Origin of the sequence: Fluviispira sanaruensis, assembly GCF_004295685.1 — a bacterium.
Classification (GTDB): Bacteria; Bdellovibrionota_B; Oligoflexia; order Silvanigrellales; family Silvanigrellaceae; genus Silvanigrella; species Silvanigrella sanaruensis.
Map to the genome: position 1 here is coordinate 2,982,843 of NZ_AP019368.1, position 115,343 is coordinate 3,098,185.

Annotated in this window: 110 protein-coding genes and 3 tRNA genes (2 of these 113 cut by a window edge); 45 read left to right on the top strand and 68 right to left on the bottom strand. The window is 33.7% G+C overall.

What is annotated here, in order from left to right:
- From EZS29_RS12505 to EZS29_RS12520, 4 genes are all read right to left on the bottom strand, one after another.
- Positions 1-305, bottom strand: partial view of a 2-isopropylmalate synthase gene (locus EZS29_RS12505; RefSeq protein ID WP_130611247.1) — the beginning only. It extends 1,087 nt beyond the left edge of the window; 305 of the gene's 1,392 nt are visible here — the first part of the coding sequence; it begins with the start codon at positions 303-305; its stop codon lies off the left edge, out of view.
- Entirely contained in the window at positions 295-1,323 is a 1,029-nt protein-coding gene (locus EZS29_RS12510) for an alpha/beta fold hydrolase (protein ID WP_130611250.1), read from the bottom strand. The genes EZS29_RS12505 and EZS29_RS12510 overlap by 11 nt, the downstream gene beginning before the upstream one ends.
- A gap of 22 nt (positions 1,324-1,345) precedes the next feature.
- Positions 1,346-2,191 carry a HesA/MoeB/ThiF family protein gene (locus EZS29_RS12515; protein WP_130611254.1) on the bottom strand — a complete coding sequence of 282 codons (846 nt, stop codon included), beginning with the start codon at positions 2,189-2,191 and terminating at the stop codon, positions 1,346-1,348.
- A 99-nt stretch (positions 2,192-2,290) separates the two neighbouring features.
- Positions 2,291-3,154, bottom strand: a complete 864-nt coding sequence (locus EZS29_RS12520) for a HesA/MoeB/ThiF family protein (protein ID WP_130611257.1) — start codon at positions 3,152-3,154, stop codon at positions 2,291-2,293.
- Between the two features lie 302 nt (positions 3,155-3,456).
- Between EZS29_RS12520 and EZS29_RS12525 the strand changes: the two genes are divergently transcribed.
- From EZS29_RS12525 to EZS29_RS12535, 3 genes are read left to right on the top strand one after another with little or no spacing between them, the layout of a single operon-like run.
- Positions 3,457-4,407 carry an ABC-three component system protein gene (locus EZS29_RS12525; protein ID WP_130611262.1) on the top strand — a complete coding sequence of 317 codons (951 nt, stop codon included), beginning with the start codon at positions 3,457-3,459 and terminating at the stop codon, positions 4,405-4,407.
- A complete protein-coding gene (locus EZS29_RS12530; RefSeq protein ID WP_130611265.1) occupies positions 4,407-4,655 on the top strand; it encodes an ABC-three component system middle component 8 in 249 nt (82 codons plus the stop codon). Before EZS29_RS12525 ends, EZS29_RS12530 begins: the two co-directional genes overlap by 1 nt.
- The gene (locus EZS29_RS12535; protein ID WP_130611268.1) at positions 4,642-6,444 is read left to right on the top strand and encodes a DUF2326 domain-containing protein; all 1,803 of its coding nucleotides are present in this window, start codon (positions 4,642-4,644) and stop codon (positions 6,442-6,444) included. The genes EZS29_RS12530 and EZS29_RS12535 overlap by 14 nt, the downstream gene beginning before the upstream one ends.
- 28 nt (positions 6,445-6,472) lie before the next feature.
- Here the strand turns inward: EZS29_RS12535 and EZS29_RS12540 are convergent, their stop codons facing one another.
- The 7 genes from EZS29_RS12540 to EZS29_RS12570 all read right to left on the bottom strand — a co-directional run bounded on the left by EZS29_RS12540 (position 6,473) and on the right by EZS29_RS12570 (position 13,464).
- Positions 6,473-7,642 (bottom strand): response regulator, encoded by a 1,170-nt coding sequence (locus EZS29_RS12540; protein ID WP_130611271.1) that lies wholly within the window; start codon positions 7,640-7,642, stop codon positions 6,473-6,475.
- Between the two features lie 144 nt (positions 7,643-7,786).
- Positions 7,787-7,861 (bottom strand) — tRNA-Asn (locus tag EZS29_RS12545).
- Positions 7,862-7,983: 122 nt separating this feature from the next.
- Positions 7,984-8,646, bottom strand: a complete 663-nt coding sequence (locus tag EZS29_RS12550) for a DNA polymerase III subunit alpha (RefSeq protein ID WP_130611274.1) — start codon at positions 8,644-8,646, stop codon at positions 7,984-7,986.
- Between the two features lie 23 nt (positions 8,647-8,669).
- The gene (locus EZS29_RS12555) at positions 8,670-10,103 is read right to left on the bottom strand and encodes a DUF4340 domain-containing protein (RefSeq protein WP_130611277.1); all 1,434 of its coding nucleotides are present in this window, start codon (positions 10,101-10,103) and stop codon (positions 8,670-8,672) included.
- Positions 10,100-11,755, bottom strand: coding sequence for a motility-associated ABC transporter substrate-binding family protein (locus EZS29_RS12560; RefSeq protein ID WP_130611280.1), 1,656 nt, complete (start codon positions 11,753-11,755; stop codon positions 10,100-10,102). The genes EZS29_RS12555 and EZS29_RS12560 overlap by 4 nt, the downstream gene beginning before the upstream one ends.
- 3 nt (positions 11,756-11,758) lie before the next feature.
- Positions 11,759-12,487 carry an ABC transporter permease gene (locus tag EZS29_RS12565; RefSeq protein WP_130611283.1) on the bottom strand — a complete coding sequence of 243 codons (729 nt, stop codon included), beginning with the start codon at positions 12,485-12,487 and terminating at the stop codon, positions 11,759-11,761.
- Positions 12,484-13,464 (bottom strand): ABC transporter ATP-binding protein, encoded by a 981-nt coding sequence (locus EZS29_RS12570; RefSeq protein ID WP_130611286.1) that lies wholly within the window; start codon positions 13,462-13,464, stop codon positions 12,484-12,486. The genes EZS29_RS12565 and EZS29_RS12570 overlap by 4 nt, the downstream gene beginning before the upstream one ends.
- Positions 13,465-13,635: 171 nt before the next feature.
- On the opposite strand from EZS29_RS12570, the gene EZS29_RS12575 reads away from it, so the two are divergent.
- From EZS29_RS12575 to EZS29_RS12585, 3 genes are all read left to right on the top strand, one after another.
- Positions 13,636-14,133 (top strand): response regulator, encoded by a 498-nt coding sequence (locus EZS29_RS12575; protein WP_130611289.1) that lies wholly within the window; start codon positions 13,636-13,638, stop codon positions 14,131-14,133.
- A 6-nt stretch (positions 14,134-14,139) separates the two neighbouring features.
- Positions 14,140-14,925 carry an amino acid kinase family protein gene (locus EZS29_RS12580; protein ID WP_130611292.1) on the top strand — a complete coding sequence of 262 codons (786 nt, stop codon included), beginning with the start codon at positions 14,140-14,142 and terminating at the stop codon, positions 14,923-14,925.
- Positions 14,926-15,011: 86 nt separating this feature from the next.
- Positions 15,012-15,704, top strand: coding sequence for an NAD-dependent epimerase/dehydratase family protein (locus EZS29_RS12585; protein ID WP_130611295.1), 693 nt, complete (start codon positions 15,012-15,014; stop codon positions 15,702-15,704).
- Positions 15,705-15,745: 41 nt separating this feature from the next.
- Here the strand turns inward: EZS29_RS12585 and EZS29_RS12590 are convergent, their stop codons facing one another.
- The 3 genes from EZS29_RS12590 to EZS29_RS12600 are packed head-to-tail and all read right to left on the bottom strand — an operon-like array spanning position 15,746 to position 18,914.
- Positions 15,746-17,119, bottom strand: a complete 1,374-nt coding sequence (locus tag EZS29_RS12590) for an NAD(P)H-binding protein (RefSeq protein ID WP_130611298.1) — start codon at positions 17,117-17,119, stop codon at positions 15,746-15,748.
- A gap of 31 nt (positions 17,120-17,150) precedes the next feature.
- Complete coding sequence (locus EZS29_RS12595; RefSeq protein WP_130611301.1) at positions 17,151-17,888, bottom strand: SDR family NAD(P)-dependent oxidoreductase; 738 nt, start codon at positions 17,886-17,888, stop codon at positions 17,151-17,153.
- Positions 17,889-17,915: 27 nt separating this feature from the next.
- On the bottom strand, positions 17,916-18,914 hold the full coding sequence (locus EZS29_RS12600) for a class I SAM-dependent methyltransferase (RefSeq protein WP_130611304.1): 999 nt from the start codon (positions 18,912-18,914) through the stop codon (positions 17,916-17,918).
- An 822-nt stretch (positions 18,915-19,736) separates the two neighbouring features.
- On the opposite strand from EZS29_RS12600, the gene EZS29_RS12605 reads away from it, so the two are divergent.
- Genes EZS29_RS12605 through EZS29_RS12615 form a run of 3 tightly spaced genes read left to right on the top strand, consistent with a single transcriptional unit; the run spans position 19,737 to position 22,637 of the window.
- A complete protein-coding gene (locus EZS29_RS12605; protein WP_130611306.1) occupies positions 19,737-20,534 on the top strand; it encodes a 2OG-Fe(II) oxygenase in 798 nt (265 codons plus the stop codon).
- 23 nt (positions 20,535-20,557) lie between these two features.
- Positions 20,558-21,958: a pyridoxal phosphate-dependent decarboxylase family protein gene (locus tag EZS29_RS12610; RefSeq protein ID WP_172603939.1), complete on the top strand. Its 1,401-nt coding sequence runs from the start codon at positions 20,558-20,560 to the stop codon at positions 21,956-21,958.
- Position 21,959: 1 nt separating this feature from the next.
- Positions 21,960-22,637 (top strand): GNAT family N-acetyltransferase, encoded by a 678-nt coding sequence (locus tag EZS29_RS12615; RefSeq protein WP_130611312.1) that lies wholly within the window; start codon positions 21,960-21,962, stop codon positions 22,635-22,637.
- Here the strand turns inward: EZS29_RS12615 and EZS29_RS12620 are convergent.
- The 7 genes from EZS29_RS12620 to EZS29_RS12650 form a co-directional block, all read right to left on the bottom strand.
- Positions 22,634-24,826 (bottom strand): aminotransferase class III-fold pyridoxal phosphate-dependent enzyme, encoded by a 2,193-nt coding sequence (locus EZS29_RS12620; RefSeq protein WP_130611315.1) that lies wholly within the window; start codon positions 24,824-24,826, stop codon positions 22,634-22,636. The genes EZS29_RS12615 and EZS29_RS12620 overlap by 4 nt on opposite strands.
- Positions 24,827-24,844: 18 nt before the next feature.
- The gene (locus EZS29_RS12625; RefSeq protein WP_172603940.1) at positions 24,845-26,035 is read right to left on the bottom strand and encodes an aminotransferase class I/II-fold pyridoxal phosphate-dependent enzyme; all 1,191 of its coding nucleotides are present in this window, start codon (positions 26,033-26,035) and stop codon (positions 24,845-24,847) included.
- On the bottom strand, positions 26,025-27,071 hold the full coding sequence (bioB, locus tag EZS29_RS12630; RefSeq protein WP_130611321.1) for a biotin synthase BioB: 1,047 nt from the start codon (positions 27,069-27,071) through the stop codon (positions 26,025-26,027). The genes EZS29_RS12625 and bioB overlap by 11 nt, the downstream gene beginning before the upstream one ends.
- Positions 27,072-27,225: 154 nt before the next feature.
- Complete coding sequence (locus EZS29_RS12635) at positions 27,226-28,263, bottom strand: methyltransferase (protein ID WP_172603941.1); 1,038 nt, start codon at positions 28,261-28,263, stop codon at positions 27,226-27,228.
- Positions 28,264-28,391: 128 nt separating this feature from the next.
- A complete protein-coding gene (locus EZS29_RS12640) occupies positions 28,392-30,026 on the bottom strand; it encodes a pyridoxal-dependent decarboxylase (protein WP_130611327.1) in 1,635 nt (544 codons plus the stop codon).
- 18 nt (positions 30,027-30,044) lie between these two features.
- Positions 30,045-30,434 carry a DoxX family protein gene (locus tag EZS29_RS12645; protein WP_130611330.1) on the bottom strand — a complete coding sequence of 130 codons (390 nt, stop codon included), beginning with the start codon at positions 30,432-30,434 and terminating at the stop codon, positions 30,045-30,047.
- 2 nt (positions 30,435-30,436) lie between these two features.
- Positions 30,437-30,931 (bottom strand): YHS domain-containing (seleno)protein, encoded by a 495-nt coding sequence (locus tag EZS29_RS12650; protein ID WP_130611333.1) that lies wholly within the window; start codon positions 30,929-30,931, stop codon positions 30,437-30,439.
- 775 nt (positions 30,932-31,706) lie between these two features.
- Between EZS29_RS12650 and EZS29_RS12655 the strand changes: the two genes are divergently transcribed.
- The 4 genes from EZS29_RS12655 to EZS29_RS12670 all read left to right on the top strand — a co-directional run bounded on the left by EZS29_RS12655 (position 31,707) and on the right by EZS29_RS12670 (position 35,907).
- Positions 31,707-32,885 (top strand): ATP-grasp domain-containing protein, encoded by a 1,179-nt coding sequence (locus EZS29_RS12655; protein ID WP_130611337.1) that lies wholly within the window; start codon positions 31,707-31,709, stop codon positions 32,883-32,885.
- Positions 32,886-32,910: 25 nt separating this feature from the next.
- Complete coding sequence (locus tag EZS29_RS12660; RefSeq protein ID WP_130611340.1) at positions 32,911-33,726, top strand: GNAT family N-acetyltransferase; 816 nt, start codon at positions 32,911-32,913, stop codon at positions 33,724-33,726.
- A gap of 5 nt (positions 33,727-33,731) precedes the next feature.
- Complete coding sequence (locus EZS29_RS12665; RefSeq protein ID WP_130611343.1) at positions 33,732-34,514, top strand: lysophospholipid acyltransferase family protein; 783 nt, start codon at positions 33,732-33,734, stop codon at positions 34,512-34,514.
- An 82-nt stretch (positions 34,515-34,596) separates the two neighbouring features.
- Positions 34,597-35,907, top strand: coding sequence for a 3-oxoacyl-ACP synthase III family protein (locus EZS29_RS12670; protein ID WP_172603943.1), 1,311 nt, complete (start codon positions 34,597-34,599; stop codon positions 35,905-35,907).
- Here the strand turns inward: EZS29_RS12670 and EZS29_RS15765 are convergent.
- Together EZS29_RS15765 and EZS29_RS12675 are read right to left on the bottom strand one after the other, a co-directional pair.
- Positions 35,865-36,248 (bottom strand): hypothetical protein, encoded by a 384-nt coding sequence (locus EZS29_RS15765; RefSeq protein ID WP_172603944.1) that lies wholly within the window; start codon positions 36,246-36,248, stop codon positions 35,865-35,867. The two genes, EZS29_RS12670 and EZS29_RS15765, sit on opposite strands and share 43 nt — an antisense overlap.
- Positions 36,203-36,466: a class I SAM-dependent methyltransferase gene (locus tag EZS29_RS12675; RefSeq protein WP_130611349.1), complete on the bottom strand. Its 264-nt coding sequence runs from the start codon at positions 36,464-36,466 to the stop codon at positions 36,203-36,205. Before EZS29_RS12675 ends, EZS29_RS15765 begins: the two co-directional genes overlap by 46 nt.
- 160 nt (positions 36,467-36,626) lie before the next feature.
- Here EZS29_RS12675 and EZS29_RS12680 point away from each other — a divergent pair, with 160 nt between their 5' ends.
- Positions 36,627-38,540, top strand: coding sequence for a glycoside hydrolase (locus tag EZS29_RS12680; protein WP_130611352.1), 1,914 nt, complete (start codon positions 36,627-36,629; stop codon positions 38,538-38,540).
- Here the strand turns inward: EZS29_RS12680 and EZS29_RS12685 are convergent.
- The 4 genes from EZS29_RS12685 to EZS29_RS12700 form a co-directional block, all read right to left on the bottom strand.
- Positions 38,530-39,261 carry a hypothetical protein gene (locus EZS29_RS12685; protein WP_130611355.1) on the bottom strand — a complete coding sequence of 244 codons (732 nt, stop codon included), beginning with the start codon at positions 39,259-39,261 and terminating at the stop codon, positions 38,530-38,532. The genes EZS29_RS12680 and EZS29_RS12685 overlap by 11 nt on opposite strands.
- Positions 39,262-39,282: 21 nt before the next feature.
- Positions 39,283-40,491, bottom strand: a complete 1,209-nt coding sequence (locus EZS29_RS12690) for a tetratricopeptide repeat protein (protein WP_130611358.1) — start codon at positions 40,489-40,491, stop codon at positions 39,283-39,285.
- A gap of 83 nt (positions 40,492-40,574) precedes the next feature.
- Positions 40,575-41,216: a hypothetical protein gene (locus tag EZS29_RS12695; protein WP_130611361.1), complete on the bottom strand. Its 642-nt coding sequence runs from the start codon at positions 41,214-41,216 to the stop codon at positions 40,575-40,577.
- Positions 41,217-41,250: 34 nt separating this feature from the next.
- The gene (locus tag EZS29_RS12700) at positions 41,251-42,132 is read right to left on the bottom strand and encodes a hypothetical protein (RefSeq protein ID WP_130611364.1); all 882 of its coding nucleotides are present in this window, start codon (positions 42,130-42,132) and stop codon (positions 41,251-41,253) included.
- A 49-nt stretch (positions 42,133-42,181) separates the two neighbouring features.
- Between EZS29_RS12700 and tyrS the strand changes: the two genes are divergently transcribed.
- The gene (tyrS, locus tag EZS29_RS12705; RefSeq protein WP_130611367.1) at positions 42,182-43,447 is read left to right on the top strand and encodes a tyrosine--tRNA ligase; all 1,266 of its coding nucleotides are present in this window, start codon (positions 42,182-42,184) and stop codon (positions 43,445-43,447) included.
- Positions 43,448-43,497: 50 nt separating this feature from the next.
- Here the strand turns inward: tyrS and EZS29_RS12710 are convergent, their stop codons facing one another.
- Together EZS29_RS12710 and EZS29_RS16015 are read right to left on the bottom strand one after the other, a co-directional pair.
- Positions 43,498-44,115: a hypothetical protein gene (locus EZS29_RS12710; RefSeq protein WP_130611370.1), complete on the bottom strand. Its 618-nt coding sequence runs from the start codon at positions 44,113-44,115 to the stop codon at positions 43,498-43,500.
- Positions 44,116-44,174: 59 nt separating this feature from the next.
- Positions 44,175-44,318, bottom strand: coding sequence for a hypothetical protein (locus tag EZS29_RS16015; protein WP_172603945.1), 144 nt, complete (start codon positions 44,316-44,318; stop codon positions 44,175-44,177).
- A gap of 339 nt (positions 44,319-44,657) precedes the next feature.
- On the opposite strand from EZS29_RS16015, the gene EZS29_RS12715 reads away from it, so the two are divergent.
- Positions 44,658-44,945: a hypothetical protein gene (locus EZS29_RS12715; RefSeq protein WP_130611373.1), complete on the top strand. Its 288-nt coding sequence runs from the start codon at positions 44,658-44,660 to the stop codon at positions 44,943-44,945.
- Positions 44,946-44,948: 3 nt separating this feature from the next.
- Here EZS29_RS12715 and EZS29_RS12720 read toward each other — a convergent pair whose 3' ends face one another.
- The 5 genes from EZS29_RS12720 to EZS29_RS12740 all read right to left on the bottom strand — a co-directional run bounded on the left by EZS29_RS12720 (position 44,949) and on the right by EZS29_RS12740 (position 51,780).
- A complete protein-coding gene (locus EZS29_RS12720; RefSeq protein ID WP_130611376.1) occupies positions 44,949-45,959 on the bottom strand; it encodes a TerC family protein in 1,011 nt (336 codons plus the stop codon).
- 68 nt (positions 45,960-46,027) lie between these two features.
- Positions 46,028-47,266: a S8 family peptidase gene (locus EZS29_RS12725; RefSeq protein WP_130611381.1), complete on the bottom strand. Its 1,239-nt coding sequence runs from the start codon at positions 47,264-47,266 to the stop codon at positions 46,028-46,030.
- 79 nt (positions 47,267-47,345) lie between these two features.
- Entirely contained in the window at positions 47,346-48,119 is a 774-nt protein-coding gene (locus EZS29_RS12730; protein ID WP_130611384.1) for an SDR family NAD(P)-dependent oxidoreductase, read from the bottom strand.
- Positions 48,120-48,128: 9 nt separating this feature from the next.
- On the bottom strand, positions 48,129-50,015 hold the full coding sequence (locus EZS29_RS12735; RefSeq protein ID WP_172603946.1) for an ABC transporter ATP-binding protein: 1,887 nt from the start codon (positions 50,013-50,015) through the stop codon (positions 48,129-48,131).
- 4 nt (positions 50,016-50,019) lie between these two features.
- Positions 50,020-51,780: an ATP-binding cassette domain-containing protein gene (locus EZS29_RS12740; RefSeq protein WP_130611390.1), complete on the bottom strand. Its 1,761-nt coding sequence runs from the start codon at positions 51,778-51,780 to the stop codon at positions 50,020-50,022.
- Positions 51,781-52,187: 407 nt separating this feature from the next.
- Here EZS29_RS12740 and EZS29_RS12745 point away from each other — a divergent pair, with 407 nt between their 5' ends.
- Complete coding sequence (locus EZS29_RS12745) at positions 52,188-52,805, top strand: TetR/AcrR family transcriptional regulator (RefSeq protein ID WP_130611393.1); 618 nt, start codon at positions 52,188-52,190, stop codon at positions 52,803-52,805.
- A 9-nt stretch (positions 52,806-52,814) separates the two neighbouring features.
- Here EZS29_RS12745 and purH read toward each other — a convergent pair whose 3' ends face one another.
- Entirely contained in the window at positions 52,815-54,473 is a 1,659-nt protein-coding gene (purH, locus tag EZS29_RS12750; protein ID WP_130611396.1) for a bifunctional phosphoribosylaminoimidazolecarboxamide formyltransferase/IMP cyclohydrolase, read from the bottom strand.
- Positions 54,474-54,748: 275 nt separating this feature from the next.
- Here purH and EZS29_RS12755 point away from each other — a divergent pair, with 275 nt between their 5' ends.
- Positions 54,749-55,882, top strand: coding sequence for a cyclic nucleotide-binding domain-containing protein (locus tag EZS29_RS12755; RefSeq protein ID WP_130611399.1), 1,134 nt, complete (start codon positions 54,749-54,751; stop codon positions 55,880-55,882).
- On the opposite strand, the gene EZS29_RS12760 is transcribed toward EZS29_RS12755, so the two are convergent.
- Both EZS29_RS12760 and EZS29_RS12765 read right to left on the bottom strand, forming a co-directional pair.
- Positions 55,832-56,482, bottom strand: a complete 651-nt coding sequence (locus tag EZS29_RS12760; protein ID WP_130611402.1) for an acyltransferase — start codon at positions 56,480-56,482, stop codon at positions 55,832-55,834. The genes EZS29_RS12755 and EZS29_RS12760 overlap by 51 nt on opposite strands.
- A gap of 11 nt (positions 56,483-56,493) precedes the next feature.
- Entirely contained in the window at positions 56,494-56,886 is a 393-nt protein-coding gene (locus EZS29_RS12765; RefSeq protein WP_130611405.1) for a hypothetical protein, read from the bottom strand.
- Positions 56,887-57,060: 174 nt separating this feature from the next.
- Here EZS29_RS12765 and EZS29_RS12770 point away from each other — a divergent pair, with 174 nt between their 5' ends.
- Both EZS29_RS12770 and EZS29_RS12775 read left to right on the top strand, forming a co-directional pair.
- Complete coding sequence (locus EZS29_RS12770; RefSeq protein WP_172603947.1) at positions 57,061-58,194, top strand: heparan-alpha-glucosaminide N-acetyltransferase domain-containing protein; 1,134 nt, start codon at positions 57,061-57,063, stop codon at positions 58,192-58,194.
- Between the two features lie 90 nt (positions 58,195-58,284).
- The gene (locus EZS29_RS12775; RefSeq protein ID WP_130611411.1) at positions 58,285-60,510 is read left to right on the top strand and encodes a monovalent cation:proton antiporter family protein; all 2,226 of its coding nucleotides are present in this window, start codon (positions 58,285-58,287) and stop codon (positions 60,508-60,510) included.
- A gap of 46 nt (positions 60,511-60,556) precedes the next feature.
- On the opposite strand, the gene nadA is transcribed toward EZS29_RS12775, so the two are convergent.
- Positions 60,557-61,663, bottom strand: coding sequence for a quinolinate synthase NadA (nadA, locus tag EZS29_RS12780; protein ID WP_130611414.1), 1,107 nt, complete (start codon positions 61,661-61,663; stop codon positions 60,557-60,559).
- A 62-nt stretch (positions 61,664-61,725) separates the two neighbouring features.
- On the opposite strand from nadA, the gene EZS29_RS12785 reads away from it, so the two are divergent.
- On the top strand, positions 61,726-62,583 hold the full coding sequence (locus tag EZS29_RS12785) for a 3-hydroxybutyryl-CoA dehydrogenase (protein ID WP_130612900.1): 858 nt from the start codon (positions 61,726-61,728) through the stop codon (positions 62,581-62,583).
- A 9-nt stretch (positions 62,584-62,592) separates the two neighbouring features.
- Here the strand turns inward: EZS29_RS12785 and EZS29_RS12790 are convergent, their stop codons facing one another.
- Positions 62,593-63,813, bottom strand: a complete 1,221-nt coding sequence (locus EZS29_RS12790) for an MFS transporter (protein WP_130611418.1) — start codon at positions 63,811-63,813, stop codon at positions 62,593-62,595.
- A 210-nt stretch (positions 63,814-64,023) separates the two neighbouring features.
- On the opposite strand from EZS29_RS12790, the gene EZS29_RS16050 reads away from it, so the two are divergent.
- Both EZS29_RS16050 and dinB read left to right on the top strand, forming a co-directional pair.
- The gene (locus EZS29_RS16050) at positions 64,024-64,914 is read left to right on the top strand and encodes a Bd3614 family nucleic acid deaminase (protein ID WP_177615576.1); all 891 of its coding nucleotides are present in this window, start codon (positions 64,024-64,026) and stop codon (positions 64,912-64,914) included.
- Positions 64,904-66,001, top strand: coding sequence for a DNA polymerase IV (gene dinB, locus EZS29_RS12800; protein ID WP_130611421.1), 1,098 nt, complete (start codon positions 64,904-64,906; stop codon positions 65,999-66,001). Before EZS29_RS16050 ends, dinB begins: the two co-directional genes overlap by 11 nt.
- 5 nt (positions 66,002-66,006) lie before the next feature.
- On the opposite strand, the gene EZS29_RS12805 is transcribed toward dinB, so the two are convergent.
- Positions 66,007-66,783, bottom strand: a complete 777-nt coding sequence (locus EZS29_RS12805; RefSeq protein WP_172603948.1) for a substrate-binding periplasmic protein — start codon at positions 66,781-66,783, stop codon at positions 66,007-66,009.
- A gap of 330 nt (positions 66,784-67,113) precedes the next feature.
- On the opposite strand from EZS29_RS12805, the gene EZS29_RS12810 reads away from it, so the two are divergent.
- Both EZS29_RS12810 and EZS29_RS12815 read left to right on the top strand, forming a co-directional pair.
- Positions 67,114-68,721 (top strand): Do family serine endopeptidase, encoded by a 1,608-nt coding sequence (locus EZS29_RS12810; protein ID WP_130611428.1) that lies wholly within the window; start codon positions 67,114-67,116, stop codon positions 68,719-68,721.
- A gap of 231 nt (positions 68,722-68,952) precedes the next feature.
- Positions 68,953-69,360, top strand: coding sequence for a hypothetical protein (locus EZS29_RS12815; RefSeq protein WP_130611431.1), 408 nt, complete (start codon positions 68,953-68,955; stop codon positions 69,358-69,360).
- A gap of 293 nt (positions 69,361-69,653) precedes the next feature.
- Here the strand turns inward: EZS29_RS12815 and EZS29_RS12820 are convergent, their stop codons facing one another.
- The 5 genes from EZS29_RS12820 to EZS29_RS12840 all read right to left on the bottom strand — a co-directional run bounded on the left by EZS29_RS12820 (position 69,654) and on the right by EZS29_RS12840 (position 72,942).
- On the bottom strand, positions 69,654-70,163 hold the full coding sequence (locus EZS29_RS12820) for a hypothetical protein (RefSeq protein WP_130611434.1): 510 nt from the start codon (positions 70,161-70,163) through the stop codon (positions 69,654-69,656).
- 297 nt (positions 70,164-70,460) lie between these two features.
- Positions 70,461-70,537 (bottom strand) — tRNA-Asp (locus EZS29_RS12825).
- A 200-nt stretch (positions 70,538-70,737) separates the two neighbouring features.
- Positions 70,738-70,814, bottom strand: a tRNA-Asp gene (locus EZS29_RS12830).
- Between the two features lie 90 nt (positions 70,815-70,904).
- Complete coding sequence (locus EZS29_RS12835; protein ID WP_130611437.1) at positions 70,905-71,219, bottom strand: hypothetical protein; 315 nt, start codon at positions 71,217-71,219, stop codon at positions 70,905-70,907.
- Between the two features lie 76 nt (positions 71,220-71,295).
- Positions 71,296-72,942, bottom strand: a complete 1,647-nt coding sequence (locus tag EZS29_RS12840; protein WP_130611440.1) for a peptide chain release factor 3 — start codon at positions 72,940-72,942, stop codon at positions 71,296-71,298.
- A gap of 137 nt (positions 72,943-73,079) precedes the next feature.
- On the opposite strand from EZS29_RS12840, the gene EZS29_RS12845 reads away from it, so the two are divergent.
- From EZS29_RS12845 to EZS29_RS12870, 6 genes are all read left to right on the top strand, one after another.
- A complete protein-coding gene (locus tag EZS29_RS12845; protein WP_130611443.1) occupies positions 73,080-74,501 on the top strand; it encodes a hypothetical protein in 1,422 nt (473 codons plus the stop codon).
- Positions 74,498-75,184: a hypothetical protein gene (locus EZS29_RS12850; protein WP_130611446.1), complete on the top strand. Its 687-nt coding sequence runs from the start codon at positions 74,498-74,500 to the stop codon at positions 75,182-75,184. Before EZS29_RS12845 ends, EZS29_RS12850 begins: the two co-directional genes overlap by 4 nt.
- On the top strand, positions 75,162-75,905 hold the full coding sequence (locus EZS29_RS12855; RefSeq protein ID WP_130611450.1) for a hypothetical protein: 744 nt from the start codon (positions 75,162-75,164) through the stop codon (positions 75,903-75,905). The genes EZS29_RS12850 and EZS29_RS12855 overlap by 23 nt, the downstream gene beginning before the upstream one ends.
- Complete coding sequence (locus EZS29_RS12860) at positions 75,902-76,378, top strand: hypothetical protein (protein WP_130611454.1); 477 nt, start codon at positions 75,902-75,904, stop codon at positions 76,376-76,378. The genes EZS29_RS12855 and EZS29_RS12860 overlap by 4 nt, the downstream gene beginning before the upstream one ends.
- Positions 76,379-76,388: 10 nt before the next feature.
- On the top strand, positions 76,389-77,162 hold the full coding sequence (locus EZS29_RS12865) for an RsmE family RNA methyltransferase (RefSeq protein ID WP_130611458.1): 774 nt from the start codon (positions 76,389-76,391) through the stop codon (positions 77,160-77,162).
- 80 nt (positions 77,163-77,242) lie between these two features.
- The gene (locus EZS29_RS12870; RefSeq protein ID WP_130611463.1) at positions 77,243-77,677 is read left to right on the top strand and encodes a VOC family protein; all 435 of its coding nucleotides are present in this window, start codon (positions 77,243-77,245) and stop codon (positions 77,675-77,677) included.
- Here the strand turns inward: EZS29_RS12870 and aguB are convergent, their stop codons facing one another.
- The 4 genes from aguB to EZS29_RS12890 form a co-directional block, all read right to left on the bottom strand.
- Positions 77,678-78,538 (bottom strand): N-carbamoylputrescine amidase, encoded by an 861-nt coding sequence (aguB, locus tag EZS29_RS12875; RefSeq protein WP_130611466.1) that lies wholly within the window; start codon positions 78,536-78,538, stop codon positions 77,678-77,680.
- A 7-nt stretch (positions 78,539-78,545) separates the two neighbouring features.
- A complete protein-coding gene (locus EZS29_RS12880; RefSeq protein ID WP_216678678.1) occupies positions 78,546-79,592 on the bottom strand; it encodes an agmatine deiminase family protein in 1,047 nt (348 codons plus the stop codon).
- A gap of 103 nt (positions 79,593-79,695) precedes the next feature.
- On the bottom strand, positions 79,696-80,031 hold the full coding sequence (locus EZS29_RS12885; RefSeq protein ID WP_130611469.1) for a hypothetical protein: 336 nt from the start codon (positions 80,029-80,031) through the stop codon (positions 79,696-79,698).
- A 244-nt stretch (positions 80,032-80,275) separates the two neighbouring features.
- Positions 80,276-80,668 carry an HU family DNA-binding protein gene (locus EZS29_RS12890; RefSeq protein ID WP_281276270.1) on the bottom strand — a complete coding sequence of 131 codons (393 nt, stop codon included), beginning with the start codon at positions 80,666-80,668 and terminating at the stop codon, positions 80,276-80,278.
- Between the two features lie 103 nt (positions 80,669-80,771).
- Between EZS29_RS12890 and pdxY the strand changes: the two genes are divergently transcribed.
- Positions 80,772-81,638, top strand: coding sequence for a pyridoxal kinase PdxY (gene pdxY / locus EZS29_RS12895; RefSeq protein ID WP_130611474.1), 867 nt, complete (start codon positions 80,772-80,774; stop codon positions 81,636-81,638).
- Here pdxY and EZS29_RS12900 read toward each other — a convergent pair.
- On the bottom strand, positions 81,635-82,159 hold the full coding sequence (locus EZS29_RS12900; protein ID WP_130611478.1) for an MgtC/SapB family protein: 525 nt from the start codon (positions 82,157-82,159) through the stop codon (positions 81,635-81,637). The genes pdxY and EZS29_RS12900 overlap by 4 nt on opposite strands.
- Positions 82,160-82,333: 174 nt before the next feature.
- Here EZS29_RS12900 and EZS29_RS12905 point away from each other — a divergent pair, with 174 nt between their 5' ends.
- Positions 82,334-82,618 (top strand): hypothetical protein, encoded by a 285-nt coding sequence (locus tag EZS29_RS12905; protein WP_130611481.1) that lies wholly within the window; start codon positions 82,334-82,336, stop codon positions 82,616-82,618.
- Here EZS29_RS12905 and EZS29_RS12910 read toward each other — a convergent pair whose 3' ends face one another.
- Positions 82,619-83,404, bottom strand: a complete 786-nt coding sequence (locus tag EZS29_RS12910) for a hypothetical protein (RefSeq protein WP_130611484.1) — start codon at positions 83,402-83,404, stop codon at positions 82,619-82,621. It lies immediately after the preceding gene.
- A 6-nt stretch (positions 83,405-83,410) separates the two neighbouring features.
- On the bottom strand, positions 83,411-84,385 hold the full coding sequence (locus tag EZS29_RS12915; RefSeq protein ID WP_172603949.1) for an ATP-grasp domain-containing protein: 975 nt from the start codon (positions 84,383-84,385) through the stop codon (positions 83,411-83,413).
- A 149-nt stretch (positions 84,386-84,534) separates the two neighbouring features.
- On the opposite strand from EZS29_RS12915, the gene EZS29_RS12920 reads away from it, so the two are divergent.
- The 4 genes from EZS29_RS12920 (at position 84,535) to EZS29_RS12935 (ending at position 88,058) form a co-directional block, all read left to right on the top strand.
- Positions 84,535-85,710, top strand: coding sequence for a homogentisate 1,2-dioxygenase (locus EZS29_RS12920; RefSeq protein ID WP_130611490.1), 1,176 nt, complete (start codon positions 84,535-84,537; stop codon positions 85,708-85,710).
- 45 nt (positions 85,711-85,755) lie between these two features.
- Entirely contained in the window at positions 85,756-86,892 is a 1,137-nt protein-coding gene (locus EZS29_RS12925; protein WP_130611493.1) for a UDP-N-acetylglucosamine--N-acetylmuramyl-(pentapeptide) pyrophosphoryl-undecaprenol N-acetylglucosamine transferase, read from the top strand.
- Positions 86,892-87,434 (top strand): tRNA (adenosine(37)-N6)-threonylcarbamoyltransferase complex ATPase subunit type 1 TsaE, encoded by a 543-nt coding sequence (gene tsaE / locus EZS29_RS12930; protein WP_130611496.1) that lies wholly within the window; start codon positions 86,892-86,894, stop codon positions 87,432-87,434. The genes EZS29_RS12925 and tsaE overlap by 1 nt, the downstream gene beginning before the upstream one ends.
- 138 nt (positions 87,435-87,572) lie before the next feature.
- Positions 87,573-88,058, top strand: coding sequence for an Hsp20/alpha crystallin family protein (locus EZS29_RS12935; RefSeq protein WP_172603950.1), 486 nt, complete (start codon positions 87,573-87,575; stop codon positions 88,056-88,058).
- Between the two features lie 79 nt (positions 88,059-88,137).
- Here EZS29_RS12935 and EZS29_RS12940 read toward each other — a convergent pair whose 3' ends face one another.
- The 7 genes from EZS29_RS12940 to rpoZ all read right to left on the bottom strand — a co-directional run bounded on the left by EZS29_RS12940 (position 88,138) and on the right by rpoZ (position 96,131).
- On the bottom strand, positions 88,138-89,397 hold the full coding sequence (locus EZS29_RS12940; RefSeq protein WP_130611502.1) for an ATP-grasp domain-containing protein: 1,260 nt from the start codon (positions 89,395-89,397) through the stop codon (positions 88,138-88,140).
- Between the two features lie 431 nt (positions 89,398-89,828).
- Positions 89,829-90,041 carry a hypothetical protein gene (locus EZS29_RS12945; RefSeq protein WP_130611505.1) on the bottom strand — a complete coding sequence of 71 codons (213 nt, stop codon included), beginning with the start codon at positions 90,039-90,041 and terminating at the stop codon, positions 89,829-89,831.
- Positions 90,042-90,234: 193 nt separating this feature from the next.
- On the bottom strand, positions 90,235-91,992 hold the full coding sequence (locus EZS29_RS12950) for a proline--tRNA ligase (RefSeq protein ID WP_130611508.1): 1,758 nt from the start codon (positions 91,990-91,992) through the stop codon (positions 90,235-90,237).
- A gap of 27 nt (positions 91,993-92,019) precedes the next feature.
- Entirely contained in the window at positions 92,020-92,925 is a 906-nt protein-coding gene (locus tag EZS29_RS12955; protein WP_130611511.1) for a class I SAM-dependent methyltransferase, read from the bottom strand.
- A 6-nt stretch (positions 92,926-92,931) separates the two neighbouring features.
- Entirely contained in the window at positions 92,932-93,771 is an 840-nt protein-coding gene (locus tag EZS29_RS12960; protein WP_130611514.1) for a Cof-type HAD-IIB family hydrolase, read from the bottom strand.
- Between the two features lie 49 nt (positions 93,772-93,820).
- Positions 93,821-95,803: a methionine--tRNA ligase gene (gene metG / locus EZS29_RS12965; RefSeq protein WP_130611517.1), complete on the bottom strand. Its 1,983-nt coding sequence runs from the start codon at positions 95,801-95,803 to the stop codon at positions 93,821-93,823.
- A gap of 100 nt (positions 95,804-95,903) precedes the next feature.
- Entirely contained in the window at positions 95,904-96,131 is a 228-nt protein-coding gene (gene rpoZ, locus EZS29_RS12970; RefSeq protein ID WP_130611520.1) for a DNA-directed RNA polymerase subunit omega, read from the bottom strand.
- Between the two features lie 187 nt (positions 96,132-96,318).
- On the opposite strand from rpoZ, the gene EZS29_RS12975 reads away from it, so the two are divergent.
- The 4 genes from EZS29_RS12975 to EZS29_RS12990 are packed head-to-tail and all read left to right on the top strand — an operon-like array spanning position 96,319 to position 100,083.
- Positions 96,319-97,899: an ABC transporter substrate-binding protein gene (locus tag EZS29_RS12975; RefSeq protein ID WP_130611523.1), complete on the top strand. Its 1,581-nt coding sequence runs from the start codon at positions 96,319-96,321 to the stop codon at positions 97,897-97,899.
- A gap of 9 nt (positions 97,900-97,908) precedes the next feature.
- Entirely contained in the window at positions 97,909-98,829 is a 921-nt protein-coding gene (locus EZS29_RS12980; protein ID WP_130611526.1) for an ABC transporter permease, read from the top strand.
- On the top strand, positions 98,826-99,680 hold the full coding sequence (locus EZS29_RS12985) for an ABC transporter permease (RefSeq protein WP_130611529.1): 855 nt from the start codon (positions 98,826-98,828) through the stop codon (positions 99,678-99,680). The genes EZS29_RS12980 and EZS29_RS12985 overlap by 4 nt, the downstream gene beginning before the upstream one ends.
- 19 nt (positions 99,681-99,699) lie before the next feature.
- Positions 99,700-100,083: a DUF6165 family protein gene (locus EZS29_RS12990; protein WP_130611532.1), complete on the top strand. Its 384-nt coding sequence runs from the start codon at positions 99,700-99,702 to the stop codon at positions 100,081-100,083.
- Position 100,084: 1 nt separating this feature from the next.
- Here the strand turns inward: EZS29_RS12990 and EZS29_RS12995 are convergent, their stop codons facing one another.
- Genes EZS29_RS12995 through eno form a run of 3 tightly spaced genes read right to left on the bottom strand, consistent with a single transcriptional unit; the run spans position 100,085 to position 102,873 of the window.
- The gene (locus EZS29_RS12995) at positions 100,085-101,257 is read right to left on the bottom strand and encodes an ATP-binding protein (RefSeq protein WP_130611535.1); all 1,173 of its coding nucleotides are present in this window, start codon (positions 101,255-101,257) and stop codon (positions 100,085-100,087) included.
- A gap of 10 nt (positions 101,258-101,267) precedes the next feature.
- Entirely contained in the window at positions 101,268-101,537 is a 270-nt protein-coding gene (locus tag EZS29_RS13000; RefSeq protein ID WP_130611538.1) for a hypothetical protein, read from the bottom strand.
- Between the two features lie 55 nt (positions 101,538-101,592).
- Positions 101,593-102,873 (bottom strand): phosphopyruvate hydratase, encoded by a 1,281-nt coding sequence (gene eno, locus EZS29_RS13005; RefSeq protein ID WP_130611542.1) that lies wholly within the window; start codon positions 102,871-102,873, stop codon positions 101,593-101,595.
- Positions 102,874-103,173: 300 nt separating this feature from the next.
- On the opposite strand from eno, the gene EZS29_RS13010 reads away from it, so the two are divergent.
- Positions 103,174-103,527 carry an HU family DNA-binding protein gene (locus EZS29_RS13010; protein WP_130611546.1) on the top strand — a complete coding sequence of 118 codons (354 nt, stop codon included), beginning with the start codon at positions 103,174-103,176 and terminating at the stop codon, positions 103,525-103,527.
- A gap of 252 nt (positions 103,528-103,779) precedes the next feature.
- On the opposite strand, the gene EZS29_RS13015 is transcribed toward EZS29_RS13010, so the two are convergent.
- The 3 genes from EZS29_RS13015 to EZS29_RS13025 form a co-directional block, all read right to left on the bottom strand.
- A complete protein-coding gene (locus EZS29_RS13015; RefSeq protein ID WP_130611549.1) occupies positions 103,780-104,193 on the bottom strand; it encodes a hypothetical protein in 414 nt (137 codons plus the stop codon).
- Positions 104,194-104,205: 12 nt separating this feature from the next.
- Positions 104,206-104,667, bottom strand: coding sequence for a hypothetical protein (locus EZS29_RS13020; protein WP_130611552.1), 462 nt, complete (start codon positions 104,665-104,667; stop codon positions 104,206-104,208).
- A gap of 337 nt (positions 104,668-105,004) precedes the next feature.
- Positions 105,005-106,042 (bottom strand): MFS transporter, encoded by a 1,038-nt coding sequence (locus EZS29_RS13025; RefSeq protein ID WP_130611555.1) that lies wholly within the window; start codon positions 106,040-106,042, stop codon positions 105,005-105,007.
- A 170-nt stretch (positions 106,043-106,212) separates the two neighbouring features.
- Here EZS29_RS13025 and EZS29_RS13030 point away from each other — a divergent pair, with 170 nt between their 5' ends.
- The 3 genes from EZS29_RS13030 to EZS29_RS13040 all read left to right on the top strand — a co-directional run bounded on the left by EZS29_RS13030 (position 106,213) and on the right by EZS29_RS13040 (position 112,025).
- The gene (locus tag EZS29_RS13030) at positions 106,213-108,876 is read left to right on the top strand and encodes a valine--tRNA ligase (RefSeq protein WP_172603951.1); all 2,664 of its coding nucleotides are present in this window, start codon (positions 106,213-106,215) and stop codon (positions 108,874-108,876) included.
- A 55-nt stretch (positions 108,877-108,931) separates the two neighbouring features.
- Complete coding sequence (gene orn, locus EZS29_RS13035; RefSeq protein ID WP_130611562.1) at positions 108,932-109,447, top strand: oligoribonuclease; 516 nt, start codon at positions 108,932-108,934, stop codon at positions 109,445-109,447.
- Positions 109,448-109,643: 196 nt separating this feature from the next.
- On the top strand, positions 109,644-112,025 hold the full coding sequence (locus EZS29_RS13040; protein WP_130611565.1) for a hypothetical protein: 2,382 nt from the start codon (positions 109,644-109,646) through the stop codon (positions 112,023-112,025).
- Between the two features lie 14 nt (positions 112,026-112,039).
- Here EZS29_RS13040 and EZS29_RS13045 read toward each other — a convergent pair whose 3' ends face one another.
- The 3 genes from EZS29_RS13045 to fahA all read right to left on the bottom strand — a co-directional run.
- Entirely contained in the window at positions 112,040-112,579 is a 540-nt protein-coding gene (locus EZS29_RS13045) for a pentapeptide repeat-containing protein (RefSeq protein ID WP_130611568.1), read from the bottom strand.
- A 179-nt stretch (positions 112,580-112,758) separates the two neighbouring features.
- A complete protein-coding gene (locus EZS29_RS13050; RefSeq protein WP_130611571.1) occupies positions 112,759-113,763 on the bottom strand; it encodes a hypothetical protein in 1,005 nt (334 codons plus the stop codon).
- Between the two features lie 350 nt (positions 113,764-114,113).
- Positions 114,114-115,343: the 3' portion of a fumarylacetoacetase gene (fahA, locus tag EZS29_RS13055; protein ID WP_130612909.1), read on the bottom strand. It continues 27 nt past the right edge of the window; 1,230 of the gene's 1,257 nt are visible here — the last part of the coding sequence; its start codon lies off the right edge, out of view; its stop codon occupies positions 114,114-114,116.

Here is a 115,343-nt window from a genome sequence, read left to right on the forward strand (position 1 = left end):
ATCGGATTAAATGAAGCCCAAATTCCTACCCAATTCGCACCTGTCCGATACGCAGATAATATTTCTGAATGACAAGCACGTGCATGAACTAAAATATTGGTACTTTTAATTTCATTGCAAATAGACATGCAAGTCTCTTCTTCTTTTACAGAAATTCCAGGATGACCTATTTCTATAGTGTCGACACCAAAAAGAGCTAAATGCTTAGCAATTTCAATTTTTTCTTCGAGAGAAAAACAGACACCAAATGCTTGCTCACCTTCTCGCAGAGTGGAATCAAGAAGTTTTATTTTATTACGATGCACTCTCTGTTTCCTTATTTTTTAGAAAAGATACGATTGCGTCAATATATGATTTCCGATTATTTTCATAGATAATCCAATGTGTCGCATTTTTAATAACAATTTCTCTTTTAACCTTGGCACCTGTTAGTTTTTTAAAAAGATTTTTATCAGCAAATAAATCTTGATCCCCATTAATCACTAATGTCGGTTGAATAATTCTCGAAATATCATAAACAGGTCGTTCGTTCCAAACTTCAAAAAGATCTTTCATTGGTCCCATAACTCTTCTGATTGAACCTGGAATTTTACTCTTATTATCAAGATTTATATATACTTTCTCAATTGATTTTACTGTTTCCTGATTCACTAAATCTTTATCTTGCATCATCATTTTCCAATGCGAATAAATCGCTTCCCATGGGATAACTTGATAAGCTCCTAATTTCGCATTAAATTGATTATTTTTATCCGCAAATGGTTTTGTAAATAAAGGGAGACTAAAGGAATGCATTGCACCCGTTAAAACTAATTTATTGACATTTTTATGATTTATTGACGCAAATTCAGCTGCTACGATTGATCCAAAAGACCAACCGACAAGAGAAACTTTTTCAACATTTTTTAATTTAGAAATATAATCAATGATGACTGCAAGTTGCTTAATAGCGTCTTTACTTTGTAGCGGATAGACGCCCTCTGGCGGAGGGAAAACTTGCATTTCCTTTGGATATGTTGATTTACCCATTCCTTCAAAGTCAACACTAAAAACATCCAGCCCCCCTTTTGCCAATTCATCCATAAAAGAAACATTCGGTATATCGAATGCTTCGGCTGTAGGAATACAAAGCGGTGGGAGTAAAATAACAATGTTTGATTTTTTATTTTTTGCCCGTGCTTTGAAAGAGCTTTTTTCTTTTACATACAAAGTGCTTTCCGAGCCATATTTGATAAAATGCTCGGTTAGTTTAATACCATTAGAATAAGAATTTAAAAATACAAAGAACTGTATAAAAACAATGAAAATATTAATGTAACACATTGCTCTATGTTCCTTCCACTATTTAAAGTAACGAATTATCCCATGTTCCTTCCACTGGCTCTTCTACTTTTACCATTTCAGTCCTGCCTAAGTCTATTTTAAGTAAATTGGGTGCATAAGTAGGAGATAGATTATTTCGCTTTAATATAAATTTAAAAACCTCAAAACTAGCCAATAAGCCTACGATATTCGCAACAGGACAAAGCACTGCCCATGGGGCTTTTTTATCGACAAAGGCATGCGCCCATTCCTCTTGCGCTCCAAACTTAACAGAATTTATTGCTCTCTCATTTTTTATTTTTAAAATATCATTTTTAACTTCGTCACTTAATTCTTTACTATAAGAATTATGCCGTAAAACAATTTCATACGGAGGTGTGTTATGTGAAAAAGTCATCACGCCGCCACGAAAGGGAGGAGTCACAGCAATCCAAACGGATGGTATTTGCATTTTTTGAGCAGCTCTATGAATAATAACTCTCGTTACAAGGTTATCTGTAGCATCTACAACAATGTCAGAGTCTTTTAATAAACGATTGGCATTTTCTTCATTAAACATTTCTAATGAAACTTTTACATTTATATTTGGATTTATATCTATTAAAGTTTCTTTAGCGCATTCTGCTTTGTATTTTTCAATTCTTGAGACTGAAGAAAGCATTTGTCTATTAATATTACTCAATTCAAATTTATCCATATCAACTACATGGATATTTCCAACTCCCATTCGAGCGAGCGAAATGAGAGTCACTCCACCTACCCCACCCGCTCCGATCACAGTGACTTTTACTTTAGCTAAACTTTTTTGTTCCTTTTCTGTTACTACACCGATGTTTCTCATAAAAATTTCATTTTCTATCGATTGCATTTCTTACCCTTCAATTTATAAGATATTTTTAATTATGCTTTTCTTAATTACACTAAAACTTTTCATAATTATGCTTTTTGAGTTTTTATATCTCAATTTTTAAATATGAATAGCCTCCCAATAACCCTGACTTGGTGTCTGAACAGAAACGGGATAAAGCATGTTATCCATATCTATTAGAATGCCTTTAGGCGCCAACGCCAAAGGTTTTTTACCAATAATAAGCTGAATAACTTCATGACAACTGAACGATGCTAACAAGGATGCGCGAATAGGAGTTATGATCCACCCAACTTTTCCTGCGCAGAAATCATCGGCCCATTCTTTTGGTGCACCCTTTTCAACTGAATATTGCGCTCTTTGTTTCTTTAAGTTTTGCACAAATTCATGCACCGAAGGATCGGATATTTTTTTTCCTTGTGTAGGAATATTTAAGGCAGTTTCGTAATCGATACCATCTGGAATAAAAGTAGAAACAAATCCTCTGTGCGGAGGACTTCCTGACATTGATACACTGGGAATCCCATGTCTTCTTGCAGCTCGATGGACAACAATTCTCGAGGGCATATCATCCAAAGCTTCGAGCACAACATCATGGCCTTTTATCAATTCATCCACATTTTCTTCTGTCACTTTTACTTGGTGAAAGGCTGTTTTTAAAAATGGGTTAATATCTTTTAAATATTTTTCAGTGGAAACACTTTTTGCCTCATCTATTGTTGAACAAAACGCCAACATCTGTCTATTGATATTTGAAATTTCAAATGTGTCGGGATCCACTCCACTTAACGAACCAATTCCAGCGCGTGCACAGAGAATGGCCTCCATTCCTCCCACACCACCTAAGCCAAAAATCATGACTTTACTTTTAGCAAGCATCTCTTGTTCTTTAAGTGTGTAGACACCAATATTTTTTTTGGTCATTTCTAAATAATATTCTGCTTCATTTAACTTTATATGCATGCTTCCCCCTTTTGCAAGATCCGTTATAAATGAGTCTTAAGCTCTTGCAAACAAAAGAGAACGGGCGCAACAAAATGTTTCATGTGTTGTGAATTTTTTTGTTTATTTAAAAATTTTTAAATAAACAAAAAAATTCACAACACACCTTAGTTTAATTTAATATTATTTTGCAAAAATTGAGTGTGTAATTACTTAATATTTTCTAATAAAATAATTTTAAAAATTTATTTGATATTCAATAAAAAATCATTTATTCCTAACTAGAACTTTGATTCATTCATACTTGAGGGAAACATTGCACAATGAAATATGCTTATGAAGACATAAGTCCAGATCAATTTGAAGAGTTAATTATTTTAATTTGCCACAAATTGTTTGGAATTTCTGTGCAGTGTTTTTCTAAAGGTATTGACGGAGGAAGAGATGCTAAATTTATTGGCAAAGCCGAAGCATTCCCAAGCAAATCTTCTCCATGGAACGGTATTACAATTATTCAAGCAAAACATACTAATGGCTATAATCGAAGCTGCTCCGAAAATGACTTCTTTAATACTTCTGCAAAAAGCAGTATCATTCTCGAAGAAATTGATAAAATTAAAATGCTAAAAAAAATTGGCGATCTTGATAATTATATATTATTCACCAATCGAAAGTTAACTGCGAATATGCAAAATGAAATTCATAATTTCATTTCATCTGCTTGTGATATTCCAGTGCACTCAATTTACATATATGGTGTGGAACAAATTGAATTATATTTAAAAATCTACCCAGATATAATAAAGATTGCAAAAATTGATCCGCTTGATTCTCCTCTTATTATCAGTCCAGATGATCTAGCTGAAGTTGTAGAAGCTTTTGCAAAATATAGGGAAATCATAAAAAAAACAATTGAGCACCCACCAAAGCCAAGAATAACTTATATGGAAAAAAATGAAATTAACAATATGGACAGTGAATATGCAAAATCACTCTTAAAAAAATACCTAAAAGAAACTGCTCAAATTAAAACATTTTTAGCTGCTCCAGAAAATTCTCATTTACTTGAATCATATTGTGCGAGTGTTGAAGAATTTAATTTTAAAATTTTTTCACATAGAAAAAGTTATCAAGAATTCAATAAAATACTTGATTATATTTCTGACATGCTTTTTTCTAGAGATCCAGTCTTGAAGAAGACCAAGAACAAAACAATCACCCGAACAATGCTATTCTATATGTATTGGAATTGTGATATAGGAAAGGAGGAATAATGCTTAGGCCTTCTAAACATTCTCATCCAGATTATACCGTGATAAATATATCATTTTTGATATTAAAACACTTAAAAAAAGAACGTATAGAAGATTATGAAAAACTAAAAAAAATAATTAAAAAGAAGTTTAATGGAAGCAATAACTTATTCTTACCTTCATTAAATTTTCTTTTCTTGCTAGGATTAATTGAATATAGACCAAAATCTGATACTGTGGAGTATTTAGGTAACAATGAAAATTTCTAAAATATACTGCAATAAACCTGAAATATTTCAAGCTGTTTATTTCAACTCCGGACTCAACGTCATTATGGGAGAAATCCGTCTCCCTGAAAACAAAATGAAAGACACACATAACTTAGGTAAATCTACACTTGGACTTATTATTGATTTTTGCTTGTTATCAAGTCCTAAATCGTCTTTTTTCTTATTTAAGCAAAAAGAAATTTTTAAACAATTCTCATTCTTTATTGAAATCGAACTTTTTGATAGCACATTTATTACAATTCGTAGAAATGTTGAAGACAATACGAAAATATGCTTTAAAAAACACAAATTAAGTAAACAAGATTTTAATCAGATCCTACCTCATGAATGGGATCACTTTAATCTCTCTATCGATAAAGCAAAAGATCTTTTAGATGGACTTCTTGATATAAAACCAATCAAACCATGGAGCTACAGAAAAATAGTTGGCTATTTGCTTCGCTCACAGGATGATTATAAAGACGTATTTCTATTAAATAAAAATATGAGATCAGCTCATTCTGATTGGAAACCATTTTTAGCTCATATTTTTGGTTTTAATGCTGATTTAATTAATTTTCATTATAAAAAAGATAAAGACCTGAACGAAATAAAAACACAAGAAAAATTTTTAATGAATGAACTAGGAGATATAATTGATGAAATAAGTAAAATCGATGGAATTTTGCTGCTGAAACAAAAAGAAATTGAAAAAAAACAGATTCTATTGAATTCTTTTGATTTCAATCTTCAAGACATCAATAAAACAGATTCACTCGTAAACAAAATCAACGAAGATATAGCAGAACTCAATTCTATGCGTTATTATTTAGTGCAAAATCGAAAAAAAATCAAAAATTCTCTTGCAAACAACAAAATTAATTTTAATCCAGACGACGTGCAAAAGTTATTTAAAGAAGCGGGTGTTTTTTTTGAAGGACAAATTAAAAAAGATTTTGAACAGTTAATAGCTTTCAATAAAGCGATTACCGAAGAAAGAAAAAATTATCTTAAAGAAGAATTAGCTGAAATTGAGCAAAAGATAATTAATATAAACAAAGAACTTGAAGTTCTAAACAAGCAACAAGCTGGATCTCTTTCCTATTTAAGCGAAACGGATATTTTCAATAAATACAAGCAATTTTCTGATGATATTGTAACTTTAAAAGCAGATGCATCTATTTTAGAAAACCAAAAACAAAAAACTCATCGTCTCCATAGTCTTCAAGCACAAATTAGATCATTAAATGAAGAAAAAAGTCATATACAAAATGATATAGAATTAGATATTAAAAGTATAAACTCTGATAGTCATAGTTTATACTCTTTAATTCGAATTTTCTTTAATGAGATTATTGAAAATATTCTGGATAGAAAGGCTCTATTAAGTATATTTACAAATAGAGAAGGGCACTTAGAGTTTAGAGCGGATATTCTTGATGAGTTAGGGAATACTACCAATCAAGATGATGGGCACACATATAAGAAACTATTATGTATTGCATTTGATATGGCTGTACTAAAAGCTTACCTTAGTGAAAGATATCCTAGATTTGTTTTCCATGATGGTGTTTTTGAATCATTGGACAGACGCAAAAAGGAAGTTCTATTATCAACTCTTAGAGAATATGCAAATCTTGGTATACAACAAATTATAACTATGATTGATTCTGAAATTCCTAATGATATTGATAATAAGAATAAGCCATTTATTTATCCAAATGAAATTATTTTAAAACTGCATGATGACGGTATTGACGGTAGACTTTTTAAAATGAAATCTTGGTAATGCCTTTCAATCCCACATTTATTTTAAATCAACTCGCGCGGGAAGTTTTCATGACAGATTGATTGGGAAAGTTTTTTTGTTGTTTTAACTGATAAGATAAAATTGCTTCAAAAAGGCGTTTAGATAAATTTTGATTTTCAAATTCAATTCCAATACACCATTCACCGGATTCAGAACTTGTCCATGAAATTTTTCCTGACATAGATTGTATGCGATGGGTGATATCTTTTTCTACCACCTTTTTCTTAGTGTTCGAAGATAAAGTAGAAAGTGATGATGATTTTTTCTGCTGCTTTTTAGCTTTTACTTCTGCAGCTTCTACCTTTGTTATACCTTTTTTACTTTTTTCCTGTGTTACCACAAATTCTTCTTGTGAATTTGTAATATGAGAAATTTTTGAGAGCTCAAGCACGCTGCCACTTTCAATATCTGAATGCGATGGCAGTTTTAATGTAACAGAACTTCCTGAAGAAATTATTTCCATACTCGCTAACAGTAAATTCCAATCCGTTAATCCAGATTTCCCCTGTTTACTTGGTTTTAATTTCACACCGCTCAAAGAACAATCTTCAATAATTCCGCAAAAATAAATTGGTATAGGCTCTACAACTTCTGCTTTATCCTTTGTTAGTTTTTTCTCCTTAAGATTTTTCCCGCTCTTTTTTGTTACCTTTTCTGTCTTTGTCTCAACTTTAGCTCCAACAGCTTTTTTACTTTTTTGTGGTGCTAATATCTGCTGAAAAGCAAAAACACTTTCATTTTCAAGCAGCACTTCGGCAAAGACAGGTAAATGACAAGCAACCCTCTTTTGAGTTCTTGTCTTTACCTCACAAAAGCGCTGTGCCACAGCGATCACAACTTCAGGATTCACCGGTTTCTTCAACCAACTCTGGCAGTCAGCATAGGGAAGCAATGACGTTTCAATGGACTGAATCACATCTGGTCGATCAAATGCTGTGATTAAAATGGGGGTATCATACAATTTTTTAAGGTGCAGAGCTGTTTTTGCTCCATTCAAATCTGGCAAATCAAAATCAATGATAAAGGCATCGACACCTTCGCTGCACTTAGCCAATTGAAGCGCTTCTGCAGATGTCTTAGCCACAAGAACCTGTATGCCAGGATAATGATCTTTGAAAACTTCACTGGTCATGACGAGACTGGCTTTGCTTGAATCGGCAATTAAGATTTTCTTCACTTTTTGACTCCCAAGGGTTGAGCTCGCTTGAGAGATTATAATCCGAAAGAATAAATACTTGTGTGACAAAAAATATAAGTGGGAAAAAATTTGTCTATTTGAAAATAAATGAAAAACAAGGAGTTTCGCGGCTAGGATGAAGAATGGCTCCCCAGGGGTGGATTGAACACCCGACCAAGTGATTAACAGTCACTTGCTCTACCACTGAGCTACTGAGGAACGTCTTCGTGAAAGTGTGTCTACATAATCGCGAGAGAGAGGTCAAGTCGATTTAAAAAAAATTTTTCATTTTTTTTATTTCATGTTTTTTTGCTCTATTTTGAGAAAAAATATGCCTATTTTTAAGGAATAAGTCCGTCTGCCGCCAAAACATCGCTTTTTTCCCAGGCAAACTCCCACTTATGAACTCGCTGCTGCCCGCTCACAAGTGGGCGAAGTATGTCGAGGCGCTTCAGGCGACGGTGAAAATTTCCAGGATCGATTTCTTGGCTTGAAAGCATACCCACAAGCAAACGAAGGTCTTGGATTGAAAAGACTTGCGAAAGGAGCTCAAAGGTAAAGGTTGTATTTTTAACCCACAGTGGAACTTGATTGAGGCACTCCCTTAAAAAAAGACGGCTGTCAGGAGCTAAAATAGAGTCTTGGGAGAAAAGATTTTCTGCATCAAGCCAAACCCCCTTCGCATGCGAAGAAAACTCCTGGGGGAGAGCGATAGCGCGGACAATGGCGATACTTTGGGATTGTTCAAAAAGGAGATCTCTATCATAGACATCAACAATACGATCTTTACAACGAGCAGAATTGAGCCAATTTTCTAAGTCAGCAAATGGAACTCCTGAAAGAAGATCTCTTAGAATTTGGCGCGTTCCACCATGTAAATGAAGGTCTTGCTTCAGCATAATGCTTGGGAAAGTCTGTCTGTCACTTGTGGGATCTTTGGTCACCAAAACACGAAGGCTATCGCTGACTGCAGCGATAGGTATCAAAAAAAGTTCTGTTTTCAAAAGAAATTACTCCATCTATTTTTTTACTGACGCGTGGACGTATCACCAACTGAATAGAGTTGAGCAAGCAGTGAAAGCCACCCAGCTTCAACGATATACACGGTGGGAGCATCTGAACGCTTTAAGTACACACTTTTTTCGTTATTTGGAACCCTGTTGCCCACAATAATTTCAATAGACTTTGACTTAGAATCGGATCCGAGCAAAAAGGCAAAAGTCTTAAGTGGCTTAGTTAAACCAAATTTCACAAGATCTTCATTGGTTGCGTTTAAAATAAGATCATCCGCCGCCATCAACTCCCAATTGGAAAAAAAAGTCAAAACCTCGGCATTTGGAGGCTGAGAAACTGAAGGTTGTTGCGTTTCTGACTCAACAAAATACCAATTATTGTCTTTTCTTAAATATGTAGAGTTCGACAGCTTTATGCCGGATATATGATCTAAGTTTACGCCAAGTAAAACTTGTCTATTGCGAAAATACTTGTCTTTGGGGATAAGATCGCTCCAAAGGTCAAGGTTCAGCTGAGCAACAGCACCGTCCTTCATTGTAACAAAAATACCATCCTTTGTAATTCCATATTCGAAATTTTGTAGAGTTTTTCCTGCAGAGTCTTTAAAATTGACCACCCCAGCAGGCGGCAGTAAGTTGAATTTCTTCTTTAATTCCGGAGTAACTTCTGAATTTTCATAGACTTTCTGCCCTAGAAGCCCTTGGTAACGGCCTAAAAACTCATCAATAAAAACACTGTCTCCAGGCCATGCGTAAGGCTTTTGCATTTCCCATTTGTTGTTCTTATCCTTTACCAAAATAATATCGTTCTCATGGGACTTTATTTCAAGAAAAGCCACATCAGCCCCTTGAAAATCCCCCACCCTTTTACTGCGGAAATCGGAGAGCATTTTATTTTCAAGAACTGAAATAAAGCTATTATTAACCACTAAAAGCAACTTTTTTGCTGGGTTCATTGCATAGACTGACGAGGAATTTAAGCTTGCCCCACCCTTTTTTCCAATATCGAGATCATGACCAATAAAAAGCTGTTTGATTTCAGAATTTTTTAAATCAATTGTCACAGAGTTCTTTGTATTTTCTAAGCCAAACTCCGTTAACATGCCCTTATCACCTTTAAGAGCTGGTTCCGTCCGAGGCAATTCTTGCTGAACAGCAATCTGCTGGATCGCAGCTAAAATATTATTGACAGCATCTTGATCGGCGGCAACAACAATTGGAGAAATAATTTTCCAAGGAGATGTGAAGGTATCGCGCGCAAAAGTAAATACAGAATTTTTGTTTTGCACGGTAAATTTAATAACATCTTTTGTATCAAAAAAAATTGCATATGTTGTTTCTTTTTGCCGCTCTTCCTTTTTTTCGGTCATATAATTATCACCGTAGTAAACGCCAACAAGAGCGCCAATTGCAACAATTCCAAGTGCTACTTTAATTAAATACTTCATGCAGATCTCCTCTTAAACCATATAAACAAACCTGATATGGCTGTAAATACCGGTAATATGCCAGCAAAAAAGGGCAGCCATCTCCCTGGATAAAGAGACATATTAAATTGCTTTGGAGTGAAATCACGTGGAGGTATAGAGACCAATTCTTGATCCTGATATAGGTGCGCAACTGTTATAGGCAAAAGATTTTCACTGATTGGATTATCTCTTGCATAAGGTCCCAATATGCTAAAACCAAAAACAACAACTTGCGCTTTATCTTTAACAGGATCTGTTTCCTTATTTAATATTTTTTCTACCGCTAGGTTTGAAGCCCCAGAAATATCAAGACTGACACCAATAGTCCAGATTTTATTTGCATCAAAATTTACATCAGGAGACAATCTGAATGGTGCCATTAAATCAATTTTATTTCTGACTTCAGGTGCTATTGTAATAGGTGCTGCACTATATGCTGAAAGAAGATTTGTTGCATTTATTAAAACTTTTCCAGTTGAATTTTCATTTGCAAGAATTGAAATAGGACGGCCACCATCAAGAGGCATAATGGCTTGTGCACCATAAACATCTGCAAAAACTTTTGTGATAGGAGAATCTGGATTAAAATTACTCGCCAAAACTGGGGGTCTAGAAAAATTTTGCTTTACAAGCTGCTGACCAATTGGTGTAGAAGTATTTAAAGTTAATAAAATAGGATCTAATTTTAAGTTCAACTCTGCGTATAATTTCTCAAGCCCTTGCTCACGATAAGGATTTACTAATAAAATTAAACTTCCACCAAAGCCTATAAAGTTTCTTAAAATATTTTGAACTTCTTCTCCGTATACTAGATTATTATCTCCCGCAATCAAGACTTTAGCTTCCTGAGGTAAGTTACCTTGCTTTATATTCCACTCTTTTACATCGTAAGATTTTGCTTGTAATACGCTTACAATATCTGAGTAACTGCGTCCAGAATTATCAGGATTTACGCTCGGTTCACCACTACCAGATAAAAAATAAACCACTTTTTTGAATTTAACTAAATTAATAATAGCATTTGTTAATCTACTTTCAGTAATAACTCCATCTATTTCACTTTTATTATTACCACTCATTAAAACAAGGCGAGAAAAACCTGAAGGCTGAATTTTCTGAACCATTGCTTTATCAGTTAAGCTCAATTGACCTACATTTATAATTTGAGGTGATGTTTTCATATATAAAGATAAGAGATCAATATTGCTGTCACAATAATTTTCACTTAGATTTGATGATGGAACACAGATAATTTCGACAGGTTTGCTGAGAGAAGTTAAAACTTTAACACTTTCAGGAGTTAAAGAGTTTATTTTATTCGAAGTCAGGTCGAAAGTTTTTGAGAAATTATTTTTATTTAAAACAACAGCAAGACCAATAATAAGACACATTCCAATCAAGCTTGAAATAATGGCTTGAGCAAAATATTTTGGTGCATACTTTTCTGAAGTATTTTCTTTGCTATTATTATTCCCCAATGGAGAGACTAAATAAGCAAGAATAATAGCACCTAATAGAACTAATCCAATCGGAAAGTATTTATTGATTAAAACCAAGTTTTCCCACATGAGACATGTAACAAATATTAAAAAAAGAGTCGCAATTGAAAATTCAAGTTTATGCTTTTTCATTATTTAAAATCTCCATTTTTTACTTTCCATAACAAAACGGCATAAGAATAGAAAAACAGAAATGATTGCAATATATGTTGCAATAGAACCAGTTTTAATCATGCCTTTTGTAAACTCTGAACTCAGCTCTAATAAATTAACACTGTGTCTATACCAGTCTGGAATACCAGGAAAAAAACCCGAGAAAATAAATAACAGAATAAAAAATGCAGATCCTAAATAACTAATAATAGGATTTTTTGTAAATGAGCCAATAAAAAGCCCAATAGCAACAATAGTTGCACTGTTCAAAATAAAACCAATCCATCCACTTAACAAAACTTTTAAATCTGGTTCTGTAAAAATAATTGAATACAGCGGATAGAGGGCCATAAAAATACCAATGACACCGAAATACAACATTACACCTAAAAATTTCCCATAAACGATTGCCCATGTTGAAATCGGTGCTGAAGCTTGCAGCCTATAAGTGCCATTTCCCAGATCTTCACTCATCGTTTTCATGGTAAAAGCAGGAATAATAAATATATTTATGTAATTTAAAAAATTCAATATCTGCCCAAAAATATCTGCAACAGGATCGATGGACTGCCCTCTGATCAATAACATTTGCACCACAATATAAAACACAATTCCAGAAACTAGAAAAATAATACAAGCAGCAATCCATCCTAAAGGTGTACCAAAAAAACCTTTAAAATCTCTTCCTGCAATGGCTAAAGTCACACTCATATAATTTCTCCTGTAGGGGATATTTGAGCCTGATGATGACCAGGTTGTGAACGAATCACTTCAAAAAATATTTCTTCGAGACCCTCTTTTTTTTCTTCAATACCTATTAAAGGAAAATTTTGTTGAACGATCTGTTCTGTTACATTAGCAATATTTTCTCCCCCCGAGTCAGCCCAAAACTCATTTCCAAATTCGACCAATATAGAATTGTTTTTCTGTGACAATGATTTTGCAGATTTTACATAATTTCTTTGCTGAAACCAATGCAAAGCATGTTCTGTTTTTGAAGCAAATGTATATAAATAATACAACGGTTTTGAATTATCATTTTTAATTGAAGTTTTTGCTGCAATATGACCATTATTTATAATAATAACTTCATCACATGTAGCTTGCACTTCAGATAAAATATGCGAACTTAAAATAACAGTTCGTTCACTTGCTATTTTTTTTATTAATTTTCTAATATGTAAAATTTGATTGGGATCGAGACCTTCGGTCGGTTCATCAAGGATTAAAACCTCTGGTCGATGGATAAGAGCAGCGCATAGCGCTACGCGTTGCCGATAACCTTTCGATAAATTCCCAATTATCCTTTCCGTGACATCACTCACATCACAATCTTCTATCACTCTTTCAACAGCAGATTTCCTATCTTTTCCACTTATACCTCTCAATTTTGCGACATATTGAACAAAATCTCGAACCCGCATTTCCTTATATAATGGAGGATTATCAGGGAGATAACCCACATGGGCTTTAACATCTTGTGCTTGTTCCACGATATCATAACCACAGATCTGGACACTTCCAGAACTTGGTCCCAATAAACCCGCTAAAATGTCCATTGTTGTTGATTTCCCAGAACCATTCGGTCCTAAAAACCCGCAAACTCGCCCAGTACCAACCGAAAAGTTTAAACCATGTAAAACTTTTCGATCGCCAAAGAGTTTAACAAGTCCTTTTACTTCAATCATTTAGACCTCCTCAAAACAGACTCGACTCGGAAAGAAAACCGGCAGAAATTTACCGTCAAATAGTCAATATCCTAATGGGTAAGAGTGATATTAGCAAATTTAAGGAAATCAAAGAAGTAACCGATCTCTAATAAGGTTAATAAGTTACAGATATTTGAAAAGGCTTCTTGCATGAAAAAACGAAATTTTGGAGACCAGACTTTTGCTAAAAGAGTTGCTGCTCTTAACAAAAAAGCTATGGCTCATGAGCATGTTGTTAATTTAGATGCCTATAGAGCCGCTTCACGCAGACCAGAAGCAAAAACAATTCTTGTTGTCGACGATGAACCCGTTATGCGCAATGCTATTAAAAGAATTTTTGAAAAAGATAATTTTAGAGTTTTAATTGCAAAAGATGCAATGGAACTTTCTAAAATAATTGAAGACACAAAACTTGATCTCGTTTTACTCGATATTCAACTCCCATGGGTTGATGGATATGAATTGTGCGCCCTGCTAAAGTCACATCCTCTCCTGAAAAATTTGCCAGTGGCTTTTGTTTCAGGCAATAAAACAGAAGAGGATATTCGCAAAGGCTTTGATGCAGGTTGTGATGAATACATTACAAAACCTTTTGAGGTAGAAGCAATTCAGCGAATGGTGAATCAACTATTGTTGAAAACGAGTTAGCTAACAATGAGCCCTAAAAAAAAATGTATTGTTCTTAAATTTGGGGGAGCGTCGGTGCGTTCTCCTGAATCTTTTTCATCTATTGCAGATATCATTTTACAGCGCAAAAAAGAATATGAAAGAGTTGTAGTTGTCGTGAGTGCTATGGGCAGCACGACTGACGATCTTATTGCTTTGGCAATGAAAGTAAATCCCAACCCACCACGGCGTGAACTTGATATGCTCATTTCCGTAGGAGAACGTATCAGTGTTGCTTTGCTTGCCATGGCTCTTTCCGCAAAAGGGAGTGAAGCAATCAGTTTTACCGGAAGTCAATCTGGTATATTAACGACAAACGATCACTCCGACGCTAAAATTGTAAACGTAAAACCTCACCGTCTCATTCCACACTTAGAATCCGGAAAAATCGTTATCGTTGCAGGCTTTCAAGGAATGAGTCTTGCAGGCGAAATAACAACCTTAGGCCGAGGGGGGTCGGACACTACAGCTGTTGCCCTTGCGATTGCTTTAAAAGCAGAACTTGTTGAGTTTTTTAAAGACGTTTATGGTATTTATAATATTGACCCTAAGCTTGACAAACAAGCAAAATTATTGTCAATATTAAGCCACAAAGAGGTATTAAAAATCGTAAATGAGGGTGCTAAAGTTCTCCATGCACGTTGTGTACTTCTTGCCGAAAAAAATGCAGTGCCACTGAAAGTTCTGCCCTTTGCTCATTATGAAGAAAAAAATGTTGGCACTCTTATTGAATCAAACGAAAAAACGGATTTACATATTTCCTACGAAGTTTGATATCATGCTTAATACAAACTTTATGCAAGTTTGCAGATCGACGTTCTAAATTCTTAATTTTCCTTAGCTAAAGGAGATTATTAGAAATGAAGCAAGTTGTTATTGTAGGCGGCAGTGGTCTTGTCGGAAATCATATTTTAAATGTTTTAGCGCATAAACAAGATATAGCAGTCACTTCTCTCGTACGAAAAGTGGTTGGAGACGCTAATATCCCTTCAATAAGTGAAATGATCTTTAATTTTGAAGATATAAATGAATATAAAAAAATCGGTTCAGAAATTAAGTGCGATATTTTTTTCTGTTGTATTGGCACAACTATTCGCAAAGCAAAATCAGCTGAGAATTTTTTAAAAGTTGATCGTGATTACCCTATTTCATTTATTGAAAATATCAAAAAAAACTCACCAAAAACATTATTTGTTTTTGTCTCCAGCATTGGGGCTGCAAACCCGCGAGGTCTTTATTTAAGTGCAAAAAGCGAAGTCGAAAATGCATTGAGAAAGAGTCTGTTACCTTATATTATCGCTCGACCAAGTTTACTTATTGGTAAAAGAAAAGAGTTTCGTCCAGCTGAGCAATTGGGTGGAATTATTTTCAATAAAATAGACAACTTTCTTAAAAAAATAAATATCAGCGAAGCACTTGCTATTAATAAATATGTTCCTATTAAAGCGACAGAAGTTGCAGAATGTCTCGTGCATAGAGCGATTCATTATGACAAAACTGTACCTGGAATCGTTATAGAAGGCAGAGATTTTAGTAATGTAACTAATTCCTGAGTAATATAATTCAGGCTTTGATATCTATCTTATTTTTCTAATTATACAGATTTTTCTCTTAAGAATTTATTAAACATTTCCATGACCAATGCATGGGCAATTGCTTGCGTAAAACGATATATATACCAGGGTAAAGATGGGTAAAAATCGTGAATAGCAGCTACGACAGACTGCTCGTGTGGAGAAATACGAAATTCCAATCGAGCATTGGCAAATACAGGTTTCTTAACTAAAAATCCTCCCCTAATATAAAACAATTGCCGATCGAGAGAACTCCGATCAAACGAATGAAATAATGTTAATAAAGTTAAGCCAAATAATTTAAAATGAATATATTCACCATCTATTTTTGATCTAATAAAAAAGAATAAAAACTTTGGTAACCATTTCGTATATTCTTGTGCAACATCTATTGCATTCCAACCACTCGGTAAAGATAAACGTTGAACAGATCGAACGTTATTTTCCAAAAAATTAGAATTTTGTTGCTTAACTGAATTATCTTGAATCTCTTTTTCTTTGGCAATGGCTTTTTCAAGTGATTTTCTCAATGAGATTGGATTAGGTATATATTTCTGGAATAATTTTATATTTTTTGGAATCATATTATATTTTAAACTATCTACTAATGGAGAAACAATTTCAAAATACTGACCAGTGATGAGCACAACCCAAAATTTTGAAAGATATAAAGTTGAAATGGAAATGGGGAAAATATAGCGTTTTAATCCCATTACTCTCGCAGTTAAATGCATAAATTCAATATAAGTTATTTTTTCTGGACCATAGGCATCGATAGTTTCATTGTATGTTTCCTTATTTGCGATACAGAGAGAAATCATTCTTACAATATCTTCCACATCGACTGGATAAGAATATGAATTTGCCCAACTTGGGCAAATCATAACTTTCAAACGTTTCACGAGCGAATATACCATTTTAAATGAAGTACTCCCTGCACCAATTATAATTGCCGCACGTATTCTTGTGAGAGGCACACCTGAACAACTTAAAATTGTTTCAACTTCTTCTCGACTTTTTAAATGACGAGATAACATAACCTCATCGTGAGGAATAATACCACCCAGATATATTATTTGCTTTACCTGACATTTTTTGGCTGATTTTGCCACATTATCTGCAATTATAAGGTCAAGATCTTCAAACTTAGCTTGGGTTAACCTTGTCCCTTTATTCATCGAATGCACTAAATAAATTAGAACATCTGCTCCTTTCAAAGCCTCTTCTGTTTCTCTTAAATTATATAAATCACATTTCACCCATTGAATATCATCACTTTTGGTTTCTTTACGACTCAGTGCCTTAAGTGTATATTTATCTGCTAGTTCTGCAATTAAATTCTTACCTATGAATCCCGTTGCTCCAGCTATAACAATGATTGGTTTTTCAGTCATATTTTTTCCTAAAATTTAAAAGAACATCTTGCTAAATTTTAGGGGGAGTCCTCACATGGGTCAAGCCACCATCGACATGAAGAATCTGCCCAGTTATAAAAGAACTTTTTGGACTTAATAAATATGAAATAGCTTCTGCTACGTCTGTTGGCTCTCCAATTCTTTTGATAGCATTCATTGCAGAAGTTGCTCGCACAACCATATCATTTTTAACTAAATGCACAGACATTTTTGTATTTATCAATGAAGGTGCAACACAATTCACTCTTATTCCAGAATTTGCATATGTCATACTTAAACTCCTTACGAGTGATTCTACCGCGCCTTTAGCTGCAGAAATGGCTTCATGGTTAGTTAAACCAACTTCAGCAGCAACAGATGAGATGAGAACAATTGAACCATATTTTTGCTTTTGCATGATCGGCAAAATAGATTTTAATGAGTAAAATATACTATTTAAATTCAACTCAAATGTATTTTTCCATTCCTCAATTGAAGTTTGATGAAGTGGTTTTATAATAATTGAACCGATGAGGTGAACATATTCATGGATTGCTCCTATTTTTTCATAAATGGTCTCTACCGTTGACTTTACTTCATCGGGTTGTGTCGCATCTGCTGAAAAAATCTCTACATTATTTATTTCTTCACGCTTATTTCGAACTAAGCCAATTACTTTTTTTTCATTTCCTTCAATTCTTATGAGTTCTTGAGCAATTGTTGAATAGCATCCGTTTATAAGTAATACATTTTTTTCATCTATAGACATATTTTCTACCTTTATTATAAAAAAATTTTATGTTTTTGGTTTTGCTACAATTATCTGTACCCCAAGGCTTAAAAAATTTTCTAAGATAAAAAATGGGGTAGTCAAAACTTTTAAAAATAAATACGAAAAAAATTTATTCTCAAAGTTAATTTTAGTTATTTTATTTTTATGCATTACTTTTTCTTGTCTGCCCAACCACCAAAGAGTAAATGCATCAAGCGTTCCGTACCTATAATATTGTATAATTTCCCAATTTGCTTTGCTTACTGCATTTATAAGTGTTTTTTTATTAAACACAACTGTATGACGAGGTGTATGATATCCTGCCCAAAATCCTTTTTGAATCTTTACAAAAAATGAATCATAATTAGGCACTTCGACTATGAGAATACCATCTGACATAATTTTTTCTCTTAAATTTTTAAGAACAAGGATTGGATCGTATTCATGTTCTAAAACGTGCCAAAGAGTTATAATATTGAATTTATCTTTTTCATCAATTTTATCGAAAGAACCTTTGATCAATTTAATATTTTTTAATTTACTTTCAGGGATTTTATCCCAGCCTTGAGAAGACAAATCTAAGCCAAAACACTGAGCTTTTGTTTTCGTTTGCGTCATTAGCAAAAAAGTTGGATTGCCACATCCATAATCAAGAATTTTAGAAGATTTATTTATATTTGGATAAAATTTTTTTATGTAAGAATATTTTTTTAAATCAAGTCTATATTGCCCAAAGTCAACAAGCTTTGAAAACCTTCCCCAAGCTTTGCTACCCAAGTGAGGCAAATATTTTTTATGATAAAACTCTTCCATCGCAATTTCGCTAGGCGGATTTTTCAAAAATACAAGTGTGCAATCATAACACTGAAAAAAATTGTAAGATCTATTATTATTTTGCAATTGCACGTAACTTTTCTGCAATAAGGATGTTTTGAATGAAAAGCAATGTGGACATTTAGTTGTTTCTTGATAATAATTCATATTACCATTTTCGATATTTAAATTAAAATGCAAAGCGTTCATTTAAAATTTTAAAATTCCAATCCATGGTAACATACATGATAATAAGATTTATACAATTCGAATCATTTTTTTTCTGCCTAAAACAAGGACAATTTCTCATTCCATCTCGGTATATGAAATTCACTTAGACATAAGCTTGAAAATTGTATAAAGAAAAAATAAAATGCACTTTAAGAAAACAAAATCTGTTAAATTTCGTAATTATTATGGAATATAAAAATGGATGAAAATTTAATCAAAAGCTCCTCAATAAAAAATTATAATAATAGTAGCTTTGCGTGTGCTGACAGATTTTTACGATAACTACCTACCTCAATCACCTTTAACAAGTGAGCTCAAAATAATAAAAGATGTAATAAATTCGCTTTATAATATTGACAATAAAGAATTAAAGGTACAAAAATTATCAATACAATGATCTTTTCCCTTTTGCTAATATGCAAGAACATATCGAGAGTGTGCTATATAAATATTCATTACAATTCTTCCCTGAAGTTGAACATAACAGAAATTTCTTCCAGCATCTTTAGGGAGGTAGAAATTCAAAAAATAAATGAAATTAATTTTTATTTAAATAATAATATTTAATAAAAATAAAAAAAATATCTAATTAACTCAAACAAAATAAACTGTAAAACTTTATATATTTTTTAAGTCATATTTAAACTCTAAATTTATAATATTATATATAATAATTTTTATAATTACCTTCTATAAAATTAAATAATTATAAAATCTTGACAAGAAATTTTTTTATGATAATTTTTCAAAACATTTTTTACTTTGACAATACTTTTTATTTTTAATAAAATTGGAGAATATATGGATAAATTAATAATAGAAAAAACTATAGAATTAAAGCAAAAATCAATTGAAAACCTAATACAAAAAGGTACATTAGCACTCATTGTAGAGAATTTTTATGCTCCCGAACTATGTGATTCACTCTATAATAAACTCAGAGTAGATAAAAATTCAGAAATATATACTCATGAAACGATAGAAAACAATAAATTAGTCCTGCAAAACTATGGAGTCAATCGTATTGGGATACCTTTTAATTTAACTTATAATACGACTGATGAAGAGATTATAAATTCATATTACCGCGAAGCTCAAGTAGCCAGAGAAAGATTAAGAAAACATTGCTACCCTGCATTTACTCCTATCGATAAATTACGTTTAAATTTAGATGAAGTTTTTGTTCCTGGCGCTACCGTTGCGCATTTTCAAAATAAAAAAATGTTGACAGGAATTGGAAGAATAAGTTCAGAATCACTTTCATACTTATCTGAACTTCAACCGCATTTTGATGCTCTTCCTTTAAAGTATGCCGCATTCGATAAACAATTAGCAGCGAATATCTATCTCAACACCCCTGAAGAGGGGGGTGAACTTGAATTGTGGAATTCTCCCGATTTAACACCTTTATCTCAAGTTCCAAAAAACTGGCGCGACGAATTACCTCCATCTATTAAAATAAAACCCAAAAAAGGTGACCTCATTATATTTAACTGTAGAAAGCCTCACGCTATTTGCGCATTTAAAGGTAAAGAAAGAATAACAATGCAAGTATTTATTGGCTATAAAGACGGCATGCCACTCATGCTATGGAATTAAAAATTGCTTTAGGAGTTTTACATATGGAACAAGATTTTAAAAAAGCTTTAAATATTATTTCTGATTGGATTCTAGAATATAGCACCCTGAAAGATAACTTACCTGTTTCGCCTAAAATAAAATTTGGAGATATCTATAAACAAATTCCAAAAAGTCCACCAGAAAACCCAGAGAGCTTTGCCACGCTCTTTGCTGATTTCAAACAAATGATTCTTCCTGGCTTAATGCACTGGCAAAGCAATAAGTTTTTTGGGCTTTTTCCAAGTACAACCAGCCCTCCCTCTGTTCTCGCCGAAATGCTTATTGCAACTTTAAATGTTCAATGTATGAACTGGACAGCATCCCCAGCGGCAACCGAACTTGAGATCAGCGTTATGGAATGGTTGAGAGATCTTATTGGCTTACCTAAAGATTTCACAGGCGTCCTCCAAGACTCTGCTTCAAGTTCAACTTTAATTGCCACACTGATCGCACGTGAAAAAGCAACTGATTATGCCAGCAATTTAAAAGGCACAGGAATAGCTCCTCTCGTTGCCTATTGCTCAAGTGAAGCTCATTTTTCTATTGAGAAAGGCATTAAAATAGCTGGAATTGGCAGTCAAAATTTAAGAAAAATACCCACCTGTGAAAATCAGAAAATGAACACTGATATTCTTCTTTCCAGTATTGAAGAAGATATCAAAAATGGTTTTAAACCCTTTTTAGTGGTTGCTGCTCTTGGAACCACAGGCTCAACCGCAATCGATGACTTAGAAAAAATATCCGCAATTACAAAAAAATATAATTTATGGTTCCATATCGATGCCGCCTATGCGGGGGCAGCACTTATTCTTCCAGAAATAAGAGATCTAGCAAAAGGATATGAACTTGCTGATAGTCTTGTGTTTAATCCGCATAAATGGCTCTTAACTTCATTTGAATGCTCTGCATTTTTCCTAAAAGAAAAGAACAATTTAGTCAAAACATTTTCAGTTAAAACACCTGAATATTTGAAAGAAACTCATCATGCGGAGAATACAAATTTTAGCGATTGGAGTCTTGGTCTTGGCAGACGCTTCCGTGCACTCAAGCTTTGGTTCGTTATCCGCTGGTATGGAACAGATAAATTACGAGAAATAATAAGGAATCATATCTCTCTTGGGCAAAAAATGGAGAATTGGATAGCAGACAATGCCGAATACGAAATACTCACCCAAAGAAATTTTAATCTCATTTGTTTTCGTCTTCGTTCTTCAGACGAAGTAAATTTAAAAATTATTGATCATATTAACGCATCTGGAAAATTCTTTTTAGGCCATACGAAAATAAATAATCAAGTCGCTATCCGTATTGTATTTGGGCAAATTGATATTCAAGAAGATCATTTAAGAGCATTTTGGAATGAAATCCAAGAAGTTGCTGAAAAATTAAAAGAGGAAATGTAATATGAAAGATTCAGATTACCGCTTTTGTTTATTAAATGATGACTATTTTATGCAAGCAAAATCTTGTTTAATTAAAGTTTTTATTAAAAATGAACCAATGGGCAAGCATTTAAAACTCAGTGAGCATGAATTAACAGAATTTGTCGAAGGATTATTAATACATGCTTTCCCGCAAAAACTGTCATGGATAGCAATCGATAAATCTACAGAAAAGCTTGTTGCAGTAAGAGTTTTAACAGATGCATTTAACGATTATTCTCCAAGTATTCGTTCATCAGAGAATTTTAAAATTATTTTTAACTTTCTAGAATCACTTTACATAAACCACGAGCATATTTTACAGGTGAAAAAAGCAACCTTGCTCCACACATGGATGACCGCTGTGAAAGAAGAACACCATCAAAAAGGATTATTAAAAGCACTTTTTAAACATGGAGCTCATTGGGCTAAAAAACAAGGATTTCAGCACTGCATAGGTGAGGCAACCAATATACATAATCTTAATTTCCTAAAAAAATACACCCAATTTTCAGAGTTGAACTCAATTGAATACAAAAAATTTGCGTACAACAATTCCTATCCTTTTCAAAATCTGGAAGAACATTTTGAGGGAGCTTTATATTATTACCCCTTAGAATATTTTCCAGAAGTTGAGAAAGATATTTTTGCTATAAATTAGCAATCTTCTTTTAATAAATCATAAACAGTATTTAAAATACCATTCAATCTTTTCTTAGAAGAGTTAAAGCCAGCTAAAATATAAATTACATTTCCTAAAGGCCGGATAGCTATATCAAGATCTTGCAATTTTTCGACGATAGATCTCGCCCGTTTCGATGCGTATCCGCTTTCTGCATCCAAAAGTTCAACAGCAAAAATACTGCCAAAAGCAAAAACTCCGGCTACTGATTCAAGGCAAGATATTTTTTCTACTTGGGCATAATTCCATAAATTACAAATTGTTTCTCTTTCAGGACAGTAATGCAAAGAAGCTTGGATTTCATCGATGGCCTCCAATGCCACAGCACAACCAACGGGTGTCGCTGTATAAGAATGTCCGTGTAAAAGCGCTGTAGACAAGTCGTCACCTAAAAAACAAGAAAAATACTCTTCACTCGCTAAAGTAACAGACATAGGCAGTAAACCGCCCGTTAAGAGTTTTGCATAGCACGCTATATCTGGATTTATGTTCAATAATTGTGCTGCTGTTATTTTACCAAGACGCCAAAAGCCAGTGAATACCTCATCAATAATGACAGGTATATTTCTTTTTTGACATGCAGATACGAGCTGTTTTTGAAAGAGAGGATCAACGAGCTTCATACCGCCAGCCCCTTGGATAATAGGCTCAATCAGCAGCGCACCAATTGAAATATTTTCTGCAGCTATACTTTCTAATTGAGTTTGAATATAGGAAGAATAAATTTCAGATAAATGAGTTTTTTGTCGCTCATCATCGAAAAATGATCCCAGAGATTGGAATGGCATCGTAAAAGTAGATTCAACAGAAATTGCCTTCGGAAGGCTCACAATGTATTTTTTATTTTTGAGTGATATACACGGATAATCTAACCAAATTCCTTTTGGTGTATACCAATGTTCATTGTTTTTAAATATATTTGGATTTGTTGCATTCATGGAGGCATTGGTATCGCCATGGTATGAATCTTTTAAACCTATAACGAAAACTTCGATTTTTTTATTGTCATTAGGCAGTCCGATAGATTTTCTAAATGCAATTTTTAAAGCAATTTCAACCGCACTCGAACCATTATCTGAATAGAAAACCCGATTCGCCCATCCTTTACCAACAGTATTGATTAATTTATGAGTGAGTTTAGCTACGGGTTCATGGACATTTCCAGGAAACATAACGTGTCCATATCGACCTGCCGCATGCACTGCTGCTTGTGCCAACTTTACTGACCCATGGCCAATACCCTGCGTCCACCAACTTGCAGATGCATCATAAGAAATTTGCGATAATAAATTATTATTACCTTCTTGTTGTAATTTTAAAAAATGTATATTGTCATTAAAAGCACTTTCTATATATTTAGCACCCTTTATATTTTTATGCTGTGTAAATGGCCACCAAATATGCTTATTTGCAATATCTATATACTCGTCAATGACTTGAATTCTACTCAAATGATAGTTTGAAAGAAAACTAAATACAGTTAGAAATTCATTTAAATTAATATCGAACCAATTTTCAAGATCTTGTGAATTTTTCTCACTTTGCCTATTGTTCTCAATATTTTGTAGACTTTTTAGCTCAAAAACAGGGTACTTTTCATTATAATATTTCTTTAGAAATTGCGCATTCTCATGTTCCCCTGAAAAAAGAAGAATACATGTAACATTGTAGCCCCGGCTTTCAAGCAATGAAATTGAACTTATTGTGCATGAAATTCCACCTAATTTTGCATCAGCAATAAAAATAACAGGCAATCTTAGCGGGCGATAAAAATCACATTGAAGTTTGCCTGATAAGGATGGCGAAGCAACCCCTCCCGCACCTTCAATTAAGATAAAATGCGCTTGATTTTGTTTAATTTCATCGTTTATAATATTTAAAATTTTCTCTTCAAAATTTTCTAAGAATAAGTCTCCGGATAATGCACGATGGGGTGAGACCGGTTCCGATAATGAAAAAAGAGTTTTTGCATTCACTATTTCAGATGGATTGTATTTTTTTACGAATGACGAATCAGAATCTTTTGGAAAACCAGTTTGAATTGGTTTTATATAAAGCGTTTTAACATGCTCATGCGCTGCCGCTGAACAAAGACCTGCGGAAAATAAAGTTTTACCTATATCAGTATTTGCACCCATAACATAAAATGCAGGATATTTTGTTAACATAATTCTTCCTTAAAAAACTTAGAATATATTCTCAAATAAATCATCTATATCTTTTTTTGAATGATCGCTTCTTAATATAACTCTTAACCTTGCTGTCCCACGCGGGACAGAGGGAGGACGAATTTCTTTGACTAAAATTCCTCGCTCTAATAAAGATTGAACCATTTTTAGCACAACGGCATTGTCACCTACAATCAAAGGAATTATATGAGAACAATGATTATTTAACTCATATATATTCTGACATATTTTATTTTTGTGTAATAAAGATATTCTATTTTTAAAATAATTTATATTTCCATATAATTTATCTCTTTTTAATTGACCCTCTTCACTAAATATAATTTTAAGTGATTGAAGTAAAGCACCAACTGCAAATGGTGTAGCTGCAGTTGAATATATTAAAGCTTTAGATTTTTGCATAACTCTCTGCTTTAATGCAGAATAATCGGTTGCAATAAAACCACCAGAAACCCCTAATGCTTTTCCACAACCAGCAACGATAGCAATCACATATTTCTTTAAAAAATAATTTGCAGCTAAATAACTCCCTGATGGCAAGACACCAATTGAATGAGTTTCATCAATAATTATAAAGGCATTGTACTTTGCACAAATCTCTGCCAATTCTGTCGCAGAAAAAACATCTCCGTCCATTGAAAATAGAGATTCTATCACAATAATTTTTGCGCTTGCAGATGAATTTTTCAATTTTTGCGCTAAATTTTTAAAATCCATATGGCGAAAAATCGTCGTTGGTATTTTAGCATTACGAAAACCCAAATAAATACTGGCATGACAGCGATGATCAACAAATAATTCTTGCGATATTATATTTTCCTCAAAAGAATATGGAGAAATAGCATCAAATAATGCTAAATTCGCCATAAATCCGGAAGAAAAATACAGTGAATGTTCTAATCTAAGACATTTAGAAAAATAATTCTCTAATTCAAGAAGATTCGCATCGGTTTCTATTACCATCCTCGAAGAACCCGAGCCTGCCCCATTATCTTGAGCAGCTTGATAGCCAGCGTCTATAACCCGAGGATCAAAGCGCATACCTAAGTAATCATTTGTCGAAAAATCAATATTAATCTTTTGTTCACTTTTGTTTTTATAATAGCGAATTGGTTTTCTATAATTATGCTGATCTATTAAGGCAGAGTTCGTACTCTGCCATATTTTATTTAAATACTCAGTTGACATATTCTTTTTCATTTAAAAGATTGAGCGGCTTTGTGACATCATCGATAAGTTTATTATCGAATGAATAACCCGGAAGCGGAGAAGTTAATAAAATATCACCGCTGAAAATAGAGTTAGCGCCCGCTGCTAAGCATAAAATTTGTGCTTCTCTGCTCAAATTCATTCTTCCTGCAGAAAGACGTAATCGTGCTTTGGGAATAAGAATACGAGCCACAGCAATGGTTCTGACAAAATCAAGAACATCGACATCCTCTTGATTCTCTAAGGGAGTTCCATCAAATTTAACTAGGAAATTGATAGGAATACTTTCTGGCTGCGGGTCCATTGTTGCTAAAAAAGCGACGAGTTTCATTCTATCCTCAGAACTTTCTCCCATTCCTAATATACCACCACAACAGATATTTATATCATTTCTTCTCAAATTTCTGAGTGTTTCAACCCGATCTTTAAATTTTCTTGTCGTAATTATTTTTGAATAATAATCTTTTGATGTATCGACATTATGATTGTAATAATCCAAACCCGCTTCTTTTAATTTTCGACTTTGCTCATCGTTTAGCAATCCTAATGTGACACACGCTTCCATCCCAAGCGCTTTGACTTCACGAATAGCTTCAAGAACGCGATCAAACTGCTCACCTCTTGGCGGCTTTCTCCAGGCAGCCCCCATGCAAAAGCGCTCTGCACCATTTTCTTTTGCAACCTTTGCCTTTTCAACGATATCTTGAACTTCCATCAATGGATGCTTTTTAATATCTGTTTCATAACGTGCACTTTGTGGGCAATAGGAACAATCTTCTGGACAAGATCCTGTCTTAATCGAGAGCAAAGCGCTGCGTTGAATATCTGCTTCTGGCCAATGTTCCTTATGAACAAGGGCTGCATCTTGCAACAATTGTAAAAAGGGTTTTTTATACAATTCTATTGCTTTTAAGTATAACTCTTCATTATATTCTTCACTAATCAGTTCTTTGGCATCGCTCGAACAGAATTCTTGTTGAATATTTTCTCTTTTATCTTGTTCTAAATGCTGCATTTCTTATCTCCTCTAAAAATTATCGCCAAAAAGAACTGGAGATAGTCTTACATTCGAGAATGAAATCTGTAAAGCAAATAGAACAAAGCCTAAAGGAATATGAGTATTATGCAATTTTTTTGGGAAAATGGAAATCAGAAGAAAAGTGATAGAATCACTTTTCTTTAACTTCAATAAGACAAGTCATATTCAAAACATTTTTAGCACTCTCAAACTTAAGATTTGCTAAGTGAAATAGTTTTTCAAACTCAGAAAAAGTTCTTTCTTTCCCTTCTGTCAAAAGAAGCATTGCAAAATCCATTGTCCTTGCCAATAAAGGTTCAATTGAACTTTCTAAAGCTGCCTCAATTAAATAAATTTTACCACTTTCATTTAATGCCTTTCGACAATTTGTTAATATTTGCACTGCTTTTTCATCATTCCAATTGTGAATAATATTTGAAAGCACAATACAATCTACTTTGAAAGGCAGTGGCTTAAAAAAATCTCCCGAAATAAGCTCTACCCTATTTTTATATTGAAAGTCTTCCATTTCTTTCATAGCGCTGTCAATAACACTTTTCTGATCGAATAATATTCCGTGCAAATGCGCATTCTGAGTGATCATATTTCTAATAGAAGCTCCTGAACCACCACCAACATCTGCAATCGATTTAACAGTGCTTAAATCCATCTCGTACAAAGCATTTTTATTTAGATTTTCAGACAAATCTCGCATTGCAAGATTAAATGTCGTCGCTCTCTCAGGATATTTATTAAAGTATGAATAAAGAGATTCATTATGCGTGCATTCAAAAGCACTTTTTTCTGATCTAAGAGCTTTATCAATATTTTCTGCAGCTTTGTAAAATTCGGTACTCCAAAGGTTTGTTAAATTAGCATAATTCCCTTTTTTATTAGGAAGAAATCTTTCACCCATCCGAGTTAAATAAAAATTTTTATCACTTGTTTCTTTTATCAAATTAATATTTTCAAGACATTTTAAAAGGCGGTAGAGTCTACTCGGTATAAAATCATTTTTCTTAGCTAAAGAATTGAGTTCGTTTATTCCATCTTCCAAATGTGTAAACAGATCATATTTAACAGCTAACTGAATGCAATTGAAGTTAATATTCGCAGAAAGAAGTGCATTTATTTTCAAATCATCATTTGCATTAAACATATCAAAAAAGTTTTGTGAATTATTTTTCATAAAAATCTCCTTTATATGATGTTGATCAGTTGACATCAAAAATATATTTCATTTTTTCATAATGTAAAGTATTTTTTTATATTTTTATTTGTAACTTTAGAACTTTATACACAAAAAGGAAGATATCATTATTCGATTTCTAAGCACCAATCAAGCATTTGTTTTATATGATAACTTTCTAAAAATGGATTCGCAATTATAAATCGCAGAAAAAATCCATTTTCATCCTGAGAATAATTAATCATTGCTAAATTTTTATCGATTAATTTATTTCTTACAATTTTTGACCAATTAAAATTACTATATTTTTTATTTGGAGGATTGATTTTAACACAAAGATTTAAATATTCTGGAGAATGTAATAATTCCAAACGGTCTTTTTCTTTTATATACTCCAATACTTCATTACGAATTTTATAAAGTCTATCTACAAAATCACCTAAACCTCTCGTTCCAACACTTTTCCAAATAGACCAAAAACTTAAAAACTCACCTTTCCGTCCACATTGCCAAGTCATTTGGCCTTTATCAATACCATTTGCATTTTGATGAAATAAATAATCACAATTGTCGACATCATTTGCATCTTTTAAAATATTGACATGACGAGTTAAAAAGAAACTACTTGTTAAATTTGCACCAAGCAATTTATGCGCATCAAATGTTATAGAGTCTGCTAAAGAAATTCCATCCATAAGTTTTCTAGTATTTTTCGAAAAGAGAACAGGTGCACCCCAAGCCGCATCCACATGCAACCAGATTTTATATTTCTGAGAAATTTTTGCAATTTCATCGATTTGGTCAAATGCGCCATAAACAGTCGTTCCTGCAGTGGCACAGATCAACAATGGTATTTCATTATTTGCAAGGACTATTTGAATGGCATTTTCAAGCGCTGATGCTTTCATTTTCTTAAATTCATCAATATCTATCTTAACTAAATTCTCTGTCCCAATACCAAGTATAACGCAGGCTTTTTCAAACGAATAATGCGATTCTTTAGAAACAAAAAGCTTAAATTTTTTATTTCCTATCCCTATCTTCTTAATATTGGGATCTATCTTGTGTCTAGCACAATGCACTGCCATTAAATTCGCGGCACTTCCACCAGGCACAGTAATACCATTTTGCTGATCACTTTCCCATGCAAATAACTTACAGATATTCCTAATAAGTTCTTCTTCAATATAATTTAAAATAGGACTTGCTTCATACGTTGCAAGAGTGGTTTTCATTTGCGCCAGCAAATTTGCAGATATAAGCATTTCTGGTAATATGCCTGAAAAAAGTTGATTCATAAAATATGGTGAATGAGTCGTAATTGAATTATCACGAATAAGATTTAATGCAGATAAAAGTTTTTCCCATTTTATTGATTCTGAATCAATATCTAATTCTTTAAAATCTAAATTCTTAGAAGAAAATATTTTCTGCTCTAAAGAAATAGGATTTTCAGTTCTTCCAAAACTTGGAATATAGATATGCAACGTTTTACCTGTTTTACTTAAACATTTGAGCTCATGCTTTGCCCCGATTGGAGTCGTAGTTGATTGACCTGTTTCTAAAATATTTATTTCTGTTTTTAATCCTAAATTAATAGTATCTTGAAATGTTCCTTTCTCAACATAAATAAAACATGAACTCCATTCATGATGATGCATTGAAGTTACACATTCATCAGTCCATTCACAAGTAACAATTTCAAAGTAATTTGCTCTTAAAGTAACAGTTCTTTTATAGCTAAGCTTAGGATATTCAAGCATAAAACACCTCAAATAATCTCATTTTTTCCTAAGCAATTTAAGAATATTTATGAGCTCCGCTTTTTTTAAGTAAATAAGTAAGGCTGAACAAATAGAAACAATAATTGCCAGTGTAAATAATAATCCTGAATCATTTTGCACTATGATTCCTAAAATAAATATATGACTCAAAATTGCGCCTGCCATAATACCAAGACTCATGATAGCACCAAATAATTGAGTTTTAGGAATAAGCAAAATAATGGCAGCTATAAGCTCAACAACTCCAGCAAAAATTCTTCCCCATGGTTCAACTTTTAAAGTTGAGAAAATAAAAACAGATTCTGGTGATCCTGTAAATTTAAAATAAAGAGTTTGAAGTAATATGATCGCTGGAACCACTCTTAATAATAATATAATAAATTTCATCTTTATTCCTTTTCATTCCTTACTTTCGGCCAATTTTCATCCGCTTTTTTAATCTGACCTGGTTCATCTTTTAGCCAATCTGTTTTAGCATTTCCTCTCCAACCTTTATAAAATAAAAATAATCTATCATTCGTAATTTTATAGTTTTCAGGGTGAATATCAAATTTATATCCATCAGCTACAGCCGTTGCACACCAACCTTCATATTCTGGAGTATATTTTTTTGGATTTTTTAAAAATTCTATTTTATTTTCGCTAGTTGAAAAAAGATAAGTAATACCATTTATATTGACTTTTATTTCTGGTTTACCTTTGATTGGTTTAGATCCTTTAAAATACGACACAGGATCATAACCTTTTAATATTACACCATCCTTAATATTAGCAGTTAAACTCTCTTCTAAATTAGCTGCTGAATTCTTTTCTAAATTAGCTGTAGATTCAGCATAAGAAATAGAATTGAATGCAGACAATATAATTATTATAAATATTTTCATAATAAATCCTTTATTTGTGAAAAATATATTTTATATTATCATTATGAATGATAGTAACTCTCATTCAAGTTGGCACCTTATCATCAAGAAAATGGAAGTCAATGAAAAGATTGTTGAGCAACAAAGATCCATGTTATACCAAATAAAAACATGTAATATTAGAGGAATAATTTAATTTTTACTTGAGATTTTCAAAAATTTACTGTAAAAAACCGGCTCCATTCTTTAACTGTATATAACCAAAAAATATGAATATATGACTAAAAATAATTAAATTAAAGATATAACACAAAATAATTTAGATATAAGTCAAGATGAACAATAACATTAATAAAACCATAAATAACATTAATAAAACCATAAATAAAATCATAATTATAAAGAAATATCCTGTATCGTTTGAAAAATAATATTTATACAACTCAAGACTATCAATTGCTGAAACTTTTTAGATTGTAACGTTATATAATCTTTTATATTTCTTTCTTTTAAGTAAGAAATATAAAAGATGGTCTATTCAGGAATAAATAATCAATTTTATAGAAAAATATTTAAAAATCAAGAAATTGAAAAGAAAAATGATTTTACCATTATAATCATCACTCACTTTAATCAGGGCTTGCAATAATGAATTCAGTGCAGTATCAAAATTCACATTCATTATGTGCCTAATAATTAGGATCCATTACATGATGATAAAAAATAAATTAAATTTCTTAAAAGAAGTATTTATGAATATTAAAAACTTTTGCAATAATAAAGCGGTATTTATATTATGCATTCAATAAATTTTACAGATAAAATATTTAATATTGACATATTCGCATGTTTTATTATTCTCATAATAAGCATTTGTCTTTTTAAGATTATAAAATATTTATACTCTTATTGGAATAGAAAATATTTTTTCTATTCCTTTAAAAAGTGGATTTATTTTGAATTTTGGCCCGCTTGGTTTTTTTATATACCAATAATCCCTATTTATATCTATTTATCTATAAAATATAAAAATATATTTATTCCATTTTATGCAAATCCTGAAATATTAAATGGGGGCTTGATAGGTGAATCAAAATGGGATTTTTTAAAGCACCTAAGAAAAAATGAGTTTTATTGTTTACCTGCCTATAAAACTGAAAGACCAATTAACAAAAACCTTATTCTCAAAATTCTTAAATCAAAAAATCTGAACTATCCTTTTATTCTCAAACCAGATATTGGCCAGCGTGGTTATGCTGTTCGTGTTATACATAATATTGATGAACTAATGAATTATGTTAATCAGGCAAATTTCTCTATTATTCTGCAAAAAAAAAGCCAATATGAGAATGAAGCTGGAATTTTTTATTATAGATATCCAAATGAAAAGTTTGGAAAAATATTTTCAATTACCGATAAAAAATTTCCGTTTGTTGTCGGAGATGGGAAAACAAAACTCGGTCAATTAATATTAAATGATAAGCGAGCGCAAATCATTGCCTCAGTCTATTTCAAAAGATTTAAGGAAAAATTATTTCTTACTCCTGAAAAAAATCAAATAATCCCACTTTCAGAATGCGGCAATCACTGCCAAGGTGCTATTTTTTTAAATGGGCAGAACCTTAAAACTGATAAACTTGAAAAGGCGATCGATGATATTGCTAAAACGATTCCACACTTCTACTTCGGCCGCCTCGATATAAGATATAAATCAAAACAATCCCTTATGAATGGCATGGATTTTGAAATTATTGAAGTCAATGGCGCAGGATCAGAAGCAACGCATATTTGGGACGCACAAACAAAATTAAAGGATGCTTATCAAGTTCTATTTACTCAATGGAAAATCTTGTTTAAAATTGGCTATAAAGTTAAAAATCTGGAAGAAATAAAAGCAAATATTAATTTAAAAATATTTTTACAAGAGTGTTATAAAACTTTTTTCCGAAAAGGTAATTTTATAATTTCATCCTAAAAACAGTAATTTATGGAGATATAGAGTGGAATTTGATAAAAAGAAATTGAGTGATAAATTTTCTGAATTTTTTGAGGAAAATTTATCAAATTATAGCCCATATTTAAATATTGAAATTAAGACAGAAAAATACACTTTAAGTACAGCTAATTCTCAAAAAGACTTAATTGACATATTTAAATTAAGATATATGGTATTTTACAAGGAAAATGGTATCATAAGCAATATTAATTTTGATATTGATGAGTTTGATTCCGTTTGTGATCATCTCATAATTCGCTCAAATAGCACTAATGATATATGTGGTACATATAGAATTATAACAAATGACAAATCACCCAAGTTTTATTCATCAACTGAGTTCGAATTATCTGATTTTCACAAAATTAATGGTAAAAAATTGGAGTTAGGGCGCGCATGTATAAATCCAATTCATAGAAATAGCACACTAAAAGATTTATTATGGAAAGGTATTATATTATATAGCCATAAAATTAAGGCGGATATTATTTTTGGCTGTAGCAGTGTCTATACCAACTCGTTTGCTGTTGCACACGGCTTACTCGATTTATTCAAAGAAAAAAATGTATATTCTGCAGACTTAATAGTAGCCCCATTAGAACATTATAGACTGCAAAAAATAGTGGATGAAGAAAAGTTTGATCGAACACACTATCAAAATTATCTTCCGCCATTGTTAAGAGGATATATTTTGGCAGGAGCAAAAGTTTATGGAGAACCGGCAATGGATAAAAGTTTTAAATGTATCGATTTTTTTACCATGCTTTACTTAAAAGACCTAACTCCTCTTTTTAAAAATAGATACATGAGAAATCTATAAAATATATGTTTAGTATTTTAAGAATTATTTTTAAATTATTTTTATTTTTAATAACTATTAGCATATATTTCTGCATAACTATAGTTTACTTCACTCTTTCAGGATGTAGTATTGCAAAATCCAGAAAATTTTTGATATTTATAATTTCATTTTTATCAAATTGGTTCTTGTTTTTTTTAAATATTCGCGTCAATATAAAAAATAAAAATGATAAAGAAACAGAGCATTATTTAATAGTTTGTAATCATTTATCATACCTCGACATCATAATTATCAACAAATGTATCAAAAGCTGTTTCGTGACTTCTTTAGAAATCAAAAAAACACCTTTTTTAGGCTGGATTTGTAGACTAGGTGGCTGCCTATTTGTCAATAGAAAAAATTTCCATAGACTAAATGAAGAAATTACCAGCATTTCTTCTGTGATTAAAAGTGGTCTCAATGTGACTTTTTTTCCAGAAGCAACAAGCACAGATGGAAAAGAGATAAGAGTTTTTAAAAAACCACTTTTCCAATCTGCGATCCTTGCACAATCGCCTATCTTGCCTCTCTGCATAAATTATTTAAAAATCAATGGTGAAGATATAAATATCACAAATAAAGATAAAATTTTTTGGTATGGAGATATGCGCTTTTTTAGCCATCTGCTAAAATTATTTTCCTGCAAAAGTATTTTAGTTGAAGTCAAGTTCTTAGATAGAATAGATAATCGACCTGAATTGACTAAGGCCCTCTTAGCTGAAGAGAGCTATAAAGTTATTGAAGAGAATTTTAAACCAATTACTTAGAAAAATTAATAATTTACATTTTAATAAAATTTGTTAATATTATGAATTCTTTTTGTCATTTTATCTAAGGAAATATATCAACTTGAAAAGAATATCTAAAAAAATACAACGTGTTAGAATAAAATCAAGCTTTGCTTATCTACCAAGTCTCGTGATAGATAATCTTAAGCTGGCTGAAAATTTAACGACAAAAAACAAAACACCATCAGATATTGCAGACACTGTCTTCAAGCACACTGGGATCTTTGAAAGACGCTATGCCCTAAGCTCAGAAGCAGCCAGTGATTTAGCTATTCAAGCGATTCGTGCTAGTTCAATCGATATAAGCTCAGTCTCTGCGCTGCTTGTGGCAACTACTTCAGGGGATTTTCCATCTCCTTCGACTGCAACATTTGTCCATAAGGGACTTAAACTCAATAAAAAAACCCATTGTCTCGATATTGCCAGTTCCTGCTCAAGCTATCTCTCCGCTCTGCGCAGTTCATTCGGTTTTATCTCTGCACAAGAAAATACTCTTGTGGTCGCTACAGAACTCAAGCATAAAGGGCTCACCGAAAATGATTTGCGGACAAAATCACTTTTTGCTGATGGCGCAGGTGGAGTTTATTTGACAAATGCTGACGAAAATGAAAAATGTGATTACTTCGTCTTTGTCCATCAAGAAACCCAATCTGAACTTGCACAAAATATTATTATCCCAGTTGGCGGATCAAGAGAACCAGTTACCTTAGAAAACATTGAACGCAATAAACTCTCATTTGCAGATGCTAAATTTATGTATTTACAGACTGTGAAAGCAATCGCGAATGCGATAGAACATAGTTGGAAAACTAGAAACGAATTTTTAATCACGCAAAAATGCAAAAATATTGCTTGCACAATTTTTATCCATCAAGCCAATAAAAATATTTTGATTGATGTAAAAGAAAAATTGCCCAAGGAAATTTCTGCAAATATTCCGACGTTAATGGCCGATGTAGGAAATATGGTTTGCGCATCTCTGCCCGTTCTGAGAACTCGTGTGCTTTTTTTAAAAGCGATCTATTTTCACACACGCACTGAAACTGCAAAAGACAATCTCGTAAATCGTTTTTTAACTTTGTGTGATAATAATTCTTTTTTCTCATTTATAAAAGATGAGAAAGGAATTTGCTTTAAAACTCATTTTTTTGCTGAAGAAATTTCTATCTATGATGCTTCTACAAATAATATGAATGAAAGCTGGCTCGCGCACATAGATGAAAATGAATATAATTCTTTGCAAAAAATATTTACAAGCGAATACAAATTATACGAAGAAAATAAAGAGTATCAATTTTTAGATATTTGGATAGCTGCTGGAGGAGGATTTCAAACAATCGGTTTATTGCATGGAAATATGTTTGGAAAATAATTATAGTTGCAATATGTAAATTCATTTAAAAACTCAAGAATAAGGCCTTCTTTCCTTAAAGAGTTGACTATATCACTAAGAGAATGACTCCATTCATAAGCCAAATGAGAAAACTTTTCGTTAAAATCAGCATAGCTTCCATTAACTTCAGAACAAATCGTCACATCTCCCTCGAAATAAGCTTCAGTCAAGTCCGTCCACTCTGCATTAAACATATTGGTAAAAGGATGAAACTCAACAATATAAAATATTCCGCCCGGCTTTAAGCAATGCACTATTGTTTGGGCCCATTTATCTAAGAAAGATCGATACCAGTTACTTTTGCTCCTAAATGTGCCCATGAAATTGAATCTTGCCCCAAATGACATTGTAAGTGCAATAGCGATTTACCATGAACGCAGCCAAGCTCTTTTAACTCAATTTCTTTTAGGGAATTTTTCTTAGTTTTAAAACCTTCAATATCATAAAATGCAGTTTTATAATTTATTTTAGCCCAATTATTCCATAATGAAAGATTATTATTTAAAAGATTATCACTCATTTTTAAGCTTGTTTTCATCCCCTTTGTATCTCCGTAAATATTTAAATTTTATTCATACTCATCTTCAACAAGTTTTTCTTGCGCATAAAAAAGAACAAGATATAGTTTTGCATGAAGAATGATTATCTATTTAACACATTCTTTTCACAATACCTATCATTACTTTTAGGAATTATGTATGAAAATTAAAAATTTTATTCCTTTAATCATAGCTACTCTATCACATACCTTTCTTTTTGCGCAAGATAAAAAAATACAATTTCATCTGCAAAATTGGGATGTAGATATAAACCCAGAAAACTTAGAAGTGACTTATACGAATTTGCACGAAAAAAACACTCTTACTTCTACTTTGCAAAAAGATCTTGGAGAGATTGCAGATTTAACCATTAATAGCACGTCTGCACAGTGGGTCTTTCCAGCAAAACAATTATCTGTGTCAGTTACTCTTAAAGGCGACGATCTGATATTTAAATTTGACACAAATAAAGAACAGGTTTTAGAGTGGCCCAATACCATCACAGTTAAAAACTCTAAGAATTTAATCATTCCTGATGGTGAAGGCCTGCTTATCCCTGTACAAAGCCTGTTTTGGCAAAATTCTATTCAGAAATATGATGCTTCAGAATATCCAATGGCGTACGCGTTGACCCTACCTCTTTTTGGTATCCAAACAGATAATAAAATTATATCTTACATTTCTGCAAAAAGCTTAAATAATACACTTAATATTAAAAATCAGTATAATAGAATGTATGTAGTTCAAAGCCATGAATTTAGAAAAATAGATAACTTCCCAACTTATGAAATCACAATTAATTATAACAAAACAACAAACCCAATTTATCCAAGCCTGCTCTTTAAAAAACAATTAATACAAAAATCTCAATTCATAACACTTACCGATAAAGAAAAACTCAATCCGAATATTAATAGACTTTATGGAGCTATGCACACTTATGTATGGGGCACTGGGAGAACTGTTAAATTTTTAAATGCTTTAAATAAATTGGGTATTGAAAAAATGTGGATAGGCACCGATGAAGGGGAAAAAGACAAATATAAAATCTCTAAAGATTATATTCAAACTGCTCAGGATTTTGGCTTTCTTGTCGGCCCTTATGACACTTGGGAAAACATTCAAAACCCAGAGACTGCAGATACTTATTTATCAATTTTCCCAAATGCCTGGCCGATTGCTGCTGTTATAGACAAAACAGGAGAGCCTATAAAAGGTTTTCAAAATCGTGGTTATGAAGCAAGTTCTCAATATTTTGCTTTGCAAAACCCTTCAAATAAAGACTTAAAGGATCGTTTAAATAAATTTGTAGAAACTGGAATAAATAGTTATTTCTTAGATGTCGATGCCACGGGCACTTTACATGATGATTATTCACCTATACATCCAATGAATATAGAAACAGATTTAAATAATCGCATAGCTCGTATGAAATTAATTTCAGATGATAAAAAACTTGTTCTTGGTTCAGAAACAGCTGTTTATTTATTTGTCCCCTCTTTAGCATTTGCCCATGGCAACACTTCTGTCTTTAATGGCCCGCATTGGAACTTAACCCGTAATAAACAACAATATGGTGCATGGTATCCAACTGAACGACCAAGTTTTTTCTTTAAATCAATCAATGCTCCTGCCGAATATAAAAAAACTAAATTCAATTCTATTTATAGAATACCACTATTCCAAGCTGCATTTCATGAAAGTATTATAACGACGGATCGCTGGGAAATTCCAATAACAAAATTTAAAAATGTAATAAAGGATCGATTATTGTTAGAATTACTTTATGGTATACCGACTAATTGGGCTCTTGATACTCAAATGGTAAAGGTGCACGAAGAACTGCTTAAAAAACTTAATGTTTTTTTCTCCCCGCTGCACAAAAAAATTGCTACTTTGCCTCTAACTCATTTTGCATGGCTGACTGAGGATAAATTGATTCAAAGAACACAATTTGGAGATGAAGTGCAATTAACTGCAAATTTTTCGGATGAAAATTATAAAGATATACCTAAAAAAAGTATTCTATTAATCTGGTTAAAAGAAGATAAAAAAGAAATATTTACCCCTTAACCTTTTCTTTTTTCCCTTCATAAAAGACCTGATCGAAGACCTGTCTTTCTTCCGACATAGTATATGAAGCTCGGGTGTCTTTTATCAATTTCGTAGCAAATTCTAAAACTTCTTGTAAATCACAATTTTGAATTCCCTTGTTTAAAAACTTCATAAGACCTTCGTTGATTTTCTTTTGTGCACCTAAAGCATGTTCTATTCTTTGGGTTTGAATATCTTCGAAATTAAGAGATTGAATCATTGTATACACTTGTGGACGAAGTCTCTCTTCGAGTCGACAAACACTTTCCATGCGTTTAGAAATATCAGACCAAATGTGATCATAAGCATTGGAACTTGAATTGTTATCTATTCCTTTTGCTTCTGCATCTTTTTCCACCGCATCTCTGATTGCAGGAGGCAATAAAGCGGGATTGGCTTGAGCCGCTGCTTCAGCAAAAATATCGTCCGCGCGTGAGTTTGCACGGGTATTTAAGGTAGCAGCTTCGTTGTGGGTCGATTTATTAAATAAACTTTCGAATATCTCTTGAGCAGAACGTCCTTCTTGCACAACTAAATTATCCATTTGTTGAATAGCAGTGGACATGGCTTCAACAAAGGCACGAACATTTGCTTGTAAATCTATCAATTGATATTCCATTAAAACTGAAAAATGAAAGAGCAATTGCACAAGCATATTTTCAGGACTTTTCGCATTTGTAAAGGGAAGTTCTTTTTCCATTAGGGATCTCCGTAACTGAAATCATTCTTCAAAACTTGCGCCTAATTCTGTTAATTTATCCTTAGCTTTCGTATATTTGGGATCAATTTTCACAACGCGTCGCAAGACTTTAATGGCTTCATCCTTTTTTTCCCACAGTATCAAAGTCACTGCCTTATTAAAAAGCACAAGATGATTATCGGGATGTTTCTTTAAAATTTGATTATAAGTTTGCACCCCTTTTTCATAATCCTTGGAATCGCGGTAACAAATAGCCAAAGAATTTGCATAACTCACATTCTCAGGATCAAGGTGCACAGCTTCTTTCAAAAGTTTTAACGCATTGACATAGTCTTTTTTTGAAAAATAACAAAACCCCAACCGTTCAATAATATAAGGATGTTTTAAGCCTGCGCCGGTTGCTATGCTTAAAATTTGAATACATTCTTCAATTTTATTCTGTTTCAAGAGCATTTCAGTGCAGCTTTCATAACGCACGATATTGAGCGGGCTGACAGCCACAGCTTTTTTTAAATCTTCTAGAGATTTTTCATTTTCATTCATACTTGCGTAAATTTCAGCGCGGACAACATAGGCATGAACATAGTTTTCGTTTCGTTCAATGCCGAGGGAGGCAAACTTTAAAGCCTCTTCTAATTGTTTTTTTATTAAGAGAATCCGTGCCATACCTACTGGAGGGCGGGCGGCTTTGTGTGAAACTTTGAACAATTCTTGATAGACTTTTAAGGCTTCGTCATATTCTTTGTCGCGCATTTTAGATTTTGCAAATTCATAAATTCGTTCTGGATTTTTGGGATTGATAAAAGCGTTATAAGCGCTGCGGATTTTTGGCATGAGATCGCCTTGTGAAATGGGACGCACAAGCAGATCATCCATACCCACTTCAAGCGCATACATCAATTCACCTTTATTTAAGGCCTTGGAAATAAGGACAAAAGCAGGTCGATAACAATTGTGATCTTCACTCAATTCTTTGAGCATATCGTAACCATTGACAAACTCAAGATCATCGCCTTCAATGGCAATATGAACAGGTTTTACGCGTAATTCCGCTAAAGAGGCGTGACCATCCCTATCTGTTTTGACATTGGAAAAACCAAGCTTCTGCAAATGGTGCTTTATAATCAGACGAATTTCATTATGGGCTTCACCCACATGAATAGAAAGATCCGTGCTAAATGGGGTTGGTTCACTTAAGCCAAACATCTTAAAGAGATCAGTATGTTCCACTCCAAATAGCCTCCACGCGAAGCATTTTGCAGTCTCAAAAGAACTCTTAAGATTCTGATTTCCAAGGAAAAAATATTAAGAAATTATTGCCCCAAGCCCGTAGCTAAGAGTTTTCTTCCTTTAGAAAATAGAACTTCAATTTTATTGAGCCCGCTTTCTGCAACCACAAAGCCAATACCAAAAGATTTATGATTGAGTATTTCACCTGGTTTGAATCGTACAGAAGCTTTATACTCTTTAGCGTGTGAAACATTATTTTTTTGTGCACTTAAGCGCGCTTCATATTGAGCAATATCTTCTGAAGTTCCAGCTTGCATACTTAAAGGCAGCTGAGCAACTGACTTTGTACTGGTTCTCGATTCGGAGTCATCTTTCTTTCTCGATTTTGCTTTTGCCTTACTTTTTTTCTTTACCCCAGGATCATCCCCTGTTAGGCGTTTAGCCCCTGCATCTAAATCAAGATCTTGTTCTTCATCACGTTCCATTTCCCGAGTTCCTCCTTTAGCTAATTCAGCCTCAGATTTTGGTGAGCGATATAGTTTTTCTGACTTACATGTATTGCACAATACCTTTTCAGGCTTATTATTTGCGCCACAAGTTACAATAGTATGAGTTAAATTCATCTTGCAACGATTGCAGTAAGCTAAAATGTCATTTCCTACTCTTGATGAAGATTTTGACTGCGATGAAATAAAAAGTGAATTCGGACCATCCGTAATTGCCATTTTTCCTCCAAATGGATCCAACGAGAACTAAAATTTAAAGAGAGAGAGCGATCTGTGCGCCCGCTGTTTGCCTGAGTGTTGTATCATCGGAATCAGTCTTGACAAGTGTATAATAGAGACGAAGCACTGGACCATTAAAAAAAATTCCTGTTCCCCAAAAAAATCTTGATTCATTTGGATTATAACCAACACTTCCTTTAATATCAAAGAATCTATGAACTGCAACATTAAAGCCACCCACTGCCGATAAAAATCCCGATTGTGAATCGAACAAAGCATCGGCACTTAATGTGTAATAACCATCTAATACTACAGTAGATATCCCTGCATCAAAGGTTGTTGGGTTATATTTATCAAACATACCAAGGCTACTTAAGCCCAAAAATATAGGACGTCCGCTTGCAAGGTCAATTTGATAAAATAAACCTGCACCCATTCTATAATTTTCTGCTTGCCATTTCCATTTCTCAGTCAATATCAGTTGCTGATATTCAAAAGACAGACCAATACTTAAATTTTTAATTTCAGGAATTTGATAAGCAAGTCCTAAAGTAAATCTTCTATCGCGCTCAATGTCATCACTTGAAAGAGTTTCTCGAGCTCTTAAAACCGTAGCGACAGGGGTTAAATAAGAATCAAATATTCCAAATTCAACCATATCGGCCCGTTGTTGCCACGCTGTGCCACCAAATAAATAATATTCTTTTTTTAATGCTGGCAGAATGGCTGGATTGGCATCTACCATAGAGGCATCCCCTGGTGCAGCAGCGCCTGCACCACTTAAAGCTGCCAAAGTAGAAGAAGGGGACATTAATGAATAAGAAGGCTTAGGGGTATCAGCAAAACTTGATTCTTGAAAAAATAAATTGGACAAACAACACTGGACAAAAATAATATTCTTTAGTTTAAAGGACATTTTGAACTCCAAAAGAGAGATGCTTTCCATATAGAAAGGAAAAGATATCATGACAGCAAAAGGTTCTCTTATTTCAAAGCTTCGCGCGCGAGGCCTCATAGCACAAATAAGTCACGAAGAAGAATTAGAACAATTGCTTGCCAAAGGAAACAAAAATGAAAAAGGTTTAATCCATGCAGCCTATTGTGGGTTCGATCCCACTGCCGCAAGCCTGCATGTGGGAAATTTAGCCGCTCTTATGCTATTAAGAAGAGCGCAAAATGCTGGATTGCAACCTATCGTACTTTTTGGAGGAGCCACAGGCTTGATTGGCGATCCCACTGGGAGAACCGATATGCGGCCAATGAATTCAAAAGAACAAATCTTAGAATATATTGAAAACTTTAAAAATTTAGCAAAACGCTACTTCGATCTCAATGCACCCAATGCCCCTATTTTTGTCAATAACAATGACTGGATCGGGCCTATGAGCTGGATTGATTTTGCCCGCAATGTCGGTTGTCACTTCACCGTTGCGCGCCTGCTCTCTGCTGAAGTCAATCGCTCCCGCTTTCAAGAAGGTGGCTTAACCTTTATGGAACTCGGCTACCAATTGCTGCAATCATATGACTTTCTTCATTTATATCAAAATTACAACTGCGCTATCCAATTTGGTGGTGACGATCAGTGGTCAAACGTGCTGGGTGGAGCCGATCTCATTCGCCGCGTTGCCAGTGGAAAAGCTTTTGCTGTGACCACTCCTCTTCTTGTAGGCAGCGATGGCAAAAAATTCGGCAAAACAGCGGGTAACGCAGTTTGGCTCGATGCCAAAATGACCTCGCCTTATGACTTCTTTCAGTTCTTCCGCAATGTGCATGATGCCGATATTTTAAAAATGTTCAATGTCTTCACCTTACTTGAAAAAGATCAGATCGATAAAATATTTGAAAATCCAAATATCAACGAAGTGAAAGAACGCATGGCTTTTGAAATCACGCAACTTGTGCACGGTGAAAGCGAAGCTATTAAGGCATTAGAAACTTCTAAAGCACTTTTCACAGGAAAAAGCGGTGATCTTTCCAATGCACCCACAACAGAAGTGGAAAAGTCTGAAATTGAATCAGGAATCGACATTTTAGCCTTACTGGTAAAATGCAAATTATCCACCAGTCGCGGCGAAGCGCGTAAACTTGTGCAAGGCAATGGGCTGTATTTTAACGGCGATAAGTTAACAGATTTTACATATAAAATTAAAGACAATGATTTTCAAACAGAACAAAATGCAATTGTTTTACGTAAAGGCAAAAAAGATTATCATTTGGTGAAGCTTGTTTAGTTTAATAAAACTTGCCCTCGTTCTCACCCTTTGGGTCTAAGATTTAAATTTCAATGTTGTTCATTGTATTTAAAGAACTTAGAAAGCAATTTAATAGCTGACTCAATTCTGTGTTGATTTTTATTTTTGGACTTTGTAAAAACAAATTCTAACAGTGCATCAAATAATTTTAAATTATCTTTCCCAACTTTTTCTATTATTATGCTGTGTAATAATAAAGAGATTTTAACGATTCTCACAAAATGAGATGAATCGTTTTTGTCAGACATAAACTCCTGCATATACTCTGTACGCGTGTCTAAATCCAAGGCATGTAAATTTTCTAATAATATTTTTTCCCAACCATATAAATTTCTTACGTTGGGCGAAAGATTATTTTTAATTTCAGTATATAAAAACTTATTGGGATTGTCTAAATAGTAAGCGAATTCATGCAAAGTCATATTATCTAGACTGCCAAAAGCACACAAGGTTTCTATAGCATTAATGAATTTACAGTCTTCAGGATACCCTTCTATTTCTAGCTTTCGATAGTTTGAAAGGGACATTTCTAAAATATCTGCAATATTTTGAGTCGTATACTGTGAGCGATTGCGAAAGCCTTTTAAAAAATGTGTAATTCTTTTTGCGTAATATTTTGTTTGCTCATCGTTTAAGACTTTTTTCATAATCATATCCTTGTAAATTTTTCAGGGAATATTTTTTTAATATCAGAAAAAGACTTTGGCTACTTTTCAATAAAACCATCGAAGACTTTACGTTCTTGGTCGCTACAACGCACCTCAGAAGATAAGAAGCATGAGTTTTTATAACCATATCTTCTTAAAACATCGACAAAATTCATTTGCACAATATTTTGTTTGAATTGCAATGCACAACCTATAATCTCATAAGAGTTTATTTTACCATTAAATTGATGTGTATATTTTTTGTTTTTTTAAACTTTTTTACAAATACTCCATTTAATCAAAAATTTTAACTAGAATTTAATTGTAAGTTATTACTAAGAATTATAAATTAATTATGAAATGCTATTTATCGCATACAAAGTTCAAATAATTTTTAATGCGATCTTACAAAATTTTTTAAAACACCCTTATAAACAATTGGTTTTAATAAAAATAGACTATTTATAAAGTTTCCTTTTTCCATTTTTATATCTATAGAGAGTTTGCTTTTATAATTAAAGCATATGAAAAGGAGTTTAAATATGAAGTTTAAAGGATTATTTGTAGTATTAAGTACATTTTCTATTTCGCCTATTTTTGCAGGTTATGGATCCGATAAGGACAAAAATAATAATGATAATCAGTATTGGGTTCATCAGCATTTGAAAAATGCAAAAGAATGTGAGAATAAATATTATGAATTAGAAGGAAAAGACACTCGTAATTATACACCATTAGAAAAATATAATCACGAACAAGACAAACACAGTGCCTATTTTTGCTGGAATTATAATTTAAATACTGCCGAACACTATAAAAATAAAAAATAATATTTATTTTCTTCTCTTTTTTCTATTATCAATGACTATTGATAATAGAATAGACGACCCAATTAAAACGCCTATAATTAAAAGGGACCAAACAATTGGGAATTTACCGCCAAAAGCTTCATTCAACCAAACCATTTTTAATCCCACGAATATAAGAACTGATGCAAGCCCGTATTTAATAAATGAGAATCTATCCATCACACCTGAAAGCATGAAATACATTGAGCGGAGCCCTAAAATTGCAAAAATATTAGAAGTAAATACAATCATAGGTTCTTTCGTTATGGCAAAAATAGCTGGGACAGAGTCCACTGCAAAAATAATGTCACTCAGTTCTAAAAATATAAGAGCTAAGAAAAGAGGAGTCACATAGATCTGACCATTTTTACGTAGAAAGAATTTCTGCCCTTCTATTTGTGGATGAACTCTAAAAACCTTTTTCAGTTGCTTAATAATAAAATTATTTTCTAAGTTTTGGGCTTGAGTTCCTGCAAAAAACATTTTAATACCAGTCAAAATAAGAAGCGCTCCGAAAAATATAACTACCCAATGGTATTGCATTAAAATTGAGCCCATGGCGATAAAAATTGCCCGAAATACGAGAGCCCCTATAACACCCCAAAAGAGGATTTGATGTTGATACTTTTTTGGAATTCCAAAATAGGAAAATACGACGGCAAAGACAAAGATATTATCTATGGCCAGTGACTTCTCTACAATCAGGCCCGTTAAAAATTCAAGGGCAGTGGTTTTTGCTTGAATTTTTGCATCAAAACCAACAATCGATGTATAAATTTCATTCGTTGAAAATTGATGCAAAGCATAAAAATAAAAAAGGATGTTAAATATAAGCGCTAAGCTAATCCAAACGGTCGTCCATATGGATGCTTCTTTGAAACTGACTTCATGGGTTTTTTTATGAAACACACCTAAATCGAGTGCGAGCAATGCGAGTATAAATCCTGAAAAACATAAATAAAACCACCAATATTCATTAAACGGAAAAAGTATCATAACTCTATTCTCCTTAACACTTTTTTACGCCCTAAAGTAGGATTGAGATCTAAATTAATAATTTAATCTTAATCTATATAAACTGATTCCAATAATTTTTTTACATCCAAACGGCCATAGCGAGAATTTTGCAGAGAATCGGATGGATTGTAATTTATATTTGCGGATGAGAATATCTTTTGTAACGTTGTATTCACATCTGTTTGAGAATTCATTCCATAATATATGGATAATGCTGATACGACGAGTGGCGCTGCAAAACTAGTTCCGCCCACAAACGCAAGCTCTCCATTTTTATTATTTAAGCGCATAAGTGCCCCTTGAGCAGATAAATCAACAGATTTACCATAATTTGAAGTGTCTGCGCGACTCAAATCACTGTCATGTGATCCAACAACAATAATATTATTTAAATCATAGCTGGCAGGATAGACGGGATCATTGTCGATATTTTTCCCATCATTTCCAGCTGCACAAACGAATATAACACCATTCTTTACTGCATTTGCCATTACAATTTTTTCAGCCATTACAACATTGTCATCTGGTTTTTGTGAATATGCAAAACTTAAATTAACAATTTTTGCTCCTAAAGATATTGCCTCATCCAAAGCAACTGATATTTGTAAAGAGCCAAATCTTCTTTTATCAATATTTTCATTATCACTTGAGAAAGAAATTTTAACTGAGTGTATTTTAGCATTTTTGGCATAAATATTATCGATACTATAAGCTGAAACACTTCCTGCTAAAACTGAAGCAATAAATGTTGCATGTGAAGCCCAGTTATTTATATTTGAATCTCCAGAGATATTTGTGCTCGACGCAAGTGCATTTTTAATAGAGAGAGTGGCAGGAACAACTCCTGAATCGACAATAGCAACATCGATAAGGTTTAGTGTGATATTATTGCTCTGTAAATAATTATATGTTTCATCGAACCTAGCTTCACAATAAGCTTCTAAACAATTATCACTATTTCTTGTTACTGTTGCAGATTTTAAAATATCACTCCGATTTTTTTTATTTTTATCTGGAATCGTATAAATATTTCGAGCATATATATTTTGCAAGTTTCTTTTTCCAATATCTACAGATTTCACTGCGATCATATTGGGAACTGATTTATATCGATATATGACTTTTTGTCCATATGTTAATAACTCACTGTCTGTCATACTCGATTCAATAACATATGAGCCATCAGAAGTTGTATCAATCGTTGAATTAAATGGATTGAAACTACTACAAGATGTAAGGACCAAGAACACAAAAATTATAAGAGAAATACTTTTAAAATAATGCATTGCTCCGCCTAAGTTGGGATTTTGGCATTAAATTGTATTTTTTTAAAAAGTATTTATATTGTATATTTAGTTTAAATTTTTATTTATATACTGTCGCTTTATCAGATAGGTACAATTTGCCATGTGCACTTTCGCGGGCTTTAATGTCAATAAATAAAAATTTATAAATATTTTCAGCTGCTGCTTGTGGAGTTAACATTTCGTTATTATTTATAAGTTCTTTATATTTTTTGACAACCTCTAAATCCGATGATTCATTGGAGATCACATTTGACACCATATCTGTATGAACTGTCCCTGGATGGATAGACAAACAGTTGAGCTCATCGAAAGCGAATCGATAAGACAACCACTTAAAATATAATAAGCAGGCCGATTTCGTTGCTCCATAAAGTTCTAAATTGGGGAAAGGATCCACAGCAGACAGTGAAGAAAGATGCGCAACAAAGGGTGGATTTTGTGAACCATTATCTGTATGTGACATAATAAACGGAAGAATATCTTCGATTATCTCTGCACACGAAAAATAATTTATGCGCATGGCTTCAGCTTGGGACTGCCAAAACAAATGCTTTTCCATACGATTTGTTTCGCTCACCTGTAAAATAGGCATAACCCCTGCGCAATGAATAAATCCGACAATGGCTTTCCCATAGATACTTTTTGACAGTTCAGGAAATGGACTGTCTGATATTGGATTGAGAAGATCCCACCAAACAAAAACGTCTTCAAACTCACTTCTTTTTCTACCCATATGCACTATTTTGTAATTGTTATCTTTCAAAATTTTTGCTAATTCGTAGCCTATACCTCGAGAAAATCCTGTACCAATAATCCATTTTTCAACACTCATTTTCACTCCTCAATGATACTGAGTTTCCTTAAATTGCTTAAAAGCATTAAGAACTGTTTGTGGAGAAGCATCCATTATTAGTCTACCAGAATCAAGCCATAGAATACGATCACAATCTTCTATAGTCGAAAGCCTATGGGCGACAATTATTTGTGTTCGATTCTTTAAATACGTCTTACAAGCATTCACAAGCAGTTCTTCTGAAAACGGGTCAATTGAGCTTGTAGCCTCATCCATCAAAACTATGGGTGAGTTTTTCAAGAGACATCGCGCCATACAAACCAATTGCTTTTCTCCAGATGAAAGATTCGAACCATTTTCTAATATTTCCATATCAAGCGCATTTTTATTTTCATCAAAATATTTTCCTAAACCTACTATTCGAGCTGTCTTAATGATCATTTCATCGCTAATAGATTTATTTATTGTTATATTTTCACGAAAACTACCTAGAAATAGGGTAGGCTCCTGAGAGATTAACGAAATAGATGAGCGAAATAACTCTAACGGAATATAACGAGCACCTTGTTTTAACTGCCCAAGATCAGCCTCATAGCCATTTATATAAATATTTCCACTTTCAAATGGATACAAATGAAAAAGAGCTTGAATAAGGCTTGATTTTCCACTCCCTGTCAAACCAATTACTCCTATTCTTTCCCTCTCCCTTACGGTAAATGAAATATTATTTAATACCAAAGTTTGTTGGGGAAAGTATCTCAGAGAAAGATTTTTAACTTCTAAATTTAAATTGGAAAAATCTAAAACTTTTGACTTCTTAATTTTCAATTCATCTTTATAACTCAATGTACGATGCGCGGTTTGAAATTGAGTGGAAGAAGGCAAATAGGAACCGCCTTCAATTTCTCGACATAAGTAATCATTCATTCTTTCTGTGCCCGTGAGGGCATCTTCCAAAGCAGAAAGCCACTCGAAAAAAACTTGAATTGTTGTTGTCGTTAATGAAATAAAAGTAAAGGCAACTCCCAAAGAACCAATACTGACACTTTTATTTTGCACGAGCCAAATTCCAAAAACTCCCGTCACAAACAAAATGCTAACGTTAACAAATGCCATTTGTAAGGAAAATATACTAATAACAATATTTGTTTTATTTTTTTGCACTAAAAATTTATCAAGCAAAGCAGTAAAGCGATCTGTAAATTTTTTGTTTTTCCCAAATATACGGACAATTTTTGCCCCTTGAATTGTTTCCGCAAAGTGTGCAATCACGGGACCTCTTATGACAGTAAGATCTCTTCGCGCTTGCCGCATTTTGTGTTTATTTATTTTATAAACAAAATAGTTTAAAGCCCCAGACAGAATAATGATAGGAAGAAAATATAAACTCGCTATGAGGGTTAATATTAAAAACAATATTAAATCAAATGTTATAGAAAAAACTTCAGAAAGAGGTCCTCCAGACATTCTTGAAATCGCAGAGTAATCACTGCTAAAGCGTGTGATAATTCTTCCTAAAGGATTTCTATCAAAAAAAGAAATTGGAAAACGTGAAACTCTAAGGGTTGTTTCGTCATAAAGCCTTGCGCATGAATGCGTTCCCATACGTGCAACAGAAATTCTAAAAAACAAAATAAATAAAAAACCAGTAATTGAAAATAATGTTAGCAATAAAAGAAAATTAGCGCTCGTAAAACTGGAAAAAACTCCGTCGTTTTTAGCACAAAGAGTTGCATTTTGACAAAGAGTATCTGCCCATTTGCCTATGATATTCGCATTTGCTAACAAAAGACCACGCCCTATAAAACCAACAGTTAAGCAAATTAACAATTTCTTTTTATAAGGCTTAATAGCCATCAAAATTGTTTTATAAATGGATTGTGAATATTTCCCTGTAAAATGCACTTCATCATTCATGTAATTTTGATTTGGCATAAACTCAGTCCTTGCTTTCGAGTGACATAACGAAATCTCTGACTTGCTTAGAAGATTGCATGATTTCCTGAAATGGACCGTCTTCAACAATCTTCCCATTTTTCATAAAAATAACTCTATGACAGTGAGGTAAGATTGATAATCTGTGAGTGACTAATATTTTTGTTTTATTCTTCCAAGCTCCATTCAATAAAACATCGTTTAATTTTTTCTCTGTACGAACATCTAATGCGCTCAAACAGTCATCGAGAATAACAATGGGACTTTGCGCGTAATATGCTCTGGCAATAGAAACTCTCTGCTTTTGCCCACCAGATAAATTAACCCCTCGTTCGCCAATTTCTGTATCAAGCCCTTTCTCTAAATTTTCTTTTGCAAAAATAAATTGTGAAAGTTCTAAAGCTTCAAGAATTTTACTATCATTGTCTTTCGGATAATTGTACTCAAAGGCAACATTGTCTCTTAAAGTTGAATTAATAATAAATAAATTTTGAGGCACGTAAGTAAAATAACTTTTTAATTCATCAAACTTCATTTCAGTAACAGACTTATTCTCAATATTATATTCGTCATATGAAATATTATTTAAGTTCATCAAAGCAGAAATAAGGCTAGACTTCCCAGCTCCCAATTCGCCAATGATAGCAACAAATTCATTCTTTTTAATGTCTATATTTATTCCTTCTAAGAGAATATTTTTTCCTATACTATATCTCAGATTTTTTACTTTGATGGAGGAACCATCGGTCAAAGAAAGTTGATAGGGAGTTTCACTTATCTCAGCTTCCATTTCAGTTGACCAATAATTTTCAATTCTTTTAATTGATGTATAGCAATCACTGATTGTAACAAGAGTCATCGGTAGCATACGAAGCGGACGGGTTAACAATACACCAAAAATCCAGAGTAAACTAAATATTTCCCCTGGATTAATATTATTACCTTCTAATTTAATCAATATATAGACAGAAAAGATGTTGATAAAAAATGGTGCTGTATAACCCAAAGAATTCATAGTACTGCCATTTGTCACCATAGCTAAACGATTTTTGGTTTCAGAAAAACGGGCTTGTTTGATTTTATCTTCTACAGCCGTGATCCAATTGAGCATACGAATGGCTCGCATATTTTGAAGCCATTCATTAACATAGCCAACTCTTATTGCTGCATACAGTTTATTGCGATAGAAGAATTTACCTTGTTTAATTGCCATTAAAAAGTTAATTATGAGAAGCGAAATAAGCAAAATAAAAATATTTACGGGATTGAGATTTGTCATCATAATAATAGCAATAGGCGCGAGAAGTATTGGCAAAATATATGAAGTGATATTTGGCATAACATCATCAATGAGAGTAGATGCAGTCTGTATATCGCTCGCATAGATTGACAAAACCTGCCCAACTGTTAAGTTGTTTTTATCTAAATTTTTAATAATAAATGTTTTATTATAAGTTACTTTTGATAGCCATTTTTGCACAAAATTTGCCTCAAAAAAGCTGATATATTTCCCAAGAAATGCTAAGGATTGCGCGATGATTCCACAAACAAAAACCATTGTCATATAAATAAACAAATCCGAATGTGAAACTTGCCCAGGCAACGACAAAGAATTTATAAAGTTTTTCTGATAATATGGAATAAGTATTGATGCTATACTTGCTAATAAACTTATAAGAAAAATTGTGAAACGAAAATGCGGACGTAAAAAGAGAATTTTAAGAAAGAGATTATTTTTAATTGAAGAAAATAAATTTTTTGTCATATCAAACTTTTCCCCTCTCCCTGCTGAACATAGGAATACTACATTTATTCCAAATTTTCTTAACTCTTTCTTAGAAAAATTTTACCAAGCTTAGCTTATTTTTATACTGCATTTGCAGCTCAGCTCTTCTTTTCTCATATATAAATACTATTAATTTTTTTAGTTTTTTTGCAAATATTCAAAATTGCTTAAAATATTCTACTCTAAGAGTACTTATTTTCACTATTATATCTTCCAGTTAAAGGACTCAACTGCTTAAAATTAATAAAATATGGAGAAATCCAATATCTGTTCTCAATTATGAATATTTGAATTATCATAAAGACTCTATATATCTTGGTTAATATCGCAATAAACCAAAAATTATAATTAATTTTCGAATTAACCAATTTTGAAAGTACAGTCATATGAAAAGCAAATATAAAACAAAATACTCAATTGAACGTTTTAATAGAAAAAATGCGAGAATGATAACAATTCTTAGTGTTGCAATCGATTTATTTGCACAAAAGGGATATGAACTGTCAACAACAAAGGAAATTGCAATAAATGCAAAATGCTCTGAAGGACTCATTTTCAAATATTTTAAGAGTAAAGCCAATCTTCTCTCAACTATATTGGAAAAAGGTCTTTCTTGTACTTTTAGTAAAACCGCACTTCACATTCAGAACCAAGAGAATTTAGCAAATATTTTATCTGAATTTATGCAATGGACGCTGGAAGAATTATGGGAAGAACGAAAAGTTTTCCAAATTTATTACGCTCAACTCCTCCAGGGCAATATTAACTTAACTACTTTTCGCAATTATGAAGATTTTTTCGCTCAGCATAAAAAAAATCTTATTAAAATATTACAAAAAAACTTAAAAAAACAAATATTGAATGAGAGTGAATGTGAAAATATCTTTTTGGCAATAAACTCATTTGCTCTCAATATATGTATATTAAACTCAGTGCACTCGTGTCAATCGCAAGAAAATATCTTCAAGAAAGGTCAAGACTTTATAAAAGTTTTCATTCATTAGAAAATAAAATTAGTGTTTAAAGTGTCTTGAACCTGTAAATAACATGGAAATTCCATATTTATCACATGCTTTTATCACTTCCGCATCCTGTACGCTGCCACCAGGCTGGACAATGTGTTTTATCCCATATTTATGAATAATATCTATACTATCTGCAAAAGGAAAGAAGGCATCACTTGCTAATATTGCATTGTCGAGTGACAATCTGTTCTTATTTAAGCAATTGTGCACAGCATCCACTCGATTTGTGAAGCCTCCCGCAATAGATAAAGTTTGTTTTGCATTTGCTAAAACGATAGCATTCGATCGCACATGTTTGACTACAGTCATTCCAAACTCTAAGGCTGCAAATATTTCTTCGTTTGGCTTCAACAAAGTTGGATATGTCACTTTGCTTTTATCTATCACGATATCATTTGCAGATTGAGCCAAAAAGCCACCTTGAACATGGGTAAAAATAGTTTTATTTGATAAAGGTAACAAGGAATCATATGTTGCTAAGCGCAGATTTTTTTTCTTTTGCAGCAATTGCAATGCTTCATTGTCAAACTCTGGAGCAATAACCACTTCTAAAAATGTCTCATAAAGTTTTTTGGCTAGTTCAACAGTTACTTTTTTCGTTAAGCAAACAATACCGCCAAATGGACTGACGGGGTCTGATTCAAACGCCAAACTATAAGCATCGGAAATAGAAATATCTGAAATTCCAACGCCACAAGGCGTGTTGTGTTTCAAAATAATCGCTGCACACTTGTCTTTTAAATCACTCGCTAAGCGAATAATATGCTCTATATCTAGCATATTATTATAGCTTAACTCTTTTCCATGAAAACACTTCATATTCACAAGCGAGCAAACATCATGCGCTTGCATATCTGATAAACGATAAAATGCAGCCTGTTGATGTGGATTTTCTCCATAGCGCAATGATTGAATTTTGTTTAACGATAAGCAAATATTCTCTGGCAATGAATCTATGGCTTTCACATTTTCTGCTCTGACTGGGCCTATTTTATGAGTGAGACAATTTTCTACTTTAAAACTACTTTCAAGCGATGCCGCTATCAATTCATCATAAGAAGCGGTTTCACGTAAGGCTTTTATTGCTAATTGTCTTCGCAGTGCTAAGGAAACTGACCCATTATTTTCAACAATATTTTCAACTAGGGATTTATAGTCTTTGACATCCGTTAAAATAGAAATGGATGCATGATTCTTCGCAGCAGCGCGTAACAAGCTAACGCCACCTATATCAATATTTTCAACAAGTTCCTCTGACTCAACCCCCTTATTTAACACCTCTTGAAAGGGATAAAGATTGCAAACAACCAAATCAAATATTTCAATTTCATGTTCTTTCATATCCGCAAGATCACTTTCAAGGTATTCACGAGCGAGAATCCCACCAAAAATTTTTGGGTGGAGAGTTTTTACTCTACCACCCAATATTTCTGGAAACTTTGTGATTGAATCGACGGTCAAACATGGCAATCCGAAGTCGATTATTGCTTTATATGTTGAAGACGTAGCTACAAGTTGGCAGCCTATTTTATTTAAAAAAACACAAAGTTCTTTCAGCCCATTTTTATCAGAGACGGACAAAAGAGCTCTGCGCACTTTAACCAAATCTTTTACTGGTTGCGATAACGTGGCGGAATAATGACTCATGCTTCACCTCATTAAAAAGCAGTATTTTGACACTTAAAAAGTATTGTTAAGACTGATCTAAAAAACGCTTATAACGATACTTATTTGCACGTATAAACGCTTTTCTGATATCACTCTCATGAACAAAAAGAAATATAAAATTATACTAAAATCAGACGATATTTATTTATATTGCTAAGAAAGATAGCATGGGAGGTTAGGTGCTAATTGGATTATCAAAAATCTTAAATTTTAATAGAATCACAACTGTCTTTTCTTAGAGAAAGAATACAGCAATGCTTGAATCTTACAAAAATATTCCCCTTTTAAACGATTTAAGTGAAAGCCAACTCGAAAAATTAAAAGAAATATCAACAGAGCTTCGTTTAAAAACAGGAGAAACTCTTGTTAATGAAGGTGAAGTAGACCATAGATTTTTTATAATTATTGAAGGAAAAGTTGAGATTATAAAAAAAAATGGCTCACGTTATTATCCGATTGCTCAACTTTCTCAAGGTGAAATCGTCGGAGAAATGATCTTATTTGAAAATGCTCCACGTTCTGCAAGTGTAAAGACAATGGAACCATCTGTCATTTTGTGCTTCGATCTTGAGAAGGTTAAAAACAATCCCTATTTTCTGGATGTATATGCTAAATTAACAACATTTTTTGGTGAAAAAATATCAAGAAGGCTACGTTATACAAACGAAGTCACAGTCGAAATTCTTAAAGAACGTTTGGCTATCGGAAGTTTTGCAGTCAATATAATTGCCATAACAACCCTATATGCAATAAGTTTACAGATATTACAAAAACTTAAATCCATAATGTCAAATTCAACTCTTGTTACCATTATTGTCTTAATGTCATTTTGTTACTTTATAATATCAATGATGATTAATAGCGGATATCCATTAAAAACATTTGGTTTAACTTTTCAAAATTGGAAGAGAGTGTTGCTCGAATCATTTTTATATACAACTCCTTTTTTACTTACTATTCTCTTAATAAAGTTCTGTATAATAACTTTCATCGATAAATTTCATAATCTAGCTTTATTCGATCCTATGGCAATTTTTAAAACCAGTGCTGATGTTAATATGAAAGTTTATTTTGCTGCCTTATTTGGTTATATTATTTTTGTACCCATTCAGGAATTAATTGTCCGCAGTGGTATTCAATCTGCCTTACAAAAATTTCTATCTGGTTCAAAAACCAAAACAACTTGGATGGCAATTTTATTATCTAATGTTTTATTTGCAGGCGGACATTCTCATATAAGCCCAGGCTTTGCTTTATCTGTTTTTATTCCTGGTATTTTTTGGGGATGGCTTTATGCTAAGCAGAATTCAATCATAGGAGTGAGTTTTTCCCATATTTTAATCGGAGTTTGGGGAGCTTTTATCATTGGCTTTGAAAACATCTTTTGACATTCTGCGATCTCCAATGACTTTTGCTGGCACGCCTGCCACAATCGCCCATTCAGGCACATCGTGGGTCACAATGGCCCCCATTCCAACCACACTGTAACTGCCAATATTATTGCCATCAGTAATTCCTACATTTGAAGACAGCCAAACGTCTTCTCCTATATGAATTCCTTTGGAGATCACGGGCTGATCCTTAATCAAACGATTTGGCGAGGTCGCATGATTAAAAGCATAAATATAAACTCCACTTGCTATTCGTGTGTTTTTTCCAATAAAAACCCCTTTAGCACCGCCATCGATAAGCACCCCAGAGTTTAGGCTCACACCATCACCTATCGTAATAGGCCCATGCAACACAACATTTGCAGCTATCGTAACACGATTTCCTATTATAATATCCCTCCCTGGTTCTGCAAAAATATGAGAATCTGGAGAGATAAAACAATCTTTACCAATTTTAACCGTTTCCAGTTCCGATAATTTTTTCTGGACTTCTTTTTGCCAGGTCTGAGCCCACTGTAATTGTTTTGGTTTTAACGAATAATAAAGCCACGGCATATATGATAATCTTTTTTTATGCTGTTCTATATATTTATCCATTTGCAATTCACCTATAAAGTCTTCAATTCAATTTTCTTGTAGCTTATCATAGTTCTGCGAGCATCAAAAAGACTCTTATAGCTTTCATAGCGGATTCTTAATTTCTCAGTTTCAGCTCTTGAGTTTGCGATTTTTTCGAGCAAGTCTGTATACTCTGGATCAGCTTCAGCCAAACGTTTGAGACGAGACTCTGGCATTTTTTCTTGTGATAATTCAATCCGATTCATTATTTGAGCCCGAATTGAGGTTCGCAAAAGCTCATACCGTTCTGCTTCTTTTCTTTTTTCAACGTATTCGAGGCCAATTTTGTTTGCCAACTGTATGATCTCCTCAAGTCCCATCTCTTTTATTTGCCCTGAGGGTTGCTGATTATTTGTGTTTTTTTGAATATTTTCGCCTGACAAGTAAACTCCCAAAAATAACTTTCTAAACATATGTCATTACACTCAAGCAAACATACCTTCAAGAAGTTTCTTTGCAAACACTTCTTAAACAGAAAATTATTGATTGAAACAATGGGCGTCATGTTTTATATACCCATAGAATAGAACATGAAAAAAAATACAGAAAGGATATTTATGAGAATTCAAGCTCTAGATAAAGCCCGAGGTGTTGTTTTAATAATTATGGCTATTGATCATGCAAAAGAAATGATCGGAAAAAATATAATTTTTAGCGGAGAGTTCTGGAATAGAAACTTCCCATTTTATGAGGATTCTTTTTTATTTTTCACACGCTTAATCGCTCATATATGCGCACCATCTTTTGCTTTTATGATGGGTTTAAGCATGATCCTTCTAACACATGCCAACAATGTAAAATGGCAGGACGAAGTTAAGTTGTGGAAGTATTTTTGCTTAAGAGGTTTTATCTTAATACTATTTGAATACTTAATATTTGCCCCCTTATGGAGCTTTGCCTTTAAAGACCCCTCTATTATCTTTCGCTTCGCTGTGATCTCTATGCTAGGTTCCTTAATGATTTTAATTTCATTTCTCGTTAAACGGCATTGGTCTATTCAAGTAATTGTTATGTTGTTAAGCATATTTATTCCTCCATTCATTATTTCATTGGGAGAACTCGATGCAAAAAATATAAATTTCTTATTGAATATTCTGTTCGTACCTGATGGCCAATATTTTATTTATTCCGTATTCCCATATTTTGGTATTGGTATTTTAGGATTATTATTTGGCAAAATTTTAATAAAAAAGGAAAAAATGGCCTTCACACTGCTCCCTATTCTTGGAGCTGTATTTATAGCACTCTTTATATTCAGTCGCCTATGGGGAGATTTGTATTTCAATTTAAAGAATCCAGTTTCACTCAATGATTCGAATTGGTGGAGTTTCTTTTATATGATCAAATACCCACCCTCACTTACCTATTTATTATTTACACTCGGCATTTTTTTCTTACTCTTCTCGATAATCTATTTTATAGATAAAATTGGTTCGAATAAAATTATTATTGTCTCTAAGTTTTTAGAAGTAGCTAATGTCTATGGAAAATCGACCTTCTTTTTCTATGCCGCACATCTTTTTATTCTTTGTTTATTAGGAGTTTTAATACTAGATATCTTGAAATGGTCTTCAATTACCGATGTGGCATACGGGTGGATTATTGCACTCATAATAATATATCCTTTATGCAAATGGTATCGTGATTTTAAGAAAAAGAAAAATGAAAATTCTCTTTGGCGAATGCTATAATAGCCGCACAACAAAAGCATGACACTTCACTTATTATTAAAATATTAAAATTAAAATTTTTAGATTATAATAATAAAAAAAGGATTTGTTATGCCCCATATACCTCAGCTGATAATCGATCTTTCCGTAATGCTCGGGGTTGCTGCAATTGTGACCTATATTTTTAAAAAGATCAATCAACCTGTCGTATTGGGATATATTGTCGCAGGTATTATAGTTGGCCCCTACTCTCCCCCAATCTTTTCTGTTGTCGATGTTTCTTCCGTAAATACATGGGCAGAACTTGGTGTTATTTTTCTTATGTTTTCTCTTGGCCTTGAATTTAGTTTTAGAAGATTGGCAAAGGTAGGAATATCAGCAGGCGGAACAGCGCTGATTCAAATTATTTTCATGCTCATTATTGGCATATTTATTGCTGAATTCATTGGCTGGTCACATATGGATTCTATTTTCTTAGGATGCATGATAGCTATTTCTTCAACGACTATTATTATAAAAGCACTTGATGAGCTTGGACTTAAAAATAAAAAATTCGTTGATCTGGTCTTCGGTATATTAATAGTAGAGGATTTAGCAGCAATTTTAATGCTTGTTGCCTTAACAAATATATCATTAACTTCGAGCGTAGGTGCTTTCGATCTCCTCATTGCTGGAGGAAAATTAGCCCTCGTCGTGAGCATCTGGTTTTTAGTCGGTATTTTTATTGTCCCTCGCTTTGTCAAAAAAGTAAGTCAACAAAATAACAATGAAATGCTTATTGTCGTCTCTATCGGCTTGTGCCTTTGTTTAGTTGCTTTGGCATCTTATTTTAATTATTCGGTTGCTCTTGGCGCATTTATTATGGGATCAATTATTTCTGAAACTCCTGAGTCCCATCAAATTGAAAACTTATTACAACCATTGAAAGATATTTTTGGTGCTGTCTTTTTTGTTTCTGTAGGAATGTTGCTTGATCCCCACGCTATTCTCAATAATATTTCATCTATCTTAATCATTACAGCCGCTATTGTTTTTGGCAAATTATTTTCAGTTACCTTTGGTGCAATTGTCACTGGTCAAACTTTAACAAATTCCGTTAAAACTGGTTTTAGTATGGCACAAATAGGCGAGTTTTCATTTATTATTGCTTCTCTTGGCCTCAGTTTTAAAGTGATTAACGAAAGTATCTATCCAATTATAGTGACAGCATCTTTGATTACAACATTCACAACTCCCTATTTAATTCGCTACTCTGCAAAAATTGCAAACTCTTTAGAACAAAAAATGCCGATAAGTATTAAAAATAAACTCACTCATTATACCAGTTGGTTTCAAAGAATCACAGTTGTCGAAGACAAACAAAAAGATTTAAATAAGAAATTACTGCAGTGGATATTAAATTTATTCGTTGTTATCGCAGTTTTCTTATTAATTTCAGAAAAAATATCACCCATAATTAGTAATTACATACAAAAAGAACTTGTGGTAAAAGTTATATCTTGGCTGGTAGCATTTATTCTTGCCTCACCCAGTATATGGGCAATGTTAAATATTTTTAAAATCAAATACGAAAGAAATCTTAAAAACATCATCGGTAAAGAAGTGATATCACTTTTCGTCAGCAGGACACTAACAATTTTTATCATAGGCCTTCTCAGTTTGAAATTCTTCCCTTCACCCTTGACATTAGTGGCGACAATAATTGCTTCTATTCTTTTTATGATTCTCTTTAGAAATAGGATTGGAAAATATTACAATTGGATTGAAAGCCAATTTAGTTCTTCATATAATCTAGAAGAAAAAACAAAGCCACATCAACCTATATTATATGAACAACTTGCTCCTTGGGATGCGCATCTTGTCGATATAAAAGTCCCTATTAATTCATTTGTCATAGGAAAAAGCATTGTCGATCTCAATCTAAGACAAAAATATGGAATAACAATTGTAGCGATAGAACGTGGCGAACACACCATTGTTTCACCGGATATAAACGATATTATTTATCCATCAGATACTTTACTTTGCTTTTCAACCGATCAAGAAATAGATATATTTAAAGCGGAACTCGAAAATTCAAATAATATTGTTCAATCATCTAAAGTCATTCCTGAGTATGATCTTAAAAGATTTTTCATAAATAGAAGTTCATATATTAATGGTTTATCTATAAAAGACTCCGCAGTGAGAGAAAAATTTAATTGCATAATAGTTGGTATTGAAAGAAATAATGAACGAATTAAAAATCCAAATTCATCGACAATATTACTTGCCGATGACATTCTTTGGGTTGTTGGAGAAGTCAATAAACTTGAACTTTTTGCGCTAAAAATTTAAAAACAAAGTAAGGAAAATTGTGTATCATTTGTAACGTTATTTTAATTTAAAGTTTAACACTCATTTCAAGCATGCGTATAAGAGCTTGCCTTGCTAATGAACGTACAGGCTCATGCACTTCAATGATATTTTTAGGTGTGCCTTTTTCGATTTCTTCAAGAGCCCAAGTCAAATGAGGTAGATCAATTCTATTCATCGTACCGCATAAACACATAAAAGGATTTATGCTGACAACGGATTTGTCGGGATTCTCTTTTGCAATCCGATTGACTAAATTGAGTTCTGTGCCAACGGCCCACTTACTTCCTTTCGGACTTTGCGCAATTGTTCGCACAATAAAATCTGTAGATCCTGAAAAATCGGCTTGATCTACAACTTCCATCGAACATTCAGGATGCGCAATTATTTTATATTCTGGATCTTTTGCACGAATAGTCGCTATTTGTTTTGCACTAAACATCATATGCACAGGACAACAGCCTTGCCAAAGCATGACTTGAGTCATTTTAATCTCAGTTTTATCAAGGCCACCATAGGGTTTTTTAGGATTCCAAATTTTAATTTTTTCAAGTGGTATGCCCAATTGTTTTGCTGTGTTTCTACCTAAATGCTGATCTGGATAGAAAAATAAAATTTTTCTTTCTTTAAGAGCCCAATCCACAATTTTATGCGCATTTGAACTTGTACAGATTATCCCACCTTTTTGTGCAACAAAAGCTTTGAGTGCTGCGGTGGAGTTGATATAAGTAACAGGCATAATACTGTCATGCCCAACAATTTCTATGAGCTGTGCAAAAGCTTCTTCAACGTCATCTGCATCGGCCATGTCCGCCATATCACAGCCAGCTCCCAGATCGGGAAGAACAATTATTTGCTCACCTCTTTTTAAAATGTCTGAACCTTCGGCCATAAAATGCACGCCACAGAAAACAATATAATCTGCATCTTTTTGACTGGCAGCATACTGTGCCAATTGCAAAGAATCACCACGAATATCACTTAATTCGACAATTTCTGGTCTTTGATAATGATGAGCAAGAATGACAAGTTTTTTTCCAAATTTAATTCTGATTTTTTGAATCCGCTCTTTCATTTCTTCAATAGAAAGTGAAGGATATGGTTCTGGTAGAGGCATTTGATATGTTATTGACATTAATTTATCCTCATAAAAATGTTGAACCTATGTTCCATGATCCAACCCACAAGGAGTTCTATATGCCAAGTTTAGCAAAAATCAAAACCATCGGTGTCACCGGAGCTGGTCAAATGGGCAGCGGAATTGCACAAGTGGCGGCGCAAGCGGGTTATCAAGTTCTTTTATGCGATGTAAACAAAGATGGCTTGCAAAAAGCAATTTTAAATATTGAAAAAAGTTTATCTAAACTTTTTGAAAAAGGCAAAATAGATGAACATCCTCCCGTTATACTTGGAAGGATAAAAAAAGTAATTCATCTTTCTGATTTGAGTCAAACAGATTTTGTCATCGAAGCAGTCAATGAAAATGAAGATTTGAAAAAAAATATTTTTTCTGAATTAGACAAAATATTACCTTCACATGTTATTTTAGCAAGTAATACGAGCAGTCTCTCCGTAACAAGACTTGCTGCCGTAACAAAAAGGCCTGAATTATTTATTGGTATGCATTTTATGAATCCTGTTCCTTTAATGAGTTTAGTAGAAATTATTAGAGGACATACCACTTCTGACGAAACGTATGAGATTACAAAAGATCTTGCAGAAAAAATGAATAAAGTCAGCGTTTGCTCTCAAGACTATCCTGGGTTTATTATCAACCGCATTCTCATGCCTATGATTAATGAAGCATTTTATGTTTTGATGGAAGGAATTGCTTCTGCTGAAGATATTGATGCCGGTATGAAACTTGGCACAAATCAACCTATGGGCCCTCTCACACTCGCCGATTTTATTGGTTTAGACACATGCTGCGCCATAATGAAAGTTTTATTTGACGGTTTGGGAGACAGTAAATACAGACCTTGCCCTTTGCTTAAAAAATATGTGGATGCCGGTTATTATGGAAGGAAATCAGGACAGGGAGTCTATAAATATTAAAAATAATTTTCAAATCTTAATTTTTTCCAGCACCTTTTCCCTTTGCCCATAAAAGAAAACAAAAGGTGCTATAAAAGAAATAATTGCTAAAATAATAAATAAATAATGTGAACCAAAATTAAAGAAAATAAACCCTCCTCCTATGGGCCCAAATACTAAGCCAAAGTTTTTAAATGCGGCAGCACCAAAATAAGCCCCACGCATATGTGAGGGCGCAAATGTATCAATCAATTCATTGGATATAGGGAAAACAAGCACTTCTCCTGATGTAATCAATAAAATAGAAAGTATAAGAATATAAAGCGAATTTAAATCAAAAGTCAGAACGAGAAAGCCAAATGTGAGGAGCAAAGAACCCAGACACAAACTTTTATTTAAACCAATTTTACGTGTAATTTTATATAATGGACCTTGAATTAGCAGAACCAATATTCCATTTGCAGTGAGGAAAAAAGAATATTTTTCAACTCCATTTTTAACTTCATTATGCATGATTTGAGAAAAAGTTGTTGTTATTTGATTATAACAAAAGATAATAAGAATGCAGGTTAAAATTAAAAAAAGCATTTTCCGATCGTGAGAGATAATAGAACAGGACTGTTTAAAACTCACTCTTTTATTATTCGTAAGCAGATTCTGTGAATAATTTTTTTGCATCAAAATAAAAAAAACTAAGAAATAAATTATATACAATAAACCTGCATAAAGAAAACTTGAGGAGGTTCCATTCGTGTTTAAGAGAAGACCCAGCATAGGTCCAATCGAAGCACCAAGATTTAAACTAAAATATCTTAATTGAAAAATTACGCCTTTTAATTCTGGGGTTGCTAGATCACTTAAAAAGGCGGTGGCGACAGGCTCAAACACACCAGCCGAAACTCCAGACAGAACCGATAAAAGAGTGAATGACAAAATTTTCAACTGCATATTTTCAATATGCGTAATTAAAAAATATGAAAATAAAACACATGTCGAAAGAATAATGGTTAAAAGAAGAATATTTTTTCTGCCTAATTTGTCTGATAAGTAGCCGCCAATGAAAGAAGCACAAATTCCCGCAAGCGGGGACACGCCCACTATAAAACCGATTTCAGTGGGATTTAAATTGGTATTATTTCCTAAGAATATAGGAATGAATGGCAATGTCATAAAAATTGCCATTTTTTGCAGAAAGATTCCAACCAAAATTGAAAAGATCGCTGGGCTCAATGAGAATAAATATTTAAACATATAAGTCCCTGTCGTTTATTGAGGATATTTCATTTATTATTAAAAAAAACAAAACATGTCAATAGAATAAGAGGATTAAAAAATGCTTACCTTTTCTGTCTAACATTTTTCATTTGCCTATCTGTAATTAAAAGGTTATTAAATTAATAATTCTTTGATTTCAATCACCAGAAGTTAAAGCTATTCATTTATATAATCTTAGGGAAAAAAATGAAATTATCGAGCCAATTTGACAACTATATTTTACAGATTGCTTATAACTTCACCAAAAAAATTCCAAATGAATTTGCATTTATATCTTTTGCCAATAAAATATTCTATGCACAATCTACACTTGAGCCAAAAAAACCATACAGTCCAGTGACCATTTTAATACAAGGAATCTATCGCGAATATCCCGAAATAGCATTAACGATTTTAAGAAATAAAATATTCACTAACTATCCGCCCACTGAAATGTGTTTAGGAATGGTAAAAGTTACAGCTAAAAGAATTGCTTATATAAACAACTTCTCAGATCAAAATATTTTAATCCATGACCAAACTTTTGAAATAACTTTACAGAAGAAGGATAAAAATCTTCAAGAAGAATTAACTTTTATCTCGGAAAAATATGATTATAAGCATAAAAACGAATTCGATTTTATGTATATTGCACAAAATCTTGCTAAAGAGATTATAATTGAAAAAGAAAAATATGACTCCTGTAGACAAGTCGCTTGCCTTTTAATCGATTCTAACCGTAATATTCTTTCATTTGGCTTAAACGAAAACTCAAAGAACAAAACATTACATGCAGAAATAAATATGATCCAAAAATTTTATAACCAATTTAGGCAAGCTATACCTAAGGGAAGTAGCATTTATACTACATTGAAACCATGTAAAATGTGTGCAGGCATGATTTGGCATTGTGCGGAAAATATCTCAGACTTTAAAGTATACTTTCTCAACGACGATCCTGGTTCTATGGCAAAAAGCACAGTGCTCAATTGTAATTCCATTGAGCGCCTAAGAGCAGCGAAATCTGAATTGGAAAAAAATATTATAATAGAATTGCAACAAGGGTTATCTCAGGAGATTTCTTATTATGAAAAATGATAAATCTTCTATTCATCCATCACTCCTCACGCGAAAAATTATACACATCGATCTCGATGCCTTTTTTGCAGCTGTGGAAGTTATATTAAATCCTAAACTAAAAAATAAACCTCTGATCATTGGCGGCACTCCAAGTTCTCGTGGTGTTGTTTGCACGGCCTCCTACGAAGCCCGAAAATTTGGGATAAAATCAGCTATGCCATCGGCGCAAGCCGTTAAGCTTTGTCCACATGCTATTTTTTTGAAACCAAACTTTGAAGCCTATAAAAACGCTTCACGCGAAGTATTTAAAATAATCCGAAATTTTTCTGATACCGTTGAACCAATGTCAATGGATGAAGCTTATATCGACGTGAGTGATAGCAAAAATGCAACTTTAATTGCAGAAAATATACGTAAGAATATATTTTCTGACACTCAATTAACAGCTTCTGCTGGAGTTGCCCCAAATAAAATGGTTGCTAAAATAGCCTCTGACATAAATAAACCAAATGGAATAACTATTGTAAAGCCGCATGAAGTCTTTCCTTTTATGCAACCACTTTTAATTAAAAAAATACCCTTTGTAGGTCCTGTTACAACTAAAAAGTTTTCTGAATTTAATATTTTAACTTGCTCAGACGTCATCTCTGCTGGCAGAGATTTTATAATTAATACTTTTGGAGCAACGTCTGAATGGGTATATCAACGCGCTTGCGGTATCGATGAATCACCCCTTGAAACAACGCAAATTAGAAAATCGCTAGGAGAAGAAGAAACCTTTCCAAAAGATATCACTCTCATGGAACATAAATTACGTGAGTTAAATAAAATTTTATTTAATTTAATAATTTGTCTAAAAAACAAAGATCTAGCAGCTAAAACTGTTACAGTAAAGATTAAATATGCTAATTTTAAAGTGAGAACAAAAACCAAAAGCTATCCATTGTATTTTTATACAGAAGAAATAATAGCTAAAGTAGCTCTCGAGCTTTTTCATGATTTCAAATGTGAAAATGATTCCATCCGCTTGATTGGAGTGTCTGTTTCAAATCTTATCGACAGAAAAGATTTGCTGCAGGAAACTTTATTTTCAAATTATATATAATATATCTATTTATAATTTTCAATGTAATTGCTTCGAATTTTCTCAAACAATCCAGAGTTTTTTAATTTTTTTAATTCTTTATTGAACTCTTTAATAAACTCTTTTCCTCTTTGATATTTTTGCGATGATTTTTTTAAGAAACCTAAATGTGTGGTTTCTGAGCTTATTACAACTTTTTTACTTATTTCTTTGACCTCAGGATTGTCTTTATATCTCTGTAAAAATATTTCAATAGCTGTTTCCTCATTCACAATACAATCAATTTTTTTTGTCAATATATTAACAAAGTTTTTTTCTGTATTCCTATCCTCAACCAACTTGATTCCATTTTTTTCTAATATATCATCAAAGCTTTTCCCGTAATTACCCCGATTTTTACCAATAATCAAACCACGAAAATCTTCTGGCCATTTCCCTTTTCCAAGAATTTTTTTATTACAATAGAGGACAACTTTTTCTTTATAAATATTATCTGAATAATCCATCCAATTTCTTTCAGGATCACTAGGGCGGAAATATGCAGGATAGATAGCAAATGCATTTTCTTCTTTTACTTCGGCTAAACCTCTTTTCCAAGGAATGGCTTCAATAATAATTTTGAAACTTTTCATTTTTGGAAAAATTTCACTTAATATCTTATGGTATAAGCCATCTGCTATAGAGTTTTTTTTCGAAAATGAATAAGGAGGGTAACCATCATCGGCTAGAATTAAATATTTTTCCTTAGCACTTACTTTAGTTAAACTGAAAATTATTAGAATAAAAATTATTATACTTTTCATTTTTTTCAACCTAAAAGAAAATTTTATTATTCTACTAGCAGATTCATTTATAAAAAGGATAGCACATTCCCTCCCACACTCAAAAAGCCAATTCATGCTGTTCATTTAGACTCACAAGATCTCAGCTTCATCGCTTCTATATATTTCTATATAAGTGATGAAGTTTTTTATATAAATAATATTATTGAATAATATTACAATTTTTTGTTTTTAATAAATAGCTCGACTATCGACTTTTTGGATCAATGTCTGCTATAAAGCAAGAAGAGCATTTTTTAAGGCTCAAGGTGCAGATAAAAAATTTTAGTGTTATAATTTTAGGAGGTTACAATGAATTCCGATTTGAATGATTCTAAGAAAGTAGCAAATTTTATGAAAGCAAGAGCTAAAAATATTGTTGTAGCAGGCGTTTCTATTGCAGCCATTTTTGGTGTTGCAAGTGCGGGCCTCCTCCTTTTCAAGCCAGAAGCATTTACAAAAATAAATGATGATCTCACTGCGCAGGCATCGAGTAATTATGCTTTACCTCCTCCTCAAGTCCCTATTCAAAAAGAGGACACTGAGTTTTTAAAGAAATTCAAAAAAGTATTTTCGAATGTCGCTGAAGAAAGTAGCCAAGCACTTGTCTTTATCGTAGCAGAGAAAAAAGTAAACGTTCCACAATATGATTTCCCTGATGAATTCTTTTTCCCATTTTTACCTCCTCAATTTAAGGGCGGACCAAATCCAAAAGGAGGCGGCAAAAAACAAGGAATTGAAACCGATGGTGGGTCTGGTTTTATCGTTGATTCAACCAACGGATATATTATTACGAATAATCACGTAATTGATAAAGCAGATAAAATTACTGTTACGACAAAAGATAAGAAAAAATATAAAGCAAAAATCATCGGAACTGCTACGAGTGTCGATATCGCCGTTCTGAAACTCGAAGATTTCAAACCTTCAGCAGATATTAAACAGGTGAGCCTTGCAAATTCCAATGAAGTCAAAGTTGGAGATTGGGTTCTCGCTTTGGGAGCTCCTTTTGAACTCGAACAAACCGTTACGATGGGTGTCGTCAGTGCAGTGCAAAGAACCAGTGACACACTTGGAATCAATGGTGCAAATAGCTTTATTCAAACCGACGCAGCGATTAACCCTGGGAACTCAGGAGGCCCCCTTGTTAACTTAGATGGTCAAGTGATAGGTATGAATACCGCAATTTTTTCAAAAAATGGTGGCAGTGTTGGAATTGGCTTTTCCATACCTTCGAACACAATTCGCCTTGTTGCTGAGTCCATCATAAATAATGGTAAATTGACCCAAGCTTACTTAGGCGTAGAAATGTATGACTTAAATAAATTCGGCACAGCGGCTAAGAAAGAAATGAAAATAGATCCCAATACCGAAGGTGCTCTCGTTATGCGCGTCGTGCCCGGCAGTCCAGCTTCCAAATCTGGTTTACAACCTTATGACATAATTCAAAGTGTTAATGGAGAAGCTGTAAAAGCGTCGTCTGACATTCAAAGACAAATTATTTTCTTAAAACCAGGTTCAAGCATTAAACTCGGCGTTCTGAGAAATGGCAAAAAAATAGAATTGAAATCAACAGTTACTGAATTACCAAATGCAAAGGGTGAAAAAAGCGACGATACTGAAAGTTCTGAAAAATCAGGAAAGTCTTTTGCGCGCAATCTTGGTCTCACTCTTTCAGTAAAACAAACTCCTTCCGGTAAAGGTGTTTTGATTGCAGGTGTTCAACAAGGCAGTTTAGCGGATCGCGCAGGAATTGCACAAGGTGACGTTATTATCAGTGTAAATAAAGAAAATGTTGCCAATCCAAAAGATGTTGAAAAAGTTTTAGAAAAAGCAAAAAAAGCTAATTCTTCTGTTATTTTCTTATTAGTTGAGAGAGAAAACTCTCAATCCGCAATTATTCTCCCTTTAAATAGTTAACTCCCATTTGTTTCTGGACAAAAAAACTCTTAGGATTTGTGTTTATCCTAAGAGTTTTGTTTTTAAATGCGTTTAAAACACTCATTTTTTGTAATAATTCTATAATAAAACAAATAAAATCCAATATTAGAAAATATTTAACTTTAAAAAATGCTAATTTGTTTACATTATGAATGCAATTTGTAATCTTTCCCAAGAATTTTTTTATCAATTTCCAAAAGGAATTTTTAAATGTTGTCTCAACCGGAAAGACTCAGCGAAATCAGTGGATGGATCCTCCCTTGCGGAAAATGGCACAGCACAGAAGAATGGTGGCATATTAACGCTCTTTATGACCTACGTGATTCAGGACACAGCTCACTGCAAGATCAAACAACTTTAACAATTCTCGCCAACGGTGATGAAGCGCAAATACGCGACCATGTAGCATATTTAGGATTTATTAAAATATCACGCTGCCAATTGGACGGTGTGCAAATGTCGCGCCAGCAACTTATAACTTTACAATCGCTCTTATTTCTTTGTGATCCAGAACAGGAATTAGGAATTTTAATTGGGAATACAGGAATAATTAAATATGTAAATATTTCTAGAATAATGAAATTAAAAAATCCAACCGTCCTATTTGAAGAAAAATAATTAATAGAAAATTATTTAATTTCATAAATTGAAGCGACAGAACTTAAAACGTAACAGTAAGAAATTATTTTTTGTTGACTATAAGAGTCACCTAAGCAACCAAATAGAGCTTTTGCAAGCACTTCAACCAACACACCAATTGAGACAAAAAATGCAAATGCAGCTCTATAAATTTATTTTAATAATTCTTAAATAAAATATTTATTTTTAATTAATATAAATAAATTGAATACTCAAGTGAGATTTTTCTTAAGTCAATATGCTACAAAAGCAATTGTCCTAATTTCAAACGTTTATTTTAACGTAACTGTATATGCCCCTGGTATACTCAGAAATTGCTTCATCTGTCCACCATTTGAAGAACACATAATGGCATTAGTTGGATCATTGAAACTAAAGGCAGATCCATATTTTAAACAAATATCTTGGTAAACCCAACCTGTATTCCAAACTAAATTTTGTAAAGAACATACTTCTAAGCGGATATATGCAAGACTGTTAAAAGTTATACTTTGGGTATTCTGAACAATATACCATCCCTTAGACAAAAGGGGATTTGCTTCTACTATAGAAATACAAGCAGTGCGATTTGAATGATTGACTATTGTTATGTTGTAACCAGCTGTGAGTGGCAAATGATTTTCACTGGCAAAAGTCTCTGTTGGTAAAGATATATATTGTTTTGCAGATAAGGTGATATCTGGAGCTTGCTCCATTGAAGAAAGCTCTAAAGCTTGCTCGGCAAAAGCATAATTAGACGCCGTCAATAATGAACAAACAGAAAATCTAATAATAAAATTCATAATATTCACTCCTTTTGGTAAAAGAATATTATAGATTTAAATATTTATTTTTTTCTACTATATTGCCAAAATTATGTCTCCTAAATGGGCGCCACGCACGATTATATTATGATACTTTTATGAAAATTTATGGCCAGAAGCCATTTACGTGGGGGAAAATGCACTTCTCATCAATCAACAAGAAAAAAGTATATAGAAGCTTTGAAAATGGCTGATAACAGAGATCTTTCGAGTCTGATAAAATTTATCAGATCATAAAACAAAAAAAGCCGCCCGAAGACAGCTTTTCTTAATAAATGGCGGGATGGATGGGACTTGAACCCACGACCTCCGGCGTGACAGGCCAGCGTTGTAACCAACTCTACTACCACCCCACTCAGTCCAAAGTATATGCCAGAGCGCGATCAATTATGCAAGGCGTTGAATTGAATTTTTAAAGAAGCTTTGCAGGCTGGCAATCTTGCGGATTGGCTTACGTACTTTTCTGACAACGCCAAACTCTTTGACTATGGGCCAAGCCGATTATTAATCTTTATACAAAACAAAAAAGCCGTCCGAAGACAGCTTTTTAATATGGCGGGATGGATGGGACTTGAACCCACGACCTCCGGCGTGACAGGCCAGCGTTGTAACCAACTCTACTACCACCCCACTCAGTGAAGATGTGTATGCCAGAGAAGAAGATGCTTTGCAATAGTTTCGCTGTGTTTTTTTATAATTTTTTTTTTACAATAAAATTAGCTACTTAAATATAACAGCAAAGCCACCTAGAAGCATAAAAATCCCAAAAAGAATTGCGGCAAGAGCTAAGGCATAAAAAAGAGAAGACGTGTGAAACGGTTTTTTCACCGCTTTTTTCTGCACTTTCAAAGCAATTCTATGACTTTGCTGAGTTTTTATATTCCGTGCCAGAGAGTCTCCATGAGAGCGGAGAGATGTGTGTCTCTGCTTCTTATCTGCTTTGTGCTTGTGATCACGAAACTGAATGATCTTAGCCCCAGATTGTGGTTCTTGGGACAGGATATGAGACGAACGCAATTGGAATAAATTTTTCATATTGCCACCGCTCCTCAAAAAGAGAAGTTTTACCTTTTTGGAATCTTATGCATTCCAATAATATACACGAAAAATATCACTCTTCAAACAAATCTGTTGACATTTTCATCATATTACCATGCAAAGTCGAGTTGCTTTTAAATAAAGAAATCTTAGGGCAATTTTCTTGAAAATAAGAAAGTGCAAAATCATTTTTGAATAAAAATAAATAATTACCCTGCATATCGCGAACAGTCACAACATCTGTTTTGCTTTTAGCTTCCGCAATTTCTTCACTGCTGGCATTGGTCCAACGCGCGTGCTTAAACACAAGATTATCGAGTGCACAATCGACATTGTATTCATTTTTAAGCCTAAAAAGAAGCACATCGAACTGTAAAGATCCCACAGCCGCTAAAACAGGATCGCTTGCAGCACGGCTTTCATCCACAAACATCTGGACTGTGCCTTCCTGACAGAGCTGAACCAAGCCCTTAAGCAATTGTTTACGCTTCAAAGCACTCGTAGTCCTGACAACCGCAAAGTTTTCAGGCGCAAAGGACGGAATACCTTCAAATTCAAAGTTTCCGCCTTCAACCAAGGAGTCCCCAATAGAGAAAAAGCCTGGGTCATAGATACCAACCACGTCGCCAGCAAACGCTCTGTCAAGGGTGCTTCTATCCTGAGCAAAAAACTGTTGAGGGTGGGTGAGGCGAATTTCTCGATTTAAGCGAGGGATAGTGACATTCACTCCCGCTTCATAGACGCCGCTGACAATTCGCAAAAATGCAATGCGATCTCTATGCTTCGGATCCATATTAGCCTGAATCTTAAAGATAAATCCACTAAATTCAGAAGAAAGAGGGTCTATTTTGCCTTGACTGCTGCCCTTTGCGGATGGGGAAGGTGACATTTCAAGAAATTTTTCAAGAAACAATCTCACCCCAAAATTGGTCATTGCAGCCCCAAAGAATACAGGAGAAAGCTCACCTTTTAAAAACTTTTCATGGGAAAAGTCATCTCCAGCCATTTCGAGCATTTCGAGAGATTCAAGTGCTTCTTGCAGAAGATCCTCAGGCACAAGAGAGGATATCTGTTCTTTGTCAGAGAGAGGGATCACTCTCGCAGCGGTCTCGGTTGTTGTGTTTCTTCCTTCAAAATAATGCAAAGATTTTGTTTCTCTTTCAATGATCCCGCGGAAGCGCTCACCCGATGAAACTGGCCAGCTCATAGGATAAGTCGGGATGCCCAGTACACTTTCAATCTCATGCATAAGCTCAAGCGGATCGCGTGCTTCGCGGTCCAATTTGTTTACAAAGGTAAAAATCGGGATGCCACGCAATTTACAGACTTCAAACAGTTTGATCGTCTGTGGCTCCACACCTTTTGCTGCATCGATAAGCATAATTGCAGCGTCGGCGGCAGCCAAGGTTCTATATGTATCTTCTGAGAAATCTTGGTGACCTGGTGTATCAAGTAGGTTACAAATATAATTGCGGTATTCAAAATTCATCACGCTGGTTGAAACTGAAATTCCGCGTTGTTTTTCAAGCTCCATCCAATCGGATGTAGCAAATTTTTTAGATTTTTTTGCTTTGACCGAACCAGCTAAGCGAATAGCTCCACCGAGGAGCAAAAGCTTTTCGGTCATGGTGGTTTTTCCTGCGTCCGGATGTGAGATAATTGCAAAAGTTCTTCTGCGATTGACTTCATCACACAGTGTTTTTTTGTCAACAAAGGGCATGGTTTTCTCCTATGGGATACCAAATAATAACTGCTTTTTGCTAGCACAATTTTGACACTTTGGGAATTTCAGAGTTACAAGATTGCGAGGATACTTGAAATCAGGTGATTCACTACATGCACCAAGAGGCGTTTTTCATGAATCAGGTTAGCTTATTACAACTAAGAGAAGCCGCAGATCAACTGATTCTGCTAGCGAGTACATTCCAAATTAAACCACATTATCTCCGAGCAAAACAAATTAGACAAGCCGATAAATCCCTTGTTGCCGTTGATGCTTTTTTTTCTAAACAACTCTCTGCAGAAGCTCGTCAATGGAAGGAGTCAATTGAAGGGTTGAAAGTCCTTAAGAAAAAGCTTGTAGCCGTTCAAGAAAAGCAAAAAGAAATCGAAGACCTTGAAACGCGCATAAGCGCGCTAAAAGTAACAACTCAACCTTGGTTTTCTCTCGAAGAGAATGAAAGACAAAAAATAATTCAAAATGCCAAAAGGGCACAAGACTTTATTAATAATCATCTCGAAAAAACTGAAGCACATATTCTACATCGTTACAATAGATTTTCAGCCCTAAAAGACTTGGCGCCCTACGCAGACAATGCCAATTATCTCTGCGAAGCCGTTTTCCATTACGAAAACAGGGAGAAATATGAAGCCAATATTGCAAAAGTTGAACAGAAAAACAAAGTTGCCCGAGAGCGACTCAAAACTGTCAACAGAGGATTTTGGCTCGCCATTATATTCTGCGTATTTATCGTCACCATTATTATTTCATTTCCCTTTGCAATCAGCCTTTGGAAGAGAAAAAAAGAAATAGAAAATCAAATCATCAATGCCGAAGAAACTTTAAGAAGAGAGCATAAGAGACTCGTTGCTGCCGAAGAAGGCGCTGTTGTTGCTCAAGACATTCGTAGTCATTTAGGTGAAATATCATTAGAGCAAATCAGAGACACTCTTGCTGAAGTTAGAGATCTTCGTGCAGAATTCCAAGGCCCTGAAAGGACCACAAGCTCAACTGCGATCTTACTCAGCTTTATTGATCTTCATAAGCTTAGACTGTGTGAATTGTTTGGTGAAATATCCGACAATCCCATTAAGACCTTTAAATGGCTTTCTGATAATGTAAATAAATATCAAAATACCGAGTCCGTCATAAAAAAACTTCAAGAGAAAAAAGAAGAGGTTTCTCTTCAGCAGAAACAGATGACAAAGGGATATTCACAAGAAATGCTAATAAATAGCATTGTAAAGCTTGAAAGAGTTGCACAAAATAGCATGCTTTTTCCATTTGATGATGAAAATAAATCCTTTTTTTCTGAGTTAGCTATTCAATTGCCTGCAACTCTCTCACAAATCAAAGAAGTTCTTTTCTTTGTAAGTCGAAGTCATCCGATTGACACTCAATATTGGGATATGTTGCGTGTTAAAATTCAAGGGTTCTCGAATACGATGTCTCTTTGTGTCCTCGATGCTGAAATTGCGAGCCATATGGGAGATACTATCCTAAAGGAACAAGAAATAAAAAGTCTAGAAACTGTTGAAGCAAAGCGAGGCAGTGCATGAGAAACTTAAAATGGATGTTCACTGGCATTTCAGTATGTTTTGTTTCTTTACAAGCTTTTGCTCAAGCAGAAGAAAACAAAGTTTCATTTGATTTCGCTAAGATGACAATATCCATTTTTGGCGTTTTCAATTCAAACCAAGAAGAACCGAAAAATGGCATCAATGCTGAGGTTAAGGCACGAAAAAATGCCATCACAAGCCTCACAACTTATTTTAAAAATTCATGTTTCAATTCTGAAAAAGGTCAATTAGGGACAAAATCGGATTGGTCTTCCTATTTTCGCTCACAGGGCAGTGAAATTTATCAAAATGGCGTGTTAAAAGTGACTTTATCAGCACCCATCCGAGATATTTTAAAAACTCCCACCAAAAGAAAAACAGTGATTAAAACCGATGACGGCAAGAAAATAGCCTTTTCTATGCTTATCACAGTGCCTGGCAGTGCAATTCAATGCGGCACTGTAGGACTTGACCTGGGCAACAACAAAAAAGTCATGATCTACCCCTCCGACGTTGTCAAAGAAGCCATAGGATTAACCGTAGTAAAGCTTGTTTACGATGGCAAATCTGACTTAAAACCAGCAACCCCAGCTGACATGGCAATTTTACAAAACTCGACACTTGCAAAGGATCAAAATGTACCCGCTGGTGTTATTCCTGTTGTGGTCATTGTGCCTGAATAGTGCCACGGCACAAAACTCTTTACGTAATAAACAAGTCTTTAAATACAATGAAGAGCTGCCATATAGCATCTTACTTTGCGAGTTTTGTGGTTTAAAAAACCAAAGAATAAGAAGTACCTTCGATAGGAGTTACCTGAAAAGTTTACAATCACTCAAACTTTTTCCGAGTTCACAGTGGGATACAGAAGCACGGGCCCTTATAGATAAACAGCAAGAAAGCGAATACCAAATATTCGGGACAAAAACGTGGCCCGCACAAATTCCATTTATTCTTTCCCCGCTCAAAGAAAAAAATGGTTTGTTGGTTCTCATGCAGTCAGACAAAGAGATCCTAGGAAAACAGCTCCCTAAAATAGCGAGATATATTTTATTTTATGAGGGCAAAGTATATATTGAAGCAAGCGATAAAGCTCTTGAAAATACATTAAAAGAGCCTGAGCAAAATTTAGAGAATGACGATGGTATCCGTTTTTTTATCGCAAAAGAAGTTTCGGGTGATCAAATCACCGCACTTGAAAAAGTCATAAAAAACTTTACAGATGATAAAAATTCCTTAATTATTCCCTATGAAGTAACTGCTGATGGTATACACTATCGAAGTGATATCGGAGTTAATCACCTCATGCGGGCCATAAAAAAAATTAACCTAGTTGTACCAAATCTTTCTGCAAAAAAAGTTCATGGTATGAATGATGCTATAGAAATTACTAAGATAAAATGACTCAAAATTGTTCAATTATAAAGATTACTTTATTAACTTTCTCAGAGTATAAGAAATTAAAGCAAAAAATACCTGAAAATATTTTTTATGAAAAGATCACTCATACATTAATAGAAAACAAAGATTTCCTTTCATTTCCACTTATCGCAAGTGATTTTGCCGATGAATTTATCTTTACTATAAGATCTTTGTGTGATTTTGAAGCCATGACTTTCTTACCCGATGAATCTATCTCGGATTACAATCTTACAAAAAGCAAAGTAAATACTCTGTGTGAAAATCTCCAAATAATTTTTCACAAAAACGATTTTACTTTATTAAATTATTTTACAGAAAATGATTTTAGAAAATATATTGCTTTTTGTGATTGCTTTGCTGAATGGTGCAAAGAAATCGAGTATTTTAAATTAAGTGAAGAGGAGAAAATGATTCTTCTATCCGAATCACCTCTCATTTCACTTTGCCGCTTATAATCGAGAAAAAATGAGTATACAAAAACAAAGCTGGACATTAATCCAAGCTGATTTATCCAAAGCTCAGAGCGAAGTAATATTAAAAGACGACGAACATCACTATGCTTTTCATGTATTACGTCTATCCTCTGGAGATGAAGTTGAAATTACCAATTGCAAAGGATTAAAAGCAATTGGCTGCATTGAGTCCGCAAATAAAAAATCAATTTCTATTAAAATAAACAAAGTAACTGAAGTCAAAAAATCTGCGCCCGAAATTCATCTTTGGCTTGCCTATCCAAAACCTGCAACCCTAGAAGAAGTCGTTTCTAGCGCGTCAGAGCTTGGAGTTGACCACATTCATATTTTTAAAGCTGATAAATCTGCGGTTAAAAGCCCTATAAAAATAGAAAAAATGGAACGGATAAGCCAAGAAGCTGTCAGAATTAGTAAAAGTGCCTTTGCCGCAAAAATATCTTGCTACAATAATTTAATTGAACTTTTTCAAAAAAATGTAAATATAAATAATAAAAATAGATTGATCCTTTTTTGTGATGAATCCCACATATATGAAGGCAAAATTCAAAATTCAATTTATACAGTTTTACGTGAACACTTCAAAAAAGATCTCGAAGAAATTTGTCTCTTAATCGGTCCTGAAGCAAGTTTTTCTGATAAAGAGCGTTTATTTATTCATGAAACTTTAACAAAGCATTCTGTTTCTTTAGGAAATAATATACTCAGAGTTCCTAGTGCAGTTCTTAGTGCACTAGGCAGTATAATAAATTTTAAAAATGACCAGTAATAAAAATGTCAATTCTATGTCTCTAGCATTTATTTAAATACCATATTAAATTGTAAGAAATAATATGAAAGAAAAAAAACATGGCTAAACAAATTTTTGTTAATTTACCTGTTTTAGATCTAAATAAATCCAAAGATTTTTTTAAAAAAATTGGTTTTAAATTTAATAAAAAATATACTGATAATAACGCTGCCTGCTTGGCTCTCGGAAAAAATATTTTTGTAATGATACTCAGCAACGATTTTTTTAAAAACTTTACAAAAAAACACATCAGCAATGCTAAAAATAGCACCGAAGTGCTTGTTGCCATCTCTTTTGAAAGCAAAAAAAAGATCGACTCTATTATGAGTAAAGCTTTAAAAGCGGGTGCATCCAAGAGTCGTGATCCCCAAGATTTAGGTTATATGTATTCACAAAGTTTTGAAGATTTAGACGGACATATTTGGGAATTGTTCTGGATGAATGAAAAAAAGATGGCGATTGAACTTAAAAAAATGCGGAAGAATCAAAAATAATCACTTGCCATCAAGTCCTAATAATTTCTGATAATGCTCAGGTCTTCTATCTCTAAAAAAACCCATTCCAGCTCGAAATACCTGCGCTTCTTTAAAAGAAAGTTCGGAATAAATAATCTTTTCACTCGTGCGTTCTGCTTCTGCTATTTTTTCACCCGTAAAGTCACAGATAAATGAACTGCCATAAAAGTTCATATTTTTTTCAACGCCAATCCGATTGCTTGCAGCCACATACACTGAGTTGCAGACAGCGTGCCCAAGCATAGCTCTTTGCCACATATCTTTTGTATCGATGGCATGTGCCTCAGGAGGTTCAGAACCTATTGCAGTGGGATAAAGTAAGAGATCTGCACCCTGCAAAGCCATGCTCCGTGCACATTCAGGGAACCATTGATCCCAGCATATTCCTACACCAATATTGCCATACACAGTTTTCCAAACTTTAAAACCCGTGTCACCAGGATTAAAATAATATTTTTCTTGATAACAAGGGCCATCAGGAATGTGTGTTTTACGATAAATACCAAGAATAGAGCCATCGGCATTGATCATAGCAAGACTATTATAATATGCAGGCCCCGATTTTTCAAAAAAACTAATAGGTAAAACAACCTTATGTGTGCGAGCAATTTCTTGAAATTGAGCAAGAAAAGGATGATTTTCAACTTCATTCGCTAACTCAAATAAATGATCATATTGCTCTTGACAAAAATAATGATTTTCAAAGAGTTCAGGTAATAAAATAATATTTGCATTATTATGAACGCACTCTTCAATGAATTTAATTGCTTTTTGAATATTTTCATCGATCTTATTTGTCATGCTCATTTGAATAAGAGCAAGCTTAATCTTTCTTTGCATCAATCAATTATCTCCAAATATCACCTGCTGGTTGTTGCTGAGTCACGCAATGAAAGGATCCTCCACCATTTATAATGGCCCGTGAACTCAAGCCAATCACTTCACGACCAGGAAAAAGTGGACGTAAAGTATTAAGAGCCAATTCATCATGAGGATCTTGATATAAGGGAACAACAACAAAATGATTGCCAATATAAAAGTTTGCATAGGTTGCAGGCAAACGTTGACTCTCAATTTCAATTCTTTGTTTAGGTAAAACTAAAGGAATAAGTTTAAATGAATTCCCTTCGAGATCTGTGAATGTTTTAAGCAGCTCATAATTACGTTGCATAACATGATAGTTTTTGTCTGATTTATCTTCAGTGATAGAATAAACAATCGTTTTTTCATCAACAAATCTAACAATAGTATCGATATGTCCATCTGTGTGATCGCCTTCAAGGCCATCTTCTAACCAAAGTAATTTTTTAATTCCCAAATATTCTTTTAAACTTTTTTCTATATCACTTTGAGAAAGTTTTGGGTTTCTCATTTTACTTAATAAACACTGTTTTGTAGTTAAACATATACCTTTACCATTATTATCTAAAGAACCTCCTTCCATAACAACAGGAGAATTAAAGAAATTTATATTGAGAATCTTAGCAACTTCATAAGGCGCAAGAGAATCTAGCTCCCATTTAAATTTTTGTCCCCAGGCATTGAATTCCCATTTCACAAAACTCAATTTATTTTCTTTTAATATAAAAATAGGACCATTATCTCTAAACCAGACATCATTTAACGAAACTCTATGTAAAGATATATTACTGAGTTCTCCCAGTCGTTCTCTAGCATCTAATTCAGTTTCTTTATTGTTCACCAGCAGATGAACATGTTCATATTTCGCAATTGTTTTTACAAGGTTGGTAAATTCTTCTCTTACAGAGTTTAACTTTCCATACCAAATATCTTCATCAAAAGGCCAGCTTGTCCAAGTAGCTGAATGAGGAGCCCATTCAGCGGGCATGGAAAAACCAATATTATAAGGTATATCTTTCCGTATTTGAGACATCAAAATTTCCTTTTTTCGAAATAAAAAACAGGCTTATAAATAAAAATACCCAAATTTGATATACATCAGATAGAAAATTGAGTCTAGAATGAGTTTTTTTTAATTAACCGCTGCGAAAAACTTTTGCTGTAACTGTTTTTAAAACCTTTTTCTCGACCACCACTTTTTTAGCTTCCGTCACATAATCTTTTACAGCATCATAGGCATGTCGTTCATCCCCACCACCTGCAATCCATTGGGCCACCGTTGAGCCATTTAAAAAATGATGGGGATAACCAAAAATCACTTTATTCGCTTCTAAATGAGCCCAATTCGTTTCTAAGTTTTCTTTTTCAAATAAGAAAGTTGCATAGTCAATAACCCTTAAAATGCAGCTTTCTACATTTTTGAATTCAACTCCTCGGGCTAGTTTTACTTTATCCTTCACTTTAAATTTCAAAAAAACCCCTGAAAAAAGTTATATTTAACTTCTTTCTATATCGACATAAAAAAGTATTTTATTGAGACCGAAGGATTGTCAAAACTTTTTACAGTTTAATCTAAATAAATTCTTAGTTTTATGCAAAAGAAAGCAAGTAAAATCAATATTTAATCAATAATATTGATATCTTAATAAATTTACATAAAAAAGCTGGCTAAAAAATAAATTTTGCCAGCTTATATTTGTAAAAGTCAATTTTTTCTTACTTTTTCTTCTTAACAGAAGACTTTCTTTTGACTCCAACTTTTTCCTTTAAAGACGAAGCAACTCTAAAACTTACTTTTTTAGAAGCAGGAATTTTAATTTCTTCACCTGTTTGAGGATTTCTTCCCTTACGGGCAGCGCGATCTTTTACTTGTAAAATCCCAAGTTTATCAATGCGTACTTTTTTTCCTGCAGCAACATGATCTTCAATTGCATCAAGAAAAGCAGCAATGACTTCTTTCGTTAATTTTTTTGGTAATTGATCAAAACGAGTTGAAACTTCAACGGTTAGCGCAGAAGTAGATACAGTCGAAACCTTTCTTTTAGTCATACACATCCTCTCTTGTGAGTGGTTAAATGAAACTCCGTTTATAATTGCCTGAATCGACATATATATCAAGAGGAAAAGTATAATTTTTTAATTTGCTAATGTAGCATAGTCAAAACTTCACGAAGCTAAGTTGTGAAGAAATCTTTTCTAGGAGCTATTAACAATGAATCAAATTATTCTTTCCATACAATCCTGTGTCAGTTACGGCCATGTCGGTAACAGCGCTGTTACCTTTCCTTTACAACGACTTGGCGTTCAAGTTTGGCCTATACATACAGTACTTTTTTCAAATCATACCGGCTACGGACAATGGAGAGGTAAAGTAATTGACATAGAAGGAGTAAGAGAAGTTTTTTTAGGGATAAAGGACAGAGGTGTTCTAAAAAATTGCGATGCTCTTTTAAGTGGTTATATGGGCTCAAAAGAGCTCGGAATAGTTATGATAGAAGCAATCAAAGAACTCAGGAAATTGAAACCAGATACCCTCTACTGTTGCGACCCAGTTATGGGCGACATAGGCAGAGGGTTCTTTGTTAAAGAAGGAATTCCTGAATTTTTTAAAGAAGAAATGCTAAAATACGCAGACATTATTACTCCAAATCATTTTGAATTAGAATACTTAAGCGATAAAAAATTTGATTCAATTGAAGGAGCTGTTGCAGCTGCACGTAGAGTTATGAAAAAAGGCCCAAAAGTTGTTGTTATAACAAGTCTGTTACTTAAAGAGACAAAAGAAACAAATATCAACATGCTTGTTGTCAATGAAAATTCAGTTTATATTGCAACAACTCCATATATATCTATTACTTTAAATGGCACAGGCGATTTGACCGCAGCATTATTCACTCATTTTTACTTAAAATATAAGAAAAATACTCAGAAAGCTTTAGAGGCAACTATTTCTAGAGTTTACGAAGTCATTTTGAAAACAGCAAATGCTTCAGCAAAAGAACTCGTTCTTGTACAAGCACAAAACTCTCTTGTGAATCCAAAACATTTGTTTAAAGCAAAAAAAGTTAAAATTAGTTAGTCCAAAGTTCCTGGTCCGGAAGCCCCACTCGATTTCGAAGAGCGGTTTTTAAAAAATCTTTTTTCAATATAAGAAGTGAGTGAGAGGAAGAAGATCAAACCAATCGTTATAAGGATTGTTGATAAAAAGATACCAAAGCCAATTAATATTCCAAGCGCTGACACAGTCCAAATAACAGCTGCCGTTGTCAATCCCTGCACTTTACTGCTTGATTTAAAGATTGCTCCTGCCCCGATAAAACCAATACCTGATACGATTTGCGCGACGATCCGAGTAACATCTGCAGAGATAACAGGATTTGAGCTTTCATATTCACTCATCAACAATGAGACGGCAGTAAATAGAGCAGAGGCTGCACAGATAAGTGCATTCGTTTTAATTCCAGCAAGTTTACCGCGATACTCTCTTTCAATCCCAACTAAAGTACCAACAAATAATGCAACTCCAACTTTTGGTAATAAAAAAATAAGGACATCAAGTTCAGGAATATAATGCACTGTAAGAGTCAAATCATTAAACATAAATTTACCTTAAAACAAATAAATTACTTTTGATTATTTACTATTTTCTCAATTTCATAGAATAAGTGTTAGAAAAATTTTCTATCTTTGCCAAAGATATGACTCAAAATTTATTTTCAAAAGCCAAATGACGAATCACTTTAAGCAAATTAATTTATTGCCTTTAGGTGGTTTATGTCCGTTAAGAAAAATAATATTGATGAAAAAGATCTCGCAAGACATATGGGCGATCAGGCTTGTCGAGCAGAATCAAATAGTCTTGCCCAAAAAAAATACACACACTTGCAAAGACTTATGAGTAAAATATCTGCTTTATCAGATAAGGAATTTGATATTGCATTTTCAACGCTTGAATCTATGTTAGAAAATTTTAATACAAAAAAATCAAAAGTAGAAGATGATAAAATAACAAATAAAAACAAAGAAAATACTATTGCAGTAATCACAAATAAACAATAATTACTGATATTCGCTTAAATTAATCGTATAAACATCTGATCCAATTCTAAATGTCAATTCTGATGGATAAATATTATCTGCTAAAACATACCCAGCCCAGCGAACGTAAACATCAGTTTCATTTGAAAAAAGACCGTAATAAAATTGGCTATTCATTACAAGTGTATAGCCTAAACCTTTGCGCTCTAAACTTAAATTGCTTTGAACTTCGATTTCATTATCTGATATTTTTACCGTTGAAATTGCAATATATTGTCTTTTATTTTCAATCGGCTTTAAGTCTTGTTCTGTATAAATTTTATTTTTTTCATCTTCTTTAGCTTCTACAAATATACCGTCATTACTATTTATTTTTTTAAATGCGTACCCCCCACAAATAAATTCACGCAGATTTTTGGATCCTATTTTTGCAAACAAAGATGTCATTTGATTTAGAGAGTCAGTGTCTAAAATAGCTTCTGTTTGAAATGTATAATCAATTTTATTTTTATTCACTTCAAATGATGAATACTCTTCACCCAAAGGACCAATCACACTCCCTTTTAAACGATTAAATTTATTTTCCCAAATGGCTTCCAGTTGAAAAGAAGGAACTCTAAAATTTGAAGAGTTGATATCAGCCAAAAATTGGGGATTATTATTAGAACTGCAGAGAGAAGCAATGGTAGCAGAAATCCGTTGAATCGCTTCATCTTCTGGCACTTTATCTAATTTACGTGAACGTAAAGTCGTGCAAGAACAAAATAGCAAAATAACTAAAAATGCATTTGTAAATTTATGTAACATAAAAACTCAATTCGTCATAAGATGAAAAGCTTTTCTTGCAGAACTATGCCCTGTGAGCATTTCATATGTTCTAAAGCCAGTTGGAGAAGTAATATTTATTTCTCCAATTCGATTGCCTATGACATCGAGACCAGCTAAATAAATATTTTTTTCTTTAAGAAAAAGAGCTATTTTTTGACACAATTCTTTTTGCTCCTTTGTCATTTCTCTTAGCACAGCAGTTCCGCCCTGCGCCAAATTCGATGCTACTTTTCCTTTTCCAGGTAAGCGCACAAAGTCGCAAATGATTTCACCACCAGCAACCAAAACTCTCCGATCACCTTCTTCATATATCTCTTTTAAAAAAGGTTGTATCATCAGTTTTTGCAAATTACTTTCATTTTTTAATTTAAGATTTATATATGAAAAAAATGCTGTTTTGTCTTTGAAATATTCAACGCTCTCACCACCATGACCCAACCATGGTTTAGATATATATCCATTGTAAAAGAGTTCAGAATGTTCATAACAAAAAGATTTAATTACATTTATATCAGTAGATAAACAGGTGGGCACTAAATTCTTTTCAGTTATAATTCCTTCTGAAAAAGCACGCCACTGCAAAGCTTTTTCATGATATGCCAACAACGCTTCTGGAGGGTTTAATATTTTTACTTTATTCTGGGCAGATAAAATCCAACAAAGATCTTTATATTCTTCATCAAAAGGAGGATCTTTTCTGATAAAACAATATGGATAATCAGATAATTGAAATAAATTTCCACTTTTAGGTTCATATTTAATTTCATGCTGAGAAATTGTTTGCAGAACAATGATATTTTTTATAACAATATTATTATTATAAAAATGAATATCATGACTTTCACACCAATGAACTTCAAATCCATCTTCAAGAGCTACCTGAGCTAAAGCTAAACTTGAATCTGAAGAAACATTCACTTTTTTTATGCTATCAGCAATCACGAGTACTTTTTTTTGCAATGCTATTTTACTCCTCAAACAAACTCATACTTTTGCTAAAAAAGATTATAACAATCCCTTATGAAAAGCAACGAAAGCCTTGCTGATGCATCAAATAAAGTGTTACAATTATATTTCATATTAACAGATATTTAAAAGGAGTCGATTTTATGATTGATTATCGTAAACTTGGTTATATCTCTGAGAAACAGCATACTTTTTGTGAGTTTGAAGGTAAAATGGTTGCAGAACATGTGATCACTCGCAATGGATTTAATGATAATTATTCAATTCTATATCAAAAAAGAGCTCCTACTCATGAAGTTAATGCAGAAATTTACAAATCAGAAAATCCATTTTTTCCTAGCTACAATAAGTTGAGTAACAATGAGTTGAAAAGAAGGCATTTTAAGACACCAAATTATTCTAAAGAAGGAAATTTATTAGAGGCACGTGCAACACTTCTTGTAAATAATACATGTTCGGTGGGCATCTTAAATCAAACAAAAAATGATCATTTCTTTTTTGCAAATGCGGATGCCGATGAACTCTATTTTGTTACAGAAGGCAATGGAATTCTCCAAACTGTCATGGGAGAAATTGATTATGCTTCAGGCGATTATTTATTTATTCCAAAAGCAATTCCTTATCGTTTTCTGCCAAGTGCAAAAAGTAATATGTTTATTGTAGAAGGAAAAAATAATTTTGGTATCCCAAAAGAATTTCGTTTAGCGCAAGGACAATTTAAATTAGATGCTCCATACAATCATCGCGACTTTCATGCACCGAGTCGCTTAATGGAACTCAAATGCAATGAGAATTATCCAATTATTATAAAAAAAGATAATGTATTAACAAAACATGAATACACAGACTTTCCGTACAAAGTGGTCGGCTGGGATGGATGGTATTGGCCATTTTCTTTCTCTATTCATAGTTATCAACCCAAAACGAGTTCTGTACATCTTCCCCCAACAGTGCACACAGCATTTAGCGGCGATAATTTTTATATTATGAACTTTGTCCCTCGGGTTTTAGATTATCACCCCAAAGCAATTCCATGCCCATGGCCGCATTCAAATATCGACTGCGATGAAGCTATTTTTTACATAAGTGGAGACTTCACAAGTCGAAAAGGAATTTCAAATTATTCTATTAGTTTTCATCCCTCTGGTATTCCACACGGCCCTCACCCCGAAAGATACGAGCAAAGTATTGGCGCAAAAAGAACAGAAGAATTAGCAATTATGGTTGACACTTTTGAGCCATTGTTTGTAACTGAAGCAGCAGCGATGCTTGAGGACAAAAAGTATCACTATACTTGGGATTCACATGAGCATCTATAAAGTTGTTTCAATCTAAAGCAAATATTAAAAGAATTGGCAATTCATATGAAAGATAATGAAAAAAAATATTCAATTGTACTTACGGGTGGCGGAACAGCGGGTCATGTATGGCCGCATTTTGCCTTATTTGAAGGCGACAAATCACCTTTAAATAAGGCGTTTCAAGAGAATAATTTGAAAGTTCATTATATTGGTTCTCAATCAGGCATGGAAAAAGATCTTGTATTACTGAATCAACCTACTTGGCATTACCACTCGATTGCCACTGGGAAATTGCGACGCTACTTAAGTTTACAAAATTTCTTCGATATTTTCAAAATTTTTTTTGGCTTTATTCAAGCATTTTTTATACTTAATAAAATAAAAGCATCTGCAGTCTTTTCCAAAGGAGGGTTTGTCTCCGCCCCCGTTGTTTGGGCTGCATGGTTAAGAGGAATACCCATCATAATCCATGAAAGCGATGCTACACCCGCTCTTGCAACTAAATTAACTCTGCCTTTTTCTTTTCTAGCTTTAGTTGCATTCGAGGAAACTATTAAAAAATTGCCATCTTTTTTTCATAATAAAATAAATTACGTTGGCCTTCCGTTAAGAGAATCATTATTTAGCTCTTCAAAAGAAGAAGCGAATAAATTTTTTAATTTCCAGCTGAATAAAAAAACTATTTTAATTTTCGGTGGCAGTTTAGGTGCGCAAAGCCTAAATAAAAAAATGTTTGAAATTATTCCTGAATTAAATAAAAATTTTAATATTATTCACATCGTCGGAAAAGGTAACAAAACGGAAATTGCTTCTGCTGAAAATTATCGACAATATGAGTTTTTAAATCACGAAATGAAATATGCTTATGCACTCGCTGATTTAGCTATCTGCCGGGCAGGGGCAAGCAGCATTTTTGAACTTGCAGCTGCGCGCATACCCATGATTCTTGTTCCCTTAGGTTTGCATGCGAGTCGAGGAGATCAAATTGTTAATGCGAGAATATTTAGTAATAGAGGTTGGTCACAATCTATTGATGAAAATACTTTTCAAAAAGAATCTGCCATTCAGTTGATAGAATCAACTATGAATTCACTGGAAGAGCGTAAATTAGCACTTGAATCTGCACCTTCAGCCCAATCCGCCCTAAAAGTGAGTCAAAAGATATGGGATATTATTTTACGATATGAGGCGAATAAATAATGGATGACTTTTTAAATCTAAAAAACACCTTACAAGAAGTGTTTGACGACAGCAATTTAGCTAAAGAATTATCCATTGAAGTTTCATTATCAGATCTGAATTCATTCGCTCATTTTATCTCTACATTTATAAAGGCTGGTGATTGGTTTCTTCTGGACGGAGATTTAGGTGCAGGTAAAACATCATTAACCAAAGAACTTTCATTAATCCTAGGCGCTCATCAACAAACCATCAGTCCTACATTTTCAATTTTAAATATCGAAGAATTAAATTCTGAAACTGAACTTAAAAAACTGGTTCACCTCGATTTATATCGACTCAAATCCGGCCGAGAACTTCTTTATTTAGGATTAGAAGAAGAGTTTAATCCAAAAAACTCGTTTTGTGTCATTGAATGGCCTTATAATATCGAAAATGATGATTATTTAGCTTTTTTCCAAATAACAAAATGCGCAAAGCCTAAGAGAGTTATTGAAATAATTTTAGAATTAGCAGAAAAAGAAGATGTGCGCATTTATCATATTAAAAGAACACATTTTTAGATAATTTTTTTATAATTCAATAATTTTATTAATTAACTTTTTCAATACCCCCCCCTTTACTTTCTAAAAAGATGGCATACATTGACATTGATGAGAAGGGGTTATCTTTTATTATGCTTAAGTAAAAGGAGACTTATTATGTCAATTTTACAGCCATTTAAAAAACAAAATCAGCTCACAAATCGTCCTGAAAATGATTTGTTTTATTCTCTGCAAACCGATGTGAATCGCTTATTTAACAGTTTCTTCAATGATTTTGAAATTGATTTACCTTCACAAAAATCTAAAAACTTATGGGCACCTCGTATAGATATGCGTGAATCTGCACATTCTTTTATAATCACTGCAGATCTTCCTGGTATTAAGAAGGAAGATATTAATGTAAATATTCACGACAATATTTTAACCATTAAAGGAGAAAGAAAATCCGAGACCCATAATGAAAGTGACAAACACTATATTAGTGAACGCTATCACGGACAATTTGAACGTTCGTTTTCACTCCCGCAAAGATCAATTGATAAAGAAAAAATTTCTGCTGAAATGAAAAATGGTGAACTCACAATTAATATAGCAAAAATACCGGAAGCTCAAAAAGAAGTTCGCAAAATAGAAATACGCTAAAAATCCCCCTTTCTCATTAAAAAAGTTGGTAATTAATTGCTACCAACTTTTTTTTAATTTTTGAAAGCATTATTTCTATTTAATTTTCATGCATGATAAAAATTTCTTGAGACAGGGCTTCTGCTGTTTCTATATGTTTCGTTAATTTTTCACCTTTATCTACTGAGTCTTTCCAAAAAAACTCCACAGTGCCTTCACGAGCTCGCCAGCAAATGGACTCTTCCGAAATATCTCCTACTTTGGCCGAAATACTAAGCGAGGTTATATAATTTGGTAGATAAGAAGGTAAATGGATCGTCTTTATTTTGCCAATAGGCGCCTTTAAAAAGGCAATGGCAGATGTTCCTTTTTCTTTATTTGATATTTTGCATTCATCAATGGAAAGTCCTTGCCATGCAGCAATATGAAATTCATAGGGATTAAAACCATAGGTGCGCTCAATTAAATCGAGAATGGCATCACCCGCAGGGCGCGCCCCTATTTCCATCAATTTAATTTCACCGCTTTGTGTTATACGCATTTCCACATGACAGACACCTTTATCAATCCCCAGTGCTTGCACAGCTGCGCAAGATATTTCATGGATTTTTTTAGAAGCGGAATAAATGGATGGAACCACATGCCCAATTTCAGAAAACCAAGGTTCTGAACTTAAATATTTATCCGTCACAGCTAAAACAGTTTGTTTATTTCTTTGCGCAAAGACTTCAACTGAAATCTCGTCACGTGCATGTATATATTCTTCTACAACATATTCACCTAACGAAACATAAAATACATTTGCATATTGGTTGAGGATTTTTTCGCAGTGATCAAAAGCGGAGATCAATTGTCCTTCGTTCTCAACTTTTACAACGCCTCCACTTCCACCAAAATCCTTTGGCTTAATCACAAGCGGATAGCCTATTATTTTCGCTTTTTCTCTTAATTCATCTAGAGAATGAAATAAGGCAAACCTAGGTATGGGGAGATCAAATTGCAAAAACTTCTCTTTCATCGCAAATTTATTACGGCAGAGTTTAATTGTTTCAAAACTTAAAGATGGGAGATCGTATTTATGCGCAATCCTTGCAGCAGACATCAAAGTCCAATCATTGCAAGGAACAACTCCTTGCAATTGACCTGGATTTGTTTCTAAAAAAGATTGGATTGCCATTAGACTGGAGAGAGGATCCATCGGATCACCTTGTAGGCAGTGATGAAAGTAACGATTTCGATTTATGCGTGGTTCCTTAACAATCGAAATGATTTCTCCCGGAAAATTTTGGAGTGCGGCAACAACAGCTCTCTCTCTAAGTGTTTGCTCTGCACCTAAAAGTAAAAGATATTTTTTACTCATTTCATACCCCCATATTTATTTTCATACAAAAAATAAATTTTTCGACTATAAAAAATGACTTTCAAATAACAGCCAGTATAAACATTTATTTCTAATTATGCTTTAAATATACTCATATGGTATTTTTATAGATTTGTCAATAGCATAAATTATTAGAAAATTTCTAATATTATTTTTGATCAAACATCCTCCATTTCAAGTTGACAATTTTCCATAAGGGAAAAAAGAGTTAATGGATAAATTAATAAATTTAGTCGAATATTTTCTATTATTATAGCCTTATTGTGAGAGCATAGTTCAAACTCACCAAAATAATTGTATTTTAAATTATGATATTTATCCTAACCAGCAGTATATTTATTTCGCTATTATCTCTATAATTATATAAAAATTAAAGTGACTAGATTGATCACTTAATAGCTTCTTTAGGTTCAACGGCTATATGGACTGCCCCTAAATAAATGTGAATGATAAATATTTGGGACTCCCTTCTCATATGTAAGTGCAGCAACACGAATGACTGGATCATTTTCTTTACTCACTTTTGTTCTCTGCCTATAAGCTTCTGGCCAGTATTGGTTATTTGATAGTAATTTATAACTTTTTCCATCAAAATAGAGACGAGATCCTATAAGAGCTGCCATAGCGGGTCCATGAATATAATTTGGACTATCAAGATTTTTTTTAGAAATAGAAAAGGAAACATATTTTAAAATTTTATGTAAATTTAACGAAAAATAAAATGAAAAATATATTTTTTCTAATGAGTTATTTTATTCTTAAATTTTGGAGAAAGAAAACCTTCCTCTTTTAAAAAATAAACTCGCTAAAATTTAATTATCTAATATTATAATTTTTATATTCGTTATCTATTTCAGATTTTAAAATATCAATTATTTCTAAAACTTTAACTTTCCTTGCTTCCATCCGATTGTCTCTGTACTTTAACTCTACACAACCTTCAGCAAGCGTTTTAGGCGATATAATAATTCTATAAGGAATCCCAATGAGATCGGCATCGGCAAATTGTGAACCCGGTTTTTCGTCTCTGTCATCAAATAACACTTCGTAGCCTAAGCTTGTGAGAGATTTATAGAGTTTTTCAGATTCTTCGTTCACAATCGCTTCTTTCCGATTGAGTGCACACAAATGTATTTCATAGGGAGCAATTGGCAATGGTAAAATAGGCCCTCGGTCATCATGACTTTCTTCAATAATAGCTGGGAGAAGACGTGTTATGCCAATCCCATAGCATCCCATTATTGGGTATTGCTTTTTTCCGTTTTGATCGAGAAAAGTACATTCCATATCTTTGGTATATTTAGTGCCTAAGTGAAATATATTACCGATTTCAATTCCACGTGTTTCTTGCAAAGGATTTTCGCATACTTCACAAGGATCACCTGCGCGTGCTGCAGCAATATCTCCAATAATCACTTTTTCTTTTTCAAATTCTTTTACAGTTGAAAGAAAATCTCTTTCTGCATTAAAATTTGTATAATGATAATCTTTTTCATTCGCACCTGTTACTAAATTCGTACTCTTAACAACTGTGTGGTCTAAAATAACGTAACAGTTGTGCAGATTGAGCCCTATGGGCCCTGTGCTTCCAGCAACCGCACCAGCTTTTACAAGATTTTCATGTGTCGCAGGCACGACTTCTGATTTGACTAAATTACGAACTTTTGCACTGATAACATCGAGATCTCCACGCACAAATGAAACAACAGGTGTCCCTGAGAGTGTTTGGAAAATAACTGCTTTTGCAGTTTGATCAGGATTTATCTGTAAAAATTTACTTAAACCATCAATCGTTTTTTGGTTTGGTGTGTGAACCTTTTCAAGTTTTTCGAGATTATTCTTTTTAATAATAAATGGGGAAGTAGCAATTTCTTCATTCGAACTTGTTTTACAATGCAAACAAGAAATAAGTTTATCTTCGCCTGTTGGCACGAGCATTTGAAACTCATGAGAATATTTTCCACCAAAGACACCGTTATCAGACATAACACTGACAAAATTTTTGCACCCTGTACGCTTATAAAAACGTATATAAGCCGCATGTGCTCTGTCATAATATTCTTTGAGATCTTCTTCTGTTGCATGGAAACTATATGCATCTTTCATGGTAAATTCGCGCAAACGCACCAAACCTCCACGTGGCCGAGGCTCATCACGGAATTTGGATTGAATCTGGTACATCATCAATGGAAGTTGTCTATAACTTGTAATTTCTGTGCGCGCTAAATAAACAACTGGCTCTTCGTGGGTTGGATTCAAGACCATTTGTTTTTCATTGCGATCCTGAAACCGAATCATGTCTTTGCCGAAGGTTTGATAGCGGCCTGTTTCATCCCAAAGTTCTTTTGTTGCAGAACAAGGCATACGCACTTCTTGACCTTCTATAGCATTCATTTCTTCACGACAGATTTTTTCAATTTTTGCGACGCTCCTCATTGCAAGGGGGAGAAGACCATAAATCCCAGCCGAATACTGGCGCATATAACCTGCTCTTAACATAAATTTATGACTTGGAATTTCGGCATCACGTGGTGATTCTTTTACCGTTTTACCAACCAATTTTGACATACGCATTTTATGATCTCCAATTATCTTTATTATTTAGATGCTTTCCTTTTGTAGCAATTCTTCTAAAAGAATAGTAGCTCCACCAAGATGATCTTTCATTGATGCAAATTCTTTTTCAGCAGTCTCTAAATTGTTACCTCTGCGAATACACGTCAACAGTCTATTTTTAGGCGTATGCGTAGAAGGAACAAACTCTGTTGCAGTCACTTCATAGCCATTTGCCCGCGTTAAACTGATACGAAACATATCCGTAAACTGTGCAGCGATCTCCCTTCTCACCTGTGGGGTATTAAAAACGGGAGTGAGTGGATGAGATATTTTATTTTCTTTCCACTTCCGCGCAAGCTCTGCTTGGCAACAAGGAGCAACTGCAATAAAATCAGCTTTTTCTTTAATCGCGAGAGCTAGCGCCATATCTGTTGCCGTGTCACACGCATGCAATGCTATCACCGCATTGGGTCTTTTTTCATGCGTCCATTTATAGGTAAATAATGAAGCTGTTTCAAATTTTAAAACATCTGCAAAACCTAAATTTTGTGCTCTCTGCTTACAATCATTTATTATTTTTGTGTTTGTATCCACACCAATAATTTCGGCTGTGTGATTCCATTTTTCTTTAAAACACCAAGCCAATAAAAAAGTAAGATAAGATTTTCCACAGCCAGCATCGAGAATGCGCACAACTTTATGTCGCTTAATAAGTTCTGCAAAATGCTCTTCAAGCAAATTGAACATATGATTTATTTGAATAAACTTCTTTACACTGTCCGGAGACATAGAAGCATCGGAGTTTAAAAGTCCAAGCGAACGCAACAATTGAGGTGCATTGAGTGGAGTGATAGTATAGTTCTTCTCTCCCATTAACTTTTTAATTTTTTCGGGTGTCCACCACTTTTGCGCACGAATAGAGAAGTTTTCTGGCTGTAATTCTAAAGTCATTTAATATTATTTACTCACATTGTATAAGCGTTCTAAGAAGACAGCAACACCATCTGCATCATTAGAAACAGTTTTTGCCTTTGCACATTGCAAAGCATATTGATCAGCATTTCCCATTGCCACACCAAGGCCTGCAGATTTAAGCATTTCTGCATCATTCTGCCCATCCCCAAAAGCAATCACATCCTTAGGTTCAATTCCTAAATGTTCACAAACCAACGTCATTGCTGTTCCTTTGTTTGCATTCGAAGCCCCGACTTCAATCCAAGGCCAACCATTGAAAGTACAAAATTGAATTCTAGACATAAAATATTCATCTTGATCTCTTAAAAAAGCTTCACGGTTGCTCTCTGGAGTCAAGAGAATTAAAAAGCTAATAACTTGTTCATCGGGCGGATTTTCTAAATCCAGTTCAAGAACTTCGCTATCATAATGCGAAGTAAATTCATCGACATCAATTGCATTTGGATATAGACAATAGAATCCTCTTGAAGTATCGACTAATAAATTTTGTATACTATATTGTGCATTACCATTTAAAATCATTTTGCATCTATCAAAAATAAGATTGCGATATTTATTTTCAAGATAAGTGAGGGACATTGAATAGCCATCTCTGCTTTTTTTAATATCACTTCCATTTAAAGTAATAATCGGTGTATTTAAATTCAGTTTTTCTGTAACTTTATTAACCGATTTAATTGTTCTACCAGTTGCAATAACAACGTGAATTCCTTGTTCAATAAATGCATTGAGACAATCTAAATTCTTTTGTGATATTTCTTTTTTCGAATTTAATAAAGTTCCATCTAAATCAACAAAAATTGCTTTATATCCAAAACTCATAGATTCCCCTATTGATGCACAAAGAAATAATTTTTATAGAAGCTATAATTTAAGTTAACAAAGCACCTTCTTTAAGATTTTCTGGTAGATAAATCGGACTCACTTTACCGTCTGCTGTGTCTGTAGCAAGCATCATTCCTTCACTCATACCAAACTTCATTTTCCTTGGAGCGAGATTGCTGACAATAATCACTTTACGATTGGCAATTTCTTCAGGTTTAACCCATTCTCTAATTCCAGAAAAGATTTGTCTTTCACCAAGAGTGCCTAAAGAAACAACGAGTCTTAATAATTTATCTGATCCTTCTACATATTCAGCACTTAAAACGGTGCCAACGTGCATTTGTACTTTAGCAAAATCCTGAATAGAAATAGTATTTGAATTTTCTACTGTTACTTCTTTTTTATTTTCTACTTTAATAATTTTCTTTGTCTCAGTTTTCGCACTTGCAGTTTCATTTGCAGGTTTCATTTTTAGTATTTCTGCTGCAATGTCAAGGCGGGCATAGAGTTTAGGTATTTCTTTCAAACTATATTCACTTTGAATGGCAAAAAACTCTTGCGCTCTCGCATAAGAGTGACTGAGATCCGAAGTGTCCTCACCTATACTTTGTAACAGCTCATGCATTTTCTTAGGGAAAAATGGATAAGCTAAATAACCTGCGACACGCAAAACTGCAACACTCGATGCAATGATATTTGCTAATTGTAGTTGACTTTCAGCTTCATTTTTTTTTGCAATATCCCAAGGTTTTTGCTGGGCAATGTGTTTGTCTGTGAGCGAAATAAGCGACCAAATTTCATTTAATGCATCGGCAATTCTAAATTCATCAAATGCAATTTGTACATTCTTTACTGCATTTTTGCAGGCAATTCCAATTTCTTTTTGCTCTTCTATTAATAAATTGTGGGCAAATTTTGGGATTTTATTTGCAAAATACTTTTCCACCATTGTCAATGTTCTTGATAAAAGATTGCCAATTCCATTTGCTAAATCGGAATTGTATCTTTCAAAATAGGATTTCCAAGAAAACTCAATATCTTCACCGGGATTTATTGCCCTAAAAAAATAATTCACAAAAGTATCACGACCATAATGCAATATTTGTTCCACATTAATTCCGTTCCCTAAACTCTTTGACATTTTATGCGAGTCTTGGAGAATCCACCCTGTAATAAGTAATTTTGGTAAAGGGATATCGAGCGATAGACACATTGCAGGCCAAAATATCCCATGAAACTTTAAGATATCTTTTCCTAAAATATGATGTGCATTTTGCCAATATTCACTCGAATGCGCTTTTTCGATTCCTCCAATACCTGTTACATAGTTCGGCAATGCATCGAACCAGACATAGGCGACATGCTCAGGATCAAAAGGCAGCTCTACGCCCCAAGATAAACGAGATTTGGGACGAGAAATACTGAGATCGGTGTCTAAGTTTTCCAGCATGCCCAAAAGTTCATTGATGTATCTTTCTTGACGAGTAATATGTCCTTTCGCAATCAAATCTTTTAATTGTTCACGATATTTTGAAGTTTTAAAGAAATAATTTTTTTCTTTTCTAAGTTCAGCTGGAATTTTGTGGACAAGGCAATTATTATTTTCATCTCTTTCAGTATTAGTTAAATAACCTTCACATTTATAACAATAATAACCTTCATGTTCACCAAAATAAATATCCCCTTTTTTATAACAATAATTCAAAATATTTTGCACATTTTTAATATGCTCTTTATCGGTTGTTCTTATAAAGATATCATTATTTATCTCAAATCGCGCGAATTCTTTTTTCCATAAAACAGCCATTTCATCGACTAACTGTTGGGGAGATTTATTTAATTCTTTTGCTTTTGTCTCTACAGCTTCTCCATGCTCATCTAGTCCTGTTAAAAATTTAACTTTTGCTCCACGCTGTTCATAATGAGTCTTTAATGTGCTTGCTAAAATAGTGGCATAAACATGTCCTGCATGAGGAGTTCCATTTGCATAATAAATTGGAGTTGTAAAATATTTATAACTATCTGTCATTTCTGCTCTCTTTCAATTCAAAATAAAAAACTGGACACCGCATGGAATACAGTATCCAGTTTAACGTAAATCTCATGCCTAAACAGGAAAAAAAATGTTCTTATTTAATACGACCTGGTAGTCTGAGTCCAGGAACAATCTCGGCATTTTTAATGCCGACTTTTCCAGCAGCAATTTCACGCAAAGCGGTTACTGCTTCTTTATTTTTGCATTCAACAAGAGCATCACTTCCCTTTTGAAGTTGACGCATACGACGAGCCGCCAGCATAACAACAACAAAGCGGTTTGGAATTTGATCGAGGCAATCTTGAACTGAAATACGAGCCATGTTGCTTCCTTTAAAAAAGAGCAAAAGGTGAGTGAAGATACTGCACAAGCAGCGATCCTTTCTTTGTAGCAATAGCTCAAGCATGCGTCAACACGTTTTTATTTTAGAGGTTGGAATTTTGGCTCAGTTTTCCTAACATCATATGGACGAAAGATTTAAGCGTTAAAAGCGCTCTAGGAGAAAATAAATGGACTCGCGTTTTACTACCAAAAGAATAATAATTTCAATTGTTTCAATATCTGCTGTGGCTTTTGCCATTTATCAGGCTCAAAATTCAAGTAATGGGAATGATTTAAATAATGTCAAAGAGAAGAAAAGCACTCTCTATGTAGCCTTCGATTCTAAAATACAATCAGGTGATCCTCGTTTGATTGGTAGCGATCCAAATAGTCAATATATTGAAAATTTAAGGTTTTTGCCCCTGATAGGTTTTGATGAAAATGGCAAACTGCAGAACTTTTTAGTGGATGAAATTATACCTATCACAAATAAGTCTTGGCTTATAAAAATCAAAAAAGATATCAAGTTCAGCAATGGTTCAAATCTTTCTGCTGAAGATGTTGTAGCTACCTATAATGCCATAATGAATCCAGAAAAAAGCTTTCCACCAAGCCCAAGAAAAGCAGCATTTAATAGCGTCACGGTTTTTAAGGCTAAAACTCCATATGAGATTCTAATAGAGTTAAAGGATCCCGATGCCTCCTTTTTAAATAACCTTGTCATAGGTATCCTGCCAAAAGAAGCAATATTAACAGCAGGTCCCAATAAGATTGATAATCTAGGCTATGAAAGTGGTCCCTATATTTTGAAAAAAGCGGACGCAACCAGCTGGCTTCTCTCCCGCAATGAAAATTATAATTTTGCTGAAAAGCCAAAAATGGAAAATCTTAATTTTAAAATTATTTCAGATAGTGGGACACGGTATGCAGCACTCATAAAAGGGGATATTGATCTTGCACAAAATGCTATTGATCCAGACAAAGTCGCACTTATTCAAAAATCAATGAATGATAAATTCCAGATTCTGAGCGCCCCAAAGTTAGCAACAACATATCTAGCTTTTAATTTTCGTGACCCTATTTTTAGTAATTTAAAAGTAAGACAAGCGATTGCTTATGCTATTGATCGAAAAAGTTTATTGCAATTCCGCTTACAGGGGCAAGGTACTTTAGCAAAAGGAATGTTCCCTGCTAATAATTTTTATTATGACAGTTCTCTTCCAGAAGTTCAATTTGATCCACAAAGAGCAAAAACCCTGTTAAAAGAAGCAAACATTCAAGATCCTATTGCTTTTGCCATAAAAGTATCAAGTAGCAATAAATCAACTGTTGAAATTGCAAAAGCAATAGCCGCAAATTTAAAAGATGTAGGTTTTCAACCATCAGTCGAAATGCTAGAAAACAGTGTATTTTTAGACCAATTAAAAAAAGGTGTGGCCAGTGTTTGGATCTCTCCTTGGGTTGGTTTTAAAGATCCCGATCACTTACGCTTTGTTTTTGCCACCAACATGGTTGCACCTGCTGGTGGGAATCGTGGCGCATATTCTAATCCAAATATAGATGATCTTTTACAAGAAGGACGTGAGGAAATTAATCCAGAAAAAAGAAAAATAATATACGATCAAGCACAGCAATTACTCTCAGCTGAATTGCCTTATGTTTACTTATGGCATAGTTTAAATATAGCTGTGACTGGAAAAAATATAGAAGGTTATAAACTTTACGCAGACGGTAGGTACTGGTCAATCGTCAACGTAACAAAAAATTGAAGAATTAATATGTTAAAAGTCCTTTTCCAACGTTTCTTACAATTGCTATTTGTTTTATGGGGAATTTCAACAATTATTTTTTTTCTGCAAAGAATGATTCCAGGAAGCCCAGCAGATAGTATATTAGGAGCGGACGCATCTGAAATTGATAAAGCTGAATGGCTGACTCGTTTTGGGTTAGATTTACCTTTATGGAAACAGTATTACTATTTTATTATTAATTTAATCCAAGGTGATTTAGGAAAAAGTTATCATGATTTTACTCCTGTAATGGAGATCATTCTCCCTAGACTATGGCAAACAATGCAATTAGCATCCGTTTCATTTATTTTTTCTCTTTTATTGGCAACTTTTTTTGGCATGATAAGCGCTGCTAAAGCTGGCAAATTTGCCGATAAAACATCAGCTATCGTTTCTTTACTTGCAATATCGGCTCCTAGTTTTATCATCGGTCCCATTTTAATGTGGATTTTCTCTGTTAAACTTGAAATATTTCCATTGCTAGGCAATGAAGGGGCATCTTCATTTGTTTTACCTGCTATCACTCTCGGCGCATCCCTCGCAGCTTTTTCAAGTCGCATGATCCGCAGCGGAATAGTCGATGTCCTTCAAGAAGATTATATTCGCACAGCAAAAAGCAAAGGTCTTTCTGCCTTTCAAGTTTTAACTAAACATGCTTTGCGTAATGCATTTCTTCCAACTCTCACAATTTTAGGAATGCAACTTGGAGTTCTTCTGAGCGGGGCTGTTATTACTGAGCAAATATTTAATTGGCCTGGATTAGGCAGTCTCGTCGTTGAGGCTGTTCAACAACGAGAATATAATGTCGTCTCAGGATGCGTTATTGTTATGGCTACTATATATGTCATTTGTAACCTTATTGTAGATATTCTTTACCGCATTTTTGATCCGAGGGTCCGTTTTTCATGAAAGACTTTGTCTTCCGGTTTTTTAAAATTTTAAGTCGTGATAAATTTGCAATTGTATCAGCATTTATTCTTTTATTTTGGATTATGATAGCTTTCTTCCCAATTATAATCCCTTATTTTGCAAATATTCCCATAGTTCTGCAAGATAGACTCGCAAATCCATCTGCTAAATTCTGGCTAGGGGTTGATGGAAATGGCCAAAGCGTCGGCTTGCTCATTATGAATGGCGCTTCGACTTCTTTAATAGTAAGTCTATTTACCGTCAGTATGAGCCTATTTGTTGGTATTCCGCTGGGAGCAATCGCAGGTTTTTTTGGTGGGAAAATCGATATTCTGATTTCTCGTTTTATCGATATTCTTCTTGCTTTTCCCCCCATGGTACTACCTATTGCTATCATGGCTTTTTTTGGAGGCGGCCTGCTGAACGTTGTTATAGCTTTGAGCTTAACAGGCTGGGTAAGTTATGCACGGGTAGTACGGGGACAGTTCTTATCCTTTAAAGAACGTGAATTTGTTGTTGCTGCCCAATCGCTGGGAGCCTCTCCGACACGTGTCATGTTCAAGCATATTTTTCCAAATACGATTTCACCCTTAGCCGTACAAGCAACATTCTCACTTGCTGGAGTCATTATTGCTGAAGCGGGCCTGAGTTTCTTAGGTCTAGGCGTCAGCCAATCACACGTGAGTTGGGGAGGGCTTTTAAACTCAGCACGGGACTATTTAACGACCAATCCAACACTTGCTTTTTTCCCTGCAATAGCCTTATTTTCAGTTGTTGCAAGCCTAAACTTTATTGGCGAAACTCTACGATTGACGTTTGATCCAAAAAGTATCGGCGCAGGGCGCATGTAAAAATCAAAGGAAACTATGAATGAATGAAATTTTTACACCTATTTCAATTGGTGAGCTTTTAGATAAAATTACGATTCTCCAAATCAAGTCAGCACAAATTAAAGACTCAGAAAAACTTGTAAATATTAATAAAGAGCTTCAATTATTAATTGATGTCTGCCAAAAAAACAAGATCAATATCCAAGACGATCTTGTTCATACCTTGAAAAAACACAACGAAGAACTGTGGGATATTGAAGATCAGATTCGCGATAAAGAACGCGCAAAAGAATTCGATGAAGAGTTTATTCGTCTTGCCCGCGCTGTGTATTTTACGAACGACAAAAGAGCGGACATCAAAAAGAAAATCAATTTACAGTCTGGAAGTTCTTTAGTTGAAGAGAAAAGTTATAATAAATATTAAATTATTTATTATATAAATCTAGAAAGTTTTTCCCCATTAGCTTTCGATAACTTGGAATATTCAAAAAATCGATAAATTCTGAAACTTCTAAAATTCGCTCATACATTCTAGCACCTACCCGTTCAAGCATAGTTTGTGTCCAAAATGATTCATTTACAGGAATATTTCCCGTTAAAGCATCTGGTTTTCCGCTTGGACTCCAATAATTGCTCTTAGGTTTATGAGTAGTAAGCGGAATTTCTTTTTCATCATACTTAAAATTTTGCGGCAAATAATTTGTCGTTATAATCGTGATTTTTTTTGCGTTGTAACGAGAATTAATAAGGTCATCAAGTTTTTCTAATTGCCACTCATTTTCGTTGCGTCCCTTACCAAACTCATCAATAATTAATATATCAACTTCTATCAAATGCTTCAGAATAGAAAAGCCTGATCTTTTCTGTTCATACTCTGCTTTTAATTGATTTAATAAAAATTGAAATTCAACAAATCGCCCCGTCAAATTGTGATTCATGATAAGATTTTTGAGTGAGGCTGTTGCAAGCAATGTTTTTCCAGATCCTACAGGGCCAGTTAATGTCATAAAATATTTATGATTACTCGCTTTGCCACCTTTAATTATGGCAGCAGAACTGTCACAAAAACTTTCCATTTTATGAATATTTTCGTTCATTTTCTTACGTTGAAAATCATTTAAATGCTCAAAACGAAAAGATTGAAAATCTGCTTCCATATATTTACAAGGAATTTCTGCTTGATTTAATAATTCAACAATTCTTTCTGTATGAGTGCAAGCACATGTGTTCGGACTGATATTTTCGATAGAATGCTCAAATTCACCGTCGTCCGTTTCAAAGACATGCACTTCTTTTAATACCCTGTGCCCAGTCCCTTCGCAAAGACGACATTGCAAACGGGGGTTGCAGGCAGGACAAACAGCAAAACGAAATTTGTTTGCAGATCGCTCGATATATATAGGTTCGCTGTCATCTTGTTCTTCGTGACTCTCGTCTAATTCTTCCTCAAGGTCTTTGGCTTGTGGCATAAAATAATCGCTCTTACCGCAAAGACATTTTGGCATAAGAGTGACAGAGGCACCCTCTTCACTTTCTCTCAATTCAATTAAATTTTGTAAGGAAGAAAAAATTTCTTCAAACGATCTGCTCGAACTCATTTTTAACTCTCTAAAATTCTGTTGATTTGATTAAAACTGTATGCACCCGCCGAGACAAAGGAACTAAAGTTGAGGGAAATGGTCTTGCTTTGTGCTTACATTCTTCAGCATACTCAAACATAACCTGTGCAATAAATTCTGGTTTTAAGCCAGCATCTTCCCAAGATTTTAAAATATCGAGATCAGCAGAAGAGAGGGACAATCCTCTTCCTCTTAAATCGAGAAACAAATGCACCAACATGGAGTACTCAGTTGGAAAGCTTTTTGAAATCGATGTCATATTTTTGATATCCGATGCTCACTCATACACAACGAGCATCAGACTTCCTTATTGATTAAAGGCAGCGACCCATTTTCCATGAAAATCCAGCCGTAGTTCCCAATTCTTCTTCTATACGAATGAGTTGATTGTATTTTGCAATACGATCTGTTCTCGATGCGCTTCCTGTTTTTATTTGTCCAGAGTTTGTTGCGACTGCTAAATCCGCAATAAATGTATCTTCTGTTTCACCGCTGCGGTGCGAGATAATTGTTGTGTAACCATTTGTTTTAGCAAGTTCAATCGTTTTTAGAGTCTCTGTCACTGTTCCGATTTGATTTAATTTAATCAGAATGGAGTTCGCAGTTCCTCTTTCAATACCTTTTTGCAAAAGTTTATGATTTGTAACAAATAGATCATCACCTACCAACTGAACTTTGTTGCCAACGCGTTCAGTCAATAATTTCCAACCTTCCCAATCATTTTCATCGAGACCATCTTCAATACTTACAATTGGGTATTTATTGCATAGTTTTTCATAAATATCAACCATTTCTACAGATGTTTTTTGAGATCCTTCAGCAGCTAAATGGTATTTCCCATCTTTGAAAAAAGAACTTGCCGCAACGTCGAGTGCAAAACTAATTTGACTCCCAATTTTATAACCCGATTTTTCAATTGCAGAAACAAGTAATTGAAGAGCTTCTTCATTGCTCCCTAAGTTTGGTGCAAAACCACCTTCATCACCCACAGTCGTTGCAAGTTTCTTTTCAGTTAATACTTTTTTGAGTGTGTGAAAAACTTCAACTCCTGCACGCAGTGCGTCGGAAAAGTTAGAAAAACCGTGTGGAACAAGCATAAACTCTTGGAAATCAAGATTATTATCTGCATGTGCGCCGCCGTTAATCACATTCATAAGTGGAACAGGAATAGTTTTAGCAAAAGTGCCGCCTAGATAACGATACAAAGGCAAGCCCACTTCTTCTGCCGCAGCGCGAGCGCATGCCATTGATACAGCTAAAATTGCGTTTGCTCCTAATTTTGATTTATTTTCAGTACCATCAATTTCAATTAAAAGATCATCTATTGCAACTTGATCGGAAACTTCAACCACACCTTCTAAACGAGGTGCGATGTATTGATCTACATTATCAACTGCTTTTAAAACGCTTTTTCCTAAATAAATTGCTTTGTCTCCATCGCGTAATTCACAAGCTTCATGCTCACCTGTGCTTGCGCCAGATGGAACAGATGCGCGTCCGACATAACCTTCTGCAGTTAAAACTTCGACTTCGACAGTTGGATTTCCTCTAGAATCAAGCACTTGACGTGCACGAATGGAATCGATGAGTGACATAGTTTCTCCTTTTTTTGATAAAAAAACAGGCAAAATGTTCTGCCCATTCTTCCCTCTGTTATGCTACAAATTTATTGACTCATCAATAGTTCTGCAAATTGAGATTGGGTTGTGCCGATTATACGCTAGCTTTATTACATTTTTTCTATTTGGCTATTGACTTGAGCAGTCAATTACCTGTATTTAAGTAACAGGAGCATGCAGATCTACCATTTTGAAATAACTATCCGTCAAGTTTGACGCAAAAAAATGGGTTAGGCATTTTTGCTTCTGATATTTCTCACAAAGGAGGCGTTCCCTATGGCTAAGCCAGAGACTGTTTCAACGAGTCAAATGATTGCAAATGTTGCTGCTAAATTTGATCAACTTCCAAAGAAAATAACTAAGGAAGTGATTGCAGATTTTCTCAACACAGTAGAAAGTGAAGTTGCTTCTGGTAAGAAACTTCGCATAGACAAAATTGGTATTCTTCAAGTTAAGGAGCGCGCACCACGCATGGGACGCAATCCACAAACGGGTGAAGAAATCAAAATTCCTGCTTCTAAGAAAATCGCTTTCCGCGCTGCAAAATCATTGAAAGAACAAGTTACTGGTTCTCGTGCGTCTGCTAAAGCTAAAAAACCTGCTGCTGCTGCGGTTAAAAAGAAAAAATAACCACGCAAAAGCTAATTTTTATAAAACTAAAAGTCAGTTGCTTTTTTTCTGACTTTTAGTTTTTTTTGAATTCAGCCATATCTTATATAAGAATAATTAGTCTGAGCATCACTTTTAAGTTTCTTATTAGTATCATTTTCTTGTTTTAATATAGTTTTACCATTTTTTTGTCATTAAAAATAATTAGAAAATAAATTTCTTATTTTCTAATTATAAAATCCTGTTATATAATACGTATATAATCATCATGAATCAACCAAATCTTATAAAACTATTTAAATTACTATCATCCTTATTTTTTGCTGATGGATCATTAATATATAACTGCTCATTCCAAAAGGAGGCGAAATAATAAACAGTATCATCCGCCACTTTTAGTGGCTGATGAAAAAAGCCTTTTGCGCAACCAATTCCTAAATTTTCTAGATAGTTTTTAGAAATAATTAAGATATTTTTATCATTTATTTTCACCAAAAACCCCTTTACCCTTGGATAAATATTGTTAGGATATCTTAATAAATAGTAATTTTTTTTATTTTCAATGTTTGTACACTTTATATAGTAATTTTCGTCACTTTTATTCAATATATTTTCTACTTCTTTTCCTTGAATATTCATAGTGCCAAAAAAATTAATCACAAAAATTAAACTATAAATTTTTTTCATATTTGTCGCTTTCTAATGATAATAACTATCTCCATATCTTGTATATTCCAAACTCGTCATTTCTTCTATATTTTTGTAATCAATTGTTCTGCTCCCATCTATTAAAATGTAACTGTCCTTTTTCTTTACAGCAAAATAAAACACACTTTCTTGATTCGGTTTAACAGGCTGAATGAAGTAATCGCTTTTACAAGTTATTTTAAATTTTTTGTATTCTTCATTTTTTACCTCAATTAAACTTTTTTCAGTATTATCATTATATTTTATTGCTGAGTATAATTGCACCCCTTTAATCATTAAATATTCATTATTTTTATCTTTAGGGTAATAAAAATTTTTTTGATTATTTTTATTTGTACAAATTATATAAAAATCTCTCTCTTCACCATACATTTTATAGTCTTTATTATCAGAATAGACTTCAGAAACCATGCCTAATTCTAACACAACAGCAAAAACACTTAAAATTCTCATTAATTCACCTTTTTAACAAAGCTATTACAAAGAAATAAATTCATATTTTAATTAAGAGAATTTAAATGGATATACATAGAAATATATCAACCTCTTTTAAAATTTTATAGTATGTTTACATTGTCAATTCTACAGATTATCAATTTTTTTTATTAGTATCCATAACTAAAAAATAATAACAGAAGTGCTTATAGAATCGATAATATTTTATATTCCAAAATAAAAAACAGAAAAAAATCCATTTCAAAAAATCCTTTTAGAAATTTCGAGATTGATAATAAATCCACTCATTTTTTTTGAGCCAAATTTATTAGTGGAATATTAGATGCTACTTAGTTTAAAATTCAAGATTATCTTGACTGACTTTAAAATTTTCTCTGTTAAAATATGAAAAAATAAAAGTTCCGATATATATTAAAATTATAAAATATAAAATAAATTGCCAATTAGAATAATTCATCGATCCATCTCTATGACTCATAAGTGAAATAAAACTTGCGGCAACCGCTCCCGATGAAAACTGTAAAAATTGAAAAAAGCCCATACACTGACCCGTATGATCTTTTTTTACACTGAGCATAGCAACTTTATTGGAAGCAGCCATTGAGATAGCCCCAGTCATTCCTAAAACAATATAGGCTAGTAAAATTAATAAAAATGAGTTTGGCTTTGCCAGCAACAAGAAGATCCTTAGACACGAAAAAATATACTTCTTGTTTTTAAATATTTCCTCAGGGAAAATTCCGAATAAGGAGAAAAATTCTCTATCTTTTTTCAAATTGTTTATTTCTTTAACTTCATCGATATATTTAAAACCTAAGATAAACGCAAAAAATGCAAGAACGAATTGAAAGACAAATATAAAAGACCAATGTGAATATCTTGTTATAAAAGCACCCACAACCGGGGAAATAAGGGTCGATGACGAAAGGGTTGCTGCAAAAATACCAAACGCCCAACCTATTTTATTTTCGGGAAAAATAATTCTAATAAGCTTCATTTGCGCAGAAACAATGATAGCATCTGCAATTCCTTGCAATGCTTGCGTAACAAGAAAAAAATAAAAAGATTTTAATAGAATTGATATTAAGCTAAAAACACACGATAAAATAAACATGCCTATGCCAATTAAATACATTTTTTTTGCTGGATTTCGGTCTACAACCTTCCCGAAAAACAAAAGTGAAATGCTAAAGAATGAAAAAAATATTGCATTTCGCCAAAATGAGGTTGAAAGACTTGTTAGAAAAGTGACTGATATTTTATCCATGACTAAGTTGATCATGGATGAGCTCATAACCCCAGCAATGACCCCAACGGATATCATAATAATTAACAATAAATCTTTTTTATCCTCTGCTATTTTATGCTTCATACTTACCTAATATGTCTGGAATTATAGAATATTAACGTTCATAGCAATTCCTTATCACACTCATTCCGTAATACACAATTTATCCACAATTCCACCCACAGATTGTTTGTTGTGCCTGAGAAATTTAAATGATAGAAAAAGCAGGTGTTTTTGAGCAAAAGGAGTGCCCCGTGACAGAATTTGATGCTTTTGGTAAAGCCTTTGACCCCGCACAGACCGAGTCAAAGCTCCGTGATTATTGGAAAAAAAATAATTTTTACAAATCGGTAAGAAACCCTAATAAAAAACCTTACACGATCACTATGCCCCCGCCAAACGTCACGGGCGACCTCACCATGGGGCATATGATGTTCACCTTGCAGGACATTCTTATCCGTTGGCACAGAGCCAAAGGTTTTGAAACCTGCTGGATCCCAGGCACAGATCACGCAAGTATTGCAACCGAAGCAAAAGTCACGAAATTACTCGCCGATCAAGGAATTTCTAAACGAGAAATTGGCCGCGAAGCATTTTTAAAACATGCTTTTGAATGGAAAGAAAAATACGGTGGACGCATTATCGACAGTTTAAACACCCTTGGCATAAGCTGCGATTGGTCACGCAATACCTTTACAATGGATGACAAATACTCATCCGGCGTAATTAAAGCCATAGTTAAACTTTATAAAGACGGACTTATTTACAAAAGTCAACGCTTAGTGAACTGGTGCCCCGTTAGTCAATCGGTTATTTCGGACGAAGAAGTTTTGCCAGAAGAACGCAGTGGTTCACTTTGGCACATTCGTTACGTAGTAGAAGACAATCCTAAACAAAGTATTGTGGTTGCAACCACCCGTCCTGAGACTTTATTTGGCGATTTAGCCGTTGCTGTCCATCCAAGCGATGAACGTTATGCGCATTTAATCGGTAAAAATGTTATCGTTCCTGTGTGCAACCGTTCTATACCAGTTATTGCAGACCACTATGTTGAAAAAGAATTCGGCACGGGGATCGTAAAAATCACGCCTGCGCACGACATGAATGACTTTGAAGTGGGCAAACGCCACAAACTCGGTCTTCTTAATATTATGCATCCAAATGCTACCTTAAATGACAACGTTCCTACAGAATATCGTGGGCTCGATCGCTATGTGGCGCGCAAAAAACTCATTGCCGAACTCGACTCCATTGGTTTACTCGACAAAATCACTCCGCATAAACTTGTCGTGGGTATTTCAGAACGAGGAAATGTGCCCATTGAATACTATCTAAGTGAACAATGGTACATAAAAATGGATAAACTGGCAGAAATGACTTTGAATGCCACCCGTTCTGGCAAGCTCAAGCTCATTCCAGCTCACCAAGAAAAAACCTGGGAACATTGGCTCACAAATATTCAAGACTGGTGTATTTCTCGCCAACTTTGGTGGGGACACCGCCTCCCCATTTACACTTGTCAAAGCTGTAAGCATATTCACTGCGAAGAGAGCGCACCCGCCCAGTGCGAAAAGTGTGGAAACAAAGTCTTGCAGCAAGAAGACGATGTCCTCGACACTTGGGCAAGCTCATGGCTTTGGACATTTGCAGTGCACAACTGGGCACATCCAAACTCCGAAGAAAAGAAAGACCTCACCTACTATTATCCCACAGAAGTTATAGTCACAGCTGCTGATATTATCTTTTTTTGGATTGCTAGAATGGTGATGGCTGGTGAATATTTTATGGGTGAAACGCCCTTTAAGCACTGTTACTTTACTCCAATTGTGCGCGACTCTGTTGGTCGAAAAATGAGTAAATCGCTCGGAAACTCACCGGATGTTTCTGGCGTTATGCAAAAATATGGCACCGACGCTATGCGTTTCTCACTCGTAAATCAGATCGTAACAGGTCAAGATATTTTTTGGAGCGATGAATGCTGTGATTTAGGGAAAACATTTGCAAATAAAGTTTGGAATGCAACCCGTTTCCTTACGATGAACGCAGTGAAACTCGACATCGATCCAGCACAAATCTCATTTGATGATTTAAAACTTCGCTCAAATGACACAATTATGGGCTGGATTACCAGCGAGTTCTTCCATGTTGTCAGCAAAACTCATGAGAATATTGCTCGTTATGAATTCTCCCAATACACAAGTTCCATGTATGAATTTGTCTGGATGATATATTGTGACTGGTTTGTTGAGCTTATGAAACCACGCATAAGCGACGAAGCAAATAAAGAACTTGCACGGGAGACCATCACCCTTGCTTTCCAAATTTTTGATGGTGTTTTAAGATTATTACACCCAATTATGCCTTTTATAACCGAAGAAATTTGGCAACAATTAAACCCAAGCCGCCAAGGAAAAACCATTGGCTTCGAAAAACTGCCTGAACCAAAAACAGACATGATCGATGCAAATTCAATCCAATATATGCGAGAAGTGCAAGGTGTTGTAGGCGCAGTCAGGACAATTCGCGGTAAATTCAACATTCACCCAGGAACAGATTTATCCGTTTATATGCGTGATTCACACACTCGCTTTGGCAATCTTATCCCACAAATGGAAGCTCTGGCAAAAGCTAAGTTTTATTTTGAAAGTGAGCAACAAGGTTTCTGCGCTCCAGCTCTCATCAATGGCTCTGAAATCTTTGTCAGCCTTGAAGGTCTTGTCGATAAATCCGCAGAACGTGACAGGCTTTTGAAAAAAATTGAAAAAGTTTCAGCTACTATTACTGGAATTGAGCGTAGGCTCAGCAATCAAGAATTTGTGAAGGGCGCTCCCGCTCATATTCTTGACGGAGCTAAAAAACAACTTGAATCCAATCAAAAAGAGCTTGAGATGTTGCAAGACTCTTTGAAAGCGCTTTAAAATAAAGAGAGCATTGAGCTCTCTTTTATCTTTTTTTCTTGGATGAATTTTACAGATGAAATATTTATATTGGCTTGATATGGAAATGTCAGGACTCGATCACACAAAAGAGCGCATTTTAGAAGTTGCACTAGTAATTACGGATTTATCTTTTCATGTTGTTAAAGAATATATCAGCGTCGTTCATCAGAATGAAGACATTTTGAAAGGGATGGACAGTTGGTGCACAGAACATCATGGGAAAAGCGGCCTCACTGCCAAAGTGCCGCACGGCAAACCTGAAAAAGAGGTTGAACAAGACATTATCGCACTTATTCAAGAATATTCCCCTCAAGAAAAAATTATTCTTGCTGGCAACACAATTGGTCAAGATCGTAAATTTATTGATCAATGGATGCCCGATCTTGCTAAAAGTTTGCACTATAGAATGCTCGATGTTTCAAGTTTTAAAATTGTCTATGAAAATATTTTTAATAAAAAATATGATAAAAAACATAAACATAGAGCTTTAGAGGATATTATTGAATCCATTGAAGAACTCAAGTTCTATTTACAATTCGTGAATATTTAATTACAATCTCCTCTTGCAAAAGTGGAGATTTGTTTTGCAATCTTTTTTTAAAAAATTTTTATTAATGTTTCCTGAAAAAAACTGAATATTTTTAATAAATTAATAATGTAACTATTTTGGTATAAAAATTGCATGCACAGATTATGAAATGAACTATTTTTTTAATATTCATTTTATTAAAAATCGGAGCTTTGTTATGCTAATACCTTCTTATAAGATTACAAAAGAAAAAGAAATTAATGAAATATTGGCTGAAGATAAAATTTATACAAAAGAAAAAGAGGAGTTTTACACTGAAAATATTTCTTTAACTCTTGAAAAGTTTAATAGCTATTATAAACCTTTAGTCAATTCCACCTCTGCTTTCTTAACTTGTTTATCTTATTTTAGTATAGTTAAAACACCACAGAAAATTAACAACAAAGAAGTTTTTAAACATATACTCGATATATTCCATAATTATAATAACAAAGCTTATCTTGCACAAAAAATTAACCCCTCACAGCCCTATAATTCAAAACAAAATTGGCAAGATTTTATAGGAAATGAGAAATTATCAAATTTATTATACTATACAGAATATAATTCATTGAAACAGTCGATAGAAGGGTATTTCAAACCCATAGATGAAAAGGCAAAACTATCGGAAGGTGAACATTATTTTAAAAAGGAAATATCTTCGAAGGGTGAGCATTTTGTCAGAATTTATCAAAATGAATTTAATTTACATAAAGAAAAGTACAAACTTATACCTGGTTTATACGATAAAGAAAAAATTATTCGAACTTTAAGAGAGCTCAACACTGATTTAACCCGTGAAAGCAATAAAAAAAATGTATCAGATAGATTAGATTATTATTGCACATTGAATGATATGCAGATTTATAAATTATTTGTGTCACCCATAGTCGGCTTTCACGGGATAATATTTGGTATACTCTTACCACCCATCTCGGGTGGAACTTTTGCAGCAACAGTTGGGACAACTGGTATTGGCACAGGAATTGGAGCAGCTAAGAATCATTTTTCTCATTTTGTAAAAAGAATTTATAATGTTGGAATTAGACAAAATTCTTTCAGAAAACTTGATAGTCATAAATTTGAAAAAAGATTAAATGACTCAGTCAATAATAACGACATAAAAAAAATGGGTTCTATTATAGCAGAGCTTAAAAAAGTTAATTTAAAAGTTGGAAATTTTAATTTCTTTTTTTCGAATGCTTTTAAATATTATTGCGAATTAAAAAAAGAAACAGATAAATACTCTAAAGATCTTTTTATTGAAGAAAAGAAATATCAAAATGTTATACCCAATTTACAAAAATTATATTATAAAACTCTTTGTTATTTTAGAAAAAAGGAACTCCTCGAAGAGACTCTTCGCCTACAAGTCAGCTCTTTAAAAGCTTTGAATATTAATTCTGCTTTTCTTATTCGCAATAATGAGAAAGTTAAGTCATTTATTAAAAATAATCTTGATATAGATGAAAAACTACAAAGAGAATTTATAAAAAAATCTATCACTAAAATTTGCGGTAAAAATGCAAAGAATATAAGTATAATTGAAGATGTGATTTTATTATCCTTAAGAACAGAATCGATCGATGAAGAATTTATTAAAAATAATTCTATCACTGCATCCTTAAAAAAAGATTTAAATGAACAAGTGGAAGATGTTCTAGGAAACTTTGGTTCACTTAATGAAGGAATTAAGTTTGGTGTACGCACTGCCGGAAAAATCACTCCGACAGATTCCTTATTTGCACAAATTTCAGGAAACTTGAACAACGTAGATTTAGGTGTCTGGCTCACAACCTCAGCACTTGAAGGCATTCTTTATTTATCAGAATCCAACAAAGCCAATGCAAAATATCAAACGATTACAAAATGGGTAAGCAATTTTGCGGGTGCTTTATATTTTTCCCGTATCGGAATGAGTTCTATATATTATGTCATTGCCAAGCAATGGACAGATCTTTTTAAAAATTCTGTTATGGACTATTTATATTTAAATCCATTCGGTATCATCACAGATATTTTTAGTCTTAAATTAGGAGGGGCTGTTTCATCTAATCATGCAGCAATTTGGCGGGAAATCATAATTGAATTTGATGAATTTAAGAAAAAATATTCAAAAGACAAATGGTCTCCTGCCTACGATTATTTTATAAAGAATCGGCCAAGTGATCCTTCTGAAGTCATGCATAATATATCTGATATGTATAAAAATAAACTATCAGGTATTATAAATATGATAGAAAATATTCATAATGATTCTTTAAATTTGATCGAGTCAATCCAAAAGTTCGAAGAAAAAAAATCTAAGACATTTTTTAAGACAAATATTGATGATGTCATAAATAATTATACAAAAGTCATTATAAAAACATTTTCCCTTGCCAAAGAACTTGAGACCTTTGATTTGTATTTGGAGTTTCTCACGGAAATGAATACAGAAATAGATGACACCCTTAAAATCAATTTTGCCTTGCTTGCAATTGAAAATAAAGGTGTTTTCTCGATTATCCGATTTTTATCTGACCCTTATGTAAAAAAACATATTTTAGATAAAGATTGATAGGTAGTTAAGAACTAACGATTGACTTTTGTGCCTTCATTAATCGAACGTAAAATTTCATCTCGTGGGATGAGATCCGTAGGCAGTGTTGCTCTTCTTACGTTTGCTCTGTATAGAATGGCTCCTCTTAATTTAGTATAATCAAGATCGGCATCCTCTAAATTCGCTCTTGTAAGATTAGCTCCTTCTAAGTTCGCATTCCATAAACTTGCATTTGCGAAATTACACCCTTCTAAATTCGAATCTTTAAAATTTACATAAGAAAGATTTGAAGTTTCAAAATTGCAATTGGAAAAATCCAATTTTGCCAGATTCGCTTTACGAAAATCTAATTTAGAAAAGTCACGGGTCGTTTGCAAAATATCGATTGCTTCTTTACGCGTGAGTGTTTTTGGTTTTGTTTCGTCAGAATCTATATCCCCACGGATTTCAGAACGTATTTCATCCTCTTCTTCCGCGTCTTCTTCAAAATCATCATCATCTTCTTCGATCACACGTCGTGCCATTAAACTCATTTTTATAGGTTTATCATTACGATTGAGAACAACTACCATTTTCAGAAAACCTCCTTAACTGGGTTCGCTTGCCGCTCTACATTGCCCCAAAATTAAAAAAAATCAAGAATAAAAAAAGAGAGCAGTCAAAGTGAACCGCTCTCTTTTAAGAGTATAGAATTTTCTTAGAAAATGGAAAACAAATTCTCTCTTTCCGTTAAGAAATTCATGCAAAACTTTTAGTGAACAGAGTTTGGCACAGGAGTTTGTGCTGGACGCGCTGATTTCTTAGAGAAAGAAAGAGAATTTGCGTCATCGCCAAATTCTTCATCAAGGTATTCTTCTTCAACCATATCAGTTTTGTCTTGAACAGAAATTCTTGCTTCAAGAGCTGCTGCTTCGAATACATTATTTGAAGCTGTTTCAAATAGGATTGATGACAATCTTGAGCGAATAACAGATTTAGGAGCCCAGAAGAGATCCGCTAAAGCTTTAATCATATTTACGCGTGTGGAAATTTTTTGGATTTCTACAGCGAGAGCTTCTCTAGGCACTAAAAGAGCATTGGCAAAATCGACGATCTCAGCTTGTGAAAGTGTTTCACAGCGGCTTGTAAATTTGAATTTTTCTCTCTCGGAGAGAAGAACTATTCTTGCAATTTCACGTGCAATTGCTGTGCGTGTGTGCGCTCTGATGTCGCCCTTACGGAAACGAATTGCGTAATGCCCTGGTTTTACACGGGAACTACGAGCGAGTTTATCAGATACATCACCTGGCATAAGCTGGATAAATGGGAATGCAGAAATCAATTCTGGAATATGAACTGGAATTGCATTGATATTTGCTTTTGAAAGAATTTCTTGTGCAACTTTTTCGATTTCAAGACTTCTATCACGACGTTCAATACGAACTCCTGGTTCTTCTAAAGAAAGTCTTCTTTCTTCTTCCGCATCACAGAAATCGCACCAAGCTTCATCGAGATCAACGAGACCATCAGCAAGATCTTGAATAATTTCAAGGTCAACATCAAGGGCTTTTGCTAAATTCTCGAGTGCTTGCACATTACGTATTGCTTTTTTACCACGCTTCCAATGACTTGTATCACTTGGATTGTAATTCAAAATGGAACCAAGATCTTGGTCATGAACCTTTTCATTTGGTTGACGAAGCTCTAGAACGCGGAAGCAAAAACGGAAAAGTTGGACGGATTGTGGAAATCTAACTGCTTCTTGTAACTTACGCATAATAATTCCCTTTCTAGCAATAATTAAAAAAAACATTAAAAATTAAAAAAATCACAAAATTAAATCAGTTGTGCAAAAAAATCGTATAAGTAGTAATTTCTTTTAACGATTCTTCCATGTAAGTTGATTACTCTTCAATTGGAGAAAGTACCAGAGTCTTTTCAATCCGTCAAAATTTAAGACATTTTTACAAGAGATATAAAGGTTTAATTTCTTAGAGAAAAATCCTCAATATATGAATTTATGTTATATTTATAAGGAATTAAAAATATTAAAAGCATTCTCATAGAATCAAGTGTCTTCTTAAAAGACACTTAAGAGAGGGGATGAATAAAAGAAAAGAGAGATTTTTAGCAGGGTAAGACTTTTGCAGATAGCTCACCAAAACCTATTCTAACATCGCCTTTAATTGCAAAACCTCTGAATAGAATTGTGTCACCATCTTCAATAAAAGATCTTGTTGAACCATCTGGGAGAGTTATAGGTTTTGTCCCTTTCCAGGCAAGCTCAAGCATAGATCCATATGAATTCGGTAACGGGCCGCTAATCGTGCCACTGGCATAAACATCACCAATGCTGACAGGCGAACCATTTGAGGTCATATGAGCCAATTGTTGGAATAAATTCCAATACATATATTTGTAATTTGTACTTGAAATTAAAAAAGGCTCCTTCATCTTGTCCGATTGCAGGTATATTTCGAGTTGAATGTCGAAGAGTCCATTCTTTTTACACTGCAAATATTTGAGCTCGCTGACATCTTTGTCTTGAGCAGGAAGAGAAAAGGGGGCAAGCGCTTCGAGCGAAACGACCCATGGAGAAAGCGAGCTTGCAAAGCTTTTGCCTAAAAATGGGCCAAGCGGCACATATTCCCAACGCTGAATATCTCGTGCAGACCAGTCGTTAAAAAGAGCGAGACCAAAAATAAAATCGGAAGATTGATCAGGAGATATCATTTCACCCATTTCATTTTGTTTACTTGTAATAAAAGCCATTTCTAGTTCAAAATCTAATTGTTTTGTCGGCCCAAAGATAGGAGAATTGGCATCTGCAAGACTCAATTGGCCTTTTGGTCTTTTAAAATTTGTCCCGCCTACTATAATAGAACTCGAACGCCCATGATAGCCAATAGGAATATGCTTCCAGTTAGGTAACAATGGATTTTTCTCGTCTCTAAACATTTTTCCTACATTCGTTGCATGATCGAGACTTGAATAAAAGTCAACATAGTCCTTTACTTGAATAGGTAACAGCATTTTAACTGAATGAGTAGGGATAAGAATTGTCTCTAAATGTTCGGGGTGTTTCTTCAGTTTAGAGTTTAAATCAGAAAAAAGTTCTTGAATAGCATAACGAACACCATTACAAGTTTTATTACCTAAAGATAAAAATTCATTCAACTTGTTATTGTCAAAATGTTCCGCTTTTAAGCCAACAATATCTGTTAAATATCCGAGATTAAATAATCTGCAAAGATCAATTACATTATCACCCAATGCAGCACCCACACGAGCCGTGGATATTTGATTGTTCGTGTAGAAGACGCCAAAGGGGATATTATAAATCGAAAAATCATGATT

Excerpts from the sequence above, each read along its gene's own strand:
- EZS29_RS13050 (WP_130611571.1), bottom strand. The coding sequence starts at position 113,763 with ATGCGTAAGTTACAAGAAGCAGTTAGATTTCCACAATCCGTCCAACTT.
- EZS29_RS12960 (WP_130611514.1), bottom strand. The coding sequence starts at position 93,771 with ATGAGTTTTGGATATAAAGCAATTTTTGTTGATTTAGATGGAACTTTA.
- EZS29_RS12535 (WP_130611268.1), top strand. The coding sequence starts at position 4,642 with ATGAAAATTTCTAAAATATACTGCAATAAACCTGAAATATTTCAAGCT.
- EZS29_RS12840 (WP_130611440.1), bottom strand. The coding sequence starts at position 72,942 with ATGCCCTTTGTTGACAAAAAAACACTGTGTGATGAAGTCAATCGCAGA.
- eno (WP_130611542.1), bottom strand. The coding sequence starts at position 102,873 with ATGTCACTCATCGATTCCATTCGTGCACGTCAAGTGCTTGATTCTAGA.
- EZS29_RS12935 (WP_172603950.1), top strand. The coding sequence starts at position 87,573 with ATGTCAATTTTACAGCCATTTAAAAAACAAAATCAGCTCACAAATCGT.
- EZS29_RS12595 (WP_130611301.1), bottom strand. The coding sequence starts at position 17,888 with ATGTCTATAGATGAAAAAAATGTATTACTTATAAACGGATGCTATTCA.
- EZS29_RS12950 (WP_130611508.1), bottom strand. The coding sequence starts at position 91,992 with ATGCGTATGTCAAAATTGGTTGGTAAAACGGTAAAAGAATCACCACGT.
- EZS29_RS12695 (WP_130611361.1), bottom strand. The coding sequence starts at position 41,216 with ATGGCAATTACGGATGGTCCGAATTCACTTTTTATTTCATCGCAGTCA.
- EZS29_RS12735 (WP_172603946.1), bottom strand. The coding sequence starts at position 50,015 with ATGCCAAATCAAAATTACATGAATGATGAAGTGCATTTTACAGGGAAA.
- EZS29_RS12565 (WP_130611283.1), bottom strand. The coding sequence starts at position 12,487 with ATGAGTGTGACTTTAGCCATTGCAGGAAGAGATTTTAAAGGTTTTTTT.
- EZS29_RS13015 (WP_130611549.1), bottom strand. The coding sequence starts at position 104,193 with ATGAAAAAAATTTATAGTTTAATTTTTGTGATTAATTTTTTTGGCACT.
- EZS29_RS12650 (WP_130611333.1), bottom strand. The coding sequence starts at position 30,931 with ATGAAAATATTTATAATAATTATATTGTCTGCATTCAATTCTATTTCT.
- EZS29_RS12620 (WP_130611315.1), bottom strand. The coding sequence starts at position 24,826 with ATGTTAACAAAATATCCTGCATTTTATGTTATGGGTGCAAATACTGAT.
- EZS29_RS12835 (WP_130611437.1), bottom strand. The coding sequence starts at position 71,219 with ATGAAAAATTTATTCCAATTGCGTTCGTCTCATATCCTGTCCCAAGAA.
- EZS29_RS12520 (WP_130611257.1), bottom strand. The coding sequence starts at position 3,154 with ATGCATATAAAGTTAAATGAAGCAGAATATTATTTAGAAATGACCAAA.
- EZS29_RS13000 (WP_130611538.1), bottom strand. The coding sequence starts at position 101,537 with ATGACATCGATTTCAAAAAGCTTTCCAACTGAGTACTCCATGTTGGTG.
- EZS29_RS13045 (WP_130611568.1), bottom strand. The coding sequence starts at position 112,579 with ATGGTAGTTGTTCTCAATCGTAATGATAAACCTATAAAAATGAGTTTA.
- EZS29_RS12995 (WP_130611535.1), bottom strand. The coding sequence starts at position 101,257 with ATGAGTTCGAGCAGATCGTTTGAAGAAATTTTTTCTTCCTTACAAAAT.
- EZS29_RS12665 (WP_130611343.1), top strand. The coding sequence starts at position 33,732 with ATGTTTAGTATTTTAAGAATTATTTTTAAATTATTTTTATTTTTAATA.
- aguB (WP_130611466.1), bottom strand. The coding sequence starts at position 78,538 with ATGCAAAGAAAGATTAAGCTTGCTCTTATTCAAATGAGCATGACAAAT.
- pdxY (WP_130611474.1), top strand. The coding sequence starts at position 80,772 with ATGAATCAAATTATTCTTTCCATACAATCCTGTGTCAGTTACGGCCAT.
- EZS29_RS12775 (WP_130611411.1), top strand. The coding sequence starts at position 58,285 with ATGCCCCATATACCTCAGCTGATAATCGATCTTTCCGTAATGCTCGGG.
- tyrS (WP_130611367.1), top strand. The coding sequence starts at position 42,182 with ATGACAGCAAAAGGTTCTCTTATTTCAAAGCTTCGCGCGCGAGGCCTC.
- EZS29_RS12610 (WP_172603939.1), top strand. The coding sequence starts at position 20,558 with ATGGAACAAGATTTTAAAAAAGCTTTAAATATTATTTCTGATTGGATT.
- EZS29_RS12605 (WP_130611306.1), top strand. The coding sequence starts at position 19,737 with ATGGATAAATTAATAATAGAAAAAACTATAGAATTAAAGCAAAAATCA.
- rpoZ (WP_130611520.1), bottom strand. The coding sequence starts at position 96,131 with ATGGCTCGTATTTCAGTTCAAGATTGCCTCGATCAAATTCCAAACCGC.
- EZS29_RS12680 (WP_130611352.1), top strand. The coding sequence starts at position 36,627 with ATGAAAATTAAAAATTTTATTCCTTTAATCATAGCTACTCTATCACAT.
- EZS29_RS12715 (WP_130611373.1), top strand. The coding sequence starts at position 44,658 with ATGAAGTTTAAAGGATTATTTGTAGTATTAAGTACATTTTCTATTTCG.
- EZS29_RS12640 (WP_130611327.1), bottom strand. The coding sequence starts at position 30,026 with ATGCTTGAATATCCTAAGCTTAGCTATAAAAGAACTGTTACTTTAAGA.
- EZS29_RS12570 (WP_130611286.1), bottom strand. The coding sequence starts at position 13,464 with ATGATTGAAGTAAAAGGACTTGTTAAACTCTTTGGCGATCGAAAAGTT.
- EZS29_RS12760 (WP_130611402.1), bottom strand. The coding sequence starts at position 56,482 with ATGGATAAATATATAGAACAGCATAAAAAAAGATTATCATATATGCCG.
- EZS29_RS15765 (WP_172603944.1), bottom strand. The coding sequence starts at position 36,248 with ATGGGCACATTTAGGAGCAAAAGTAACTGGTATCGATCTTTCTTAGAT.
- EZS29_RS12700 (WP_130611364.1), bottom strand. The coding sequence starts at position 42,132 with ATGTCCTTTAAACTAAAGAATATTATTTTTGTCCAGTGTTGTTTGTCC.
- EZS29_RS12945 (WP_130611505.1), bottom strand. The coding sequence starts at position 90,041 with ATGGCAGCTCTTATAGGATCTCGTCTCTATTTTGATGGAAAAAGTTAT.
- nadA (WP_130611414.1), bottom strand. The coding sequence starts at position 61,663 with ATGTCAATAACATATCAAATGCCTCTACCAGAACCATATCCTTCACTT.
- EZS29_RS12900 (WP_130611478.1), bottom strand. The coding sequence starts at position 82,159 with ATGTTTAATGATTTGACTCTTACAGTGCATTATATTCCTGAACTTGAT.
- EZS29_RS13020 (WP_130611552.1), bottom strand. The coding sequence starts at position 104,667 with ATGAGAATTTTAAGTGTTTTTGCTGTTGTGTTAGAATTAGGCATGGTT.
- EZS29_RS12955 (WP_130611511.1), bottom strand. The coding sequence starts at position 92,925 with ATGACTTTAGAATTACAGCCAGAAAACTTCTCTATTCGTGCGCAAAAG.
- EZS29_RS12790 (WP_130611418.1), bottom strand. The coding sequence starts at position 63,813 with ATGTTTAAATATTTATTCTCATTGAGCCCAGCGATCTTTTCAATTTTG.
- EZS29_RS12770 (WP_172603947.1), top strand. The coding sequence starts at position 57,061 with ATGAGAATTCAAGCTCTAGATAAAGCCCGAGGTGTTGTTTTAATAATT.
- EZS29_RS12675 (WP_130611349.1), bottom strand. The coding sequence starts at position 36,466 with ATGAAAACAAGCTTAAAAATGAGTGATAATCTTTTAAATAATAATCTT.
- EZS29_RS12925 (WP_130611493.1), top strand. The coding sequence starts at position 85,756 with ATGAAAGATAATGAAAAAAAATATTCAATTGTACTTACGGGTGGCGGA.
- EZS29_RS12745 (WP_130611393.1), top strand. The coding sequence starts at position 52,188 with ATGAAAAGCAAATATAAAACAAAATACTCAATTGAACGTTTTAATAGA.
- EZS29_RS12555 (WP_130611277.1), bottom strand. The coding sequence starts at position 10,103 with ATGAAGTATTTAATTAAAGTAGCACTTGGAATTGTTGCAATTGGCGCT.
- EZS29_RS12785 (WP_130612900.1), top strand. The coding sequence starts at position 61,726 with ATGCCAAGTTTAGCAAAAATCAAAACCATCGGTGTCACCGGAGCTGGT.
- EZS29_RS12730 (WP_130611384.1), bottom strand. The coding sequence starts at position 48,119 with ATGAGTGTTGAAAAATGGATTATTGGTACAGGATTTTCTCGAGGTATA.
- EZS29_RS12635 (WP_172603941.1), bottom strand. The coding sequence starts at position 28,263 with ATGAAAAATAATTCACAAAACTTTTTTGATATGTTTAATGCAAATGAT.
- EZS29_RS12725 (WP_130611381.1), bottom strand. The coding sequence starts at position 47,266 with ATGCATTATTTTAAAAGTATTTCTCTTATAATTTTTGTGTTCTTGGTC.
- EZS29_RS16050 (WP_177615576.1), top strand. The coding sequence starts at position 64,024 with ATGAAATTATCGAGCCAATTTGACAACTATATTTTACAGATTGCTTAT.
- EZS29_RS12820 (WP_130611434.1), bottom strand. The coding sequence starts at position 70,163 with ATGAATTTTATTATTAGATTTTCTGTTTGTTCATTATTGACGGCGTCT.
- EZS29_RS12685 (WP_130611355.1), bottom strand. The coding sequence starts at position 39,261 with ATGGAAAAAGAACTTCCCTTTACAAATGCGAAAAGTCCTGAAAATATG.
- EZS29_RS12655 (WP_130611337.1), top strand. The coding sequence starts at position 31,707 with ATGCATTCAATAAATTTTACAGATAAAATATTTAATATTGACATATTC.
- EZS29_RS12580 (WP_130611292.1), top strand. The coding sequence starts at position 14,140 with ATGAGCCCTAAAAAAAAATGTATTGTTCTTAAATTTGGGGGAGCGTCG.
- EZS29_RS12890 (WP_281276270.1), bottom strand. The coding sequence starts at position 80,668 with ATGTCGATTCAGGCAATTATAAACGGAGTTTCATTTAACCACTCACAA.
- EZS29_RS12985 (WP_130611529.1), top strand. The coding sequence starts at position 98,826 with ATGAAAGACTTTGTCTTCCGGTTTTTTAAAATTTTAAGTCGTGATAAA.
- EZS29_RS13010 (WP_130611546.1), top strand. The coding sequence starts at position 103,174 with ATGGCTAAGCCAGAGACTGTTTCAACGAGTCAAATGATTGCAAATGTT.
- orn (WP_130611562.1), top strand. The coding sequence starts at position 108,932 with ATGAAATATTTATATTGGCTTGATATGGAAATGTCAGGACTCGATCAC.
- EZS29_RS12740 (WP_130611390.1), bottom strand. The coding sequence starts at position 51,780 with ATGACAAAAAATTTATTTTCTTCAATTAAAAATAATCTCTTTCTTAAA.
- EZS29_RS12720 (WP_130611376.1), bottom strand. The coding sequence starts at position 45,959 with ATGATACTTTTTCCGTTTAATGAATATTGGTGGTTTTATTTATGTTTT.
- EZS29_RS12510 (WP_130611250.1), bottom strand. The coding sequence starts at position 1,323 with ATGTGTTACATTAATATTTTCATTGTTTTTATACAGTTCTTTGTATTT.
- bioB (WP_130611321.1), bottom strand. The coding sequence starts at position 27,071 with ATGCAGCATTTAGAACAAGATAAAAGAGAAAATATTCAACAAGAATTC.
- EZS29_RS12810 (WP_130611428.1), top strand. The coding sequence starts at position 67,114 with ATGAATTCCGATTTGAATGATTCTAAGAAAGTAGCAAATTTTATGAAA.
- EZS29_RS12645 (WP_130611330.1), bottom strand. The coding sequence starts at position 30,434 with ATGAAATTTATTATATTATTATTAAGAGTGGTTCCAGCGATCATATTA.
- EZS29_RS12805 (WP_172603948.1), bottom strand. The coding sequence starts at position 66,783 with ATGAAAAGTATAATAATTTTTATTCTAATAATTTTCAGTTTAACTAAA.
- EZS29_RS12600 (WP_130611304.1), bottom strand. The coding sequence starts at position 18,914 with ATGAACGCTTTGCATTTTAATTTAAATATCGAAAATGGTAATATGAAT.
- EZS29_RS12590 (WP_130611298.1), bottom strand. The coding sequence starts at position 17,119 with ATGACTGAAAAACCAATCATTGTTATAGCTGGAGCAACGGGATTCATA.
- EZS29_RS12615 (WP_130611312.1), top strand. The coding sequence starts at position 21,960 with ATGAAAGATTCAGATTACCGCTTTTGTTTATTAAATGATGACTATTTT.
- metG (WP_130611517.1), bottom strand. The coding sequence starts at position 95,803 with ATGACAGATAGTTATAAATATTTTACAACTCCAATTTATTATGCAAAT.
- purH (WP_130611396.1), bottom strand. The coding sequence starts at position 54,473 with ATGAGTCATTATTCCGCCACGTTATCGCAACCAGTAAAAGATTTGGTT.
- EZS29_RS12980 (WP_130611526.1), top strand. The coding sequence starts at position 97,909 with ATGTTAAAAGTCCTTTTCCAACGTTTCTTACAATTGCTATTTGTTTTA.
- EZS29_RS12850 (WP_130611446.1), top strand. The coding sequence starts at position 74,498 with ATGAGAAACTTAAAATGGATGTTCACTGGCATTTCAGTATGTTTTGTT.
- EZS29_RS12920 (WP_130611490.1), top strand. The coding sequence starts at position 84,535 with ATGATTGATTATCGTAAACTTGGTTATATCTCTGAGAAACAGCATACT.
- EZS29_RS12575 (WP_130611289.1), top strand. The coding sequence starts at position 13,636 with ATGAAAAAACGAAATTTTGGAGACCAGACTTTTGCTAAAAGAGTTGCT.
- EZS29_RS12625 (WP_172603940.1), bottom strand. The coding sequence starts at position 26,035 with ATGTCAACTGAGTATTTAAATAAAATATGGCAGAGTACGAACTCTGCC.
- EZS29_RS12975 (WP_130611523.1), top strand. The coding sequence starts at position 96,319 with ATGGACTCGCGTTTTACTACCAAAAGAATAATAATTTCAATTGTTTCA.
- EZS29_RS13040 (WP_130611565.1), top strand. The coding sequence starts at position 109,644 with ATGCTAATACCTTCTTATAAGATTACAAAAGAAAAAGAAATTAATGAA.
- EZS29_RS12940 (WP_130611502.1), bottom strand. The coding sequence starts at position 89,397 with ATGAGTAAAAAATATCTTTTACTTTTAGGTGCAGAGCAAACACTTAGA.
- EZS29_RS12560 (WP_130611280.1), bottom strand. The coding sequence starts at position 11,755 with ATGAAAAAGCATAAACTTGAATTTTCAATTGCGACTCTTTTTTTAATA.
- EZS29_RS12710 (WP_130611370.1), bottom strand. The coding sequence starts at position 44,115 with ATGAAAAAAGTCTTAAACGATGAGCAAACAAAATATTACGCAAAAAGA.
- EZS29_RS12755 (WP_130611399.1), top strand. The coding sequence starts at position 54,749 with ATGCTTGAATCTTACAAAAATATTCCCCTTTTAAACGATTTAAGTGAA.
- EZS29_RS12865 (WP_130611458.1), top strand. The coding sequence starts at position 76,389 with ATGAGTATACAAAAACAAAGCTGGACATTAATCCAAGCTGATTTATCC.
- EZS29_RS12525 (WP_130611262.1), top strand. The coding sequence starts at position 3,457 with ATGAAATATGCTTATGAAGACATAAGTCCAGATCAATTTGAAGAGTTA.
- EZS29_RS12990 (WP_130611532.1), top strand. The coding sequence starts at position 99,700 with ATGAATGAAATTTTTACACCTATTTCAATTGGTGAGCTTTTAGATAAA.
- EZS29_RS12880 (WP_216678678.1), bottom strand. The coding sequence starts at position 79,592 with ATGTCTCAAATACGGAAAGATATACCTTATAATATTGGTTTTTCCATG.
- EZS29_RS12515 (WP_130611254.1), bottom strand. The coding sequence starts at position 2,191 with ATGCAATCGATAGAAAATGAAATTTTTATGAGAAACATCGGTGTAGTA.
- EZS29_RS13025 (WP_130611555.1), bottom strand. The coding sequence starts at position 106,042 with ATGAAGCATAAAATAGCAGAGGATAAAAAAGATTTATTGTTAATTATT.
- EZS29_RS12910 (WP_130611484.1), bottom strand. The coding sequence starts at position 83,404 with ATGTTACATAAATTTACAAATGCATTTTTAGTTATTTTGCTATTTTGT.
- EZS29_RS12870 (WP_130611463.1), top strand. The coding sequence starts at position 77,243 with ATGGCTAAACAAATTTTTGTTAATTTACCTGTTTTAGATCTAAATAAA.
- tsaE (WP_130611496.1), top strand. The coding sequence starts at position 86,892 with ATGGATGACTTTTTAAATCTAAAAAACACCTTACAAGAAGTGTTTGAC.
- EZS29_RS12845 (WP_130611443.1), top strand. The coding sequence starts at position 73,080 with ATGAATCAGGTTAGCTTATTACAACTAAGAGAAGCCGCAGATCAACTG.
- dinB (WP_130611421.1), top strand. The coding sequence starts at position 64,904 with ATGAAAAATGATAAATCTTCTATTCATCCATCACTCCTCACGCGAAAA.
- EZS29_RS12860 (WP_130611454.1), top strand. The coding sequence starts at position 75,902 with ATGACTCAAAATTGTTCAATTATAAAGATTACTTTATTAACTTTCTCA.
- EZS29_RS12905 (WP_130611481.1), top strand. The coding sequence starts at position 82,334 with ATGTCCGTTAAGAAAAATAATATTGATGAAAAAGATCTCGCAAGACAT.
- EZS29_RS12530 (WP_130611265.1), top strand. The coding sequence starts at position 4,407 with ATGCTTAGGCCTTCTAAACATTCTCATCCAGATTATACCGTGATAAAT.
- EZS29_RS12585 (WP_130611295.1), top strand. The coding sequence starts at position 15,012 with ATGAAGCAAGTTGTTATTGTAGGCGGCAGTGGTCTTGTCGGAAATCAT.
- EZS29_RS12815 (WP_130611431.1), top strand. The coding sequence starts at position 68,953 with ATGTTGTCTCAACCGGAAAGACTCAGCGAAATCAGTGGATGGATCCTC.